107 protein-coding genes and 4 tRNA genes (2 of these 111 only partly in view) are annotated in these 113,546 nt (G+C 54.8%); 56 read left to right on the top strand and 55 right to left on the bottom strand.

Features of this window, described 5'->3' with window-relative positions; all coding sequences use genetic code 11:
• From MBOO_RS10890 to MBOO_RS10845, 10 genes are all read left to right on the top strand, one after another.
• A protein-coding gene (locus tag MBOO_RS10890) for an IPT/TIG domain-containing protein (protein WP_012107658.1) crosses the window boundary here: on the top strand, nucleotides 1–931 show its 3' portion. The gene continues 41 nt to the left of window position 1, outside the view; 931 of the gene's 972 nt are visible here — the last part of the coding sequence; its start codon lies beyond the left edge, outside the window; the stop codon is at nucleotides 929–931.
• Nucleotides 932–1,176: 245 nt separating this feature from the next.
• Complete coding sequence (locus tag MBOO_RS10885) at nucleotides 1,177–1,686, top strand: TspO/MBR family protein (RefSeq protein ID WP_012107657.1); 510 nt, start codon at nucleotides 1,177–1,179, stop codon at nucleotides 1,684–1,686.
• A 266-nt stretch (nucleotides 1,687–1,952) separates the two neighbouring features.
• Nucleotides 1,953–3,137 carry an FprA family A-type flavoprotein gene (locus MBOO_RS10880; RefSeq protein ID WP_012107656.1) on the top strand — a complete coding sequence of 395 codons (1,185 nt, stop codon included), beginning with the start codon at nucleotides 1,953–1,955 and terminating at the stop codon, nucleotides 3,135–3,137.
• A gap of 23 nt (nucleotides 3,138–3,160) precedes the next feature.
• Complete coding sequence (locus tag MBOO_RS10875) at nucleotides 3,161–3,541, top strand: desulfoferrodoxin (protein ID WP_012107655.1); 381 nt, start codon at nucleotides 3,161–3,163, stop codon at nucleotides 3,539–3,541.
• Nucleotides 3,542–3,601: 60 nt separating this feature from the next.
• On the top strand, nucleotides 3,602–5,059 hold the full coding sequence (locus tag MBOO_RS10870; protein WP_012107654.1) for a TrkH family potassium uptake protein: 1,458 nt from the start codon (nucleotides 3,602–3,604) through the stop codon (nucleotides 5,057–5,059).
• Nucleotides 5,060–5,138: 79 nt separating this feature from the next.
• Complete coding sequence (cfbC, locus tag MBOO_RS10865) at nucleotides 5,139–5,951, top strand: Ni-sirohydrochlorin a,c-diamide reductive cyclase ATP-dependent reductase subunit (protein ID WP_012107653.1); 813 nt, start codon at nucleotides 5,139–5,141, stop codon at nucleotides 5,949–5,951.
• Nucleotides 5,917–6,960: a nitrogenase component 1 gene (locus MBOO_RS10860; protein ID WP_012107652.1), complete on the top strand. Its 1,044-nt coding sequence runs from the start codon at nucleotides 5,917–5,919 to the stop codon at nucleotides 6,958–6,960. Before cfbC ends, MBOO_RS10860 begins: the two co-directional genes overlap by 35 nt.
• Nucleotides 6,953–8,083, top strand: coding sequence for a nitrogenase component 1 (locus MBOO_RS10855; protein WP_012107651.1), 1,131 nt, complete (start codon nucleotides 6,953–6,955; stop codon nucleotides 8,081–8,083). The genes MBOO_RS10860 and MBOO_RS10855 overlap by 8 nt, the downstream gene beginning before the upstream one ends.
• 110 nt (nucleotides 8,084–8,193) lie before the next feature.
• Nucleotides 8,194–8,613 (top strand): hypothetical protein, encoded by a 420-nt coding sequence (locus MBOO_RS10850; RefSeq protein WP_012107650.1) that lies wholly within the window; start codon nucleotides 8,194–8,196, stop codon nucleotides 8,611–8,613.
• Nucleotides 8,614–8,770: 157 nt separating this feature from the next.
• Complete coding sequence (locus tag MBOO_RS10845) at nucleotides 8,771–9,700, top strand: PAS domain-containing protein (protein ID WP_012107649.1); 930 nt, start codon at nucleotides 8,771–8,773, stop codon at nucleotides 9,698–9,700.
• Between the two features lie 118 nt (nucleotides 9,701–9,818).
• On the opposite strand, the gene MBOO_RS10840 is transcribed toward MBOO_RS10845, so the two are convergent.
• Genes MBOO_RS10840 through MBOO_RS10825 form a run of 4 tightly spaced genes read right to left on the bottom strand, consistent with a single transcriptional unit; the run spans nucleotide 9,819 to nucleotide 13,370 of the window.
• Entirely contained in the window at nucleotides 9,819–10,505 is a 687-nt protein-coding gene (locus MBOO_RS10840; RefSeq protein WP_012107648.1) for a DUF429 domain-containing protein, read from the bottom strand.
• Between the two features lie 20 nt (nucleotides 10,506–10,525).
• Nucleotides 10,526–11,641, bottom strand: coding sequence for an isocitrate/isopropylmalate dehydrogenase family protein (locus MBOO_RS10835; RefSeq protein WP_012107647.1), 1,116 nt, complete (start codon nucleotides 11,639–11,641; stop codon nucleotides 10,526–10,528).
• Nucleotides 11,620–12,117 (bottom strand): 3-isopropylmalate dehydratase small subunit, encoded by a 498-nt coding sequence (locus MBOO_RS10830; protein ID WP_012107646.1) that lies wholly within the window; start codon nucleotides 12,115–12,117, stop codon nucleotides 11,620–11,622. Before MBOO_RS10830 ends, MBOO_RS10835 begins: the two co-directional genes overlap by 22 nt.
• A 2-nt stretch (nucleotides 12,118–12,119) precedes the next feature.
• Nucleotides 12,120–13,370 (bottom strand): 3-isopropylmalate dehydratase large subunit, encoded by a 1,251-nt coding sequence (locus tag MBOO_RS10825; protein WP_012107645.1) that lies wholly within the window; start codon nucleotides 13,368–13,370, stop codon nucleotides 12,120–12,122.
• Between the two features lie 156 nt (nucleotides 13,371–13,526).
• Here MBOO_RS10825 and MBOO_RS10820 point away from each other — a divergent pair, with 156 nt between their 5' ends.
• The 3 genes from MBOO_RS10820 to hisE all read left to right on the top strand — a co-directional run bounded on the left by MBOO_RS10820 (nucleotide 13,527) and on the right by hisE (nucleotide 15,169).
• Entirely contained in the window at nucleotides 13,527–14,255 is a 729-nt protein-coding gene (locus MBOO_RS10820) for an SIMPL domain-containing protein (protein ID WP_012107644.1), read from the top strand.
• A 159-nt stretch (nucleotides 14,256–14,414) separates the two neighbouring features.
• Nucleotides 14,415–14,858 carry a NusA-like transcription termination signal-binding factor gene (locus MBOO_RS10815; protein WP_012107643.1) on the top strand — a complete coding sequence of 148 codons (444 nt, stop codon included), beginning with the start codon at nucleotides 14,415–14,417 and terminating at the stop codon, nucleotides 14,856–14,858.
• Nucleotides 14,855–15,169, top strand: coding sequence for a phosphoribosyl-ATP diphosphatase (gene hisE / locus MBOO_RS10810; RefSeq protein ID WP_012107642.1), 315 nt, complete (start codon nucleotides 14,855–14,857; stop codon nucleotides 15,167–15,169). Before MBOO_RS10815 ends, hisE begins: the two co-directional genes overlap by 4 nt.
• Before the next feature lie 29 nt (nucleotides 15,170–15,198).
• Here the strand turns inward: hisE and MBOO_RS10805 are convergent, their stop codons facing one another.
• From MBOO_RS10805 to MBOO_RS10780, 6 genes are all read right to left on the bottom strand, one after another.
• A complete protein-coding gene (locus MBOO_RS10805; RefSeq protein ID WP_012107641.1) occupies nucleotides 15,199–15,648 on the bottom strand; it encodes a bifunctional nuclease family protein in 450 nt (149 codons plus the stop codon).
• A 68-nt stretch (nucleotides 15,649–15,716) separates the two neighbouring features.
• Nucleotides 15,717–16,733 (bottom strand): lysylphosphatidylglycerol synthase transmembrane domain-containing protein, encoded by a 1,017-nt coding sequence (locus MBOO_RS10800; protein ID WP_012107640.1) that lies wholly within the window; start codon nucleotides 16,731–16,733, stop codon nucleotides 15,717–15,719.
• Nucleotides 16,734–16,834: 101 nt separating this feature from the next.
• Nucleotides 16,835–17,410, bottom strand: a complete 576-nt coding sequence (locus MBOO_RS14000; RefSeq protein WP_012107639.1) for a DUF357 domain-containing protein — start codon at nucleotides 17,408–17,410, stop codon at nucleotides 16,835–16,837.
• Complete coding sequence (dph5, locus tag MBOO_RS10790; protein ID WP_012107638.1) at nucleotides 17,404–18,156, bottom strand: diphthine synthase; 753 nt, start codon at nucleotides 18,154–18,156, stop codon at nucleotides 17,404–17,406. Before dph5 ends, MBOO_RS14000 begins: the two co-directional genes overlap by 7 nt.
• A gap of 52 nt (nucleotides 18,157–18,208) precedes the next feature.
• Nucleotides 18,209–19,372 (bottom strand): GTP-binding protein, encoded by a 1,164-nt coding sequence (locus MBOO_RS10785; protein WP_012107637.1) that lies wholly within the window; start codon nucleotides 19,370–19,372, stop codon nucleotides 18,209–18,211.
• Nucleotides 19,369–20,091 carry an RAD55 family ATPase gene (locus MBOO_RS10780; protein ID WP_012107636.1) on the bottom strand — a complete coding sequence of 241 codons (723 nt, stop codon included), beginning with the start codon at nucleotides 20,089–20,091 and terminating at the stop codon, nucleotides 19,369–19,371. Before MBOO_RS10780 ends, MBOO_RS10785 begins: the two co-directional genes overlap by 4 nt.
• Nucleotides 20,092–20,185: 94 nt before the next feature.
• Here MBOO_RS10780 and MBOO_RS10775 point away from each other — a divergent pair, with 94 nt between their 5' ends.
• A complete protein-coding gene (locus tag MBOO_RS10775) occupies nucleotides 20,186–20,827 on the top strand; it encodes an undecaprenyl diphosphate synthase family protein (protein ID WP_012107635.1) in 642 nt (213 codons plus the stop codon).
• A gap of 3 nt (nucleotides 20,828–20,830) precedes the next feature.
• On the opposite strand, the gene MBOO_RS10770 is transcribed toward MBOO_RS10775, so the two are convergent.
• The 3 genes from MBOO_RS10770 to MBOO_RS10760 form a co-directional block, all read right to left on the bottom strand.
• Nucleotides 20,831–21,481, bottom strand: a complete 651-nt coding sequence (locus MBOO_RS10770) for a hypothetical protein (protein WP_012107634.1) — start codon at nucleotides 21,479–21,481, stop codon at nucleotides 20,831–20,833.
• 70 nt (nucleotides 21,482–21,551) lie between these two features.
• Complete coding sequence (gene uppS, locus MBOO_RS10765) at nucleotides 21,552–22,319, bottom strand: polyprenyl diphosphate synthase (protein WP_012107633.1); 768 nt, start codon at nucleotides 22,317–22,319, stop codon at nucleotides 21,552–21,554.
• The gene (locus MBOO_RS10760; protein ID WP_012107632.1) at nucleotides 22,316–23,341 is read right to left on the bottom strand and encodes a radical SAM protein; all 1,026 of its coding nucleotides are present in this window, start codon (nucleotides 23,339–23,341) and stop codon (nucleotides 22,316–22,318) included. The genes uppS and MBOO_RS10760 overlap by 4 nt, the downstream gene beginning before the upstream one ends.
• 437 nt (nucleotides 23,342–23,778) lie before the next feature.
• Between MBOO_RS10760 and MBOO_RS13210 the strand changes: the two genes are divergently transcribed.
• On the top strand, nucleotides 23,779–25,581 hold the full coding sequence (locus MBOO_RS13210) for a sensor histidine kinase (protein ID WP_012107631.1): 1,803 nt from the start codon (nucleotides 23,779–23,781) through the stop codon (nucleotides 25,579–25,581).
• Between the two features lie 32 nt (nucleotides 25,582–25,613).
• On the opposite strand, the gene MBOO_RS10745 is transcribed toward MBOO_RS13210, so the two are convergent.
• Nucleotides 25,614–26,324 (bottom strand): CRISPR-associated protein Cas4, encoded by a 711-nt coding sequence (locus MBOO_RS10745; protein ID WP_012107630.1) that lies wholly within the window; start codon nucleotides 26,322–26,324, stop codon nucleotides 25,614–25,616.
• Between the two features lie 79 nt (nucleotides 26,325–26,403).
• On the opposite strand from MBOO_RS10745, the gene MBOO_RS10740 reads away from it, so the two are divergent.
• From MBOO_RS10740 to MBOO_RS10730, 3 genes are all read left to right on the top strand, one after another.
• Nucleotides 26,404–26,700 carry a DUF3467 domain-containing protein gene (locus tag MBOO_RS10740; protein WP_012107629.1) on the top strand — a complete coding sequence of 99 codons (297 nt, stop codon included), beginning with the start codon at nucleotides 26,404–26,406 and terminating at the stop codon, nucleotides 26,698–26,700.
• Between the two features lie 60 nt (nucleotides 26,701–26,760).
• A tRNA-Thr gene (locus MBOO_RS10735) sits at nucleotides 26,761–26,832 on the top strand.
• A 222-nt stretch (nucleotides 26,833–27,054) separates the two neighbouring features.
• Nucleotides 27,055–27,705: a hypothetical protein gene (locus tag MBOO_RS10730; protein WP_012107628.1), complete on the top strand. Its 651-nt coding sequence runs from the start codon at nucleotides 27,055–27,057 to the stop codon at nucleotides 27,703–27,705.
• A 260-nt stretch (nucleotides 27,706–27,965) separates the two neighbouring features.
• Here MBOO_RS10730 and MBOO_RS10725 read toward each other — a convergent pair whose 3' ends face one another.
• The 11 genes from MBOO_RS10725 to MBOO_RS10675 form a co-directional block, all read right to left on the bottom strand.
• The gene (locus MBOO_RS10725) at nucleotides 27,966–28,352 is read right to left on the bottom strand and encodes a DNA polymerase ligase N-terminal domain-containing protein (RefSeq protein WP_012107627.1); all 387 of its coding nucleotides are present in this window, start codon (nucleotides 28,350–28,352) and stop codon (nucleotides 27,966–27,968) included.
• Entirely contained in the window at nucleotides 28,345–28,995 is a 651-nt protein-coding gene (gene thiE, locus MBOO_RS10720; RefSeq protein WP_012107626.1) for a thiamine phosphate synthase, read from the bottom strand. Before thiE ends, MBOO_RS10725 begins: the two co-directional genes overlap by 8 nt.
• Before the next feature lie 10 nt (nucleotides 28,996–29,005).
• Nucleotides 29,006–29,806 carry a hydroxyethylthiazole kinase gene (thiM, locus tag MBOO_RS10715; protein ID WP_012107625.1) on the bottom strand — a complete coding sequence of 267 codons (801 nt, stop codon included), beginning with the start codon at nucleotides 29,804–29,806 and terminating at the stop codon, nucleotides 29,006–29,008.
• Between the two features lie 86 nt (nucleotides 29,807–29,892).
• On the bottom strand, nucleotides 29,893–32,535 hold the full coding sequence (locus MBOO_RS10710; protein ID WP_012107624.1) for an aminotransferase class V-fold PLP-dependent enzyme: 2,643 nt from the start codon (nucleotides 32,533–32,535) through the stop codon (nucleotides 29,893–29,895).
• Between the two features lie 46 nt (nucleotides 32,536–32,581).
• Nucleotides 32,582–34,564 carry a M3 family metallopeptidase gene (locus MBOO_RS10705; protein WP_012107623.1) on the bottom strand — a complete coding sequence of 661 codons (1,983 nt, stop codon included), beginning with the start codon at nucleotides 34,562–34,564 and terminating at the stop codon, nucleotides 32,582–32,584.
• Between the two features lie 94 nt (nucleotides 34,565–34,658).
• Nucleotides 34,659–34,901 (bottom strand): hypothetical protein, encoded by a 243-nt coding sequence (locus tag MBOO_RS10700; protein WP_012107622.1) that lies wholly within the window; start codon nucleotides 34,899–34,901, stop codon nucleotides 34,659–34,661.
• Between the two features lie 80 nt (nucleotides 34,902–34,981).
• A complete protein-coding gene (locus MBOO_RS10695; RefSeq protein WP_012107621.1) occupies nucleotides 34,982–35,596 on the bottom strand; it encodes an FmdE family protein in 615 nt (204 codons plus the stop codon).
• Nucleotides 35,597–35,649: 53 nt separating this feature from the next.
• Nucleotides 35,650–35,955: a carboxymuconolactone decarboxylase family protein gene (locus tag MBOO_RS10690; protein WP_012107620.1), complete on the bottom strand. Its 306-nt coding sequence runs from the start codon at nucleotides 35,953–35,955 to the stop codon at nucleotides 35,650–35,652.
• Between the two features lie 76 nt (nucleotides 35,956–36,031).
• Nucleotides 36,032–36,949 (bottom strand): AEC family transporter, encoded by a 918-nt coding sequence (locus tag MBOO_RS10685; protein ID WP_012107619.1) that lies wholly within the window; start codon nucleotides 36,947–36,949, stop codon nucleotides 36,032–36,034.
• Nucleotides 36,950–37,255: 306 nt separating this feature from the next.
• The gene (locus MBOO_RS10680; RefSeq protein WP_012107618.1) at nucleotides 37,256–37,462 is read right to left on the bottom strand and encodes a winged helix-turn-helix domain-containing protein; all 207 of its coding nucleotides are present in this window, start codon (nucleotides 37,460–37,462) and stop codon (nucleotides 37,256–37,258) included.
• An 805-nt stretch (nucleotides 37,463–38,267) separates the two neighbouring features.
• Entirely contained in the window at nucleotides 38,268–38,507 is a 240-nt protein-coding gene (locus MBOO_RS10675) for a hypothetical protein (protein ID WP_157677686.1), read from the bottom strand.
• Between the two features lie 392 nt (nucleotides 38,508–38,899).
• On the opposite strand from MBOO_RS10675, the gene MBOO_RS10670 reads away from it, so the two are divergent.
• From MBOO_RS10670 to MBOO_RS10635, 8 genes are all read left to right on the top strand, one after another.
• Nucleotides 38,900–38,970: transfer RNA gene (locus tag MBOO_RS10670), tRNA-Cys, on the top strand.
• 58 nt (nucleotides 38,971–39,028) lie between these two features.
• Complete coding sequence (locus MBOO_RS10665) at nucleotides 39,029–40,024, top strand: radical SAM protein (RefSeq protein ID WP_012107616.1); 996 nt, start codon at nucleotides 39,029–39,031, stop codon at nucleotides 40,022–40,024.
• Between the two features lie 253 nt (nucleotides 40,025–40,277).
• Nucleotides 40,278–40,348 (top strand) — tRNA-Cys (locus MBOO_RS10660).
• 16 nt (nucleotides 40,349–40,364) lie between these two features.
• Nucleotides 40,365–41,729 carry an O-phospho-L-seryl-tRNA:Cys-tRNA synthase gene (gene pscS / locus MBOO_RS10655; protein WP_012107615.1) on the top strand — a complete coding sequence of 455 codons (1,365 nt, stop codon included), beginning with the start codon at nucleotides 40,365–40,367 and terminating at the stop codon, nucleotides 41,727–41,729.
• Between the two features lie 73 nt (nucleotides 41,730–41,802).
• Nucleotides 41,803–43,098, top strand: coding sequence for an O-acetylhomoserine aminocarboxypropyltransferase/cysteine synthase family protein (locus MBOO_RS10650; RefSeq protein WP_012107614.1), 1,296 nt, complete (start codon nucleotides 41,803–41,805; stop codon nucleotides 43,096–43,098).
• A gap of 9 nt (nucleotides 43,099–43,107) precedes the next feature.
• Nucleotides 43,108–44,583: a homoserine O-acetyltransferase MetX gene (gene metX, locus MBOO_RS10645; RefSeq protein ID WP_012107613.1), complete on the top strand. Its 1,476-nt coding sequence runs from the start codon at nucleotides 43,108–43,110 to the stop codon at nucleotides 44,581–44,583.
• Nucleotides 44,584–44,629: 46 nt separating this feature from the next.
• Nucleotides 44,630–45,742 (top strand): tRNA uracil 4-sulfurtransferase ThiI, encoded by a 1,113-nt coding sequence (gene thiI / locus MBOO_RS10640; protein WP_012107612.1) that lies wholly within the window; start codon nucleotides 44,630–44,632, stop codon nucleotides 45,740–45,742.
• A 172-nt stretch (nucleotides 45,743–45,914) separates the two neighbouring features.
• A complete protein-coding gene (locus MBOO_RS10635) occupies nucleotides 45,915–46,508 on the top strand; it encodes an SET domain-containing protein (protein ID WP_012107610.1) in 594 nt (197 codons plus the stop codon).
• A gap of 48 nt (nucleotides 46,509–46,556) precedes the next feature.
• Here the strand turns inward: MBOO_RS10635 and MBOO_RS10630 are convergent, their stop codons facing one another.
• A complete protein-coding gene (locus MBOO_RS10630) occupies nucleotides 46,557–47,789 on the bottom strand; it encodes an ABC transporter permease (RefSeq protein ID WP_012107609.1) in 1,233 nt (410 codons plus the stop codon).
• Between the two features lie 154 nt (nucleotides 47,790–47,943).
• Nucleotides 47,944–49,377, bottom strand: coding sequence for a COG1361 family protein (locus MBOO_RS10625; protein WP_232385605.1), 1,434 nt, complete (start codon nucleotides 49,375–49,377; stop codon nucleotides 47,944–47,946).
• A 370-nt stretch (nucleotides 49,378–49,747) separates the two neighbouring features.
• On the opposite strand from MBOO_RS10625, the gene MBOO_RS10620 reads away from it, so the two are divergent.
• The 3 genes from MBOO_RS10620 (at nucleotide 49,748) to MBOO_RS10610 (ending at nucleotide 52,018) form a co-directional block, all read left to right on the top strand.
• Nucleotides 49,748–50,302, top strand: a complete 555-nt coding sequence (locus MBOO_RS10620) for an FUSC family protein (RefSeq protein WP_012107607.1) — start codon at nucleotides 49,748–49,750, stop codon at nucleotides 50,300–50,302.
• 167 nt (nucleotides 50,303–50,469) lie between these two features.
• Nucleotides 50,470–51,498 carry a hypothetical protein gene (locus tag MBOO_RS10615; RefSeq protein WP_012107606.1) on the top strand — a complete coding sequence of 343 codons (1,029 nt, stop codon included), beginning with the start codon at nucleotides 50,470–50,472 and terminating at the stop codon, nucleotides 51,496–51,498.
• 178 nt (nucleotides 51,499–51,676) lie between these two features.
• A complete protein-coding gene (locus MBOO_RS10610) occupies nucleotides 51,677–52,018 on the top strand; it encodes a GlpM family protein (RefSeq protein ID WP_012107605.1) in 342 nt (113 codons plus the stop codon).
• Between the two features lie 61 nt (nucleotides 52,019–52,079).
• On the opposite strand, the gene speB is transcribed toward MBOO_RS10610, so the two are convergent.
• Nucleotides 52,080–53,054, bottom strand: a complete 975-nt coding sequence (gene speB, locus MBOO_RS10605) for an agmatinase (RefSeq protein WP_012107604.1) — start codon at nucleotides 53,052–53,054, stop codon at nucleotides 52,080–52,082.
• Nucleotides 53,055–53,235: 181 nt separating this feature from the next.
• Between speB and MBOO_RS13205 the strand changes: the two genes are divergently transcribed.
• A complete protein-coding gene (locus MBOO_RS13205) occupies nucleotides 53,236–54,252 on the top strand; it encodes a phosphatase PAP2 family protein (RefSeq protein ID WP_012107603.1) in 1,017 nt (338 codons plus the stop codon).
• Here MBOO_RS13205 and MBOO_RS10595 read toward each other — a convergent pair.
• The 3 genes from MBOO_RS10595 to MBOO_RS10585 all read right to left on the bottom strand — a co-directional run bounded on the left by MBOO_RS10595 (nucleotide 54,249) and on the right by MBOO_RS10585 (nucleotide 57,055).
• Complete coding sequence (locus tag MBOO_RS10595; protein WP_012107602.1) at nucleotides 54,249–54,659, bottom strand: threonyl-tRNA synthetase editing domain-containing protein; 411 nt, start codon at nucleotides 54,657–54,659, stop codon at nucleotides 54,249–54,251. The two genes, MBOO_RS13205 and MBOO_RS10595, sit on opposite strands and share 4 nt — an antisense overlap.
• Before the next feature lie 91 nt (nucleotides 54,660–54,750).
• Nucleotides 54,751–55,914 carry a response regulator gene (locus MBOO_RS13200; RefSeq protein WP_012107601.1) on the bottom strand — a complete coding sequence of 388 codons (1,164 nt, stop codon included), beginning with the start codon at nucleotides 55,912–55,914 and terminating at the stop codon, nucleotides 54,751–54,753.
• A gap of 244 nt (nucleotides 55,915–56,158) precedes the next feature.
• The gene (locus MBOO_RS10585; protein ID WP_198324431.1) at nucleotides 56,159–57,055 is read right to left on the bottom strand and encodes an aspartate/glutamate racemase family protein; all 897 of its coding nucleotides are present in this window, start codon (nucleotides 57,053–57,055) and stop codon (nucleotides 56,159–56,161) included.
• 136 nt (nucleotides 57,056–57,191) lie between these two features.
• Between MBOO_RS10585 and MBOO_RS10580 the strand changes: the two genes are divergently transcribed.
• Both MBOO_RS10580 and MBOO_RS10575 read left to right on the top strand, forming a co-directional pair.
• Nucleotides 57,192–57,920 carry a hypothetical protein gene (locus MBOO_RS10580; protein WP_012107599.1) on the top strand — a complete coding sequence of 243 codons (729 nt, stop codon included), beginning with the start codon at nucleotides 57,192–57,194 and terminating at the stop codon, nucleotides 57,918–57,920.
• A 93-nt stretch (nucleotides 57,921–58,013) separates the two neighbouring features.
• Nucleotides 58,014–58,208 carry a hypothetical protein gene (locus tag MBOO_RS10575; protein WP_048068458.1) on the top strand — a complete coding sequence of 65 codons (195 nt, stop codon included), beginning with the start codon at nucleotides 58,014–58,016 and terminating at the stop codon, nucleotides 58,206–58,208.
• A 120-nt stretch (nucleotides 58,209–58,328) separates the two neighbouring features.
• On the opposite strand, the gene MBOO_RS10570 is transcribed toward MBOO_RS10575, so the two are convergent.
• Nucleotides 58,329–59,159 carry a hypothetical protein gene (locus MBOO_RS10570; RefSeq protein WP_012107598.1) on the bottom strand — a complete coding sequence of 277 codons (831 nt, stop codon included), beginning with the start codon at nucleotides 59,157–59,159 and terminating at the stop codon, nucleotides 58,329–58,331.
• A 519-nt stretch (nucleotides 59,160–59,678) separates the two neighbouring features.
• On the bottom strand, nucleotides 59,679–63,527 hold the full coding sequence (locus tag MBOO_RS10565; RefSeq protein ID WP_232385652.1) for a tetratricopeptide repeat protein: 3,849 nt from the start codon (nucleotides 63,525–63,527) through the stop codon (nucleotides 59,679–59,681).
• Between the two features lie 243 nt (nucleotides 63,528–63,770).
• Here MBOO_RS10565 and MBOO_RS10560 point away from each other — a divergent pair, with 243 nt between their 5' ends.
• The 5 genes from MBOO_RS10560 to MBOO_RS13995 all read left to right on the top strand — a co-directional run bounded on the left by MBOO_RS10560 (nucleotide 63,771) and on the right by MBOO_RS13995 (nucleotide 66,262).
• On the top strand, nucleotides 63,771–64,007 hold the full coding sequence (locus MBOO_RS10560; protein WP_012107596.1) for a hypothetical protein: 237 nt from the start codon (nucleotides 63,771–63,773) through the stop codon (nucleotides 64,005–64,007).
• A gap of 189 nt (nucleotides 64,008–64,196) precedes the next feature.
• Nucleotides 64,197–64,706, top strand: coding sequence for a hypothetical protein (locus MBOO_RS10555; RefSeq protein WP_012107595.1), 510 nt, complete (start codon nucleotides 64,197–64,199; stop codon nucleotides 64,704–64,706).
• Between the two features lie 61 nt (nucleotides 64,707–64,767).
• Nucleotides 64,768–65,382 (top strand): hypothetical protein, encoded by a 615-nt coding sequence (locus MBOO_RS10550; RefSeq protein WP_048068456.1) that lies wholly within the window; start codon nucleotides 64,768–64,770, stop codon nucleotides 65,380–65,382.
• A 227-nt stretch (nucleotides 65,383–65,609) separates the two neighbouring features.
• The gene (locus tag MBOO_RS10545) at nucleotides 65,610–66,113 is read left to right on the top strand and encodes a hypothetical protein (protein ID WP_012107593.1); all 504 of its coding nucleotides are present in this window, start codon (nucleotides 65,610–65,612) and stop codon (nucleotides 66,111–66,113) included.
• A gap of 11 nt (nucleotides 66,114–66,124) precedes the next feature.
• Nucleotides 66,125–66,262: a hypothetical protein gene (locus MBOO_RS13995; RefSeq protein ID WP_157677684.1), complete on the top strand. Its 138-nt coding sequence runs from the start codon at nucleotides 66,125–66,127 to the stop codon at nucleotides 66,260–66,262.
• A gap of 74 nt (nucleotides 66,263–66,336) precedes the next feature.
• On the opposite strand, the gene frhA is transcribed toward MBOO_RS13995, so the two are convergent.
• The gene (gene frhA, locus MBOO_RS10540; RefSeq protein WP_012107592.1) at nucleotides 66,337–67,653 is read right to left on the bottom strand and encodes a coenzyme F420 hydrogenase subunit alpha; all 1,317 of its coding nucleotides are present in this window, start codon (nucleotides 67,651–67,653) and stop codon (nucleotides 66,337–66,339) included.
• Between the two features lie 227 nt (nucleotides 67,654–67,880).
• Here frhA and MBOO_RS14090 point away from each other — a divergent pair, with 227 nt between their 5' ends.
• The 6 genes from MBOO_RS14090 (at nucleotide 67,881) to MBOO_RS10510 (ending at nucleotide 73,526) form a co-directional block, all read left to right on the top strand.
• Nucleotides 67,881–68,018 (top strand): hypothetical protein, encoded by a 138-nt coding sequence (locus MBOO_RS14090; protein ID WP_012107591.1) that lies wholly within the window; start codon nucleotides 67,881–67,883, stop codon nucleotides 68,016–68,018.
• 251 nt (nucleotides 68,019–68,269) lie between these two features.
• A complete protein-coding gene (locus MBOO_RS10530; protein ID WP_048068454.1) occupies nucleotides 68,270–68,923 on the top strand; it encodes a tetratricopeptide repeat protein in 654 nt (217 codons plus the stop codon).
• A 115-nt stretch (nucleotides 68,924–69,038) separates the two neighbouring features.
• The gene (locus MBOO_RS10525) at nucleotides 69,039–70,016 is read left to right on the top strand and encodes a 2-hydroxyacid dehydrogenase (protein WP_012107589.1); all 978 of its coding nucleotides are present in this window, start codon (nucleotides 69,039–69,041) and stop codon (nucleotides 70,014–70,016) included.
• A gap of 115 nt (nucleotides 70,017–70,131) precedes the next feature.
• The gene (locus MBOO_RS10520) at nucleotides 70,132–71,274 is read left to right on the top strand and encodes an aldo/keto reductase (protein WP_012107588.1); all 1,143 of its coding nucleotides are present in this window, start codon (nucleotides 70,132–70,134) and stop codon (nucleotides 71,272–71,274) included.
• A gap of 74 nt (nucleotides 71,275–71,348) precedes the next feature.
• Nucleotides 71,349–72,761, top strand: coding sequence for an MFS transporter (locus MBOO_RS10515; RefSeq protein ID WP_012107587.1), 1,413 nt, complete (start codon nucleotides 71,349–71,351; stop codon nucleotides 72,759–72,761).
• A gap of 54 nt (nucleotides 72,762–72,815) precedes the next feature.
• The gene (locus MBOO_RS10510) at nucleotides 72,816–73,526 is read left to right on the top strand and encodes a flavodoxin family protein (protein ID WP_012107586.1); all 711 of its coding nucleotides are present in this window, start codon (nucleotides 72,816–72,818) and stop codon (nucleotides 73,524–73,526) included.
• A gap of 548 nt (nucleotides 73,527–74,074) precedes the next feature.
• On the opposite strand, the gene MBOO_RS10505 is transcribed toward MBOO_RS10510, so the two are convergent.
• Nucleotides 74,075–75,844: a PAS domain-containing protein gene (locus MBOO_RS10505; RefSeq protein WP_012107585.1), complete on the bottom strand. Its 1,770-nt coding sequence runs from the start codon at nucleotides 75,842–75,844 to the stop codon at nucleotides 74,075–74,077.
• A gap of 338 nt (nucleotides 75,845–76,182) precedes the next feature.
• Between MBOO_RS10505 and MBOO_RS10500 the strand changes: the two genes are divergently transcribed.
• Together MBOO_RS10500 and MBOO_RS10495 are read left to right on the top strand one after the other, a co-directional pair.
• Nucleotides 76,183–77,370 (top strand): FtsX-like permease family protein, encoded by a 1,188-nt coding sequence (locus tag MBOO_RS10500; protein WP_157677682.1) that lies wholly within the window; start codon nucleotides 76,183–76,185, stop codon nucleotides 77,368–77,370.
• A 121-nt stretch (nucleotides 77,371–77,491) separates the two neighbouring features.
• Nucleotides 77,492–78,145: a DUF4399 domain-containing protein gene (locus MBOO_RS10495; RefSeq protein ID WP_157677680.1), complete on the top strand. Its 654-nt coding sequence runs from the start codon at nucleotides 77,492–77,494 to the stop codon at nucleotides 78,143–78,145.
• 651 nt (nucleotides 78,146–78,796) lie between these two features.
• On the opposite strand, the gene MBOO_RS10490 is transcribed toward MBOO_RS10495, so the two are convergent.
• The 10 genes from MBOO_RS10490 to MBOO_RS10445 form a co-directional block, all read right to left on the bottom strand.
• Nucleotides 78,797–79,036 (bottom strand): hypothetical protein, encoded by a 240-nt coding sequence (locus MBOO_RS10490; protein WP_048068451.1) that lies wholly within the window; start codon nucleotides 79,034–79,036, stop codon nucleotides 78,797–78,799.
• Between the two features lie 200 nt (nucleotides 79,037–79,236).
• A complete protein-coding gene (locus MBOO_RS10485; protein WP_012107582.1) occupies nucleotides 79,237–80,376 on the bottom strand; it encodes an ABC transporter substrate-binding protein in 1,140 nt (379 codons plus the stop codon).
• Between the two features lie 18 nt (nucleotides 80,377–80,394).
• A complete protein-coding gene (locus tag MBOO_RS10480) occupies nucleotides 80,395–81,231 on the bottom strand; it encodes an ABC transporter permease (RefSeq protein WP_157677678.1) in 837 nt (278 codons plus the stop codon).
• Nucleotides 81,215–82,102: an ABC transporter ATP-binding protein gene (locus MBOO_RS10475; RefSeq protein ID WP_012107580.1), complete on the bottom strand. Its 888-nt coding sequence runs from the start codon at nucleotides 82,100–82,102 to the stop codon at nucleotides 81,215–81,217. The genes MBOO_RS10480 and MBOO_RS10475 overlap by 17 nt, the downstream gene beginning before the upstream one ends.
• Nucleotides 82,103–82,348: 246 nt before the next feature.
• On the bottom strand, nucleotides 82,349–83,695 hold the full coding sequence (locus MBOO_RS10470; protein ID WP_012107579.1) for a nitrogenase component 1: 1,347 nt from the start codon (nucleotides 83,693–83,695) through the stop codon (nucleotides 82,349–82,351).
• Entirely contained in the window at nucleotides 83,692–85,242 is a 1,551-nt protein-coding gene (locus MBOO_RS10465; RefSeq protein ID WP_012107578.1) for a nitrogenase component 1, read from the bottom strand. The genes MBOO_RS10470 and MBOO_RS10465 overlap by 4 nt, the downstream gene beginning before the upstream one ends.
• A gap of 4 nt (nucleotides 85,243–85,246) precedes the next feature.
• Nucleotides 85,247–86,221 (bottom strand): nucleotide-binding protein, encoded by a 975-nt coding sequence (locus MBOO_RS10460; protein WP_012107577.1) that lies wholly within the window; start codon nucleotides 86,219–86,221, stop codon nucleotides 85,247–85,249.
• 278 nt (nucleotides 86,222–86,499) lie between these two features.
• The gene (locus MBOO_RS10455) at nucleotides 86,500–87,180 is read right to left on the bottom strand and encodes an ABC transporter ATP-binding protein (protein WP_012107576.1); all 681 of its coding nucleotides are present in this window, start codon (nucleotides 87,178–87,180) and stop codon (nucleotides 86,500–86,502) included.
• A complete protein-coding gene (locus MBOO_RS10450; RefSeq protein WP_012107575.1) occupies nucleotides 87,177–88,364 on the bottom strand; it encodes an ABC transporter permease in 1,188 nt (395 codons plus the stop codon). Before MBOO_RS10450 ends, MBOO_RS10455 begins: the two co-directional genes overlap by 4 nt.
• A gap of 3 nt (nucleotides 88,365–88,367) precedes the next feature.
• Nucleotides 88,368–88,856, bottom strand: a complete 489-nt coding sequence (locus MBOO_RS10445) for a DUF4418 family protein (protein WP_012107574.1) — start codon at nucleotides 88,854–88,856, stop codon at nucleotides 88,368–88,370.
• A 529-nt stretch (nucleotides 88,857–89,385) separates the two neighbouring features.
• Between MBOO_RS10445 and MBOO_RS10440 the strand changes: the two genes are divergently transcribed.
• From MBOO_RS10440 to MBOO_RS10400, 9 genes are all read left to right on the top strand, one after another.
• Complete coding sequence (locus MBOO_RS10440; RefSeq protein WP_012107573.1) at nucleotides 89,386–90,933, top strand: nitrogenase component 1; 1,548 nt, start codon at nucleotides 89,386–89,388, stop codon at nucleotides 90,931–90,933.
• Complete coding sequence (locus MBOO_RS10435) at nucleotides 90,930–92,282, top strand: nitrogenase component 1 (protein WP_012107572.1); 1,353 nt, start codon at nucleotides 90,930–90,932, stop codon at nucleotides 92,280–92,282. Before MBOO_RS10440 ends, MBOO_RS10435 begins: the two co-directional genes overlap by 4 nt.
• A 91-nt stretch (nucleotides 92,283–92,373) precedes the next feature.
• Nucleotides 92,374–93,015 carry a Fe-only nitrogenase accessory AnfO family protein gene (locus tag MBOO_RS10430; protein ID WP_012107571.1) on the top strand — a complete coding sequence of 214 codons (642 nt, stop codon included), beginning with the start codon at nucleotides 92,374–92,376 and terminating at the stop codon, nucleotides 93,013–93,015.
• 320 nt (nucleotides 93,016–93,335) lie between these two features.
• Complete coding sequence (locus MBOO_RS10425; RefSeq protein WP_012107570.1) at nucleotides 93,336–94,469, top strand: radical SAM protein; 1,134 nt, start codon at nucleotides 93,336–93,338, stop codon at nucleotides 94,467–94,469.
• Nucleotides 94,470–94,533: 64 nt separating this feature from the next.
• Complete coding sequence (locus MBOO_RS10420; protein ID WP_012107569.1) at nucleotides 94,534–95,022, top strand: GNAT family N-acetyltransferase; 489 nt, start codon at nucleotides 94,534–94,536, stop codon at nucleotides 95,020–95,022.
• A 246-nt stretch (nucleotides 95,023–95,268) separates the two neighbouring features.
• A complete protein-coding gene (locus MBOO_RS10415; protein ID WP_012107568.1) occupies nucleotides 95,269–96,741 on the top strand; it encodes an APC family permease in 1,473 nt (490 codons plus the stop codon).
• 1,248 nt (nucleotides 96,742–97,989) lie between these two features.
• A complete protein-coding gene (locus MBOO_RS10410; protein WP_012107567.1) occupies nucleotides 97,990–99,528 on the top strand; it encodes a nitrogenase component 1 in 1,539 nt (512 codons plus the stop codon).
• Nucleotides 99,529–99,543: 15 nt separating this feature from the next.
• Nucleotides 99,544–100,902 carry a nitrogenase component 1 gene (locus tag MBOO_RS10405; protein ID WP_012107566.1) on the top strand — a complete coding sequence of 453 codons (1,359 nt, stop codon included), beginning with the start codon at nucleotides 99,544–99,546 and terminating at the stop codon, nucleotides 100,900–100,902.
• 167 nt (nucleotides 100,903–101,069) lie between these two features.
• Entirely contained in the window at nucleotides 101,070–102,209 is a 1,140-nt protein-coding gene (locus tag MBOO_RS10400; RefSeq protein WP_012107565.1) for a pyridoxal phosphate-dependent aminotransferase, read from the top strand.
• 5 nt (nucleotides 102,210–102,214) lie between these two features.
• Here MBOO_RS10400 and MBOO_RS10395 read toward each other — a convergent pair whose 3' ends face one another.
• The 9 genes from MBOO_RS10395 to MBOO_RS10355 form a co-directional block, all read right to left on the bottom strand.
• Nucleotides 102,215–103,546: a trans-sulfuration enzyme family protein gene (locus tag MBOO_RS10395; protein WP_232385604.1), complete on the bottom strand. Its 1,332-nt coding sequence runs from the start codon at nucleotides 103,544–103,546 to the stop codon at nucleotides 102,215–102,217.
• 79 nt (nucleotides 103,547–103,625) lie between these two features.
• Nucleotides 103,626–104,921, bottom strand: coding sequence for an O-acetylhomoserine aminocarboxypropyltransferase/cysteine synthase family protein (locus tag MBOO_RS10390; RefSeq protein WP_048068737.1), 1,296 nt, complete (start codon nucleotides 104,919–104,921; stop codon nucleotides 103,626–103,628).
• Nucleotides 104,922–106,061: 1,140 nt separating this feature from the next.
• The gene (locus MBOO_RS10385) at nucleotides 106,062–106,298 is read right to left on the bottom strand and encodes an Lrp/AsnC family transcriptional regulator (protein ID WP_157677676.1); all 237 of its coding nucleotides are present in this window, start codon (nucleotides 106,296–106,298) and stop codon (nucleotides 106,062–106,064) included.
• 356 nt (nucleotides 106,299–106,654) lie between these two features.
• On the bottom strand, nucleotides 106,655–107,914 hold the full coding sequence (gene cysS, locus MBOO_RS10380; protein WP_012107561.1) for a cysteine--tRNA ligase: 1,260 nt from the start codon (nucleotides 107,912–107,914) through the stop codon (nucleotides 106,655–106,657).
• Nucleotides 107,915–107,938: 24 nt separating this feature from the next.
• Nucleotides 107,939–108,011 (bottom strand) — tRNA-Cys (locus MBOO_RS10375).
• Between the two features lie 113 nt (nucleotides 108,012–108,124).
• The gene (locus MBOO_RS10370) at nucleotides 108,125–109,285 is read right to left on the bottom strand and encodes a trans-sulfuration enzyme family protein (RefSeq protein ID WP_012107560.1); all 1,161 of its coding nucleotides are present in this window, start codon (nucleotides 109,283–109,285) and stop codon (nucleotides 108,125–108,127) included.
• A gap of 1 nt (nucleotide 109,286) precedes the next feature.
• Nucleotides 109,287–110,267, bottom strand: a complete 981-nt coding sequence (locus MBOO_RS10365) for a PLP-dependent cysteine synthase family protein (protein ID WP_012107559.1) — start codon at nucleotides 110,265–110,267, stop codon at nucleotides 109,287–109,289.
• A gap of 434 nt (nucleotides 110,268–110,701) precedes the next feature.
• Complete coding sequence (locus tag MBOO_RS10360; RefSeq protein WP_048068449.1) at nucleotides 110,702–110,926, bottom strand: hypothetical protein; 225 nt, start codon at nucleotides 110,924–110,926, stop codon at nucleotides 110,702–110,704.
• A complete protein-coding gene (locus MBOO_RS10355; RefSeq protein WP_048068448.1) occupies nucleotides 110,923–111,279 on the bottom strand; it encodes a hypothetical protein in 357 nt (118 codons plus the stop codon). The genes MBOO_RS10360 and MBOO_RS10355 overlap by 4 nt, the downstream gene beginning before the upstream one ends.
• A gap of 297 nt (nucleotides 111,280–111,576) precedes the next feature.
• Here MBOO_RS10355 and MBOO_RS10350 point away from each other — a divergent pair, with 297 nt between their 5' ends.
• Both MBOO_RS10350 and MBOO_RS10345 read left to right on the top strand, forming a co-directional pair.
• Nucleotides 111,577–112,218: an adenine nucleotide alpha hydrolase family protein gene (locus MBOO_RS10350; RefSeq protein WP_012107556.1), complete on the top strand. Its 642-nt coding sequence runs from the start codon at nucleotides 111,577–111,579 to the stop codon at nucleotides 112,216–112,218.
• Nucleotides 112,193–112,516 (top strand): hypothetical protein, encoded by a 324-nt coding sequence (locus tag MBOO_RS10345; protein WP_012107555.1) that lies wholly within the window; start codon nucleotides 112,193–112,195, stop codon nucleotides 112,514–112,516. The genes MBOO_RS10350 and MBOO_RS10345 overlap by 26 nt, the downstream gene beginning before the upstream one ends.
• Before the next feature lie 38 nt (nucleotides 112,517–112,554).
• Here the strand turns inward: MBOO_RS10345 and MBOO_RS10340 are convergent, their stop codons facing one another.
• Nucleotides 112,555–113,546: the 3' portion of a ThiF family adenylyltransferase gene (locus MBOO_RS10340; protein ID WP_232385603.1), read on the bottom strand. The gene runs 64 nt beyond the window's last position; 992 of the gene's 1,056 nt are visible here — the last part of the coding sequence; its start codon lies beyond the right edge, outside the window; it ends in the stop codon at nucleotides 112,555–112,557.

Raw genomic sequence — 113,546 nt, 5'->3', positions numbered from 1 at the left:
TCTTGTCTTTTGTGTGCTCCTTGCCGGCTGCTCGAGCCAGAGTTCGGGTTCAACAACTACGATCGCAAAGATCACAACACAACCTCAGCCAAAATATACGGCAGGGAATATTGTTACAAATAATGCATCATCCGCCTTCTGGCTTATCACCGCATATGACTCCACCAATGATCAATACACACGGGTACTTGTCCAGAAAACTTCCGCTGGCTCCTGGAGTCAGGTGACCGGCCAGTCAGAGATTGATACCCGTATTGATGTGGAGAAACTGTATCCGGTTCTGCTTACCCAGGTTTCGGTTTCATCAGTCACCTATGCGACCCCGACTGTTCCCACTACGGTTCAAACCACCCTTTCCGGAAGCGGGCCGATTGTCTCTGCAGTATCTCCCACCACAGGTGCGACAGGTACAACTCTTTCTGTTACGATCACCGGAAGCAATTTCCAGAACGGGGCTACAGTGTACCTGATCCAAGCCGGACTCCAGCCAGTAACGGCATCGAGTGTTTCGGTGACTTCGACGCAGATCACCGGAACCTTTAACCTGGCCAGCCTGAATGCAGGGCCGGCAAATATTCAGGTAAGCAATCCCGATGGCAGAGTTGGATCCCTGTACAGCGCGATTACCATTGGTCTGGCACCACCCACGATCAGCAGCATCAGTCCGACCAGTGGCAATCTTGGTACTTCATATACCCTGACCCTCACCGGTCAGACATTTACTGATGTGTCCGCGGTAACTCTGTGGTCCTCTGATGCGACCTCCCAAATCCAATGTTCTAGTCCCTCTTCTGCTGCAACCACGGTCAGCTGTTCTCTTGCGATCCCCAGTTCGGTGGAAACTGGGGCTTACAGTGTTGAGGCTCTCACGAGTGACGGGACAATAGGGTGGATGAACTCCTCATTTACGGTCAATAATGCCACATCATAATTTTTTTCGAAACAAAAGAGAGGATCTCTTGTATAGTTAACGCTTTGTTAATCACATGCCTTTTTTTCGGGGGAGGGAATGGCTATCTCACAGCAGGAATCAACCTCTGCGTGATTGTTAAACGCTGCACATAGAAGAAGGATAGGGCTGAATCTCTTTAACTTTATAGGGTATCCATATGGGAAATCCGTTCGGCACATATTGATAACATTTATATCCCCTCTGTGGAGAGTGTACCCCATACAATGAAGCAGGATCACCATACCGGCAGGCTGATTATATCCCTTATTGCTTGCCTTATTCCCGGCTACATTGCGCTCTACCTTTTTACCACATCGATACCCGGATGGTACTCCGGCCTTAAAAAACCCGGCTTTCTTCCCTCTGATCTTATGGTTTTTTACGCGCTCATCCTGCTCTTTTGTCTTTTGGGACTGTCCCTGTATTCCATCTGGTGTGCCGGGCTCGATCATAACGAGGTCAAAGCGGCCCTTAGGTTCTTCGTTTTCACGCTCACGTTGCTTATGCTCTGGTTTGCTTCTTTCTTTTTCCTTCAGGCAATCTTCTTTGCGTTTGTCATCATGGTGATGGTTATTGCCATGATACTGTGCACGCTTGCCCAGATCCTGCGATCGGCGGTGACCGCAGCATTTTTTATTGTACCATGCCTGATCCTGATGATTATTATCGGCTATGCAAACCTGATGATCGTTGAACTGAATGCAGGGTTGCCGGCATGGGGAATTATCCCATAAATTAAACTACACCGGTTTTTCGCATATGCGCGGATAAACGAAATGGTTATTCGCTGGAATCGTCCAAGATTTACCTGCGGAAAAGGCGTGGCCTCAAGAATCAGTTTATGCTGTGTGGGCCGGCGTCCTGTCCAAAAAAGCAATGCCTGGTAGGACACTAAACCTGTGGCCGGGGATGCAGCCCGGTCACAGAACCGAATCGGCCGAATCTGTTTCGCACAGGAAGACCGGTTTAGGCATACAAAGGAAAGTACTGGTGATGTTCCATGGTCTCACGTGAACTTGTTGCAGGAGTTTATTCAGTCGGGGCATTTGATTTTGACCGACGGATATTCGATGAATTGATCCCACTCCCGGAAGGGACCAGCTACAATGCATACCTGATTCGGGGCAGCGAAAAAACAGTCCTGATCGATACCGTTGATCCCTCAAAGGAATATGATCTCATTTCGAACCTGGTAAAAATGGGTATCGAGAGCATAGATTACATCGTGATCAACCATGCGGAGCAGGATCATTCCGGCTCGCTTCCGATGATCCTCGAATTTTACCCGGATGCACGGGTGGTTACCAATGCGAAATGCCGGGATCTCCTCATTGCCCTTTTGCACATCCCTTCGGATCGCTTCATGGTGATATCCGAGGGCGAGACACTGTCACTTGGGGACCGGACGCTCCGGTTTTTCCTTACCCCGTGGACACACTGGCCTGAGACCCAGATTACCTTCCTTGTCGAAGATAAGATCCTCTTTTCCTGCGATCTTTTTGGGTTCCATGCTGCAACAAGCGAGCTGTTCATTACCGATGAGGCCTGGGCTTACCGGTCGGCAAAACGCTATTATGCTGAGATCATGATGCCGTTCCGGGGGAGTATTAAGGGATATGTAGAAAAAGTCCGGGGGCTTGACCCGGTAATGATAGCACCCAGCCATGGCCCGGTCCATAAAAACCCGAAGTCAATCCTTGATGCTTATGCCGAGTGGGTATCGGATTCTGTGAAAAACGAGGTGGTTATACCGTACGTTTCAATGCACGGCAGCACGGCAAAGATGGTGGACCATCTTACCGGGGCACTCATCGCGCGGGGGATCGTGGTAAAACCCTTCAACCTGACCCGTACGGATACAGGGGACCTTGCTCTGGCCCTTGTCGATGCGGCTACAGTTGTATTCGCGACACCGACAGTCCTTTTCGGGCCGCATCCCACGGTGGTCTCAGCTACCTACCTTGCAAATATCCTCAGGCCCAAGACACGTTTTGCCTCGGTTATAGGATCCTATGGGTGGGGAGGTAAGAGCGTAGAGACGATTACGAAGATGCTCGATCATGTGAAAGTAGATCTCCTCCCGCCGGTTATGGTCAACGGCGAACCCGGTGAGGCGGCCATGCAGGATCTGGATCGGCTGGCAGACGAAATCTTAAAGAAGCATAAGGAAGTTAACATCGTGTAAGTGAAAGGAGGTCTTTTGCGGATATGACAAAACTCTTCGAGGTTTACAAGTGCGAAGTCTGTGGGAATACCGTCATGGTTGTCGGTGCTTCCGGTGGGACGATGGTGTGCTGCGGGAAACCCATGACTCTCCAGCAGGAAAAAACTGCAGACCCGGGAAAAGAGAAACACGTACCGGTGATCGAAAAGACAGCAAACGGGATCCTGGTGAAAGTCGGCTCCATTCCCCACCCTATGGAAGAGAAACATTATATCCAGTGGATTGAGGTCCGTTCCGGTGACAATGCATATATCAAGTGGCTCAAACCCGGTGAGAAGCCGGAAGCAGAGTTCCCGGTTCACGACACCAGTGTAAAGGCCCGGGAGCTCTGCAGCGTACACGGGCTCTGGACCAACAGGGTGTAATTTTTTTTGCTTTTTTTCTAGCAAACGCTCAATAGATCCCCAGCGACAATCTTCTATGTGATGCGCCGGTTGCTCTATCTTTCCACCATCTTTGCCGATCTCGGTGCGGTTTTTTTCTTTATTGCCCCGGTCACGGCCATTCCCCTGGTGGTAACCGTGCTCTATTCGGAATGGGACCTCTTTTTACCTATGGCAACCGTGCCGGTCCTCCTCTTCACCCTGGGATTCCTGTTAAAACGCCTGCCCCGAAACGAGCGTGAAAACCGGCTTTCCACTGCGCTCTGCTCAGTTGCTCTTTTCTGGTTTACCTGTGCCATAGTAAGCGGAATTCCCTTCATGCTGGGCCTCCGCATGGGATTTACCGATGCTGTTTTCGAAGGAATGGCCGGGTGGACAGGAACTGCATTTTCCCTGATTCCCTCTCTTGATACCGCTCCCCATACCCTTCTTTTCTGGCGCTCGTTCATGCAATGGATCGGGGGAATCGGTACGATCGCTTTTGTCATTGCGCTTGCAAGCAGCACCGGGCTTTTCCAGGGAAAACTCTTCCGGCCTGAAAGCAGGGAGGAACCGCTGATGCCCGGTATCATCTCGAAAGGAAAGGCCATCTGGAAAATTTACGGACTCCTGACGTTTGTCGCGATCGGTCTCATCCTCTTTACCGGTCTATCCCTCTGGGATTCGGTCAACCTTGCGCTCACCGCGATCTCCACGGGAGGTTTTACTCCACATACCGGCGGTATCCTTTCGTACCACAATGTGTTCCTGGAACTGTTGCTCATTCCCCTCATGATTGCAGGAGCACTGCCCTTCCGCCTGTACTATCTTATCGCAGAGAACCGGCGCTGGAGTCTTTTCGGTGATGAACAGGTCAAACTCTTTTTTGTTGTTGCGGCCATCGGTACTGCGGTTCTTACGTATGATCTGGTCTATTTCGGGAATGCGGATTTGCCTGCAGCCCTTTTCGAAGGGGTCTTCATGGCGGTCTCTGCCCTTACCACCACCGGGTTCCAGATCGCGGACCTCCAGACATGGGCAAGTGTGACGCTTTTCTTTTTGACGATGCTCGTCTTCGTTGGCGGTTGTTCCGGGAGTTCGGCAGGGGGGATCAAGCTGAACCGGGTGGTGCTGGGGTTCCGTGCCCTGATCTGGTGGTTCCACCGGTTGTTCGTGAGCGGGAAGGTTCTGATCCCTTTCCGGAGTGAAGGCCGGATTATCCCGCGTGCAACTGCCGAGCTGGAAACCGCAAAGACCCTGCTTGTCATCATCCTTTCCGTTATCCTTATCTTTGTTGCCACCCTCGTCGTCCTCCAGTTCCAGCAGGCATCTGCTCCCCTCAATGACATCCTCTTTGATGTCACGTCCGCATTTTCTACCTGCGGGATCACCTCGGGATATGTCTCTCCGGATATGCCGCTTGTCTCGAAATGGGTTTTTATTATCGTGATGTGGCTGGGAAGGCTTGAGGTGATCCCGGTGATAGTCCTGTTTATGGCACTCTTCCGGGGTTCTGATTAGCAGAGTAGGAAATAAAACACAAATGTACTTTTGTTAACTTCAGAAGATCTAATATAAACTGCCCTCCCATAGTACGGTAATGAAGCAGATCGCCCTGTACGGAAAAGGCGGTATCGGAAAGTCCACGACTTCTGCGAACCTGTCTGCAGCCCTTTCCCTTTCAGGGTACAACGTTCTCCAGATTGGTTGCGATCCCAAGCGCGATAGTACCAGGATGCTGATGCAGGGACGGTTGATTCCTACAGTTATGGATCTGGTGCGCGAACGGGGAGCGGCATCAGTAACCCCGGCGGATGTAGTCTATACCGGTTTTAATGGCATCCGCTGCGTTGAAGCCGGAGGGCCGGAACCTGGCGTTGGTTGCGCCGGGCGGGGGATTATCGCCACGTTCCAGCTGCTGGAAAAATTCGGTACGCTCACGGGAGATGTGATCGTGTACGATGTGCTGGGCGATGTGGTCTGTGGCGGGTTTGCCATGCCGATGCGGGAAGGGTACGCCCAGGAAGTGTACCTTGTAACTTCGGGAGAACTTATGTCCCTGTATGCGGCAAACAACATCTGCAAGGCTGTACAGAGGCTGAGTGCCCGCCCGAGGAGCATGTGCCGCTTGGCCGGGGTTATCTGCAACGCCAAGAACCTGCCCCGGGAAGAGGAGCTGGTGGCAGAGTTTGCCCGCCGGGTCAACAGCCATCTTCTCCAGTATATCCCGCGTGATCGCACGGTCCAGCTGGCAGAACTGGACCGCAAGACCGTGCTTGAGTACGAGCCGTCATCTGAACAGGCACAGAGGTACAGGGACCTTGCAGCCCGGGTTATGGAAAACACGCGCTTTACCATACCCACCCCCCTTGAGATCGATGAGCTTGAATCACTTGCCCGCCAGTTCGTGTAGAACCGAAGGCTGTACCCTGACCGGTGCGTTGTCGGTGACCACCCAGATCCGCGATGCGATCACAGTTGTGCATGGTCCGCCGGGATGTACGCACCACAATTTTTCCCTTCTGCATGCAACCAGCGTTGAGAATGATCGCGTTGTGCTTCCCCCGCTTATTTCGAGCGGGCTCTCGGAAACCGAGGTAATATTCGGCGGCGAAGGCGCACTCGACCGGATCCTGGATCGGGCAATTTCCTGCAATCCTGCAGCCATATTCGTTCTTTCCACTTGTATCGTAGAAACCATCGGAGACGATGTGGCTGCGGTCTGCGATGCAAAAGCCGGTGTTCCCGTCATCATGATCCCGACTGCCGGATTTCTTGGAGGTTCGTTCCAGACCGGGGTCAATAATGCGCTCGTGGCCCTTGCCGGCATGGCAGAACCTTCCCCGGGGATGAACGGGGGGGTAAATATTATCGGTGAAAAGAATCTCGAATATGAAGTTGACGAGAATTTCGCCGAGGTAGCCCGGCTGCTCTCCCTGCTGGGCCTTTCGGTTAACACCCGGTTTGTCCATAATCTTACCTACGGACAGATTGATTCCGTTGGGGCAGCCCGGCTTAACGTGCTCCGCGATCCCGCGCTCATTCCGGTTGGCGAGTACCTTAAGGAACACTTCAAAACACCCTATATTTCGGGATTTCCCCTGGGTTTGTCTGGCACTATCACGTTCCTTGAATCAGTTGGCGCCGCCTGCGGTATCGATCCCCGACCGGCGATTGAGAAAGAGCGCGGTTTTGAGCAGGACACACTCAGTGATTTTGCCGATATCGCAGGTCGTGAGATCTCCTTCTCCACACTCTTTCCGACACATGACGGGGAACGGGTATTGCGGAATATTGCATATGCATTCAGGCTGGATGTCATACCTTCGGGAAAGCCGGTACCGGTACCGGTAACACCCCCTGTCGGTATCGCCGGGGTACGACGAATGCTTCACCGCTGGAGGAGGGCAATTCATGCATGAGTGCGGGACTCCGCTGTGGCCCTGCGCCATGACCGGGGCTGCTGCATGCCTTGCCGGTTTTGACGGGATATCCGTGGTGATCCATGGATCCAGCGGGTGTTATTACTACCCGGCCACACTCCTCAACACACACCTGTACGGGACGTTTATCCTTGAAAACGAGGTGATTTTTGGATCAGGCGACAGGCTTAGAGAGGTGATCAGCGATCTCTCCGGGAAGGGTGACCGGATTGCGGTTGTCACCACCTGCGTTCCCTCCGCGCTGGGCGAGGATATTCGTGAAATGGTGAGCGGAAGCGAGCTCATTGTTGTGGACAGCCCCGGTTTTGCCGGGGATCTGGAGGCCGGGTACCAGGCAGCACTTGCCGCGCTTGGACCTTCAGTCAACCCGGAGCAATCAGGGGTAAATATCGATGGCATTTCCCTTGCAGATCCGTTCCATGAGGGAAATATCCAGGAAATCACCCGTCTGCTCTATCGGGCCGGTATCCCTGTCGGAACAGTATTTTGCCGGGACCGGGCAGATAAGGTAAAAACGGCTTCGCCTTTTACCATCGGTACAAATGAGGATTTTGGATCCGGGGTCGGGACCTCCCTGGGGGGTACTCTGGGTATACCTTCACTCCGCACAACCTTAGGAAAGCTCGCCGGAATTTTTGACCATGCAGATACGGATCCGGTATTAAAAGAGCTAGATCTGCAGGAAGAACGATTGATTCATGCCGGCGATAAGTTCCTGCGCCGGTACGAGCCTCCCCGTGTTGCGATCTTTGCCGGTGCAGCCTATGCCCTTTTTGCGGCAGATACCCTGAAACGGTATCTTGATGCGGAGATTCTCATTGTCGGCACACGCAACGACCTGCCGGAACAACCGGGGGGTCAGTACCGGGTGGAGAAACTGGCCGGGCTCGAAGCGGTTGGTCGCAGGATTACGGAATCTGATCCGGATCTTGTGATCGGCTCCTCATTTGAACGTTCTTTATGCCCGGACCGGGCATTTGTAGGAATTATACCGCCATTCCGCGGACAGGTCAGGCTTGCCCATTACCCCCTTGCAGGTCTGGGAGGCTCCCTTTATTTTGTCGAAAATGTCCTGAATGCCTGCATGGACCGGGCACCATAACCCCCCGCTTATATTCCTGAGATAGGTATCTTTCACTTTCACCCCGCGCACGGTCCCGGGTTATATACAGCCCGGGAAAGACGCAGTATTACGACAGAAGGTGGTCGTGTATGATGCAAAAGGCAGGATATCTCCGAAGAACAGGGTGCAGGGCAATTGACCGCGAGGGCAGGCTCCAGGAAGTTGTGGAACTGCATATCATGGGTACCCGGTATGCCATCCGGCTTGCGGATCTCGCAAAGGGGATATCCGGGCGGCAGGTGGTTATCCAGATCGAGGCTCTTGCCCGAGAGTGGGACTATTATCTTGGGGCAACCTGCGGCCTTGCGCAGATGTCTGCATCCGGAAAGGCCCTTAATCTTGAACTTTTCGAAGCTGGTACATTTACCTTGTCCCTTGCAACCCTCAGGGCAACGCTCTATGGGCGGGATAAACTGGCTCCCATTGCACGCATCCCCGAACAGCCGTCTTCTCCTGTATGGAAAGATCGCAGGCTCACCGGCCAGCAACAGATCAGCGCACTGGTCTGATGGCCTTCGGGTTTATGCCGTTAACATATTCTTTTTCCCCATTTCCGGTGACTTGCGGGCGCACCAGTGTACAACATTAATAGTCCCGAAGGGAGACGTGTACTGAACAAAGGGTGTTCCCGGGGACTGTCATTACTCATGATAATGGAGCAGCAGCATGGATACCAGTGATGAAAATCCCTACCGGGAACTGGTAGAGAACCAGCAGGATCTGCTGGTCAAGTTCAGCACTGAGGGACGCCTTCTTTTTGTCAATACGGCATACTGCGAAGCATTAGGGAAGACAAAAGAAGAACTGGGAGGGAGCATTTTCATGCCCGCAACCGATCAGAAGTATTCTGAGGTGATGGCTACCCAGATGACCAGGCTTTTCCGGCCGCCCTATACCTGCCAGGTAGAGCAATGGATCTCTTCCCCGCAGGGCCCGCGCTGTATCAGCTGGTCTGCCCGTTCGATTACCGACGGAAAGGGAGGGGTGACTGCAATTGTGGCCTCCGGTCGGGACGTTACCCGGCTCCAGCGGGAGCAGCGCTCGATCCGGAAACGCGATGAGGAACTGATGCTCCTTCTGGAGAGCGGTACGCCGATGTACTTCACACACAGCTCCGACCATACCCTTCGCTATGTCAGTCCCCGGATCCGGGCACTTCTGGGGACCGGGCAGAAATCAGGTAAACGGATGTGGATCGATTATCTCACTGACCACCCGCTCAATGCAAAGGGACTGGAAAGAACGTTAAAAGCGATTGCCACCGGCCGCCGCGAACCCCCCTACCGGCTGGAATTTTACGGTCGCAACAATACAAAAATCTGGGTAGAGATAAATGAGATCCCGGTGGTAAAGAACCGCGTTACCGTGGCGATCGCCGGGTCTCTGGTGGACGTGACGGAAAAGAAGCGGGTCGAGGAGGGGCTTATTGAAGCGGAGATCCTCTTAAAGAACTACGGGAGTGCAAAAAAAGGAGAAAAAGACCCGGCAGGAGAGAGCAGCGCGGGACCGTTTGCCGCTCTCCGCTCCATCTTCTCATCCAAAAAATCCACCGATGAGGAGGATATCCCGCTCGATATACCTGAAAACCTGAAGTAAATCAGTTGGTGGTCCATTCTCCCATTTTTCTGCAATGACAACCGTCGGCCTGAACTCCCGTTTCGACCAGCGTAACAGGATTGCCGGTACCCCTCATTGTGAGAATTTTTTTGTTCACTTATTCTTCAGGGATCCTAGTGAGATCGGGGAGAATCAGGTACCCCTCATCTGCATTCCCGATCGCCTCGTACCAGCCGGCAAGGTAAAAATACCCGCCCAGCGCCGCGGTCAGGGCATCAAGTTCATCGTGGGTCACGTGATCCCCCTCGTTATGAATCCGGATGCCGGTCTTATCAAGACCTGCCCGGAGCAGGGCAGGATCAACCTTTTTTCTGTGGATAGAAAGGATGTCCTGGATTGCCCCCGGGTAGCTCTCGATTACCTCGTAACCCCATTCCCGGAGCTGACCTGCCAGATGTATGCCTCTCACCGTCAGCTTCTGCAAACTTTTAATCAGCGTCGGGTACACGCGTATCCCGCGCCTGCGGAGGGTGCGCTCGCAGTCCCGCATGATCCCATACTTCCTGCACTCGCAGGTATCCTCGGCACAGCATCTCCCGGCTGGGAGCCCGAGGGAAGAGTCGATGGCAACAAGGCCGGTCCCGGCGGCGTCGATGGCCGAGAGGATCTCCGCGTCGGTCCATGCAAGGGAAAGGGAGGCATTTTTGCCCCGAAGCACACAGAGGCCCGTGGGCCGGCGCTCGGAACCGGTGAGATCGATGCCGACGCAGGAGGGATCCTTATATGCAGAGCGAATGCCGACAAGAAGCGTATCGATCAGGAGATCCGGGATACCGAGGGGCATAAAAAAGAGGTTGGTTTTGGTCAGCCACGGCGGACACAATCCGCAATATAACTGCCAGCCTTCTTTGTCCCCACAGTCCCGCCGAGGTCCTTGGTGACCATACCGTCCTTTATGCTTCTCTCTATGGCCGAAACAACAGCCGCCGCCGCCGCGTGCTCTCCCAAGTGATCAAGGAGAAGCGAACCGGCCCAGACGGTTGCTATCGGGTTTGCAACGTCCATGCCCTTGTACTTCGGCGCCGATCCGTGGATCGGCTCAAACATGGAGGTGCCCTTCGGGTTGATGTTCCCGCCCGGGGCAAGGCCGAGGCCGCCCTGGATCATGGCGCCGAGATCGGTGATGATATCGCCGAACATGTTGGGTGTGACCACGACATCGAACCACTCGGGGTTTTTCACAAACCACATCGTAACCGCGTCAACGAAGTTAAAGTCGGTGACAACTTCGGGATACTTCTTTGCGGTCTCGGTAAACACGTCCCGCCAGAGCCCGTATACGTCTGAGAGGACGTTTGCCTTGTCAACCGAAGTGAGCTTTTTGCGGCGTTTTGTGGCGAGGTCAAAGGCATAGGTCTGGACCCGGCGCGAACCTTCCCGGGTCACGACCCCGATCTGGTACGCGAGTTCCTCGGCATCGGTCTCGATGTCGAGCCCGAACTTCACGTTGTAGAGGTCGCGGACAACGGCAAGCTCGGTCTTCTGGTGTTTCTTGAACCGGGAACCGATCCCGACATAGAAATCCTCGGTATTCTCACGGACAACGACAAAATCGATGTCCTTTGGGGTCTTGTTGGCAAGCGGTGTTTCAACGCCCTCAAGAAGCCGGATCGGCCGCAGGTTCACGTACTGATCAAACGAGAACCGGAGGGCAAGAAGGATCCCCTTCTCAAGGATGCCCGGTGGAACCCGGGGGTCGCCGATGGCACCAAAGTAGATCGCCTTGAATTTTTTGAGTTCGGCAAGGTCGTCTTCGGTGAGGAGTTTCTTTGTAGCGAGATACCTGTCCGCCCCGATATCAAAATCCGTCCAGTCAATATCAAAGCGGTACCGCTCCCCGGCGGCTTCAAGCACCTTCTTTCCTTCTGCAACTATCTCCGGGCCGATCCCGTCCCCGCCTATTGCCGCGACTTTGTACATACCGGCACCTCCTTTAAATTCTTCGCGTACTCCACAAGACCGCCCGCATCGATGATCCCCTGCATGAAGGGGGGCACCGGCTCGATGGCGAACCGTTCGCCATCTGCCTCTATGTAGCCTTTCTTGATGTTGACGGTTATCTTTGCCCCGTCGGCAATCCTGTCCGTTTCAGGGCAGACGATCGGGAGAACACCTGTGTTGATAGCATTCCGGAAAAAGATCCGGGCAAAAGACTGGGCAAGCACGACTGTCACGCCGTTCCCGAGAAGGGCAAGCGGCGCGTGCTCCCGTGAAGAGCCGCACCCGAAGTTCTTCCCGCCTACCACCACGTCACCGGCCTTCACCTTTTTTGCAAATTCGTCACGGGTGCCCTCGAATGCATGCTTTGCCAGATCTTTTGCATCGTTAAGCGTCAGAAACCGGCCCGGGATGATCGCGTCCGTATCGATATTGTCCCCGAACTTCCATACCCTCATGGTTACACCTCCCTTGGATCGGTGATTTCACCCTTTATTGCACTTGCAGCAGCCGTAGCCGGCGAGCAGAGGTATACTTTCCCCTCCGTGCTTCCCTGCCGGCCCCGGAAGTTCCGATTTGAGGTGGCAAGCGAAACCTCGCCAGCTGCTATCAGGCCAAACGATCCGCCCATGCAGGGTCCGCAGCAGGGGGCCTCGACAAGGGCCCCGGCTCTGACGAACCGTTCAACGAGCCCCGCTTCAAGCGCCTTGAGATACTCGTCCCGGGACGCGGGGATGACAAGCACCCGGACCTTCGGGTCGAATTTCTTTTTGCCCAGCACCTCTGCTGCCTCCACGAGATCCTCGTACCGGCCGTTCGTACACGAGCCGATGAAGACCTGGTCGATGTGGGTTCCTTCAACCTTACCTACCGGGATTCCCTGATCAACGTTGTGGGGGACCGCAACCTGTGGTTCGAGATCCGCGACATTGTATGTCCGCTTCTCTGCGAACTTTGCATCGTCGTCACTTGCAAGCGCAAACGGCGTTATCTTCCGCCGGCCCTTCATGTACTCCCAGGTCACCTTGTCGGGAGGGACTATTCCTGCCTTTGCCCCCATCTCGATGGCCATGTTGCAGCAGGTCATCCGTCCGGCCATGTCCATTTTAGAGATAGTTTTACCGGTAAACTCGATTGCCTGGTAGGTCGCGCCGTCAGCTCCGATATCTGCCGCAATTGAGAGGATCAGATCCTTTGCGCCAACACGTTTCTGGAACTTTCCCGAAATCTCCGCCCGAACAGTCTCCGGCACCTTGAAGTACAGGGCCCCGAACTTGAGCGCAAAGCCCATGTCTGTAGACCCGATACCGGTGGCAAATGCCCCCACCGCCCCGTACATGCAGGTGTGGGAATCTGCCCCGACCACGATCTCGCCGGGCGCTGCCCTGCCCTTCTCCAGGACCACCTGGTGGCAGACGCCCTCGTTGATATCATAGTTGTGGATACCCTGCTCTGCGGCAAACTTCCGCATGAAGACATGGTTCTCCGCAGCCTCAAGCGAGTCGGCCGGTATCTGGTGGTCAAAGAGCATGATGACGCTTTTTGGGTCAAAGACCTGTTTTCCGCCCATCTCGTAGAACTTCCGGATGGCAAGCGGGCCGGTAATGTCGTGGATCATGGCCCCGTCAATGGGTGCCATGACGACTTCGCCTGCTTTAATATCGCTGCCGCATTTCCGTGAGAAGATCTTCTCTACGATTGTTGATCCCATGCTCTGTCTCCTGTACTGTTGTGCTCTCTATGCACATTTAGTTTGGGGGATGGCAATCCGGGACAGTTGAACCGCTGTTTTCCGATAATTACGAATAATTTCGCAGTTAAAGCAATCTTTAATCTTCCTTATCTCCAAGTATTGGCCGGATAAACCATGCAGAAGATGAGACTTGTTGTGTGTGCCCTGGTGCTTTTCGCCATGGCAATGATCGGTTGTGTGGCGGCTGCAGACACCAGCATGGATCATGTGATCTCTGTGAGTGGGAGCGGCACGGTCACGGGCACCCCGGACCGGGTTCAGATCAGTTTCGCCGTCCAGACCCAGAACGCAGATGTCAAGATTGCACAGTCCAGTAACGCGCTTGCAATGAACAATGTCATGGATGCGCTCGCGGCAGCGGGGGTTCCCCGCGACCAGATGAAGACCACCGGTTACACGATCACCCAGATCAACCAGCAGGACGACAATGGTATCCTTTCCGGTCCGGCGGCGACCTACCAGGTGACAAACACCCTCCTGTTGACCCTCAAGGATACCAATACCACCGGCCAGATCATCGATACCGCGGTCAATGCCGGGGCAAACCAGGTAAACTCCATCCAGTTCATGCTTTCCGACGAACAGGCTCAGGCCCTTCGGAGCCAGGCTCTGACTAAGGCCATTACAAACGCGAGAGCCGATGCCGATGCCGTAGCCGACGCCCTCAACGTGACTATTACCGGGACCCAGGAGGCCGACGTCAGCCAGGGATACACACCTGTAGTGTACAGCAATTACGACACGACAATGATGTCCGCGAAAGCGGCAACAGCACCAACTCCAATCCAATCCGGGGACATCACGGTTACTGCCCAGGTGTCGGTTACCTATACGATCCGCTGATCCCTCCTTGAGGGCACCCCCTGTTTTTTTTCCAAACTTTTTTACATATGCAGCGTGTGATCATTTCATAATCACGCATATCCATCTGGCCAGTCAGGCCGGCATATATTCAAGCATCGAATACCGGAAAATTGCGGATACAATAGGATTGATTTTGACATGGAGCGCAATATCGGCTTTAAGGAACGACGCTATATTGAAGAACTGCGAATCCTCACCCGGGCAACAGCGCTTGACTGTGTGATCGATGACCGGTTCGATCGGGTGATCTACGTTATCCGCCAGGGTGACATGGGTCTTGCCATCGGAAAAAAAGGCGAAAACATCAAAAGGCTCCAGAATGTTCTGGGCCGGCGCATCGAAATGGTAGAGTATGCTGAGGACCCGGTGCTTTTTATCACCAATATTTTCAAACCTGCAGAAGTGATCGGAATTGAGCGCGGGGCAGAGGAGGGCCCGGTCAACGTGCTGGTGAACAAGAAAAGCGATCTTGGGATCGCCATAGGAAAGGCAGGCTGCAATATCGAGAAGGCACGTATCCTTTGCCGGCGGTTCTGTAATCTTGAGATTGGCGAGGTCCTGCTTGCGGAGGGATCGGAATGACACATGAGGGTAAAGAACCGGTAGATCTCCGGGTAATCCGGGAACTCTGGGGGGTCATCTGCGAGAGGGCAGACTGCCCGGATGAGAACTCATACACCAGCCGGCTGCTGCAGGATGTAAAAGGGATCGATAAAGTGCTTGAGAAAGTAGGGGAGGAGTCCACCGAATTCATCCTTGCAGTAAAAAACGGCGTGCCCGAACGGACAACTGAAGAGGCAGCCGATCTCTTCTTCCATGTTCTTGTCGCGCTCCGGGCAGCGGACGTCGACCTGTCCGGGGTCATCCGCGAACTCGAGCGCAGGCGAAAATAGAGGCTGTTCCCGTCAGGTAATCTTTTTTTTTATTTCTGGAGAAATACCGGGAGTTCGACCATGTCGGAAAGGTTGTTTTCTCCCCCGTTACTGTTCAGCAACGCCTCACTGGCAAAAAGGGGGGCTTTGGCGCGCAGCGCAACTGCGATCCCATCGCTGGGCCGGCAGTCAAGGGTCTCTTCCCTACCACCGGATAAAAGCACCAGGTGTGCATAGTACACACCATCCTCGACATAATCGATACTGAGCCGGTCAACAGAGATCCCATATTTTGCCATGAGATCCAGGAAGAGGTCGTGGGTGAAGGGACGAGGCGGTACATCCCCCTCGTGTGCACGGTTGATGGCAAGTGCCTCCCAGAGGCCGACATAGATTGGCAGAAGGCGGCCGGCCTCATCGGCCAGTACCACTGCTGGTACGGTGGCCGCGTCACTTACGGCAACAAAGACCCCCCGGACCGCGCATCTGACCTGTTCCATACCGGTGAAGAGATCACCCTGCTGTATGATAAGAGTTGAGGTTGGTCCGGGGAAGCGCAAGAACCTCGTCAGGTTTTCCCTGATTCGCGCCGGACAATGATGAGACTGGAGACAATCCCAAGCGCTATATTGAAGTAATATAGCACGATTCTCCAGATAACGACAAAAACACCTACAATAGCCGCGGGGATGAAGAGCGCGTACATGGAGGTGGCAGCAACCTCGGCGATAACAGAACTCCCCGGGGTTAAGGGAAGCATCATTAAGATGGCGAGAATAAGCTGGATCACAAACGATTCAAAGAAGAGCGGCGGCTGGCCAAGGCCCATGAGGATCAGGGACGCAGTGACGATCTCCGAGACCCAGTAGAGGAGGGTAAAGAGCATACCCCAGGCAAGGCCTGATTTTGCAGTCCGTACAAATCTCAAAACTGCCGCGTGGAAGTTTACGATCTCTGTATCGATCCGGACAAGGATGGCTTCTGTCCGGGCAGGCTCCCATTTCCGGGTAAAGAACCGTGCAGCCCGGTCAGCCATCCTCTTCATCACATCGGGCCGGCGGATGGCCAGGTAGAAGAGGAAGAGGCAGCCGGCCACAAAGATCCACGTGATGTAGACCATAACATTCGAGATCGCCCCAAGGCTGTGCCATTGCTCTGAAAGGGCAAACATCGCAAAAGCGGCCAGGCCGGCAAGGGCGATACCATCGAGCACCCGCTCCATAATCACGATCGCGGTTGCATCACCCAGCGGGACATTTGCTTTGTACAATTCATGCACCCGGACAGGTTCGCCACCGGCCTGGGCCGGGGTGATTGCTGCGGCAAGAAGGTTGGCAAAGACGAGGTTAAGCGAGTAAAAAAATTTGATGGGATACCCAAGGGATCCTGACATCTTCTTGACCCGCATTGCCCAGAAACACATGGTCAGGACATGGGTGAGAAATGCAAGGAGCAAAAACCAGGGGTTGATCTTCTTGAGGTACTGGATGGTATTAGCGTTGATGGTGAGGTACAGGATTACGATCAGGACCGTAAGGGAGAATCCAATGGAAATATACAGCCACTTCTTCTGCGATCGCTCCATGTCCCGTTCGATCCCGGCAGGTGGGGCCTGCCTTGTTTTACCTTAAAAGGTTATGATGCATAGTATAAACATTTTTTATTATTTTAGCTCCTTTCCCTTCATTATACCGTAAATATCTCACGGTTGCCCGTAAGTGCGAGAAGGCCGGCCCGTGCCCCGGCATCTACCCAGCCATGGCCGTAACTGAACCGTGCGAGTGCAGCCTCCCGCTCACCTGCGGCAAGGCTTGATCGCCCTCCCCGCGCGTAACTGGTCCCGATCACGATGACTTTCCGGGCAAACGCACCGGCCGCGGTCTCAGGTTCCGGGGCGGGGACAACCGAAGCACAGGCAGTATCAAGCAGCCTGGCATACCGCTGTACCTTCTCATCGAGCCGGGCAGTTTGGGACAATGGCAGGGTCTCGTGCTGCCCGTCAAAAGGACAGGCTGGTTTTCCCGAACGGGAAAGCAGGCCATAGGCAATGCCAAAATGCAGCCAGCCAAAGCCATAATAATACGCGGCCAGCGCATTGACCGGATCATCGCGGGAAAAGAATGTGGCACCGTCCTCTGCATAGGCCCGGGCCATCTCCTGTGCGGTTATGGCAAGCGCAAAAAGAGGGGTTTCCGGTGACTGTGGAATCCGGGTCTCCTCCAGTTCACGGGATAGGAGGCTCCCGCACCCGGCAATCAGCATAATCCTGCAAACCTCGCAAGGTACTCCCGCTCCATATCGTGGAGTTCACCGGGTACGATCAGGATATGGAGCGGCGGGCCAAAGTCAGCGGAACGGAGGGTCTCGGCAGTACCGGCCCGCACCAACGAGGTTTCCGAACCGGCCCGGGCAACACCGACATAGAACGGAATCGCCACCTGTTTTTTCTGTGCCATTGCCTCCAGCAGGCAGATCCCCTCGTTTACCGTCATATACCGGTCATCCTGGATATCGAGGTACACCAGAGTATGGAGCCGGTTAGTCCGGTTCTCCAGGATCACATCGAGCGGAGAGCTCGGTGCCCAGTTCCCTTGCGGGAACGGCACTGAGCAGGACTTGCCGAACCGGTAGTTCTGCAGACCGGAAAGCCCGCAGACTGCGCTCACGATGGACGATCCATGAATGATGGCGGTAGGAATGCCCCGTTCCGCTGCCCGGATCCGGAGATCCGCATGCGTGGTCGAGACCATCGGGTCACCCGCGCAGAGAAAGACCGTGTTTCCCCGCGCCGCGCAGTCCAGCAGTTCGTCCGGGTGCTGCTCGACATCAGCCCGCAGGAGCAGCCGGACGGGTTTTTTGTAGAACGCTTCCAGTTCTGTTATGTTTGTCCCCATAAGCCGGGAAGTGTAACCTTCGAGGAAAACGTAATCCGCACTCCGGATCATGGCAAGCCCTTTCTCCGAAACGTCGGTTTTATCGTACAACCCAAGGCCGATGAAGGTAAGCATGTTATCCTCTTTAAAAGGCAGGCAGCAGGCAAGGCCGCCCGGCCCCGGTGCTCTAGTAGATGAACCGGGTGATGGAATCAACAAGTGATTCAAGCACCGCACGCACATCGTCTTTCCGGTGTGCGGAGATCAAAAAGATCGGGATGCTCTTTCCTATCCCGATCTCTTTTCGGATCTCCTCCTCGCTCATCTGTCCCGGCAGGTCTTTTTTGTTTGCCGCGACAACGACGGGTACGTGCATTTTTGCAACGATCTTATACAGGTGGCGTGCCCGTGCCAGCTGCCCGTGATCGGTAGCATCCACGAGCAGGATGACCCCCATTGCATTGTTTAAGATAACCGGCAGCATCGGATCGAACCGGGGTTGGCCGGGGGTGCCATAAAGGGTGATCTCAAAGTCCTGCCAGTGCAGCCATCCAAAGTCCATGGCCACCGTAGTTGCATCCCGGCCCGGCCCGGCCCGGTCAACCGAGACCCCCAGTTCGGTTGCGCTTGTCACAAACCGGGATTTCCCGGATTCGGGCGGCCCGGTCACCACGATCTTGGGGATGTAGGGTACGATATGGCCGTTTTTGACCAGGAACGGGACAGACCGGCGCAGCTGGGTGGACCATGAGGTGTACAGGATGGTGAAGTAATTGAAGTGGGGCAGCGGCCTGAATGATGACTTGATGGTAAGGATAAGATCAAAGGATTTCCGCACCGCAAGCGACTCTAAGAAGGTGTCCCCTTCAAAATTCAGATGTTCGATAATAATAGTAGACTTTGGCGGGCAGCAGTCCCGGGAGAGGAGCCGAAGACCTTTTTCCAGACCGAAGTCCTCGTAGATAATATCGAAGTACCCGAAAATAACTTCGACATCGTTATCCGTACAAAGCCTTTGGATCCGTGTCTGCCATTCCTTTTCAGCAGCTGCCCGGTTCGGGGCACTGCGCTGGATCCGCTCTCGATCCACGCTGTCCAGAAAGACCATCCGGTGATCCGCTGCCCGGATCTCCTTTTCCCGGAGCTGCCCGATGTCGTGCAAAAATGCATCAACGGTCGTGTGCGGGATGATCGCAAGGCACGACTGCCCCCTCTCCAGCGCGGAAAAGAGCGTGGAGATCATAAAAAGCTGCCCGTCTACGCCCGGATCAAGGCTGTAAAGGACCCGGCTGCCTTCCGGAATCCCTCCCCCCAGCATATCGTCGATGCCGTACATCCCGGTTGAGATCATAGGGCCATGACCACCTCCCCCCGGTTGAGCGTGAACTTGTGCCAGTCGGCGTTGATCCCATGGATGCCCATGACCCGGAAGTAGTTGTCCGACCGCTCCACCTTGATCTCGATCACGATAGTCATCAGCTGCTTGATCAGTGAGACCGTTTTCTCGTCAAAGGCCTCGCTGTTAAGGGTATAGATCCCAAAACCCTCTATTTTCTTGAGTTTTGCCGTCATCACGTGGAGGAACTGGTACAGCACCTCAAGTTTACGGTACATCAGGAGGGTAGAGACCGAGTTGACACAGAACCGGATCGGGGGCGGGAAAAGGCCGGTCTCTTTCCCGGAGAAAGTGCCGTCGAAAATGGCCTCCACCATCTGCGAGAACTTGATCCCGATACCGGTAAGGTCGGTTGGGTTGGTGACGAACATGAATCGCCCGGTATCCGTGATCGTGGGTGTCGAGCTTTTGGTGATCGCATCGATCACGCCAACAAAGGATTTGTCGGCCCCGATGGCTTTGAACTGGTTGATCACTTCCGAGGCGCGTTCGTTGGTGGAAAGCATGACCGAGTACTCCCCCGGGAGGGGTTTTGTCAGGATATAGGCCAGTTCCTCTCCCAGACTGAGGGAGGGTGCCAGGATAAGGAGGTTTGTCCCCGCATCGAACCCTCCGGTTGCCTGATCGATCTGGGGAATGCCCGTCTTATAGGAGTACATCTCTTTCTGGATCATTTCACAGGGAGGCTTATAAGGGCTTGTGCCGGGTCTCTCCCGCTGCCGGGGAACATAAAGCCTGATAATCTTTCCGACCCTAAGATTAGGCCAGATGTTCTACTGGCTCTATGAGCGGCTGATTCTTTCGCGGATACAGGTCCTTCCCCGGCACATCTGTTTTATGATCAGCGGGGCAGACCTTGCCGCAGAACCGGGAAAATGCAGGGAGGTGACCGGCTGGTGCTCTGATTTCAATGCCATCATCGCACGCCGACCCCGTTCGCCTGGTACAGCCGCTCCTCCCGCCATTCAGGGCATTACCTTCCATATCAACGAGCTCTCTTCCGTCGAGCTTAACCGGATCCTGCCGAAGCTTAGAGATATTGCCTCCATGGCCCGGCTCGAATTGCACCACGGCACGACCGAGGAAGTCCTGGGCACCGGTCTTGGAGTTGTGGTAGCGATAGGAAAAAGCGGGCGCGAGGAGATCACCGACTGTATCCGCAGGCTGGCACAGGAGGGTGTGCAGCCCACGGAGATCGATGAGAAGATGCTTGAATCCTGCCTGACCTTCCGCTATGACCCGGATATTGTGGTGAAGACCGGCGGCGATCACCTGACCGATTTTCTTATCTGGCAGTCGGTGTACTCGGAACTCTTCTTTTCCGATGTGAACTGGAAGTATTTCCGGCGCGTGGATTTCCTGCGGGTGCTGCGCGATTACCAGGCCCGCATCCGTCGGTTCGGGAAATAACTGTTATTTGAGCCGGAGGCCTACCCAGGTCGGGATCCCGCCCACGGTACGTTCAGTAAAGGCGTACTTGTTTTTGAGGGCAACAGAGAAGACACGGCGTTCGGGGATTGCTGCATAATCCTGGTCCCGGCACCAGCGTTCGAAGCGCTCGTAGAGTTCGTCCTTTGCCATGATCGCATCCGGGCCTTCCTCGGCCTCCCGGACGATCCGGGTACTCACGAAGCGCTGGATGGCGTCCCCTTTGCGTCCCCTCCCTTTACCCTTTGCTGCGGGTTTTGCGGGGGGAGTTTCCTGCGGGGTGGGAGCAGGGGATTTGGAAGGCGCCGGCTCCCGAGGCTGCGGGGCTTTTCTCTCTTTTTTCTCCCGGAGCACTTTTCCTGGCACCGTGGGATCTTCGGCATTGATCACGGGTTCCCTTACCGCAGGGGCCGGATGGCTGGCCGGCGCTGGGTCCGGGGCAACAATCACCCGCGGTGCTGTCAGGGCAGGAACCTGTACCGGGGCACGATATGTCATCCCCAGGCGCGCGGCAAGTGCCCGGTTGCACTCATCGCCGATATCCAGATGTTTTCCTTCTGCTGCCGCCACAATGTCGGACCGGAGCAGGACCGGTACCTGCTGCCACCCGGGTTTTGTTATCTTTCCCGCACCCATGGTTCACCATATTCCCGATGGTATCTTCCGGGAAATATAGTTCGCGAAAGCAAAAACAGCCGATACCGGATCAGTGTGCCTTCGCGCTCACCCGCTGATCATAGATACGGATAGCGCGGAGAAGGTCAATTTTGCGAAAGAGCGGCCAGTACGGGGCGCAGAAGTAGACCGCGGATTCATGGCCGTTTGCAAGCCAGGGCAAGAAGTTGGAGGTGCGGTATTCGTTCCCGGTCCGGATGATAAGATCCACCGGCGGGATCTCCTTTCCCTCGTGGAGGTGGGATTCTACCATCTTTTGGTCTATAGTATCAGGAGCGATCTTTCCCTCACGGACGGCCGAAACAATCTCCCGGGCGGCAAGCACGATCTCATTTCTCCCGCCGTACGCAAGCGCCACATTAAGGGTAAACCCGTCGTAATCCTTTGTGGCCTCCTCTGCGGCCTCGACAGCGGCCCGCAGGTCTTCGGGAAGAAGCGAGCGGTCACCCAGCATCTGGACGCGGATCTTATACCGGTGCACCCTTTCATCTGAGATTGTGCTGATGAACTTCTCTTTGAAGAGCCGGAAGAGCTCCCGTATCTCCTCTTCGGTGCGGTGGAAGTTTTCCGTGGAGAACGAGTAGATGGTCACAAACCGTATACCTAACTCATGGGCCCAGTCCAGCATCTCCTCGGTCTTGTCCGCCCCGGCCCGGTGCCCCTGGGCCGTATCGATACCGATCTCTTTGGCAAACCGCCGGTTGCCGTCCTGGATGATAGCCACATGGGTGGGGATCTGCGTGCACTGCATCAGGAGGTAGCGCTCGTACAGGGGTTCGAGGAGCCCGCGGAGGGTCACAGCGGCGTCACCTCGACGATCATGCCGCCATCGGGATAACGCTCAACCACCGATTTTTTGCCGGGGATCCTGTCCTTGTACTCTTCGAGCAGCCACCATGCGGTCTCGACCCGGTCGCCGCAATCGGCAAATTCGTCCTCGGCAAGGAACTTCCGGCACCGGGCAACAACCTCGTCCCGGGTGCCCGGGTGGAGGTTGAGCACGCCGTACACAATCGTTCCGTCTTCGGTCACTTCATCGAACGGTCGGGCAGTGTTCTCCGCAATGCGCTTTAAACGCTCCCGGAGCTGGACCGAGTCCTTGAAGGATGAGGCGCACCAGTGGACCTTCTCATACTTTACCAGCTCTGCTGCCCAATCGCGGGCTCCGGCAATAGCGTTGTGAACCCCGTCGGCCGGTTCGTATCCCCGTCCCCTCATCTCGTCGGCATTGGTCTCGCCCCACTCCAGTTCGTTGATGTTGAGAAAGTCGAGGAAGGGAAGGGCCGGGACGAGCAAATCGAGGCCGGGCAGTGCCGGCACCTCAATCCCTATGTCAAAGCCCATCTCCTTTGCAAGCATTGCAGACGCGATAAAATCCGTGTCGGAAATATGGTTCCAGCATTCATGAGGCGGGTGGAGCCGTATCTCGTCAACCACGCCTTTGAGTTTCTCCAGATCCGCTTTTGCCGGGGCCTGCGCGGTGTAGATGTGGATCTGGTGTTCCGGCCCGAAGTGCTCCTTGAGCGACCTGCCGTACTCCGCGACCCGATCGAGGCAGAGGAGCGGTTCGCCGCCGGTGATCCCGGTCCCGAGCGCACTCATGCGTTCAGCGATCGCGACTGCCTGTGCCGGGCTTTCGATCCGGTGCTCGTTTGCGAATATCACGTCGTTTCCCTTGCGCTCTTCCGAGAGCGGGCAGTACCAGCAGGAGCGGCGGCAGCGTCCCGTAATAAAGAGCACCATCTTTGCGCCCTGGTAGCAGAGCACGCAGCCTTTGGCAAGGTTCGCGGGAACCTCAGCCGGGTGGGAGGGAACGGTCATGAAAAGTATGCGTATTACATTCGTTATGGGGATTCAAAACCCTTCTTGATAAAAGCCGGGCTCATCCTTTTTTTGTTCATCATGGCGATACGGTACGAAACATCCGGTTGGGGGGGGGCGGTGACCCCCACCCCCCTCCCCTTCTTTTATTCAAAGCAGGAGTCACCCCCCTACCCGTGTGCCCGGGCATGTGGAGGGTACCCCCTCTCCCCGGTTTGAAAACAAAGGGGTATTCCCCGGACCCCTTATTCAGTGCACCTTCTTTGGATTATTAAAACCCGAAGCGGCCGGTACTTTTTTATACAGGCATATACGGACTTACTGATACTCCCAGGAGAGATTCGCTGTACATATCATTCCGCAGTTCCTGCACGGGAATGCGAATGAGGTAGTACAGGTGCCCGGTTTTTCCAGAGGACCGTGGGGTTACACATGCGATGATCGATCTGCCCTTTATCCCGATTGACATGGTAAAGTCCGCGGTAGAGAACTTTGCCGTTATCGTGGCCCTGCTTCTTCTCTATTACTTTATTCCGGATACTGTTCGTTCGCGGTCAAAACTGCTCTTCTCCCTTTGTGTCGGCCTGATTTTCGGTTTTATCGCGTTTATCACCATCCCTGCACTCTGGCAGGCCCTGGGCGCGGCCCCTGCAGCCCCGCTCCTGGGTTTTGACCCGCTTTCCCTTGCCGGCCCGACTGCTGGTGCACCCCTGCAGGATCTTGGAAACCGGATCCTTGGCATTAACGTCATTCTTGTTCCCCTCTCCGGGTTTATTGCCGGCCCGGTATCGGCCGTCATTGTGGCCGGCGCACTCCTTCTCGGGAGTCTTGCAGCAGGAGGACCTCCCCAGCCTATGGATATCATAACTCTCGTACTGGGTATTCTTCTCGGTGCTCTCTTTTACTGGTGCCGGACATGGGACAGGTTCCCCCGATCCTATCTGGTGCAGGTTATCCTTCTTGGAGCGGGATTTGCCCTTATGGATTCGGTTCTTCTGGTAATCAGATCCCAGGATCAGGCTTCAACAGGCCCCGGAACGCTTCCCCTCACCTTGCCATCATTTGTGATTTGTTGTGTCGGTATCATCATTCTCGGGCTCATTGTCGGATTTATCGACCGGAAGAAACAGGCGGAAAAGGAGATCCGTGATTACCGGGATCGTCTCGAAGGCCTCGTTAAGGAGCGGACAACCGAGCTCCGGCAGGCAAACTCACTTTTAAAAGCTGCATTCGAGGCCACAGCGGACGGGATCGTTGTTACAGATACGGAAGATGTGATCCGTGGGTACAACCGGAAGGCTGCGCGGATCCTGAATCTTCCCGAAAGCCCCCCGCAGGATGCCGGGGAGAGCAGGAGATATACAGATCAGATCGTTGCTTCCCTGTCCGAACCCGAAAAAGTAATCCGGCATTTTGCAGAACTGGCAGCGTCGTCAGGACAGGTGGTCACAACCGATGTCAAATTTACCGGCGGCGGCCAGTTTGAGCTCTACGTCCACCCGCAGGAGATTGGCAATCAGATCATCGGCCGTGTCTGGAGCCTCCACGATATCACTGAACAGCGCATGGCCGAGGAGGCACTCCGTTCCGCCAACAATAAGCTGATCCTGCTCTCCAGTATCACCCGGCATGATATCCTCAACCAGCTGACCGCTCTTCATGCCTGCATTGATCTCATGAAAGAAAATCCTGAAGATCGTGCAGTCCCTGGTTACCTTGATCTCATGGAGAAGACGATCGAGGTGATCCGTCTTCAGGTAGAGTTCACCAGCGACTACCAGGATCTCGGGCAGAAAGAACCTGTCTGGCAGGATATCTGCCAGGTGTTTCTTGCAGCTGCAGAACCGTTTGCCAACCGGAATATTACGTTTTCCTGCGATACCGGCGCGCTCGAATGCTACGCGGATGCCCTGATCGGACGGGTATTCTACAATATGATCGACAATTCGATCCGGCACGGCGGGTATGTATCTGCCATACGGTTGTTCCTTGAAAAGGCCGATCCGGATCTCATCCTTGTGTACGAGGACAACGGCATTGGTGTGGCTCCCGAGGAGAAGGATAAGATCTTTTTAAAAGGGTTTGGGAAGCACACCGGCCTTGGGATGTTTCTTATCCGCGAGATCCTCTCCATTACCGGGATGACGATCCGGGAGACCGGCATCCCCGGTACGGGGGTCCGGTTTGAGATCAGGATCCCGGCCGGAGCGTTCAAGTTCCGGCCGACCACCGGGAAATGAGGAGGACAGGTGGGGTTCGGGCCAGCTGACCTTTACAAGAGCTCACTCAGCCGGTGCCCCCCGCTTGACTCGCACCGCTCCTTGTACTTGCACCGGTTGCAGGGAGCATTCAGCGGGTGGGCGGGGGCCTCGCCCCGGTGGATGGCCCGGAGTTTGTGGAGCGTGGCAAGGAGCTGGCGCCGGTCCCGGGGCTGGACCGCATGGTAGCGGGAGAGACCGTCCGGGATATATTCCACAAATCCCCCGTCCACCTCTTTCCCGGTCATCTCTTCCAGGCAGAAGGCGATCCCCGCAATCCGGAGCCGGTCGGCCGCATAGGTGCCAAAGGGCATTGCCCCTGCCGCCCGCACGATCGAGAACGTCCCGTCCGCTGCCACCCGGTCGATCATACCGGCGATCCCGTGCTTTTTCGAGACCACGGTCACATCGGTCTGGACGGCCGGTTTCCACTCGTGTTTTTTACAGGAAGCAATGCAGATATCCAGGAACTCGCGGAGCACCGGGTCTGTCTTTGGGCGGACAATGAGCACCTCGTCCCAGATGACATTCGCTTCCAGAGGATTCCCAAGATGGTACGAGAGCTGCTTGCAGATCGCATGCCGGTCCGACTCGGTGACCGGCTCGTCTTTCTCGTAGTAAAACCGGACCGGGCAGGCGTGCACCCGCACCAGCTCGGAGATTGTGACATGCCGCTCCTGGTCTGCCAGAATAATTCCTCTAAAGAATCGAGGAAAACCTGCCACATATACTTATGGTAGGGCACGGATCCCCGCACCGGCCCATTGACCAACTATTCATACCAGAACGGTAAACGTGATCAGTATGACCGGACAGGAAATCTCCGTTAATATCCCGCCGACACTGGATCCTGTATACAGCAATATGATCCAGATCGCGTATAAGGACGATGAGTTCACGTTTGTCTTCCTCCACCAGCTCCCGCAGGTCAATCAGGCCCGGGCAAAGGCGATTGTCTCGATCACGCCGGCGCATGCAAAGAACCTGCTTGCCGTTCTCCAGAAGACCATTGCCGACTATGAAGGAAAGTTCGGGACGATATCACCGGCAAAGGAACCCCATGCCCCGGACAGCGTGACGACCCTTCGCGGGTACTCATAAAACCCCTCCCCTCCAAACACAGATTTTATTAGCGTACGGGTCGATATTGTGAGGCAGTGCGCCGCCGTGGCTTAGCGGCATAGCGGCTGATTCGTAATCAGCAGGTCGAGGGTTCAAGTCCCTCCGGCGGCTTCTTTTGCGCAGGTTGAAATCCCTTAAAGAATCTGCGTTTTGGGTTAACCGTTCCCCTTTTCCCGGTAACCGAAGTGCCTTGACGACGATATATACTCAAAGCAGGTGCCTGCTGCGTTTCGTACCGCAAAAGAGTCCTGTTGCATTGTGGCTGGTCGCAGGTTTTACCCTGCTTGTGAATCAAATCACAATAATTATCGTATTCACCCCTCAAGGAAACGTATGAAAATATCCCCTGTTCTCGTCCTCCTTGTTGCCTGTGCAGCAGCGATCCTTGTGGCCGGGTGTACTGGTACGGGATCATCAGGCCTGCAACCCACACCGACCCCTGAAGTCATCTATGTCACCGTGACCGTTACCCCGACGCCAACTGCCACCCACTGCTACTGGAACCCGCAGACTATGTCCTGTTCCGACCAGCCGTACACTCCCCCCCCAACCACAGTCACCACGACAGCCACGACTACAGCTGCGCCCGATCCCATCCTTCACCGCTGGATCCGGCAGTACCCCGGCGGAGGCTCCGGTTATGAATTCCAGTTTTATCCTGATGGCACGGTTATCTATAAACTGGGAACAATCGTCACCGTGAACAGTAATCTCAAGATGCCATCGCCGAATATTTCAGGATCAGGGTCATGGTCGAAAATAGGCAGCACGGATTACCTTGTGAAGGTATGGTACACCGGCAATTCGGGCGCTCCCGACATAATCCGGGATTACTCCCTTGTTCCGCAGTACTCTGCTCTCCCGCAGCACCTGGTCAGCAGCTACGAACAGGCTGATGTGGATGCAGCCACGGCAAACGGCACTTTCCATTCGTTTGCAACCGATGTATTCTATCTCGAGCAGGCGCCACAGGACAGCGAATAGCGTTTCCCTTTTTTTGGCCCGGTTGAACACCCGTTTAAAAAAGAAAATGCGTTCTGATGGATTGCAAGATCCAACGAGAGGTGCCTTAGTTCCGGTAAGTTGACGGCTGAAGGGGTGTTTTTCCCCGAGTAATCGATTACCCGCTGCGTACCTTCCTGTCTCTGTGCCTGAGGAATACACAGCGATAACCGCAAAAATTCCCGCAATGATGACCGGGATTTGGGAAGATGTGGCGTGCCCTGTCCCGGTGCTGCTGCCGGTCAACCCTCTTTTCCCTTCAGCACGATCCAGTTTTTCTCCCCGGCTTTTTTAAACCGGAGGAGGACATACTTGCCCGAGAACTGCCTGCCGTGGAGCAGGATCTCGATGCGTTCATCGCCCCACACAATGGTCTCGTACGTGCCTTCATCTGCAATTTTTACCTCGCCTGCCCCGTACTCCCCCTCCGGGATCGTTCCCTCGAAGTCCCCGTACGAGAGAGCATGGTCTTCTACCTGGATGGCAAGCCGGCGTTCGCCGGGTTTCTCCGGCAGTCCCTTGGGAACTGCCCAGCTCGCGAGCACCCCGTCATGTTCCAGCCGGAAATCGAAATGGTGGTGCCTGGAGAAATGCTCGTGGAGTACAAAGTGCAGTAATCTGTCAGGCATCTCTTTTCTCCCTGTACTGTTCTTTTGCCGTTGTGATCCGCTCCCGTAGGTCCCGTGCGGCGGCCACGATATCCGGCTGGCCGACCACCGCAGAGATCACGGCAATGCTGTCCGCTCCCCCGGCGATCACCTCCGCAACGTTATCCCGGGTGATGCCGCCGATGGCAACCACCGGTACCGCGACCGCGGCCCGGATCTCCCGGAGGCCGGAAATGCCGCAGCCCGGGCCGGCATCGTCTTTGGAACTGGTGGCAAAGATCGGACTTGCCGCTACGTAGTCTGCCCCGGCTACCACAGCCGAGATAGCTTCCTCTGCATTCCCGACCGAGACACCGATCATAAAGGGGCGGGGGGCGAGCCTGCGTGCCGTGTCCACGCGAAGATCCCCCTGCCCGAGATGGACGCCGTCCGCCCCGCAGGCCAGCGCCACATCCAGTCGGTCGTTCACGATGAAGAGCGTCCCGGTATCCCTCGTGATCGCACGGATCTCCCGGCCGATCCGGCAAAGTGCATCAGGCCCGCAGGCCTTGTCCCGGAGCTGGATCGCATCGGCTCCCCCGGCGCAGGCAAACCGTGCGATCTCCGCATGGCTCCGCCCGCCTCCAATCGCCCCGTCCGTGATCACGTAGAGATCGAGCCGCATACGTTCCTGTTCACGCCGATCTTACCCGGGCGTCCGCAGCAAGGTCCTGCGGACCCAGTTCAGCCATTGCATCGAAGAGTGCCGGCTTAAAAGAGCCGGGCCCCCGGCTGGCTGCCGCTGCCCGCTCCCCGGCAAGCCCAAAGGCGGCAAGGGCCGTTGCTGCTGCGATCAACCGGTCTTTTTCCACCGCTGCAATAACCCCGGTCACCGCCGACGCCATGCAGCCGGTGCCTGAGATCCTGCCCATGAGTGGGTGGCCATTATCTACCAGCAGGACCTTATTCCCGTCAGAAATGATGTCGGTGGCCCCGCTCATCACTACCGTTATACCGGTCTCGCGGGCAAAAGTCCGGGTGATGGTCACCGGATCTCCGCTGATCCCCGCGGAATCCACGCCCCGCACCTTTGCTTCCGCACCGGCAAGAACCCCGATCTCCCCGGCATTGCCCTTGATGATGGAAATGGTCAGCTCATCCAGCAGGCGACGGGTGCTATCCGTCCTGAGCCGGGTGGCCCCTGCCCCCACCGGATCGAGGATTATAGGAATCTTCCGCTCGTTTGCCACCTTCCCGGCAAGGATCATGCTCTCGATGATCCCGGAGTTCAGCGTCCCGATGTTGAGGACAAGGGCACCGGCAAAGCCTGTCATCTCCCCTGCTTCCTCGCGGGCATCCGCCATCACGGGCGCTCCCCCGGCACCGATGGTGATGTTGGCGCAGTCGTTCACGGTCACGTAATTGGTGATGTGGTGGACAAGGGGGTGCTGTTCCCTTGCCCGGGCAAAAATGCCCGAAAAGACCTGGTTGTCCATAGCGCTCACTCTTTCCTTACCGGGTATAGGGCGGGACGCGTAATAAACCGTGGGAGAGCGGCAAAAAGGATATTTCAGGGTCACCGTTACCGGGTGATCTCGTCAAGGGTTGCCACGAGCAGGTCAATCTCCTGCCGGGTATTGTAGTATGCAAGACTTGCCCGCACGGTACCCTCGGGAAGCCCGAGGCTTTCCACAAGTGGCTGGCAGCAGTGGTGGCCGGACCGCACCATGATATCGGCTGCCTCGTCGAGCTGCAGGGCTACCTCGTGGGGGTGGAAACCATCGACCGTAAAGGAGACTACCCCGATACGGCGGGCGGGGTCTGGCGGGGCATACACATGGATCCGGTTGTTTTTGGAGAGAGCTGCAATCAGCCGGTCCGTAAGGCCTGCCTCGTACCGGTGGATGCGCTCCATCCCGATTGCCTGGAGGTAACTCACCGCGGCGCCAAGGCCGATGCCCCCAGCGATGTTCGGTGTCCCCGCCTCGTACTGCTGATAACCCGGCGACAGTGTATATCCGTCAGCAGTCACGGTCTCGATCATCCCACCGCCGAGCATGGCCGGTTCGATGCAGGCTTCCTTCATCCAGAGCACACCGGTGCCGGTGGGCCCGGACATCTTGTGCCCCGAGAAGCAGTAGAAATCGCACCCGAGGTCTTCTGTATTGACCGGCATGTGCGGGACCGCCTGTGCCCCGTCCACCAGAAGGAGGGCTCCGTGATCGTGACAGATCTTTGCGATCTCGCGTATGGGGGTCACGACACCAAGCACGTTCGATGCCTGCGTAAGTGCAACAAGCCGGGTGTTCTCCGTAACCGCCCGTTCAAGGGCCGCAAGATCGGGCTGGTAATCCGGCCCAATACCGACGATCTCTGTTGTCACACCCTGCCGGGCCAGCCTCCGCCACGGGAGCAGGTTCGAGTGGTGTTCGAGGATCGTGGTGATGACCCGGTCCCCGGCCTTCCAGGGCAGGCCCTGTGCCACCATGTTCACCGATTCGGTAGTATTCCTGGTAAAGACCACTACCCCGTCTTTCCCGCCGATAAAATCTGCTACCTTCTCGTGAGCATGCCAGTAGCGCTGGCTGGCAATACCCGTGAGCCGGTGAATGCCCCGGCCAACGTTCGCCCGGTACCGGTGCTCGAACTCGACCATGGCCGCGATCACGGGCTCGGGCGAGAAACTGGTGGCAGCATTATCAAGGTAGATGAGATCGCCAAGGATAGGAAAGTCCCGGCGGATTGCCTCCACATCATATCCCCCATCAGTTCCTGCTGCCATATCCGGTTCCAAGGTTCTTTCTCCTGCTATTTCAACCGTCTCTTCGTGCTCATCCGGCGGCTCTGCCTGGAGCGTGTAATCTTCCCGCACCGGGATTCCCCGGTCCCGGCAGAGCTCCCTCATCTTGGGGGGGAGGGCCTTCCAGCGCCAGAGCCCCCAGCGGTGGAACGCTTCGGGCAACCCTTTCTTTTTGGCATAGGCAGTAAGGAACGCGTCCCAGCGTTCTGCATATGCCGGGTGCATGGCCCGGAGCACTTCATACTCGCTTTCGAGCATGGAGGGGCAGACCCAGCACCCGATCCGTTCGACTCCTTTTTCGTAGAGAGGATTAATCTCTGCCTTCTGCCACCAGAGGTAGAGGAAGACTTCAAGCGCCCGCCAGTTCCGGATCGGTGAGATATTGAGCTGGAGGGGATTGGCCGGGTTCTGGCTGGTCTCTTCGAGCGCTGCCCGGTTCCATGATTCGTACCAGCGGTTGCCCTGGACAGTCACACAGGGACCGACCTCTGCGAGATGGATCTGGAGAGGGCGGAGCTTGAGGAGCTTGCAGCACCACCGGTTATCCTTGCCCGGCGGCCCGGCTTTTTCGACCGCCGAAAAGAAGTCCCCGGCCTTTTCGATCACGGGTACGCCCTGCGAGCGCACAAACGCCACGGTTTCGGGAAACTCAATGCCGGTATCGAGGAAGAACGCAGCGGTCACACCGGCTTTCCGGGCAAGGGTGAGCACCGCGGTGCTGTCCTTTCCCCCGGAGAACGAGACATTGCAGACCGGGCGGTCGTGGATGTGCTGCTTGATCATGCGGACGGCGCTGCGTTCGAGGTTTTTTAAGTGGTACCGGTTCTGCTGGACCACCTGTGCCCAGTCCGGGTTCTTACCCGTGCGGGGCTCGACAGTGGCGAGTTCCCGGACCCGGACCTGCCCGTCCCGGACCGTCCCGGTTCCGAACCGGTTTTTCAGTTTCACGATTGCTGTCCCGTCAGGGTGGGGAGTGGTGAGCCGGAACTTCTTTCCCCCCATCCGGCCCTGTCCCTGGCCGGGTTCAATGCCGGTTTCAAGATCGATGATGCCGCTTGTCACATGCCTGAGGATAAAGGGAAGCGCCTCGGGCGCGAGATCGAACACGAACTTCCGGGCCACGGGGTCAAAAGAGAGCCAGCCGAACCGGTGGCCGTGAGCCAGTACGAGATCTGCCCGGTCCACCCCGCCGGTCTTGTTGAGGAGGAGCACGGCGGGGACAGGGACGTTCCCAAAGCGCTCCCGTACGAGCCTTATGATGAGCGCCATGTCCGCAGCAAGCGCCGGGCGTACATCGTACGGCTGGAGAAGTTCGATCTCGCGCCCCTCCGCACCGCAGGCGCAGGTCCGGCCGATCAGCGGGACATTGCACCGGTCGCACCAGTACAGGATCTTTTTTACCGGCGGCTCGTGCGTCACATTCACATGATAGGGGCGCAGGGGAGATAAGAGAAACGCTTGGAGGAAAACGTTACGGGGATGTGGGTGAGGGTGGGTGGATATGGAGCCTCTCGTAGAAGACATCCATGCCGGGCTCTTTTCCCAGGAATCCTGCAAGGAGCGCCTTTCCATCCTGCATGTTTCCCTGTTCGAGGATCCAGTGACGGTACGCGGCCCCGGTGGCAGCATTGAACAGGCCGTCTTTTTTGAACCGGGCAAAGATATTCAGGGCGTAGACTTCGGCCCAGAGGTAACTGTAGTAACCGGCATCGTATCCCCCCATGAAATGGCCGATGGTGGCCGGCTCGTGGTCCCCTTCGAGTGGCGAGATGCCCATGAGCTCCCGGTAGATACGGTTGGCAGTCGCGGTCACATCAACCGGCCCTTTTGCGGTATGGAATTCCATGTCCTCGGTCGAGATCACGAGCATCCGGGTGTACCTCAGCCCGGCGCCGAGGTCGCGTGCCGCGATGATCCGGTCCCGGAGCGGGGCCGGGAGTTTTTCTGCAGGATGTGCATAGTGGCCGGAGATCGCATCGAGCACCTCCGGCTCCCAGACCCAGCTCTCCAGCGCCTGCGAAGGGGTCTCGACAAAGTCCCACTCCACGCTCGATCCGGCAAGGCTGGCATAGGGGGCTTTGGTAAGGCAGCCATGGAGCGCGTGGCCGAACTCGTGGAAGAGACCCTCGACATCGTCATGGGTGAGAAGCGAGGGGATGTCACCCGAAGGTGCCCGGAAGTTCCCCACGATGGCGGTGACCGGCACGGAATATCCTCCTTCTCTTTCCCTGCCTGCGATCAGGGGGGACATCATCATATGCCCGTACTTGCCGTCCCGGGGAAACATATCAAGGTAGAGGTATGCGAGGGTTCGATCGTCATCCTGATCAAAGATGCGGATCAGCCGGACCCCCGGTGCCCAGGCCGGGGCTTCAGGTACCACGGCAAACCGGGCCCCAAAGAGCGGGCCGAAGCAACGGAACATTCCTTCAAGGACGAGATCGAACGGGAAATACTTACGGATCTCCTCGTTGTCGAGCGCAAATTTCTGTTTCCTTTCCCGTTCTGAAAGGAACGCGAGATCCCATGGATCGACCCGATCTGCTCCCGGTACGAGTTCCTGCTTGAGGGTAAGGAGCATGGCCAGGTCAGATCGGATCTTCTCTTTGACCGGCGCTTCAAGCCTTGAGAGAAACGAACGGACGGTGGCGGTGTCCTGTGCCATCCGGCCATCGAGCCGGTAGTCTGCCCAGCTTGCATAGCCCAGCTCCCGGGCACACTCCTGCCGCACCCGGATCGCCTCCTCGAGAAGCGCCGTGTTGGGAACGGCCTGCCGGTTCACAAACGCGGCGTACAGCTGTTTTCTTGTCGCCGCACTTTCAGCGTTCTGCATCACCGGGATGTAGTCCGGGTACTTGGTCGTGACCCGGTATTTCCCGTCGGGGGTCTGCGCAAAGGTGGCAAGCACTTCCTGCGGGACACCCCCCAGTTCCTCTGCAGAAAAATCCAAAGTGGTGGTATCGTTGTTGAGGTTTGCAGAGAACTTCACTTCCAGTCCGGTGATCTGCTCTTTTAAGGCCCGGACCCGGGCAAGGCCCTCATTGGAAAGCGCAAGCCCGTTCTTTTTGAACTGCCGCAGCGTTTCTGAGAGGAGGCGTGTCTCTGCAGGATTCCGCGGGACAACTCCGCGGATTGCATCATAGAGATCCCGCCGGGTAAAGACGCCAATGGCAAACTTTCCTGTTTTCTCCTCGCTTGCCGATCCTTCTGCTGCCACTCCCGGGTCGGGATACACGTAACCCATAAGGGTCAGGGGCAGGGTTGCGTCCGAAAAATCCGCCATCGCGGTCTCAAACGCGAGCAGGGTGGTTTCTACAGATCGCGTTTCCGGCGGAAGGACGGCAATCCGGTCAAGGGCTGTGGTGGCGGTTCTGATTGCAGTATCGCACAGAACAGTGATCTCGCCGGGCCGGTAGCTGGTCTTTAACGGGGAGAGGGGGAGACGGAATGTCATAAAAATACACCGGATATAAGCAGATTTGGAAATATGAGAGAAGCCTTGGATCGGGGAGAGTATAAGAGAATAGGTATACGGCCGAGGGAGCCCATCAGGCCTCTGCCTCGGCAAGGGCTGTGCGGATCTGGTCCTTGACCTGCTCGGGGATATTCAGGCTGTCCAGCGCACGACCCAGCAGCAGCCGGGCCATCTGCTGGCCCTCATGAGTTGAAAGGTATGCATCGATCGCCTCTTTTCCCTGCGGGGAAGAGAGGAAAGATCGTATGGCCTCCTGCCCCCGGGGAGAGGCAAGGTATGATGCAACCATTCCCTGAATACCGTCCATTGCGCCCATCAGATTTCACCTAAGAACAACAGTAGTGGATCCGGAAGAAAGATAAAAGTACCAGAAGCCGGTTCCTAATAACGGAGATATTACCCACTGCGGCTGTACTCACCGGCGCAGGGGATGCAGACAACTTTTCCGCTTTTCACCCGGGCGCGGTGCTCGGCCACAGTCTCACCGCAGGAGGCGCACTGCACCGAGGCAGAGATCCGGGCATGCTCCGGGATCTCCGACCGTGCCTCTTTTTCTATGAAGAGTTCGCCAATAGGGATAGTGAGGATCTTTTTAATGAGCGCGGCCTGCCGCTCGTGGAACTCCTTCTCCTCGGTAGGGGTAGCTTTCCCGGCCATCACTTTCGTGCGGAGGGCTGATGCTCCGGGATCGAGCCTTTCGGTTAGTGGTTCCGGGCGCTGGACAAGACGGATGGCAGAACCGGTCTTCCGGTTGATAAAGGTGTACGCATGCTTGCCCAGGTCGCGCAGGATCAGGTTTCCCTTCCCTACCGAACACCCGGCAATGGCCTGTACCGCGTCGACACCACAGGCATCGTTTTCGACAATGGCAACCAGGTCCTCATCTGAAGACCTTCCGGCATGGAGTGTTACAAGAGCGTGCGTTGCGGCCCGGTACCCGAGGGCAAGACCGGGGCAGGTGTGGCCGTGGAAGGCAACGGCATCTTCGTAGGATTGGAAAGTGCAGGTCATGATCTTCACGTGAGCCGGTTACTCATCAAGGGAGTAAATCTGTTTTGCCGCAGTTATTTCTCAAACTGCGCAACTGCGTCCGGCAGGCAGTGTGCAACGCCCCGGATCCCTGCCACCGTCACGGTCATGAGGATCGCATCGATCACTTCATCCCGGGTTGCCCCGGCGGCCTTTGCCATGGGGATGTGGGCCTTTACTGCTGTATCGTCCCCCATCGCTGCTTTCATTGCAATATAGATGAGCTGTTTGGTCTTTGCATCGAGTGCAGGACGTTTCACGACCGCCATGATCAGGTTGTTGAACGCTGCTGCGACCTCGGGTGCCTCTTCATTGAAAAGTTCCATAGTGTTTGTTGCCATGGGATATGCCTCAGGTATCATGAGGTGTACAGGGAATATATGCTCAGGGGCAAAGCTGTCCCGGTCCCTGTAGCATTTACAAGAAAAGAAGGGCGAGGACCGGAATCGTTACCAGACATAGGACCGTGGAGATAAACACGCCCTGCGAACCAAGCTTGGCATCCACGTTATACTCCTCACAGAGCAGCACGGTGTTTGCTGCCACAGGCATGGCAATCAGGAGCACTGCAGTCCCAAGAAGGAGCCGATCGGTCACAAAAGGCGAAAGCACGAGGAACGCCACGATTGGGAAGACGAGAAGACGGAGTGCGGCAACCAGGTACACCCTCCAGTCCCCGGCCAGCTGCTGCAGGGGAAGGGTTGCAAGCATCGCACCCACCACGAGCATGGCAAGCGGTGTGGTTGCCGATCCTACAAGGTCAAGCCCGTACTCAACCGGGGCCGGGATCGTGTACTGCATCATGAAGAGGACAAGGCCCACGATGGCCGCCACAAGACCCGGGGAGAGAAGGACCTTTGGGTCGATCTTCCCGGGCCGGCCCCGGGCAAGCAGCCATACCCCAAGCGTGAAGACCAGGAAATAAAAGGGCACGTTGAAGAGGATCACATAGAAGAGAGAGCCTGGACCAAGCACCGCAAGCGCTACCGGAATACCCATGAACATGGAGTTGGGAAAGACCAGCATGAACTGGAAAACCCCTTTTTCATCCGGGGCACACGGGATAAACCGGAAGAGGAGGATGCCAATGACAAGTGCTGCAAGGTAGTACGCGATGGCAACCACGAGCATGTGATCAACGATACCCATGGTCTTTGCGGTCTCTGGTACCTGCAGGCTGGTGATGGAGAGGGCCGGCAGTGAGACACTCACGAGAATATGGGAGATGAGATGGACGCGGTTGCCGTTGAGGATGCCGTACTTCCGGGCGGCAAACCCGATACCAATGATGCAAAAGAGGGAGACCAGAGCGACAATGATAGTGAGAAGATCCATAGCCGGCTAACTCCCTGGTGAGATGGTTGTGTCCTGCAGACCTCGTCGCAGGATTCGGGTGAAGATCGGGAGGATAGTGGGCCCCTTAAAGGCATATAGATTACGGAGTGGGCAGGGACCTGCAGTACCGGTTTATCAGGATAAAAAGTGGCCCCCCCCCCTATGGGGATGGGGGGGCAGGGGGGTGAGGGTTGGCTGTTGTGCGTGTGCTCAGACGGTGGAAAATGGTATCCGGCCGGTGGCGGATGCGTACCGCGTGGCCGGGTTATGGGAGGAACGTGCCGGTTTGTAATCGCATGGGACGCATCATACAGGTACCACCTCTTCCTGGGACGGTTGCGGGTTGAGGCCGTACAGGCTCTGCCGGGCATCGATGAAGTAATAATGCTCGATTAAGAACTTCTCGCTCTTGAGCCTGTTCAATGCATACCGCACGGTTCTGGACGGCAGTGAGGTCTCACGGATGAGATCTTTCTGTGTCAGTTTGCCGTTGGTTTCCAGCACTTTATACACGAGTTTTGCCGAAGGGGGCAGATGCCCGATCCCGGCTGCGGGTCTATCAGTTTCGGTTGTATTTACAACAAAGACGATCCCTCATAGTTGGATCACCATACCAAGGTTGAATTCACAATTGTTAAGTCTTTCGGATCAATTTCCTCAGCCTTGTCCCGGTGCGGGGAGGTAAAATATCTTATAAATTTGACCATATTTTGTTTTTAACAGCAATAAATCGTTATTTTGGATAAATCCGGATTCCGGTAAATATGCTTCTGAAGCATATTACATTTGGTGGCTCATTATCTCCGCGCATGAGATCTGCACATAAAATCCTCTTTCGGATGCGTTGGGAAAGGGGGTGCGGCACAATATACCAAGAAGGGAAGCCCGCAGGTATCCGGGAAAAATGGATACCTAACGGAAGAGTGGATTGCGATTTGCCTGCTGGAAACAGCGGCGGGGATTATGGCAGTAACACTGGTTGCAGTACACGGTTGTCCGGTCCTGAAATGCAAGACGGGCCATACGGTTCCGGCGTGAATATTTCCGGGAAACGGATCGCAGGGGCACGATTACTGGTGAGCAGGGATTCCATATGAAATCCTGCAATTGAGCAAAATCCTCCGGAACCTGCACATTATATACAGATCGCGGCAACGGGTTATCCGCTGCGCTTAGATACTAAGAGATGGGAGTGGGGGGTGTCTTTTCCCGGGATAATCTCGCGGAACGAATGCCGGACTATCCTTTTTTCCGGCTGAAGCGGTTACGGGGCAAGCCAAGGGGGGGAGGGATCCTGTACCCTCAGGACTTTTCCGGGCTATTCCACTACGGACAGTTCGAACGTGCCGTCAAGGCAGGTAGAACAGAACATCAGGAATGCCTTGAGGTTCTCCGACATCTCGTCGCTGAGTGAACGGGAGACGTGAATGATGATATAGGGTCTGCCTTCCGGCCGTTTCCGGAGCTCCAGGTACAGCTCTTTGAACAGGGCAAGCACGGTCCGGAAATTCATTCTTTTAATGATCCGGATATGGCCGACACCCTCCGGATCTATCATGATCCGATAGGTTTCCGCTTTCCGGAAAAACCCTGCCTGCGTTTCCACCCTTCTTTACCTCCTCTGTGAAGACGCCCATTACTATCGAGTACAATACCGCCGACCACGGCTTTCCCGGAGGGCTGCTACTTACCTTTTCGCACGTGGAACCATATGAGGGTTCACACCTCGGCAATAAGCGATCCTGTACCGTACCCGGCGGTCCGGAATAGGGTGTCCATCTGCCTGTACATAGATGGCAGAAAAACAAATTTATATAATTATAATTAAGCAAAACTCACTATTTTCCTGCGTTTTCTTTAAAATTTGCGGCAAAACCTGCCCGAACGACAGATTTTATATAAAGAAGGTACCTATAAGGAAAATACGCATCACAATTGTGAACCGCCCGTGCCAGGATGGCGGAAAGGCTACGCGGCTGACTGCAGATCAGCGTATCCCGGTTCGATTCCGGGTCCTGGCTTTCCTGTTATCAGGGAATAAGATGCCCCTGACGGAGCTGTTTTTCCAGGTGATATGTGATGGATCCGGGACTTACTGCACAAACAAAAGCTATCCTGATAAATATCGGGGGTGCCGATATCGATGCATCCCTTTTGCCTGAGAGCATGAAAACAACGGCAACCGCAGGGCCGGGTGCAGGCGGCTCCTCATTTTTCATCCGGTCCGGCAGCCGCCGGGTCCGGCTCTCCATAAAAAAAGAGTCTCCCCTGAAGGTGATCCCCTGGAAAAACGGGGTAGCGGTCAGGATGGACGGGCAGATCATTGCTTCAGGCCAGCTCGAACTGCCCCTCTGTCACTGCCCTGACCAGGCCTACATCACGGTCAGCGAACGCTGCATCTTTGACTGCAAGTTCTGCCCGGTGCCGATCCAGAACGGAAGGGTAAAGACCATCGGGGAGATCGATGACATGGTGGCCGCTGCAGCCTCACGGGGGGATCTTAAGGCGATCTCGCTCACAAGCGGCGTTGCCGAATCACCGGAAAAAGAGGCAGAGTACCTGGTCCGGGTTGTCAGGCACCTTGCCTCCCGTTACGAGTATCCCATCGGGGTTTCCCTCTATCCCACCGCCACATCCACCAGAGATCTCCGTGAGGCCGGTGCCATCGAGATCAAGTACAATGTCGAGACCATGGATCGCGAAATCTTCACCAGAGTCTGCCCGAACCTCTCCCTTGATGATATTCTTGCGGCTCTTCCTGAGGCCGTTGAAGTCTTTGGGAAAAACCACGTCTCCTCAAATTTCATCCTTGGTCTGGGGGAGTCGGATGAGTGCGTGGAACAGGGTGTCGAGATCCTTACCGGCATGGGGGTCATCCCCAACCTCCGCCCCATCTCCCCGCATCCGCTGAGAAAGGGCCAGCTTGAGGTTGTCCGCCCGTCATCTGACCGGCTCATCAAACTGGCCCGGATCAACCGTGCAGCCCTGGATCGGCACGATCTTGACGTGCGTCTTGCGCAGACCATGTGCCTGCCCTGCACGGGCTGCGATCTTACTCCTCACCGGGATCTCTGATCGCCCGGTCCCCGGTACCCCTTTTATTTTCGGCTTTTTTTTGCATACCCGGGTATTGTGTGGAATCTTTAGTTTCATTACCACAGCGTATATGTTGTGCGCGTGATTTATCCCTCTACTGCATAGAAATCCGGGGACAAAAAAGCGATTTTACGTCGGTAAAATGCCATCAGGAAAAAGCCGCCGAATGGAGAACATATAAATAATCACGGTTGTTATCTTGTATAGTCAGATTCACAATCGTGAATGTGATGCCAGGATGGCGGAAAGGCTACGCGGCTGACTGCAGATCAGCGTATCCCGGTTCGATTCCGGGTCCTGGCTTTTCCGAGGTATATTCATGAGTATCAGAGTCCAGAAAACATTCGAGGCCCTCTTCGAACTTGAAGAGATCCGCGGGATCTTCCGCGATTCCCTTCCCACCGGCCTCTCGGCCGAGGAGGAGGCGGCGTTCCGGCAGAGGATCGGCAATCTCAAGGCGATTGTTGCGGATCTTGAAGCCGGCACCGGGACACCGAAAGTAACCAAGATCGCAGGTACCCTTGATGTCCGTTCCCGCGAGGAGCAGTACATCAACATCCACCCCATCCAGGCCGCCGGACGGTTGACGACCGAAGCCCGTAAGGCGATCATCTCCTATGGGGATGGCTATTCCACCTGTGATGCCTGCCGGAAACCGTTCCGGCTGGACAAGATCTCAAAACCGGGAATCGCGGAATTCCATGCCGACCTTGCCAAATGGCTCAACATGGACCATGCCCGGGTCGTGCCCGGCGCCCGCCGCGGGTTCCAGGCGGTTACCGGGACGCTCGTAAACAAGGGCGATTCCGTGATTGTCTCGGCACTTGCCCATTACACCGAATTTCTCTCGGTGGAAAATGCAGGAGGGGTGATAAAAGAAGTGCCGCTGAATGCCAAAAACATCGTTACCGGTGAGGCAACGGCACAAAAGATCGAAGAGGTCAAAACTGAGACCGGGAAACTCCCGGTGCTGGTGATGATCGACCACTTCGATTACCAGTTTGCAAACGAGCACGAGATCCGCGAGATCGGGAAAGTGGCTCACCAGTATGATATCCCCTTCCTCTACAACGGCGCCTACACCGTCGGTGTCCAGCCGGTGGATGGCAAGAAGATCGGGGCCGACTTTGTGGTAGGCTCCGGACACAAGAGTATGGCATCGGTCGCGCCGTCCGGGGTACTTGCAACGACCAAAGAATGGGCGCCAAAGGCGCTTCGTACCACTGCCATTGTCGGAGACCTCACCAAAAGGAAATTCGGCATCAAGGAAGTGGAGCTGCTCGGGTGTACGCTGATGGGCGGGACCCTGCTCTCCATGATTGCTTCGTTCCCCGCGGTCAAGGAACGGGTGCTGCACTGGGACGAGCAGGTGAAGCGCTCGAACTACTTCATCGACCGGCTCCTCAAAATCTCCGGTAGCAGGGTGCTTTCCGAGTACCCGCGCAGGCACACGCTCACCAAGGTCGACACCACCGGGAGTTTTGATACGGTGGCAAAGACCCATAAGCGCCGGGGATTCTACTTCAGCGACGAGCTCTCATCCCGCGGGATCGTGGGAGAGTTTGCCGGTGCCACCCGCACCTGGAAACTCAACACCTACGGCCTGTCGGAGAAGCAGGTCCACTACCTTGCCGACGCCTTCACTGAGATCGCAGAAAAGTTCGAGCTCCCGGTAACAAAATAAACCGGTGAGCCTGGAATACCACCATTTCCCCTCATTAAAAAAAAACAGCTAATCACAAGAAAAGAGACCTACCATGTCAGAAAAGAAACTCAACCTTGGAACGCTTGCCCTGCACGCAGGGCAGGTTCCGGACCCGGCCACCGGGTCACGGACAGTACCGATCTACCAGACCTCCTCGTATGTGTTCAAGAGCACGGAACACGCTGCCAACCTGTTTGGTCTGCGGGAACTGGGGAACATCTACACCCGGCTCATGAACCCGACCACCGATGTGTTCGAGAAGCGCATTGCCGCCATCGAGGGAGGAACCGGGGCGCTTGCCACGGCATCAGGCCAGGCAGCAATCACCTACGCGCTCCTCAACATCACCCGGCCCGGGGACGAGATCGTCTCTGCCGATAACCTGTACGGCGGTACCTATGAACTGTTCCACTACACGCTCCCGAAGCTCGGGAGGACGGTAGTCTTTGTTGACTCCACCAAGCCCGAGGCGTTCAGGAATGCAATTACTCCCAAGACCCGTGCCATCTATGCCGAGACCGTGGGTAATCCGAAACTCGATACCCCTGACTTTGAAGCGATTGCAAAGATCGCCCACGACAATGGCATCCCGGTGGTTGTGGACAACACCACCGGTGTCGGCCTTGTCCGCCCGATTGACCATGGCGTAGACATTGTCGTTCATTCGGCCACGAAGTACATCGGCGGCCACGGCAACTCCATCGGCGGCGTGATCGTTGATTCGGGCAAGTTCGCCTGGAACAACGGCAAGTTCCCCGAGTTCACCGAACCGGACCCGGGCTACCACGGCCTCAAATACTGGGATGCGTTCGGGAACTTCCCCGGCCTCGGAAACGTTGCCTTCATCTTCAAGATCCGGGTTTCACTGCTCCGGGATACGGGAGCAGTCTTAAGCCCGTTTAACGCCTGGCTCTTCCTTATCGGCCTTGAGACCCTCCACCTGCGTGTGCCACGCCACTCCGAGAATGCCTTTGCCGTTGCAAAGTTCCTCAAAGGTCATCCCAAGGTCGCATGGGTCAACTACCCCGGGCTCCCGGAGCACCCCAGCCACACCTTAACCAAGAAATACCTCCACGGCGGTTTCGGCCCCCTCGTCGGTGTCGGGATCAAGGGTGGGGAGACCGCAAGCAGGAAGTTCATCGATTCCCTCAAGCTCTTCAGTAACCTCGCTAATATCGGCGATTCAAAGAGCCTTGTGATCCACCCGGCAACCACCACCCACCAGCAGCTTACCGCTGAGGAACAGGCCAAGACCGGCGTTACTCCGGATGCCGTCCGCCTTTCCGTCGGTACTGAGGATATCGAGGATATCATCGAAGACCTTAATCAGGCCCTTGCCCAAGTCTAGGGTATGAGTATGCTTCGTGGCTCGCTAGGCATCGTTACGACCCAGTACGCAGACCTCCCCGGTCCCTTTACCCTGGAGAGCGGGGCGGTGCTGCCCGAAATAAGGATTGCCTACGAGACCTACGGCAGGCTCAACAAGGAAAAGAGCAACGCGATCCTTCTCTGCCATGCCCTCTCGGGCGACGCTCACGTAGCCGGGTTCCATAACGGGGAAACAAAACCCGGCTGGTGGGACGCAGTGGTAGGGCCGGGAAAGGCGTTTGATACCGAGCGTTACTTTGTTATCTGCAGTAACGTGCTTGGGGGGTGTAAGGGCTCGACCGGCCCTTCCACCATCAACCCCGAAACGGGCAAACCCTATGGCGCAACCTTCCCGGTGGTGACCATCCGGGACATGGTTAACGCCCAGAAACTTCTTCTTGACAGCCTTGGTATTCCCGAACTCTATGCGGTTGCAGGCGGCTCGATGGGGGGGATGCAGGCGCTCCAGTGGACTGTCTCCTACCCGGATCTTATAAAAAAGGCGGTCATCATCGCCACGACCGGCTACTCCACCCCCCAGCAGATCGCCTTTAACGAGGTGGGCCGGAAGGCGATTCTCTCCGATCCCGACTGGAGTGGCGGGGACTATTACGGGAAAAAGACCCCTGCCCATGGCCTCGCCCTTGCCCGGATGGTGGGCCACATCACCTACCTCTCCGATGAATCGATGCACGCGAAGTTCGGGCGCTCGCTCCAGGGAAAGGCGCAGGTGGGCTTTGATTTCTCCACCGAGTTTGCCATCGAGAGCTACCTCCACCACCAGGGTGATACGTTCACAAAAAGGTTCGATGCAAACTCGTATCTCTACATCACCAAGGCCATCGATTACTTTGATCTCACCAAAGACGGGTCCCTGACCACCGGCCTTGCAGCGGCAAAGGCTGCGTTCTTTGTTATCTCCGTTACCTCGGACTGGCTGTACCCTCCTTACCAGTCGCAGGAGATTGTTACCGCCCTTACCACGAACGAGCGCGAGGTACAGTACTGCGAGATCCGGTCCAACTACGGCCATGATGCGTTCCTCCTTGAATCCGGGCAGCTCAACTACCTGATCTCCCGGTTCCTCTCCCATACTGTCGTAGGTGACGTGATGGCGAGGAACGTGGAGTGCATCGAGGAAGGTACCACGATCGCGGTTACCGCCCGGCGGATGATCACCAGTGGTGTCAATCACCTGCCGGTTCTCTCCCCTGCCGGCCAGCTCGTGGGAATCGTGACCTCGTGGGACATTGCAAAGGCGGTGGCTTCCAATTTCCTGTGGCTTGACGAGATTATGAGCCGGAACGTGGTCACGACCACCGAGAACGAGCCCGTTGACGAGGCGGCGCGCAAGATGGAGGCCCACTCGATCTCCGCGCTTCCGGTGATCGATGGCGACTCGCACGTGATCGGTCTTATTACAAGCGATGCGATCAGTACCCTTGTAGGGAGACAGAACCCGTGATGAGGGCGGGCCAGGATCCGGTAAGCGTTTGCCGGGGGATACTACAATGACGAAAAAATGGCTGGTCAGGTACTCGGAGATCTTCTTAAAATCGGATCCGGTGCGCCGGCACTGGGAGCGCGTTTTGATGAACAACATCCGGCAGCTGATGCCGGACGTCAGGATCAAGAACGAACGCGGCCGGATCTGGCTGACCGGTGATGCAGACCCGGTAAAACTGCGGCACATCTTTGGGATTGTCTCGTTCTCCGAGGTTGAGCATGTTCCCCGCGAGGTTACCCTCGAAGAGGCCCTTATCGAGTATGGCCGGGCCCATGGACTGTCCCTGGCAAAGACCTTTGCACTCCGGATAAAACGGGTGGGAAAACACGATTTCTCCTCAAACGACAAGGCCATCGAACTGGGTGACCAGGTAAGAAAGGCCTTCCCGCATCTCAAGGTAAACCTCGCCACTCCCGATGTGGAGATCCATGTCGAGATCCGGCAGGATGAGTGCTACCTGTACGATACCGTGATCAAGGGGGCGGGCGGTCTTCCCCTCGGGGTAGAGGGAACGCTTGTTGCCCTTGTCTCGGGCGGGATCGATTCTCCTGTTGCAACGTACATGATGATGAAGCGGGGCTGTAAGATCGTCCCCATCTATGTAGCACTCGAGACCTTCCTTGACGAGACCGTGCTTGCCCGGGCCGAGCGGGTGGTAGAGATCCTGCGGCAGTACCAGCCGGACCTGAAGCTCCGGGTGATCCATGATTCGTACCTGGCAGCTGCAAAAGAGGAACTGATCCGGAACCACCAGGAGAAGTATACCTGTCTCTTCTGCAAACGACGTATGTACCGGATTGCGCAGGCCGTAGCCCAGGAAGTGGGGGCAAAAGGTATCGTGAACGGGGAGTCGCTCGGGCAGGTAGCCAGCCAGACTCTCGACAACCTTGTTGTCCTCTCCGATGTGGCGGAGATCCCGGTGTACCGTCCGCTTATCGGGTTTGACAAGGCAGATGCCATTGCGCTTGCCCGCGAGATCGGAACCTTTGAAGAGTCCACCAGTAAGGCATCCGGCTGCAAGGCGGTACCCAACGGGCCGTCCACCAGGGCCCAGCTTGACGAGATCCTTGCGATCGAAAGTGCGCTGGAAGCAACAAAGATCCCGCTGCCGGTGTAAGATCTCCCTTATCCCGTCATATTTTTTCGATCCGGCCTGGTGGGAATTGTTCCCTGATGCAGTCCACGCATCCGGGCTCCTCTTTTGCTCCCCTATAACGCCGTTTTACCACAACCGATAAGAAAGATCAGTCTCCTATGCATTCCTACGTACCTAAAAAAAGAGCGTGCCCATGAATACGAACAGCTGGCTCAATCCCCTTCTTGAAAAACGCAGTTCCGATACCGAAGGCTCCGGGATATTTGCCCGGGAGGAGATCAAAAAAGGCGAGAGACTGGCGATCTTCGGGGGGAAGGTCATGCTGATCGATGAGATGTACCAGATCCCCCCCGGTATGCAGAGGTTTACCATGCAGATCGAGGAACGCTTTGTCCTTGGCCCGACCGGTGACATGGCAGAAGACACGGATTTTTTTAACCACAGCTGCGATCCCAATGCCGGTTTTTCGGGACAGGTCTTCCTGGTTGCCCTGCGGGATATCCGTGCCGGGGAGGAGATCACCTTTGATTATGCCATGACTGTCTCGGAATCGGTGGGAAGCGATATGGTCTTTTCTATGGACTGTTCATGTGGTTCTCCCCGGTGCAGGAAGACGATAACGGAACAGGACTGGATGCTTCCCGAGCTGCAGGAACGCTACCGGGGCCATTTTTCCCCGTATATCCAGGCCAAGATTGAGAACCTGGACGGAAACCGGCCGGCAGACCGGGTACGCGAAGAGGCAGTGATCCCCGGCGGGAAAAAAGCCGGGGTGCTTCTCCGGTGATCCCAAACCGGCACGAAGTTACACCCCGGTGACCCGCAGCAGGGCTTCTTATTCTTCGCTCCGTATCGCATCAATGGGATCCATGTTGGACGCCCGCCAGGCCGGGTACATGCCCGAGATGACACAGACCACTACGCCGATGAGCATGGCTGCCGGGACATACAGGATACTTGCAGGCTCGAAGAAATATGCGGTTGTCCCGATCATCGCTTCTACGACGGTATAGCCGATGGCAAGGCTGCATGCACCGCCCACCCCGGCCCCAAGGAGTCCAAGGATAAATGCTTCGTACAAAAACATCCTCCGTACCTCCCCTTTCTCGGTCCCAATCGAGAGAAGGATGCCGATCTCCTGGATCCGCTCCGAGACCGACATCATCATCACGTTGAAGATGCTCACGGCAGCGACCAAAAGCGAGATCCCGCCGATGGCCATGATAAAGGTCGTAACGGTACTCAGGGCTGAGGTCTCGGTGGCGAGCTGCGAGGTGGCGTCCCGGATCCGGATGACCGGCGTTTTTTCATTGGTGTTCACTTTCGCACTGATCATTGATTCAATGTCGCTGATGTTGTCCACATCGTTGACGATCACATTGACCTGGCTCCACTCGTCCTCCCCGCCGTACTGGTTGGTATACCAGTTATTGTTCACCACAATCCCGTTATCGGTTGAGACACCGTCGGCGACGGTCCCCCGGGGCTGGAGCACGCCGGCAATGCGGAGCTCGGGCCGGGATGCGGAATTAAACGAGCCGATCCTGATGCGGGTGCCGACCTTAAGGTTGAAGTTCTGCGCGATTTCCGCCCCGACAAGGACCTCGCCTGCCCCGATATCGGTGGTCCCGTTGCCATACGACTGGTTTAAGGAGAGGAATTTGGGGATATCCAGCGGGTTAAGCCCGTACACCGAACCCCTTCCCGCCACTGAATTGATCGTAAACTCGGTATTGGTCGAGTAGATGGGAATTACCGTGCCGTTCGACCCGGTGGCCATGGTGATTTTTGCCAGATCGTCTTTATCGATCCCGGTTGAGGATGATGACGATGAGCCCGGGACAAAACCCGTTGGCCCCAGACGGACCACATCCGGGGTAATGACAATGGTATTTGCGCTTGCCGAGAGCTGGTCTTTTACTTCCAGCTGCATGTTGGTGCCCAGCATCCCCATGGAGGAGATGGCAACAACGCCGATCACAATGCCAATCGCGGCAAGCATCGACCGCAGGAAATTGATGCGGACGCTTCGTACTGCGAGGTTAAAGAAGATGTCCCCTTTGATCATACCCTGCCTCCCGCCGGGCACCGGCCGGATGCGGGCGTCCTCCCGGGAATGAGGGCAGGTCCTGTCCCAGTGCCGGCGCTGCTGCTCTCCCGGTTATCAGTCTCCGTTCTGCAGGCATTTCGGCGACAGAGGATACCGGTCATCTCCGGCCCCGCTACTGCTGTTTTTTCAGCTTGATCATGATCCATTTCCGCTTGGTCCACAGGACGATCGCTGCAATCAGGAACACGACACCGGCAATGAGGGGATAGAATGCCGCAATCCCGGCGCCCCTGCCGCTGGTGATCCCGCCAAAGAGGCTGTTGCTGCTGCTGCGCCCGCCATAACTTCCGCCATAGCCGCCACGACTCGTGCCTCCGGTACCGCCATTAAAGTTCCCGCCCGTTCCGGTTCCTGAAGTCACCCGCGAGCCACTGCCCGCCGTTACGTTGGCTGCTCCGGCAGACGAACCAAGGTTGAGGGTCTTGGTGAGGCTGTAATCGTTGCCCGCAGCATCCTTCCAGGTAATGACCACGGGCACGGCGGAGAGATCGCTTGTCGTAAAGGTCAGCTCGAAGGTCCCGGAATCGTCGGAGGCGATGCTGCCAATGGCATAGACCGGATAGGTCCCGGTGCCGGTTGCCGGGGAAGCAACGTTTACGATCACCCCGTAGGCATCCGAGATCCCGGCATTGGTGATATCCCCGGTGATGTCATATCCCGATCCTGAGGTGGTGAGTGCCACATCGTTAAGGACGGGAACCGCGGCAGTCTTGTCCTCACCGATATTGATCGGCAGCACCACGTCCGTGTAATGGGTGTTGTCGCCATCCTGGTAACTGATGTTAAACGTGAGGTTTGATGCCTGGTGGGAGGTGATGCCGAAGGTGTCCGAGTACGAACTGGAGGACGCAAGAGCGGGGATGAGGTACATGGCCGGGTCGGCAACAATACCGGTCCCTTCGGGTGTGATCACGATGTTGTTGATCGCGCCGCAGCGGGTGTTCATCAGGGTGAGCGTCACGTTCTGCTCTGCCTCGGGTGCAAATGAGGTAGGCTGGGAGGTAACCGCGGCAAGAAGGCTATTGGAGTCTACGTTGATTTCGACCGGATAGTGGATGGCGTTGCCTCCCTGTGTCCCGACCGTAAACAGGGCGTCGTACGTCCCATCCGGCGGCAGAACCGTGAACCGGATGGAATACGTGATGGTATCCCCGGCACCCACATAGGTCATGCCCTCCCAGTCGCTTTTCTGGATATCGAGGTGGGGACTGATCAGGGTCGGATCCTCCAGCCCGATTGCCGTTGTCCCGCCATTGGTCAGGGTGACCGAGACCGTCCCGGAATCGCCGGGGAAATACGACCCGCTGTCCGTGGTCACATTGGAGACATAGACCAGCGCTGCCTGATCGACCGTGGAGGCAGACGTGCTCGTTGACGAACTGCTGGAAGTACCTGACGAACTGCTGCCGGAAATGCCTGAGGTACTGCTGGAACTGCCTGAATTGTCTGCATACGCGCCCGCTATGAGCAGCAACAGGAGTATACCTGCAAGCACCCATCGCATCTTCTTATAACCCCTTCCCGGGGAAACTATAGTTGAACGCATGGTGGCACCACGGGGATTCACTGTATTTCTCTCCACCCGTTACTAAACCGGAGAACGTGTTGTTCCGGATCCGGGCATGACTCGGCACTCCTCTCCTTTTGGGAATCCTGGATGCGCCTGTCGTTGATCCCTCCGGGTCTCCTTCCTTTTTCCCTGCATTGCTGTACTCGGGGGAGAGCACCGGCAGAGACGGATCCGGCCTTTCTCGGGATTATGTAATATATATTTTACTTATTGTCATTTAAAACCTACACTTCCGCGTTACGGACACGATAAAAAAATGGATTTCCAGGCGGGAACAGCCGGCAGTTGCCATCCCTTCGGGGAGAAACATTAGTATTCTCCCGTTCCCCATCTAGGGACGATGAATATGTCCGGCAGCAAAAGCAGTGCAGGAAACCCCGGCAGGGTGGCCGGATATCTGCGGGAATGTGCGGCCGCGCTCCTGACTGCAGTCCAGTTTGCCCTGGTTGCGGCCATCTCGTTCTCGATTGCCCTCATCATTTCCACGCACTTCCCCGGGTCTTCGGATTCGGTGATGATCGGGGCCCTGTGGGCGCTGATCTCTGCCATCGTAGTTCTGCAGGACACCAGGTCATCCACGATAAAAACGGCGTGGCTGCGGATATTCGGGTCCTTTATCGGCGCCGTATTCTCTGCCGTGTACCTCACGTTTTTCCCGTTTTCCCTTGCAGGCATGGGCATTCTCATCGGGATCGTGGTCTTTGTCTGTGTTCTCCTTAGGATCCCCGACCACCTCCGGCTTGCGGCCTTAACGGTCGGTATCGTGATGGTGATCTCGGCGCTCAATCCCGCAATCCCCCCGGTGATCAACGCGGCTGACCGGTTTGTTGAGGTGATCATCGGGAGCTCGGTGGCGGTTTGTGCGGCGTGGATATTCCAGTACGTGCTTCACCGGGAATGAGGGACGGTCCTTGTCTGCGCGGGGCTGGTCCGGGCACTATCGAGAGACACTATTAAAGTCCGGTACTACCTTTTTTGCTCTTTTGGGGTTACATGGCAGATCCCGGCATTTTATGAAAAGGTCACAGTTTATCTGATGCGCTGGGAAATGCTATTCCGGAATCAGCCATGCCACAGGAACCAGGTCAGGCATCACCTCACGCCGGGGGATCTCCCCGGGATACCCCCCATACCACTTTTTTTGGACCAAAGACCCTTGCCGTAGTGGCTTTTGTTGCAGGAGTCCTTGTGGCACTCCTCCTGGCCGGCTCCGGTATCTTCGTACCTGCCGGCACGGCTGCTGCTTCCCCGGGGATCTCCCCGACGGCCTGCGGCGAGAAGATTGTCCAGTACATCAACGCAAACCAGATCACGCCCGGGAATACCGCGAGTCTCGTGGGTGTCCGGGAAAACCACGGTGTGTACTCGGTGGATATCACCTACTCCTCGGAGAATGTGACCGTCTATGCCTCGGGCGACTGCGGCCTCCTTTTTACCGACGCGATCAATATGAGTGCGCCCCTGCCCGGGTCCTCCGGATCAGCCTCCCCGGCAGCGGCCAGCAAATCTGCCCGGCCGGAGGTTGACCTGTACGTGATGTCCTTCTGCCCGTACGGTACGCAGGCAGAGACTGCCATGAAGCCGGTGGCCGATCTGCTGGGTTCCGATGCTGACTTCCATGTGCGGTATATTTCTTCGGTGACCGGTTCCACCCCTGCTTCGGTCCAGTCCCTGCATGGCCCCGCCGAAGTACAGGAAGACCTGCGGCAGGTCTGCATCAACCAGCAGTACCCAGCGCAGTACTGGGTGTACCTGGAGCGCTTTGATGAACAGTGCTATCCCCTTGCCGGGAACAGCGCAGCACTTTCGGCCTGCCGCCAGAACCTGACGACATCGCTCGGGATGGATGACGGGGCTATAACCTCGTGCGCTGCCGGGAACGCATCGGTTGGCACCCTTGCCTCCGATGAGGCTGCAGCAGATGCTGCCGGTGCACAGGGGTCGCCGACGCTGGTCATCAACGGGGTCACGTACAACGGTGCCCGTACACCCGAAGCGTATAAGGAAGCGATCTGCAACAGTTTTACCGCCCCGCCGGCTGCCTGTAACACCACGCTTGCCTCAGACACCGCTCCCGCTGCCGGGGGGTGCAGATGATCATGGATGCATTAGAGAAGGGGTGGCTTCCTGGTCTGCTGTTTGATCCGGTGCCGGAACCCGGCTCTCATTAGGAAATACGACTGAAAAGGGATGATGGCGGATCAGGCCGGGGTGTGGGCCGGCCTCCCGCATTTCGACGGATATATCTTTTTGGCCGATCAATGGAGGTATATCCATGGACTACCTCTACCTTGCCCTGAAGTTCATCATCGGAGGAAGCGTTATTGTAGGGGTGACTGTCCTTGCCGAGCATCTTGACCCAAAATACGGTGGGCTTTTGGCCGCCGCCCCTATCATCACAACGCTTGCCATCCTCTTTACCTCCACCGGGGCCGGGCAGGAGGTTGGCCGGCAGCTTGCAATCGGGGCATTCTGGTTTGCGATCCCCACCCTGCTCTTCCTGCTTGCTCTCTACTTCCTTATGGGCCGCTATCCGCTGGCCCCCAGTTTCGGCGGGGCATTTTCGGTCTGGCTTGTGGCAGCAGTTGTCATGAACCGGGCGCTCACGCTGGCATAAGTGCAGAATGTGCCGGCGGAGGCATTTTCTGCCCGTATTGCTACCGGCAAAAAAGGTTTTTTCAGGCCCCCCGGCGTTCCCGTGCCTCGGCCGCACGGCAGAGAATCTCAAAGAGGAGGGTCGCCCCGGCAAGGGCGGTGATACCCGCATGATCGTAGGGTGGGGAGACCTCCACGAGGTCGCCGCCGATGACATCCAGGCCCTGCATTCCCCTCACCATCTGGAGCGCTTCAAACGTGGACATGCCGCCGGCGACCGGTGTCCCAGTGCCCGGGGCAAAGGCCGGGTCAAGGCAGTCGATATCAAAAGAGAGGTACACCGGGCTGTCACCGACAAGGTCGTGGATCTCTTTTACTGCGCCTTTCCAGCCCATCTCGTAGAACTCCTCGATGTGGATCACCCGCATACCGCTTGCAGAGGAGAATTCCCAGAGTGGTTCGCTTGAGCCCCGTATCCCGATCTGGAGGGAGTGTTCAGCGTCCACAAGCCCTGCCTCCACCGTGTTTTTCATCGGGGAACCGTGGGTGTACCCGCAGCCATGGATCGGTGGGGCGGTGTCGCAGTGGGAATCGAAGTGGACCAGGCAGACCTTCTCTTTTGGGGCAAGGCCCTGTAAGATCGGGAAGGTGATCGAGTGATCCCCTCCCGCGGTCACGGGGGTGACTCCGGCTGCCGCAATCCCGCGGTAGTACGCGGAGATATCGTCCAGCGCTTCTTCGATCCGGTACACCGAACGGAAGGGCACGTCTCCGACATCAGCGATCCGGTGTGCCGTGCAGGGGGTCGAACGGGTGCAGTGGTTGTAGGCTCCGACGCCCCGGGACTCGTTGCGCAATGCCCTCGGGCCCATCCGGGTTCCGCTCCGGTCGGTGACTCCCAGATCTATGGGAACCCCGATGAGCGCAATGTCGAGGTTGTCGAGCGATTCGGTGTACGGCAGGCCAAAGAACGTGGCAAGCCCCCGGTACGGGTTGTCCACCATCTCTTTGGTAAAAGTCCTGCACTGCGCCGCCATCTTCTCCAGGTCGTTATCCATCTGTGCCCTCCCGTTCTCCTATAGGAATACGGGGGAGCGATGGTATATGAAACCCGCCGGGATGGTTTTTGTGCAAAAATGCCTGCACACAAGGGTATGCTTAATGAGTTCCCCGAAAGATAAAGGGTATAACGGACCGGGGCGGCGCATACGGTTTTCCCGGCATACGGAGTACTGACCCATGGCCCCCTTTTTGCTTCTCGATCCCGGCCTCAATGTTGCCGCACAGCACTTCTCGCCCCTCCTGACCACCATTCTTGCGGCAGGAAAGTTCCTGGACTCTGCGCCCGTATACCTTACGGTGGTGGTCCTGCTGTACCTGGGCTTCCACCCGAAGTACGGCATCCGGCTTGCCGTGCTCTTCGGGTTTGCCTCTGGCCTTAACGAGGCCCTCAAGCTCTTCTTCCATCTTCCCCGCCCGTACTGGGTCTCCCTGGCAGTAAAGGCCTACTCCTCCCTGCCCTCGTTTGGGTTTCCCTCAGGAGGTGCGATGTGCAGCACGGTGGTGTACGGCTATATGGCAGCCACGGTCCGGAGGTACTGGATCGTCCTTGCCTGCGTGGTGCTTGCAGGCCTGACGGTGTCTGCCCGGATCTTTGCCGGTGTCCACTTTGTCCTCGACGTGGTGGGGGGACTTGCATTCGGGGCGCTTGTCCTGCTCCTGTTCCTGTACTTCTCGCCGAAAATTGATGCTTTTGTTGCCGGGCTCAGCCCGCGGGGGAGGATGGTTGGGATCCTCGTTCTTTCTGCCCTGCCGCTTCTTTGTGCACTTCCTGCGTACTATTCCCTTGCCGGCTGGCAGCTCCCTCAGGAATGGGCGGCAACCGCCATGAGCCAGACGGGAGTCCCGATCAACCCGGTCCAGGTGATCACCGCGTGGCAGTCGGCCGGCCTTGTCCTTGGGAGCCTGCTCGGGTACGAGTTCCTGCGCCGGCAGGGCGGGTGGATCCCGCCGGCGAGTTCCCTGCACCGGGGTACTATCGCTGTTTTCGGGGTGATCTCCACGCTTGCCCTGTACGGGCTTGCCGAGTCAGCCCTTGCCCGGGCCGGGCCCCTTCTCCCGGCCCCGGTGGTGCTGGTTGTCCCGGCTTTGGTGGCCGGTCTCTGGTTTACCGCATGCGTCCCGCTCCTTGCCCGGCGCGGACCAAACGTGATCCTGAAAACAAAAGACGGACCCTTTTTGCCCCGGCAGCCCTAAACCGATTTCCAGACCTTTGCCAGAGACTCGCCTTTCACGTGGATCTTAAATTCGAGGAAATAGCCAAACGGGGTGATGGCGACCGTAAGCCCCTTTGCCGCCAGCCGGTCCCGGATCCCCTGGAGCGCTGCCTCGGCAAATCCAATGCCGGACTTGCTCTCGGAGAGATGGGCAAACGAGTGGAGCACTACCTTTGTCCGTCCGGTCTTTTTTGCAAGCCACAGGATATTTTCTGCTGCCTTCCTGATGCTCTTGTCCTTCTGGAGTTCGTCTTCTTCTTCCACGTTGACAAATATCACGAGCGAGTCGGCAAACGCAGCCTCGTCTACTGCGGTCTGTGCGGTCTCCAGGGTCTTTTGGAACGGTTTATACCAGAACTCGTTGGTGTCGAACATCAGGAGCTTCATGATCCATCACCCCGGGGGATGTGCAGGGATAAAGGGGTAATGGAACAGGTAAAATTTGCTTGAGAACCGTGCAAGGGAGGGGATCCCCTTTTTAGCCGGGGATGCTGCTGTGGAGGATCTTCTCCCGTTTTGCGGCCAGGATCTCGTTTTCGGGGTTCTGTTCGAGCGCCCGCTGCAGGATGTTTAACGCCAGGTGGCTGTTCTTCTTCTGCTCGAAGATCCGGATAAGGTCAAGCCAGAGGGAGACGTTCTTTGGCTCCCGGTTGAGCGCCCGCCCGAAGGTGGCAAGCGCTTCCTTGTCCATCCCGAGCTCGCCCTGGATCCTCCCTTTTGCGCCAAGGGCGTACCCGGACTTCTTGTCCATCGCGATCGCTGCGTCCAGGGTCTGGAAGGCATCCTCTTCCCTTCCCATTCCATGGAGTATGTTGCCTTTTTCCACCATGGTGGCGTACTTGTCGGGGATCACCTTAAGGGCGTTCTCGATGAGGACAAGCGCCTCCATGTTCTTTCCCATGTCGCTTAAAATACGGCATTTCTTGCAGATGGCGTACTCGTTTGCCGGTTCTATCCCAAGGGCGGTGTCCACAGCGCAAAGCGCATCTTCGCTCTTCCCGAGCTTGTAGAGCACATCTCCTTTCTCCGCCCAGATGGCAACATCGGAGGGGTTGTTTTTGAGGATCTCGGTGAAGTACTGCAGGGCCGCGTCGTAATTGCCCTTTGCCTGGTGGTCCAGACCATAGGTGTAGAGGTCTTTGAGCGTTTTCCTGGTCTCTTTTTTGTGCTTTACGGTATCTGCCGCACGGGCCGCAGATACCGCAACGGGCTCTTTTGGGAGTGCCGGGGTGTGTGTTTTTGGCTCGGCAAGGTGGGGAGTTCCTCCCCGCATTTTGAAATTAAAAAGGGCGATCTCGATGGTTGCGACCAGGTCTTTTATGGTAAACGGTTTTGTGAGGAAGCCAAACGTGGTGGGCATCTTTACCCGTTCCAGGATCTCCTTGTCAAAGTTTGCAGTGACAAAGATGACCGGGATCTTCAGCGTAGTGGCAAGCATCCTTGCGATGTCAATACCGTCGATCCTGCCGTCAAGCGTGATGTCCATGAGAATTACATCGCAGGAGGTTTTTGGGATCATCCGGAGGGCCTCTTCCCCGTTGACCGCCCGCCCGGCAATAAGGTAGCCGTTCCTGGTGAGCACTTCTTCGATTAAATGGGCGACAATGTCGTCGTCGTCGACAATAAAGACCTGGACTGTCATTTCGTATCGCCCGGTGCCGGTGTACCTGTGGGGTGCTGTGCTTCACTAGATTAATTTCGGATCGTATATAAATAAATCCAGAATTTTAATCAATAGTTTATAGAGAGTACCAGAGATCCAAATATCGTTTTTACGCCGGTGGCCGGAAAGCCGGTCTCAAGGGATGTGTGTTTCCCGGTAATTTCATAAAAAAAATGGATACAGGCCCGGCAGGAACATGCCGGTAGGTCACCCCGGACGATGTTCAGTTTATGGTGGTTGCGTTACTTAGGGCATAATCGACCGCAGCTTCGGCGTGGAGCCGGGTGGTGTCAAAGACCGGCACATTCACGTCGCTCTGGTTGATCAGGAGCGGGATCTCGGTGCAGCCCAGGATAACCCCCTGTGCGCCCTCCTCGTCCACGAGCCGGTTGATGATCCGGATATACCCCTCCCGCGAGTCGTTCCGGATATCATTGCGGACCAGCTGGTCGAAGATCACGTTATTGATGTAGTCCTGCTCGGTCGCATTGGGAACGACAACGTCGATACCGTACTTGTTCTTGAGGGTATCGCGATAGAACGGTGCCTCCATGGTATATTTTGTGCCCAGCAGCGCCACTTTTTTAAGACCGCTTTTGTTTACCGCTGCGCCGGTCACATCATAGATCCGGAGCACCGGAAGCCCGGTTGACTGCTCGATAAGATCGGCCCGCGAATTGAGCGTGTTCGAGGCGATGACAATAAAGTCGGCGCCTCCCCGTTTGAGTCGCATGCCGGCGTCTACGAGCGTTGCGTTTAAGGGGGTCCAGTTCCCGGCTTCTGCAAGCCGTTCCTGCCCGGAGAACTCCCCGAACTGGATCGAATACATCAGGATCTGGGCAGAGTTGTCCCCGCCAAGCTCACTTTGTACCTTCTCGTTCATAATCCGGTAATATTCTGCCGAAGACGACCAGCCAACCCCGCCGATGATACCGATGGTCTTCATCTGGCGGGCATCAGAAAAGAGCGTCGCGGTGGGCGATACCCCGGACGTATTCACGCTGGCGCCAGCGGCCGGCGTGACATTTGCTGTGACCGCGGGCTGCGAAGTGACACAGCAGCAGATGAGGGCAGACAAGAGGAGCAGGACGAAGAGACAGCAGGTGTGAACGGCTTTCATTGATTTTTCCCTATGGGGAGCCGGGTTTAAATGCGTTTGGAAATCGTGAGATCCTGGTCCTGCACGGGGCATCTGCCGCTCTTTCCATCCGCACCATTTCAGTACTCTTATTAAACAGTCCTGTATACTATCCCTTATGAAGTCCACGGACCCTCGCTGTATCGTTCTGCTCATCGTTCTGCTTGCCGCATTTGCCGGGACCGTGTCGGCCACCAATTATGTCTGGATCTTTGTTCACCCGGGCAGCGGGACGGTCTGCCTTGACAGCTCCTGCCAGGTAAATGTCGGCACCCTCAACGGGTACAGCAGTACGAGTTTCGGTGCACCTGCCTGCGGTACGGACCACACGATCCGGGTGTACAACACCGCCGGCTACGAGGACTATACCGACACCGTGTACGTGGCTGCAAACTGCTACGATGTGACCCGCAGCATCTACCTTTCGCCCATCGCAACCGAGACCGAAACCGAGGGTTCATCGACCGGTACACTCCATGTCTATATCTCCCCCGCACCCGCATCTACGGAAGTCTGCCTTGATAAGCTGACGTGCCAGGTCAATAACGGCCCGGCGGCGGACACCTGGAGTGTACAGTTTGACGATGTTTCGGGCGGTCAGCAGCACACCCTCACGGTAGATGCTGACGGGTACCAGCCTGCCTCACAGCAGGTGAGCGCCACGCCCGGACAGGTCAGCACGGCGGATATCAGCCTTGTGCCGGTCCCGGCCGGGACTGCTCCTTCAGCCACGACCGCGTCAGCACCGGCAGCTGCGGGAACAACCGCGTCACCCCTTGGTACCGAAGTCGTGGTCCTTGCCGCTGGCGTGGCAGGCGCACTGGCCGTGTTCCATAAGAGGAGATAAGGAGAGAGACACGGGATCCGACCCCGCTTCTCCCCCACACTTTCACCCTCCCCATACCCAAAGGGTTTCTAATCCCCTGCCGTTCTGGTATGCATGGCTGACGTGAAGTACTGGTGCAGCGACCCGGCAGAGACCGGCCGGCCCCTGCGGCACGGCCGGGGTCCGGTTCTGCTGCGGTGCAGGAAAGAAGAGTGTGCGAAGTGGGATTCGGACCTGACCTGTCCGGCGCTTTCCCTGAGCGTGACCGTGCGGGGCAGGCCCGAGGTCTGTTATTCGGGCGGGCAGTAAGGGGGCGAGGACCTCCTCAAATCCAATTGACCCGGAGGTAACCTCCCACCGCATGCGACCACCGCTCTCCCGTTTTCTCTCCGTAACGCAGGTGCTGACCCGGGAGATCCGGATGTGTTTTTAGTCCCCCGGCCTCTCCACGACCTCATCCCTGAGCCTGAATCTGGCGTACGTAATTCCCAGGGTTATGAGAAACCCAAAGATGAGCACGAACATGTACGTGGTAAACAGGTCGTAAAGGGTGAGATGATAATACAACGTGCCGCTGAAGATGATTCCCATGGCAAAGATGGCAAAAATCATTGTGGCCATGCCAATGGGCCCGGAGCCACGACCGCCCCGGATAGTGGCAAGGAACTTAAACGCGTTACCCTCTGTTATGCCCCCATATCCCACGACCATCCCGGCAGTCCGGGTATAACGGATCTGGAGCCAGCTGGCCGGAAGCAGGGCGATGATCATGCCGACAAGCGTATACTGGGCAGCCGGGCTCTCGGTCATGGTATCCGACCAGATGACAAGGAAGATGATCCCCATGCATGCCATGTACAGCGTCCAGATCCTGAGGTAAAAATTTCCCCGGTCCACGAGATCCCTGCGGTCGAAGGTGTAGTCCGGGGGTTGATGCATCTCGGCATTGTACCGTTCCTTCCACCATTCGTACCGCATATTCGCCCGCTGTACCAGCACATCCTGCCGGGACGAAATTGAGATATCAGATTCCGAAAACAGGAGCAGGCTGCCAATTGCAATCACAAGGCAGATAAGGCCCCCGGCAAGGAAGAGGAAGTTTGCCGGGGAGATCGTAATCGACTGGATCAGTGCTTCCGGGGTGAGGGAGCCGGACATGGACAGGTACAGTTCTGCTCCGCAGAACAGGGCAAGGCCCATAAAAATGACAAACAGAATTTTGGCAAACCGGGGGTTTTTCTGGAGCATGATTCTCGCCATGGGTGTCACTGATCCGAATCGTTAAGAAGGGTTTTTCTTTCCGTCGCAGAATCTTTATTTTTGAATTAATATAAAGACCCCTGTTTTCAGATTCCTGCCGTTTTCCGGATCAAGCCCTCCCTTCACATTGGCTCAAGGGGGTCCGGCTTATTTTTGTGCAGACCCCCAAACGGGCCGGAGGGGGTATGTTCGATACGCGAATTTTGCAAGGGATTCCCCCTTATGATCACATTAAGAGGGTCCCCTTGATCCTTGAGTAAAGGGGGACCCCCGATCCCCTCTCGTCTGATACTTCAGTGGAAACAAAGGTTTTGAAACTGGAAGATGCAAAGGGGGTCCCCCTTATGATCGGGTCAAGGGGGTCCGGCCAATTTTTTTGCAGACCCCTAAATGGGGGGGAGGGTGGTGATCGATTTTTTTGAAGGGGGATCCCTGAGCGTGATGAACGGGGGGTGGCATTCAATCAACGCTAACCTTGATGTACCTAGTGGGGAAGGTTACAAATCGATAATGTTCCTTTCAACATTCTTCTATCAATTTCGTCACCTTACTTAATTCATCGGATATTCCCATCTTTGAAAGTAATTCGGAATATGCAATTAAAGTTTCTCGATAGTCAATTTTGAATATATCCGGATATTTTTCTGTATATTCTTTTTGAATCTTTATTGATTCTTCAAAATGAATTTTGGATTCGGGGTAATTATTCTTTACAAGGTACAATTTGCCAAGATTTCGTTTCAGTCGGGCATACTCCTCGCTAAAAATATTTCGATTCGTTAAAATTAGTTCTTTTTGGATATTGAGTGATCGAGTTAAGTAGATTTCTGCATCATTAGATAATTGCTGAAGAAGTTTACAGTAACCCATATTGTTCAATGAATTTGAGTAGTCCGCACTATATGATATAGCACATTTTTTTGTCCAATCCTCTCGAATTTGTAGGGCCTCCTGCAAATACTTTTCAGCCTCGTCCGGGAGATTCCGAATTAAATAATATAATCCAAAATTATTTAGGGCATCTGAGTAGTCAATACTAAAAACATCTGGATAATTCATGTACCCAACCTTTAAAATTGATAATGATCGAGTCAAATATTTTTCAGCTTCAACAAAATTATTATTAATCATATGGCAATACCCGATGCACGAATTAAGTGCACCATAATACGGCGTAAATGAATTTGGGGATATTTTTATTAGATCATCTGCATGCTGAAGACATTCGTTAAATATAATATTATAATGGGGGTTATGCTGTACTGCATACAATCTACCCTTGATTTGGAGTATGTTCACTAACTTTAATTTGAAAGCTTGAGGGCACTTACTATGTAATTCTCGCGCATAGTCCTCACATATTTTTAAAGATTCGACATAACTGAAATCTTTTTGTTTTTCTTTATAACAAATTTGTGCCAATAAAACATCATTATAATCATCTAGATAAGCATCATGACATAACGTTACAAGTTTCGTACGTAGGTTTAAACATTCGTCTAATGTTGTTTGCGAATCTGAATATTTATTCAATTGTTCATACGTCGTTCCTAGTTGAAGTAGGACACTTGATATATTATTAACATATGCTCCGGGACTTTGCTGATTTAATTCCAATAATAATACCAAACTTTCATTGTAAAATTGGGAGGCATGATCGGGACGATTAAGTTGGGAAAACAGGTCCCCATAGACTATGAGTATTTGAGCAAGTAATGGGTTGTATGCAACTGGACATCGTTTTGCCAAAATTTTTGCCTGATTTAAGGCAGTCTCTGCATAATTTGTGGCTTTTACAATATCATTTGATTTTAAGTAATAATTCGCAAAATTAGTCAAAATTTGAACATAATCTGGTAGATAAGCATCAGGATTTTTTTCGGATAAATCCTTTAGAATGTTTACGGATAACGTAAAATATTCTTCAACTTTTTTATCGTTATGTAACCGATCGTATAATGATCCTATTGAATTTAGAGATAACCCATATAAAATTAAATATTGGGCAGGGTTATTTTTCGCTAGTGTTTTTGCAGTTTTAACGCCTTCTTTATATTTCTTTAGCGCATCCGCATAATCATTTAAAAACGAGGATAAATTGCCCAAATTCATTATAATTTTTGAAATTGTAGGTAAATGTCCCATTGGGTTTTTTTTAGCCATAATCCTTTGAATTCTCAATGCTTCTAAAAAGGAATTTTTTGCATCATAAGGTCTATTAATTGATGAATAAACGATCCCTAAGTTTGTGAGAATGCTAGATATTTGGCCCAATTCAGAATTTATTGTTTTATTGTTTAGACCCTTCAACAATTTTAAGGCATTTTCGTAACATTCTTTTGCCTGATCAAGTTTGTTTATATTCAAGTATAAATTTCCAAGACAATTTAAAGCAGTGGTAAGATTGGAAGTATATGATTCCCGATTTCGTTCTGATAATCTTCGATATATATCAATGGCCTCTTTATACAAATCTTTAGCATCTCGATAATGATTTAAATCCCCAACTAATATTCCTATATTATTACATAGTGTTGCTTTCTCATCATCTATTGTTGTTCGTTCTTTTAGAGAGAGTCCAATTTCAATAAGCTTTTTATATCCAAAATTTATTGGACTAACTTTACTCGCCAATCTATTGAATGTTTTTAAATAATTAATGGAGCTACGTGATTTTATTTGATGAGAAAATCTCTCAATTTCATCATCAATTGTAAATTTTTTTAGCCAGATTCTTTTACTCTCATAATACGATAATGCGCTTTTATTATATTGCTCGGTATCTTCACGAACTGCATCCTGGATGTGTTTAAAGGTAAAAAGATATGACCCCTCCTCATTCCCCTTTTTGGTTAGTATTCCTGAATTAATTAATTCGACAAAATATTTGGCGGATGGTGGATCTCTAAATGCCTTTTCAACTACATACAGACTAATATTTGATTCGATAACAGTATTTATCATAGCTATATTTTTTAAAAGGGTGAATGCCTCTCTTGAAAGAATACCCTCTATAACACGATTGATAAATTCTTCCACTTGTTCGGAATTCGAAAAATCCAAGACGTCTTTTTTATAGTCATTTAACTTTTCAAAATTTATAATTTCTATATTCCTTATCAATATTTCCATTGTTATTGGATGCCCTTCAGAAAAATCAGAAATTCTCTGGATATCTTGCGGTTTTAAGTTTTTACCAAATCTTTGAGAGATCAATTTAATTAATGCACTTCTTTCAGGATCATTAATCCCCAATAAGGGGACTTCATTTCGTGTAATGCCACTTTTCTTTTTTGCGGAAATAATAAAATTATTGGATTCCTTTACTAATTGTCTGACAGTTTGATCTGCAAGATGAAAATCATCAATAAAAATTAAATATTTGTCTGTAGTAATTTTTGATAGGATTAACTGAATTTTATCATTTAATCCTTCTATCTTATGGACCTCTCTAAATTTAAGTGCATCAATTATATCATTAAGTGTGATTCTATCCGTTGTAATCTCATACATTACATTCGGACATTTTTCCTTAAACAAATTATACCCGGATCCTGAAAGATAAGATTGTTTTTTCCCAATGGCAAGTATCTTTCTCCCTTTTAACATTTGTATTAGAAGTGCCACATGGATGAGGGTGGTTTTTCCGATTCCACCAACCCCATAGACCTCAATACTTTCATTCATTCTTTCTATAAGTTGTTTTAATTCCGTTTTTCGTCCATAAAATTCTTGGAAAGCAATCCTTCCCTCATAATACCACTTTACAATATTTTCCGCTAAATGTTCAGATATCAAAGATATTGATTCACTATTCAAATTTGGGCCAAATATTGAGCCAATTTCATTTTTAAAATCAATAATATAATCTTTCGCAGCGTGCAATTTTTTAATCTCTTCAACCGTCTTCAATTTAAAAATTGGATTATTACTATCCCAATCAATTTTTTCCATTTGGTATAGGGGTTGAAGTAAATCCCAAGACTCTGCATCAAAACGATATATCAAAAATGGCTTATTTTCCGCTTTGGCAAATTTAAATTCGCAATGTGTGTATGAAATTTTTTGTTTCGTTCCATTTTTTAAGGGACAATCCGCTTTACAAGTGGGAATATTACATTTTTCAATCAGCGATCCATAATATGGGGAAATTAAAAAAATTACTATATCTGAGTTCTTTAATCCTTGATCCTCATCCAGCAATGAGATTTCATGAGATGTCTTCCCATCAGGAATGAAAAATTCCATTCCCACTGGGCTAATAGATTCACTCAATTTTTCATATAATTGTTGTCGTTCGGCTTGAAGGTCTCGGAATGTAGAACTAATAAAAACCTTTAATAGTCCCTTAGATTTTCTATTAATCATTAATGTCATTCTAATAATTTTATACTATTTAGGACTTCTTAATTCGATTTTTTTACAAAAATGGATCCAATGACATTGTAATCTCAAAATTTACCGTAACTTACCAGCGCCCCCCCATTCAGCTAACCTCCCGGTTATATCCATCCGGCCCTGTTTCAGCCTCTGATCCCCCCAATAACTACCAAAATATTCGAATCTATCGCAGACTATATAATATCCCTTATCATTTTAAGAATAATCACTATGAGCCTGGATTTCTGCACCAAGGTTACGAGGAAGCTCGCGAAGATCGGGTACCCGAAGAAGGCCGCCCGCCGCTTCGCGAAGACCTGCTTTGTCCTCATGACCCTGACCTGCGGCCTCTTCGGGCTCTTTGAGAACGGAAAAGCAACATTGTACCTGATTGCCGGTGCCGGGGCAGTACCGTCGGGTGCCCGGGCCGGGATCCTTTCACCCGCCTCTCTTCTTATACGTCGTTGACCGCCGGTCCGGTTGTTATGGGTTTGTGATCGCTTGGCAGCGTATGCCCTGGCGATAGTACACGTTTCGTTTACCGGGTCGGCGTTTGTTTTGCGTACGGGCAGGTTAGAGTACGCCTGCCTTCCTGCCATTCCCTTGAGGGTACCCTGGCCCCGGGTCACGGGCCAGAATAGAAACGGAGGATTCCCCATGACAACAGAAATCAACGAACAGGATGTGATTGCCCCGGGTGCTCTTGCATCCGGTGCCTCGTACAGCAACCGGATTAACCCCTGCGAAGCAGTCGCAGGTGAAATAACCGTTATCCTGCACACTGCCCCGGGAGGGAATGAGGCAGGTACCGCTCAGCGGTACAGCAGGAACACTGCCCACGTCCATGAAGCACTCAAGATCCTTGCCGCACACGGGTATGTCCCGGTCCGGCTCGCCGAATCGCCCCTGCCGGTCAGCATCATCGCGTTCAGTAAGGATGACCCGCTGCTCGTGCTTGTCATCAGCGCGAGAAAGCCGGTCCCGAGCGCGGCCCGGCTCCGCACCGATTACCCCGGTGCCGTGGAATATCTCTGCCCGATGGCCGCCCGGCTGCACTGCCGGATCATGATCTGGGTATATTCCCCGGCCTGCGGCTGGAGATATTACCGGGTTTACCCCGGCGGTCTTGCATACGACCACCGGTTCCCCTCCTCGCTGGAGGACTAACTTTTTTTACAGGAAAAGTATATGGAATGAAAAATAAATTAAAAATAGGAAAACAGAAGTGATGCCCGCCCGCCCTGTATCAAACAATACTCTCTGCCTGCTGCAGGGAGGATTTGGCCCCCTTTGTGCGGTTATACTCATTCTCCTGTGCGTGGTGCTTGCGTGCGGCTGTATCACCCCCTCATCCGGGCAAAATTCCCTCCCGGGAAATGCGAGCACCCTTGCCGTCCCCCTGTCTCTCCCTGCATCGCTGGAACTCCCGGATTCAACCCCCTGCCCTCTGATGTCCGGTTCAGGAAATGTCTCGAATGTCCCAATAATTACCATCGATCCCGTGGCCAATCACGCGGCCGGGGACTGGATCACCTTTACGGGAACCACGAACATGGCAGCAGGGGAAAATCTCTCCCTTACCGTAATGTCTTCCAATTTTCAACCCTGTGCAAAAACAGAAACTCCACCCTCATATGATTCGGTGAACCCTTGCAGCGGGGGGGTCGCCGCTACGGTCGCAGTCAGCCCCGGAAGATGTGGCGCAAACATGTGGTCGTGGACGGTCGATACCTCACAGCATGGTTTCCAGCCCGGCAGCCAGTACCTCCTTATCGTGACAGGAAGACGGGATCAGGTGGAAAACACCACGCTCTTTACCCTGGTGGATTTGCTGAAGAGCTGACCGGCCAGCGTTTTCTCTATCGCGGGGTTTTTGGGAGAGTTTGGTCGGCAAAATACCTCTCCTTAACGCTCCGTTCAACTCCGCTCCACGCCGGGATGTCCGGATCCTCAAATCAGCCGTAATTTTTCCCCGGATTCCTCCGCTTTTTCAGGCCTTTATCCCTTCAAATCCTATGATTGTATGTCAAAGGGCGCCCCGCGACAGAAAAAACAAAGGAAGTGAGAAAAATGGCAGACTTCACACCAAAGAGTGCAGTCAAGAGCTCGGTCCGCACACTTGCGTCACCGTTCGAGGACGTGGACGCATTCAACGCACTGATCCAGTCCGTCATCCTGAACAACCCGTTCGGGTGTGTATCGTATATGAGCGCGGGCGCAAGCCACCCGCCCGTAGAAAAGTCAAGGGAAACCTACACGGCAAAATTCGTGTACCAGGACAACGAGGGAAAGGTGATCGGCAACGGCTCGGAGAGCTATGCCACGGTTGCCGGCTACAAGGCAGGTGTTGCCGCGGTGCTTGCAAACACCGCAAACATCACCGCCCACGGCGGAGTCCCCGCACACAACATCGAGAGCGACCGGTTCTCGGCAACCCTCAAGTGCCATGTGGCAAACGGGGAGATCTTCATCCTGACGTTCTCCCGCCAGCAGGTTTCGCTCTCGTCCTACGAGGACGACTCCATCCAGACCGTGGTCGAGACCTGGGCGGACGGGGTTCCCGCCCTTGCCTGAAGGTGAGCGCGATGGACACCTCGCTCATCATCACCGGGGCCTTCCTCGGCACCGGCCTCCTCGCCTACGTGATAATCCCCGGTCTCCTGGTCATGTGGGACCGGGTCCTCGACCACATGGAAGAGTCCGAAGGAGAGAGAAAAGCGTAAACGAACAAAGGACAGGGGACAATTCCCCTGCCCATCTTATTTTTAACCGGATACATCACGGCTTTGCCACGCTGTTAGTGCGACGCACAGGATATGCACGGGTCGTAGCCCCGGATAACAAACTCGGCAAGCTGCCAGGGCGAACCGGCAAGCGCAAGGCCGGCGGTCGGCATGTTCCATGACGTGGGAACGATCATCTTGAAGAACCGGACCTTCCGATCCTTGACCCGGGTGATGTGGACCAGTGTCCCGCGGGGGGCCTCGTTTGCTGCCCAGCCCGGCTTCCCGTCGCCGGGGGGAAGTGTGCCCGCACGGACTGCCCCTGCGGGATTGAGCCGGTCAATGCAGTCCTCCAGTTCGGTTACGGCCGGGATGCACTCCATCTGCCGGGCCACGAGCTGCCCGATCGTGCCTTTCTCGTCAAAATTCGAAAAACGCCGGAGCCGTGCCGCAGCCCCGACCTCGACCGGCTGCCCGTCATAGATGGGCACGGCCGGGCACATCTCCCGTGCGGGATCAAACGCGGTCCCCTCAGGTAACGTCCCGCCCCCGGGATAGGTGGGATCCCCGTACGTAACCTCCCCCGGCCCCCGGTACCAGTGTTCAGGCGATACTTCCGCATACCGTGCAAGGTCAAAGGACGGGTGCTCCTCAAGGCTTGAGGTGCCGTACAGCGGGTCCGTGGCAAGATAGCCCTGGTTGTGGTATCCGAGGTTCTTTGGGACCGGCACCCGGGCGCCACCGATCTCCACCCACTCCCGCCGGGAAAAATCCCGGATCAGGGCAAGCATGCAGTCCAGGTGTTCGTGGGCAAGGACATTTCCCTCTTTTGCCAGATCGAAGAGTTTTGTTTTTGCCTGCGGGGAGATATTGCGGTACATCCCGCCCACCCGGGGGTTGCCCGGGTGGATCGCCTCGCCGCCCGCTATCTGCACGCAGTCCTGCCCGATCTCCCGGATCCGCTGGATCCGGTCTGCGATGGCGCGGGCCCGGGGCTCGGGGGAGTATGGGTTGATCCGGGTATCGGTGCCGGGGTAATACAGGTCCGGGAGCACCATAAAGGCGTGGAGGGCATGGACCGAGAGGCGCGACGCACTATGGATGATCCTGCGCAGGAGGAGAGCGTCTTTTGGGACCTCGCAGCCGATCGAGGCTTCCATGGCCCCGACGCCCGCGAGCACATGGGGCACCGGGCAGATACCGCAGGTCCGGGAGGCAATCTTTGGTACCTGGTGCATCTTCTTTCCGGTACAGAACCGCTCGATCCCCCGGACCGGTGACAACCCGACCCAGTCCCCCCGGGTAACAATCCCCTTTTCGTCAACATCCAGGACGAGTCCCGACTTACCTTCATGGCGTATCGTTGGCGAGATGGAAATGACCCGGGTCATGGTAACCGGGGAGTCTATTCCCGGGAATAATAAGGGTTTGGGATGCTGCAGGCAGTTGCATCAGGGCGAACAAAGAGCCCGCCTGCAGAAAATACCCTCCCGGGCCGGATCCCGGGGGCCGTGATCCCCTGTTCTCTCTCTCACTTGCATTCACCGCGATACGCAGGGATGTTTTATGAAGGAGAAAAGGCAAATAGAACCTGTATAAGGCGTTACGAGGTAAACGAATGCCAACCAGCAAGAAACAGTTAACCAAGCTCAACCAGGCAAAGAAGGTCAAGGCAGAAGAACTCGCAAAGCAGGCAGCAGCCGGCAGCGACAGCGCGAAAAAGAAGCTCAAGAAACTTGAGAAAAAGCTCAAGTAAGCCATCTTTTCCCATTCTGACTCTTTTATTTTCCTTTTACGGGGGCATATCCTAAAGAGATCTCCTGCACGGTGCCATATGCCCCGGTCCGGGACAAAGGCCCGGTTTTTCACAACGGAATCCTTCGGTTTTTACTACGGTACAGAAATCCGGGATGGTCCCCGGCAAAAAAGCGCCGGGTTAATTACCCATGAACCGGGAGATGATGGTAGGTACGTGCATCCCCTTGCCGGGGAATGCACCCGCGAACCATGCAGATGAAATGGATCCTCCTCCTGGTTGTTGCGCTCATCGCCGGGGTTGTCATCATCGTCCCGCTTCTTGCCCCGGGGCTGACACCGGCAGGTATCGTGCAGGATGGCCAGGCCACGGCGGGAGATGCCCTCATGCTTGCCAACCAGTCCGACATGGCCCTTACCCTGTATAACGATGCCCTGGCCGCAAACCCTGCCGATCCGGTCCTGTTAAAAAAGAAAGCCGAGGCCCTGATACGGTCCGGGCAGACCGGGGAAGCCGAACAGATCTACCGCCAGCTGCTCGCCTCGTACCCCAATGACCCGGATGTCCTTGTCCGGATGGGGGATTTCTCCTCCTGGAACGGGGATTACCCCGGGGCGATCGCGTATTACGATTCTGCACTTACCGTCCAGCCAAAGAACGCACAGATCCTGTTGCGGGACGGGGATGCAAACCTTGTGCTTGCCGCCACCCAGTACCAGGAACAGCATGCCGTTGTCCTTGACTCCCTGGACACCTACCGGACAGCCATGGACGAGTATGCACAGGCAGAAAAGCTCGACCCCCGGCTTTCCGCGGTAGTCTCGGCCCGGACGCTCGCGGCTGACCAGTACGAGGCTGGTGGCGACGAGCAGAATCTTATTGCATCACTCCGGACCTCCTCATAAGGGACTCACAGGTTTTTCTGCACCTGCCAGAACTCCTTCCGGGCTACGGGAAGACCCCCCGGTTCCCGCCGGAACCGATGCCCTGATCACCCGGGAACGCGAATAAAAAATACCTATGAAGATCCTCTTCTGCGGCGAGGGCTTCCCCGAGGCAAGGAAGCAGCTGGCCGCACTCCTCCCGGACGACGAGATCCTTGCCTTCCCGCCAGACCAGATCGGTTCCCATATCGCGGATGCAGATATTGTCGTGCCGACCGTCAACCGGGTAGACGAGGCCCTCATGAAAAAGGGGCATTTTGCGTTCATCCAGCAGTTCGGGGTGGGCCTTGAGGGAGTGGACATCGAAGCGGCCACAAGAAACGGCATCCGGGTGGCCCGTATCCCCAGTGAAGAGTCCGGCAATGCCGCATCGGTTGCCGAACACGCCATCCTCTTCATGCTTATGCTCTCGCGGAACTGGAACCGGCTTGCCCGGGCACGGGAAGAGAACAAACCCCTCCCGTGGGGTTCCCCCGAAGGTGTGGCGCTCCGGGGAAAAACAGTCTGCATCGTGGGCCTGGGCGGGATCGGAAGGGAGCTGGCCCGCCGGCTCGCCGGCTTTCAGGTCCGGATCGTGACTGCAGACGACCATGCCGATCGCACGGTGCCGGGCATAGAGATCGCCCGCCGGTATACCCTTGCCGAACTTCCCGCAGCTGTGGCAGGGGCCGACTACGTGGTGCTCTCGCTCAACTACACGCCGGACCGGTACCACCTTATCGGCAAAGCCGAAATTGCTGCCATGAAACGCGGGGTCTATCTCATCAATGTGGCCCGTGGCGGCCTCCTTGATGAGCATGCCCTGCTTACAGCACTAAAAAGCGGGCAGGTGGCCGGCGCCGGTCTTGATGTTTTCTGGGAGGAGCCGGTGGACCCGAACCATCCGATCTTTAAAGAGAACGTGATCGCCACTCCCCATACCGGAGGGGTCACGGACGTCTCGTACGAGGGTATTTCCCGGGCCTTTGCAGAGAATGTGAAACGGTATGCGGCCGGGGAAAAGCCCCGGTATCTCGCAAACGATCCTACAACGACCCGGCGCAGGGTACCGTAGATCTCTCCTCCCGCCACCGCACCCTGGTATCCTCCGGGGCACTAACTGGCCTTTCGCACCCTGCCCCCTTTTTATCACCACAGGTCATTTTTCGTACGAACGGGAAGGAGAAGCCATGCTGTACAGGAGATTCCCTAAGGTCCACCAGGATATATCGATCCTCGGGTTCGGGTGTATGCGCCTGCCGGTGCTCGAAAACCAGCAGATAAACGAACCGCTTGCAACAGAGATGGCGCGGTACGCCATCGACCACGGTGTCAACTACGTGGACACCGCGTACCCCTACCACAACGGGGAGAGCGAACCATTCGTGGGCCGGGCGCTTGCCGACGGCTACCGCGAGAAAGTCATGCTCGCCACCAAGCTCCCGAGCTGGCTGATCACAAAACCCGGGGACATGGACAAGTACCTCAACGAGCAGCTTGCCCGCCTTGCCACCGACCATATCGACTTCTATCTCGTCCACGGGCTTAACGCGGCCACCTGGAAGGCCACAAGCGAAGCGGGTGTGCTCGACTTCCTCGACGATGCAATAGACGACGGGCGGATCCGGTACCCCTGTTTCTCGTTCCACGCCGCCCTCCCGCTCTTTAAGGAGATCGTAGATGCCTATGACTGGACCTTTGCCCAGATCCAGTACAACTTCATGGACGAACAGTACCAGGCGGGAACCGAAGGCTTGCAGTATGCGGCAAAGAAAGGCATCGGGATCGTGGTGATGGAACCCCTCCGGGGAGGGCTTCTCGCAAAAGAGATCCCGGCAACAAAGGATATCCTTGCACATGCCCCCGTGCAGCGCACCCCTGTGGAGTGGGGCCTGCGCTGGGTCTGGAACCATCCTGAAGTCACTGTTGCGCTCTCGGGCATGTCTGCGATGGAGCAGGTGGTTGAAAATATTGCCTGCGCAGAACAGGGAAAGGCCGGCTCGCTCTCAAAAGACGATCTTGCCGTTATCGCTAATGTGAAAAAGGCGCTCGCAGAACGGGTGAAGATCCCCTGCACCGGCTGCCGGTACTGCACCCCCTGCGAGAACGGGGTCGGGATTCCCGAGTGCTTTGAGTTCTACAACCAGGCGCACATCTACGACGCAAAGGAACACGCCGGCGGGATCTACGGATGGGCCTTAAGCGGGATCTTCGGGGGCATCCCGGCATATGCCTCCTGCTGCACCGAATGCGGGGCCTGCGAGGAAAAGTGCCCCCAGGGCCTCCCGATCAGAAAGCACCTCAAAGAGGTTGCAGAATTTTTCGGGAAATAACCTCTTTTTCCCGGGATCGGCAGGGTCTTTTCCTCCTAACCCCGATATCGTATACAACCTGTCCGTGATCAGCCATGACCGAGACTCCCCCTCTTACTCCTGCGGAATTTGCCCACCGGTACCGCATCCCCATCCTCCTTGTCATCCTCGTGGGCGTCTTCATGGCCGTGCTGGACAACAATATTGTTGCCATCGCGCTTCCGACGATTACCAGCGACTTTAACGTGCCGCTGGGCCAGTCCCAGTGGATTGCAACAGCCTATATCATCACGATCATTGCTACCGTGCTCATCTTTGGCACCCTCTCCCCGGTGCTTGGCAAGGCCCGGCTCTACATCTGCGGCATGGCCCTCTTTGTGGCAAGCTCTGCTGCCTGCGGGCTTGCACACACACTCCCCCTGCTCGTCCTTTCGCGGATCGTACAGGGGATCGGGGCCGCGATGCTCATGTCCATCTCCATGGCCATCATCATGCAGGTCTTCCCCCTGCACGAGAGGGGTAAGGCGCTCGGGTACGTGACAGCCACGGTCGGCCTTGGCCTGATTATCGGCCCGGCCCTTGGCGGCGTGCTCGTGGAAGCCCTTGGCTGGCCGTATGTCTTTTTTGTCAACGTCCCTATCGGGATCGTCATGCTCATTCCCGCTGTGCGCTACCTGAAACTGGAGGAGACCGGTTCGAAAATCGGAAAGCTCGACAGCCCCGGGATTGCACTCTTTATCGCGCTGATGGCAGGCGTTGCCCTCTTTGTCAACGAACTGGCAAACCCGCCGGTGAATATGACCTCTCTCTCCGCGTACGCCGTCTTTACCCTCGCTGCGCTTGCCGCATTTGTGCTCCGCGAACGGTCTGCCCGAAATCCGCTCATGGACCTCTCCCTCTTTTCCGACCGGCGCTTCGTGCTCCCCTCGGCAAGTCTTGTCCTGTACTTTGTTGCCACTTTCATTCTCATCATCATCCTGCCGTTCTACTTCGAAGGAGTCATGGGCTGGAAACCCCTGCAGGTGGGCCTTGTGGCCTTTGTGATGCCGGTGGCCATGATCGTGAGTGCCCCCGTTTTTGGCAGGACGTATGATAAGCGGCCCTCAAAGAATTATCCCGCCATAGGTGTGCTTGGGATGGGCGGGGGGTTTTTCCTGTGCGGGTACGGGTTTGCCACGCAGAGCGTCCTTGTCATCGTGATAGCGCTCATCCTTGCCGGCCTCTTCCGCTCGATCTTCCAGGGCCCAAACACCATCGAGATCATGGGGTCGCTCCCGGCAGAAAAGGCGGGGATCGCATCAAGCCTGCTCGTGATCCTCCAGGACCTCGGGATCCTGCTTGGGATCTCCGCGGGAAGCATCCTTCTGGTCCTCCAGCTCAATGCGCTTGGCTACACCGGCGCTGTTCTCGATGCCGGGGCGGGGATGCTCCCGCCGATCTTTGCAAATGCCATGTATGCCGGCGGTCTCTGCTGTGTGGTGGCGGCCATGGTCACCTACAAACGGTAACTGCCCGGCATTTTTGGGACAAACAATATCCTTTCGTATTCCTCACAGTACCGCATGCCATCCCCCCTAGTCGGACGGAAGATCGGTGTAGGAACGATTACGGCGCCGGACCCGGCGAACGTGAAGGGCACCCGCGTGGTCGGGATCTCCGGTTCAAGCCGGCAGGAGCCGGGCATGTCCAAGTCGGAACGCCTGCTTCTCCGGGCACTCGACCGGTGCAAGGATCTCGGGTGCGAAACGCAGTTCCTCCGGTTAAAGGATCTTAAAATCTACGACTGCGAAGGTAACTATTCGGAAAACCCCGCAGACTGCACCTATCCCTGCCAGTCCACGATGAAGTACGAGGACGACGAGATGGACAAGGTGTACGCGGCGGTGCTGGACTGCGATGTTCTCTTTCTGGCGACTCCCATCCGCTGGAACAACCACTCGGCCCTTGTCCAGAAGTTCATCGAACGGATGAACTGCATCGAGAACCAGTATTCGTGGTTCGGGAACCGGATGATTAAAAACAAGGTGGTGAGCCTGATCATCATCGGGCACGTGGACGGCATGCAGCACGTGGCAGGAAATCTCCTCAACTTCTTTGCGTGGCTGGGCTTTCACAGCCCCGAGGTTTCGATTGCCTCGTGGGTGGGGGAGAATAACGAGGACACGACCAAAGACTGGGAGCAGATAGAAAAGAACCCGTACACGCAGGAAGACCTCGTGGACATGGTCAACTCCTCGCTGCGCCTTGCCTGCAGCCTGAAACACCAGCCCTGACGGGCACAATCCCGTTTTTCCCGGCATACTACCCTGCCGGGGGTGCACGCCGAACAAGGGTCTTTGGAAGGATATCGGCAGATTTTGCCCCCCGGAAGGATCTGCACGCGGGAAAGTGTAAAGCATAAAACAAATGTTTTTAAATCAATTTTACCGCCTTCTTGCTGAGAGAACAGGCATGAAAATAACGCAAATCCCCGCAGGAATCGCCGGACGGATATGTGTATGCATACCCTTGGATCAAAGCGCCTGGTCGGGGAATTGCTCAGTAGAGGGACTCCTGAAAAAGGGCATTGGCCGGGAAACTACAGGATTATGTCAGCAATAGATAAATTTTACATCAAAAAGGTTGTTGCAAGGCTCACCGCGCCAAAGACGATTACTGCAAAAGTTCACGTGTCCCGGAAGGACCGACGGCATTCCAAAGAGGCCTGAGGCACCGGGTTTCCCCGGTTATATCCGGTGCTCTGGTAATAAGGGATGGGCAGATCAGGTTTCCGCTGGTCCCGCGGTGCACATTTCCCCCCGGCGGGGACTCACTACCGGATTTACGTTGCCTGCCCGTGCCTGAAGGGATCTGCGGGAAAGATACGGGAATACTGGGAGGCATTCGGGTTCCACGGAGTGCATTGCAGGTTCCCCTCCCCTGCCCACTTCCGTCCGGTTGTGTCCCGGACAACCAGAACAATGTTTTTTGTCTGTCCTGCATCATCGCAGATAGAGCGGAGGAGCAGGGATACGGGGAATTTCTCGCCATCTTTTCGTTTCATCCGGGATTCTATCTCGCAGAACTCACTGTTCCCGGAAATCTCCGTCAGGTTCGCGGGATACCCCGGGATCGATCCCCCGGCGCCGAACAGGAGCACCGGGTCTTTTCCCATCAACTCCTCCCGCGAGTGCCCGAACATTTTTGTGACCGCCGGATTTACGAATGAAATTGTTGAAGTGCGCGAGTCTACGAGAATGACGGCATCATCAATGCAGGAGAGAACCTCTTCCACAAGCTTCCTGTTCTGCGCGGCATCAGACTCGCGCTCTTTCTGCCCGGTGATATCACGAGTTACCGTAATAACGGAAACAACATCGCCGCTCCCGCTTCGTTCAGGAGCACAACTCGTACGGTACCAGCGAAGTTCATCGCAGTGGGGAAGCGGGAATTCGAACGACACCGGTTTTCCGGTAGTAACAACCTTCTGTATGGTCTCATCCCAGAGCAGGGCGGTTTCGGGCGGGATCCCAAGATCCCGGTTCGTCCTGCCGATAACTTCGCCCGCGGTTATCCCGGTCACCACCTCAATCTCCCGGTTGGCATACAGGTACTTCAGATCGCGGCTGAACCGTGCAATAAGATCCGGGGCATGGTCAATAATCCGCCGGAACCCGGCCTGGCTTTCATGGATCTGGAGAAGATAGCCGGCCTGCTGCTCCCCCAGGGTAAGTTTTACCGGCGTTATCCGAACGTCAAAGACCATACCTTCCGGCCCGATGCCGGGGGCGGCACCAGTATCCTTCACACCATCAAAACCGGTATCTGATTCAAATCTCACTTTTTTCCCGGTGTTCAGGAGATCCCGCGACCCGGGGGGGATCCCTTCAAGGGAGAACAGGTTGGGGGAACCGATTTCATCCCGGGTTTTCACACCGGCCAGTCTGAGAAATGCCGGGTTTGCATTCACGAGTTCTCCAGCGGAATCAAAGACTGCAGTGCCAACAGGGGACTCGCCAAACAAGGTCCGGAAATTCGCCTCGCTTTCCCTGACAGAGATCGCGCTCTTCTTCTCCCTTGTAATGTCCCCGATAATGATCGTTATTCCCCTTTTCCCGGTGTTAAACGTGGTAGGAGTTATACGGAGATCAAAGTAAAATTCCCCCGTGGGAAGGACCTCGTGTAGTTCGGTCCGGATATCGGCCCCGTAATGAGCTTCCCGGATTTTTTCAACGACCGGTTGCCTGCCAATGACCGGAAGCCCGGTGGTGCCCGGTCGTTTCCCGAGAAGATCCCCCCGTGCCCGTCCCACAAATTTCAGATAGTTATCGTTTACCTCTGATATCTTCATGTCCTGGTCCAGGACGAGAATAAAATCCGCGGAACGATCCAGCATCGTCGGGATACTTGTCCGTCGCGAAATGATGAAAATTTTTGACTTCCCGTGCTCGACCACTTCGACCTGCCCGGTCATGAGAAGGATCTCGAGGAATTTTGCGGCCGTGTTCCGGTTCATCGCAAGATCGCGGGCAATTCGGGTAATTTTCATACCCTTCGGGTTGTTGCGCAGGAGATCTTTAATCACGCGGAGTTCGGCATCGTGGGTCTTCATGGGAAGTTCCGTTCCGGTTTCACAGGAGACCGGCGCTTTTCCTTTTTACTATCGTGATGGTAACATACGTGCCAGGGGATAAAATACCCCGATTTTGTGTCATGTTTTGCCTCAATTTCCCGTTTCCCGCCAATTTTACTGTTTTTGCCGCAATCTTCCGATTTTCCTCCGGTTATGGTCAACCATGGTCGTATTACGAAATGCTTTATGAAACCAGTTCACATGATCAGAATCCGGATCCGGCAACCATTTCAAAAACAGAAAATACCGTCTGATTCTAGGACCGGGAGATGATGAATGTAACACGCGATTCACCCCGGTTTAATTTTTTAAGGCTGATGGTGCGCAACCTCAAAAGCCACCAGTGCCGGGCTGTTGCAGTGATAATCGCCTTCACACTCATTGCCGCAACACTGTTTTCCGCCCAGTACCTGGACAGCGGGGCAGCGGAGGGTCTCGATCACGGCACGGCATGGTTACATGCCGATCTCATGGTAGTGCCCGATCGTTCCCTTTCCGAAGGTGAGAACAGTCTCCTCACCGGTGCGCCCGCCATGTTCTTCTTTAATGATACGGACAGCCGGAATATCTCCCGGATTCTAGGAGTGGCAAACGCAAGCCCCGAAATACTGGTAGCAACGTTATCCGGACAGCCCTGCTGTTCGGATTTTGTCCAGATAATCGCCATCGACCCGGCCAATGATTTCAGCATGATCCCCCGCCCCGGCAATAATGGCAGTACTACCCTTGGAAAAGACGACATTATCATCGGGAGCCTGATTAACGGTTCCGTTGGTTCGGATCTCTGGTTTTACGGACATACGTTTCACATAACCGGGAAACTTAGACCTACCGGCATGCGGGGGATCGATTATGCGGCATTCATCCGGATCGAGGATGCCTATACCATGGCAGATGGATCCGGCCAAAAAGCCGCACAACCTCTGGAGATCCCCCGGGGGAAGGTCTCAATGGTCCTTGTGCAGCTGGATCCCGGGGCCGATCCCCAGTCTGTGGGATCCCTCATCCAGGAGCAGATCCCAGGGACCCGGATCCTTACGCCGAATATTCTTTCCACCATTGTAAGCCGGCATCTTTCCGGCATTACCCTCATCCTTGAGGAAATAGCAGTTGCCGTAGCAGTGCTGTCGCTTGTGGTCCTTGGTGTTATATCGATCATGCTTGAACGACAGATGAAACGGGAGGTCACTCTGCTTGGGGCGCTGGGCGCAACAAAATCGTTCATTCTCCGTCTCATCCTTGCCGAGTCATTTTCAGCATCGGTAATCGGGAGTGTCGTCGGCATTTGTGCAGCTGCAGTTATACTTGTCTCGTTCCAGGATTTCATCGCAGTTTCGCTGCAGATCCCACTCTCCATTCCACCTCCCCTGACGCTTATGTTCGCTGTGGGGAGTACCCTTATCCTCACCCTTGTGATTAGCGGGATAACTTCACTATATCCCACAATCCGTATCGTGCGTTCCGGAGCGTATGAGAATATCCGGGATGCAGAAAAAAAGCGATAACCGGGAAGAAATGACTGATACGCCGGATATGTATTCTCCTCCGGACCCCCCCGCAAAAGTGCAAAGCAATAAACAAATGTTTTTAAATCAATTTTACCGCTTTCGTGATGAGAGAACAAAAATGAAAACAACAATTCTGCCGTGCAGCGTATATCCTGGAAAAGTGATCCGGGCGGTTAAAATTCCCTCAGTCATTGTCGTGTTCGCCGTTCTGGCCGCAGTTATCGCCTTTGCCGGCTGCACCACTTCGGCTCCCCCTGAAGTGGTGATCACCTCGCCCCAGGACAATGCAACGATCACCGGGAGCGATGTTACCCTGAATATCCAGGTCAGTAATTTCGCGGTCTCCTTTGGGTCCACGGATATGAACAGTATGAATAACGAGCAGAACCAGGCTGGTACAGGGCATATCCATTGGTACATGGACGTTCCGGTGCCGACCGTTCCCGGGGAGATGGCAGTAACCGCCAACGGTACCTGGCAGATGCAGGATGGCACCAGTTATACCTGGCACAATGTCCAGCCGGGCACCCATACCTTCTCTGTACAACTCGTGAACAAGGATATGACCCCCCTTTCACCGCCGGTATACCAGACCATCACGGTCATTACCGTGCCGGGCGCAGCAGCAGTGCCGGCCAACCAAACAGCCACCCCGGTAAGCACGCCGGCGGCCTCCATGACCGGAAGTTCAGGCATGAACATGAACAGTGGTTCGGGAGGAAACATGACCATGAACAGCGGTACCCCTTCGGGTACGATGTCATCATCATAAAACCCGGAAAAGATTCCCTTTTTTATTTTATCATTTCAGGCCTTGTGGTGTGTAACCGGGGATAGCTGTTTCCACGGCAGTACTATATCATCACCCGACAAAAAGACGGGACCGCACGGACCGGGGTGGTTCTGCTATATCCAGTACTTCACTCATTTCAGATTGGACCAATAACCCCACATTTTCCGGCGCACCCCCCAATCCGGATTCTGATCCACAATGGCCTTCGGGGGGCCCGATCAGGTACCAGACAATACAAAGTCCGACCAAAAAAACACCCCGTCCAGAACACCACTAAAGGGAAAATAGAACTCCCTGCAATTTGACCGGGTTTCTTATTTTCGCCTCAAATAGTGTGGAGAATTTCCGTGGTGGATAAAATGGATCCATTTTTGTGTTCACCACCGGGCGATGGGGAGAAAATAAGCCCGTTCCGGCCCCGGATTGAGGGGTGGGAATGCATCTCTGAGGGCAGAGCGGTTTTATCCCATAAGGGGAAGGAGTAAGTAGAGAAGTACTGATTGATGTCTGCTGCTGATATTCACAGTATTCAAAAGTGAAAAACCGGCAAAAATCTGCAGACGGCTGATAACCTGCTATCGTTCCGGAATCATGGAGAATAAGGAATTTGCCGCAGTACCGTGGTCACGATTACCTGCCGGTCACATTGGCCACAGGACCGGAGATCCCCTCCTGTGTCTGGCCACCATTTTCAGGCACAAAAGAGCATACCTGGCTCGCATCCCGTGTCATCTGCGGGTTCGAGACCGATTCATATACTCCTACACTAAGCAGTATAATCGCCAGTAACGCCAGGCACACTGCCGCAAAAATGAGGAGTGCAGAAACCTTTGCCCCGATTGGGCCGGTTCGTTTGATTATGTGTTTCATTTCTCCTTCACCCCGCCCTTGTCGGGACCCGGCTGTTTGCGGACCAGTCGACATCCTTTGCAGGGTGACGACCAAAGTGACGGCCTGTCATTTCCGGGAAAATGTGGGAGGGATATGCTCCCCGTTCATCAGGCGGATTATGAGAAAAAATCGGTTCAGGTCCGGAGGGTTATCCGGATGAACCCGCAATTCTCGTACGTTCAGTCGTATGTGCTCTTTTCCAGGCTCGGGAAGGGATCAACCGGATCCGGTCCATTGACCGCGGTTTCATTTACCCACGTATCGCTAAACTCAGTCGTATACAGATCCGAGGGTTTGAACTGTCCCGGCGCAATGTCACCGTCTGCAACCATTGCGTCTATCCACGGCTGGATCTCGTCATCCGTAATTGCACCCGATTGACTGTAGTAGTGAGGAGTTGCATTGGAAAGCCCTATGACACCGGCAGTCAGTATACCGGATTCTGTCAGGTGGTTGTCAGACCATCTCTCCGCATTCTTGTACGCTTTAATGAACGCTCTTACATCATCCGGGTGTTCCTGGATGTCAGCATCTCTGAAGACAAGCAGGGTTGTACCCGCCTGCGGTCCGAATGCATCATAACTAGTCGTAATGACCCGGACACCGCCATGTTTTTCAGCCGCTGTATAGAATGGCGGGTGGAGGACTGCAACATCGATCTGTCCGGAACGGAGAGCTGCTTCCTGCTGCGGATCGGGCATTATGACGTACTGGAAACTCGTGTTTGATAGGTTATTCGCACGGAACCATGCGTTATTCTCCAGGTCCGCACAGATACCCAGTGCACCGACGGCAATCTTTGGCTTGTGACCGTTTGCAACGAGATCCTGAATCGTATAGTAGGGACTGCTGTTGAGAACCAGCCATTGCATGTGGTATTCACTTATATCGCCCTCAGGGGGTTCCTGCCCGCTGAGTGCGACACCAGTGACATTGGCTCCTGCAAGCTTAAGATCGATGAGCGTGTTGGGGTGTTCATCCACCACGTCGGTCTGTCCGGAGACGAGAGCTGCCGGCTGGAGAGACCAGTCAAGGGCACCGGCGTCAACGAAATTAATGCCGCCGCTAACAAAATAGCCTTTCATCACGCCGACATACCAGGGAGTTCCCGAGCAGTCCTTATTCACGTTTGCCCGGATCGTGTAGAAGGAAGAATTTACCCCGGATGAAACCGAGGCTACTGCACCGGAGGATCCTGCGGAGTTCGTGCTGCTGCTATTCTGTGTGCATCCTGCAATAATGAGGAAAAGCAGGATGAAGAGGGATACTGCCGCTATTACGGCAAGCTCTTTTTTCCTGTTGTGAAATTTTGGAGTCATGTGATAATCACCTTAAAGTTACATTACAAGTTCTTCTTTCCAGCCGGAGAATTTCTTCTCGATCTGGAGGAGTATCCAGTTGAACAGGATACCCAGGAAGGCAACTGTTACGATCCCGACCCACATCTTGGGCATCTGAAAGGTAGCCTGTGCCTGGAGGATCATGTACCCGAGCCCGGAGCTTGCGCCAATCATCTCTGCGCCGATCAGCATGAAGAATGCGAAAACTGCGCTCATGCGGATCCCGGTGAAGACCGAGGGCATTGCTGCCGGAAGGAGCACCTTCCTGAACATCTGCCACTTTCCGATCCCCATGGACCGGGCCATCTTCACGATCGCCGGGTCCACATTCTTGATACCGGAGACCGTGTTGAAGAGCACCGGCCACTGGCAGACCCAGAAGATGATACTGATCTTGGAGAGCTCACCGATTCCGAGAAGGGTGATGAAGACCGGGAAGAGCGTGAACGGGTTTGCCTGGCCCAGTACCTGGAGTAGGGGGTTTACGGCAGTTTCAAAGGACTTGAACCAGCCCCCCAGCAGGAATCCAAGCGGGAGTGCCACCGCAAGGGCGATAAAAAACCCGACCAGTACCCGGCCCAGGCTGACTGCGATATTCGTGAGGAGTTCTCCCGAGAGCGTCAGCTGGATCATCTTCTGGAGGATCGTTGTCGGCACGGGGATAATGATAGGATTGATCAACCCGAAATAGGGCGCCAGTTGCCAGATAAGCAGGAAAACGAAGATGGCACCCGTTACGTGGATGAATTTACGGGAGCAGTTTCCCAGTGAGGAACACCCGTTTCCGATCCAGTTCTGCCGGACAGGTGCACCTGCATCAGTTTCCGTGGTCATCGGCACCTCCCGCGGTGACCCGGTGGCCGAACGTGCAGGTCTCCACAGAGCATTTGCCGCATACGTCCTGAGACCGGATTACCTCTTCCTTGAGAAGCGTCCAGAGATAGTGTCTGGTCTTTACATAGGCATCTGAAACTTTTACATCCTCGTCAAGCCGCTCGGCACGGGTCAGGGGAACTTCAACGGTCTGTTTGATTCTCCCCGGGCGTGCTGTCATCACGGACACCCTGTCTGCGAGGAAGACCGCCTCATCGATACTATGGGTGATGAACAGGACGGTTTTTTGGGTTTCAATAGCGATTCTCAGGAGGTCGCGCTGGAGGATCTCCCGGGTCTGGGCATCCACCGCGGCAAACGGCTCGTCCATGAGCAGGATATCGGGATGAAGGGCAAGTGCCCGCGCAATGGCGACCCGCTGTTTCATGCCCCCGCTCAGTTCGTGGGGATAGTGGTCCTGGAAACCGCTCAGGCCGACAAGGGAGAGGAAGTTCGTGGCTATCCGCACACGCTCTTTCTTGTCGGATTCGATATTCTCAAGGCCGAACTCCACGTTGCCAAGAGCAGTCCTCCACGGGAGCAGGGCATACTGCTGAAAGACAACGGCACGATCCGTACCCGGACCGATGACCGGCTTGCCATCGATTCGGATCTCACCGGAAGTAGGTGTTGACAGCCCGGCGACGATATCAAGAAACGTCGATTTGCCGCACCCGCTGGGCCCCAGAATCACGTGAAATTCACCTGTACTGATAGTAAGGTTTACCCCCCCCAGTGCCTGTGTTTCCGTATGGTTCCCGTTGGATCCGGTTTTTCCGGTCCCCCGGGAGGTGAACGATTTTGTTACGTCCACTGCTTCGATCTTCGACATAATTCCCTCAAACTCGTGGTTTTTTTCTCAAATTCTCTCTGGATTAATTCCCTTCTTTTGTCAGAGTGATCCCTGGTTGCATAGATCTCCCCTAACTTCATAGGGCAGGACACAATATGGTGGTTAATAAACCAGCAAAATCTGGCAGAATTTCCTAAAAACCCTCATGATATCGGCAATTTTTCAAAACTTCACTATCAGAATCCGGGATCCGGCCGCTGTTGCAAAAAAAACAGATGGATTTTTTTAAAGAGGGCCGACATATTTGGCGATGAGGTCTTCCAGAAGAGCAAGCCCGCCTCTGTACCCGGCATAGTTCCGGTCAACGATAACGCGATCGTACATCGGGAAACCAACACTCAGGTGGGCAACGCCGAATTCCTTTGCCGCAGGCCACTTTTCAAGCGAGGTGGCGAGCATGACTTGGAAACTCCTGTCCCGCAGGTTCTCACGGATCCGGAACGTGTCTTTCTCGAAGAGGATATCCGGTTTGATCGTGGACTCGATGTTCTCGGTCAGCTCCCGCCGGATCCACTCCCGGGCTTCCTCGGGGGGTTCATCGGTAATCTGCACCACCTCGGGAAGGTACCCGACCTCGTTTGCAAGGTATTTTGCAATGCCAATTACGGTGTTGGAATCCCCGACAAAGGCTGCGTACGGATGGGGAAGGCCTATGATGATTGCATCGGTCAGGTACTCGGTGAACCGGTATACGTGCCGCTCTTCCTCTGCGATGACCCGTTCCACATCCTTTTTGGGGATCCTGAGTTTCTTTGCCACGGAGCGGAGGAATTCTGACGTCTGCTTCGGCCCGATTGGCGGGCTTGGGAACGTCAGGTATTCCTGGCCGAATCTCTCTTTGAGTTTTCCGGCAGCCTTGTGCCCGTTCCAGGTGGAAAGGACGATGTTGAGTTCCGCTTCCGGAATCTCTTTGAGTTTTTTGACGCCATCGAACTGGGTGAAGAGGATATTTGCCTCCACGCCGATCTTTGCCAACAGGTTCTTGACGACATTGAGGTCGCCTTTCCAGAAGACGTGCTGGAAGGGAACGACCCCGAGGATGTTGACAACCTTCTTCTTCTTTTTCCTTGGTTCCAGGAACTGGTCAATGACCGCACCTAGGAACTCCTCGTAGCCATCGAACGTGTTGCCCTTGAACCCGGCGGTATTAACAAAGATGACATCTGCTTTCCCTTTGAACTCCCTGACTACGGAGTCAACGTCGTCTCCGATCAGCGCCGGGACACACCCGGAGATTACCACGTAGAGATCGCCCTCCATCAGCTGGATCGTTGAATCGATCAGCTTCCGGAGTTTGTCCTCCCCGCCGAAGATCACGTGCTTCTCGATAAGGCATGAACAGGGAGTGCTCGTCCCGCCCTGCCCGCCGGCAGCATTCTCACCCGCTGCATAGTACACGCCAAGCAGTTGAGCAATGCCACAGCCTGCCCCGGCATGGAGGATGGGGACTACTCCGTAGACCCCGGTACTCGTAATGTATGCTCCCCCAAGTGAGCAGGTCCACCGCGGTGCCTCCACAACCTCGGGGTACCGGGTATCAATATCCTGAGGTACGGTTTCTGCTTCTGTCACGAGACCACCGGTTCGTCGTTGTCCCTGAAGTAGAGCGGATTGTCCTGTTCAAAGTACCAGGCCTTGTAGTTGTCCGCAGTCTTCTCTTTCATGGTCTGTTGGAGGGATCTGCTCTTGAATGCCTGGAGCAGGAAATTCCCGTACGCAACAGCACCGGCATAGGCGCTCTGCTGGGCCCAGAGGTTCGGGTCACCCCGGAGTGCGTGTACACGGGTAACGCCTTTCAGGCGCTTGTAGGCGCTTCCTTGGAACGGGCACGTAAGCGTCATGTCCGGGTCGAGAATCCGGTTGATATGGGTCTGCTCGGCAGCCTGGAACGTGTTGACCAGGATATCGAAGTCTCCGACCTGCGCGATCACTTTTTCCAACTCGTCAATGATGAGGTTATCATAGTCCTGGCACATCGCGGCTGATGATTTGACCCCGAGTTCATCGAAGTACGGCACCTGTGCAAGCAGCCGCCCCTGGCCGAGTGCGCCGAGCACTTCCACTTTCTCCCCGTTTGGCTTGATATGAAGGAACTCTTCCTGGATCGCCGCGAGTTTCGGGTCCCATTTCCTGTGCTCTTCTGCAATGACCACTTCGGCCTCTTTCTCCTTACCCGTGTATTTTCCTATCTCCCGAAGCCAGCCGTCGGTACCGGAAAATCCCATCGGTGACGGGTACATGAAGAACGGCACACCGTATTCCTGTTCGAGTCCCCGGGAGAGGTAATCGGTGTAGGTAGGGCACAATGGTGCCGTCACCGCGGCTTCCGAGAGCTGCTCGAACTGTTCCACGGACGCGAACTCCGGCACATAGTTTACCCGCAGCCCCATCTTCCCAAGGAGTCTCTTGATCTCAAGCCTGTCCTGCCAGGTATACGAAAGCATGCTTGCAACATTGACCAGGTCTTTCTGTTTCTTCTGCGGTTTTTTCACAAGGTACTTCAGGACGGCATGCCAGAACGCATCGTACCCGGTCTGCACCAGCCGCGATCGTATACCCTCGCAATGGATGGGAACGATCCGTCCACGTACCTTTGGCTGGACCTCGTTAACTGCCCCTTCTATATCCTCACCGATGATTCCCGATGCACAGGAAGTCAGGACGAAGATCGCCTTGGGATCGTAACGGCGCTGTGCCTCAAGAATTGCAGCCTTGAGCTTGTCCGTAGACCCATAGACCATATCCTTCTCGTTCATGCTGGTGGTCAGCCAGTGAAGATCGTAATTCTCGGGCATGCCCATGCTTGTCGGGATGTGCTGGAACAGCTCACGGTACCCGAGAGACGGGCAAGAGCAACCGACCGGCGCATGGTAAACAATGGCAGCATCCCGGATGGTGTTGACCCGGACTGTCAGGTAGAAGTTCAGTGTGCAGCCTGAGGTCTGCTGGAATTTGCGGTCAACCTGTTTGAGGTTTCCACTCCTGGCATCACGCAGGAGTTCAGATGCTTTTCCATAGTACACATTGATCCCGTGTGCCCGCTCCTCGCGGTTCGGGCAGGTTGCATCAGCAAGATTGATCTGTTCATTGACAAGATGAGGTGCCTGGTTTTTTGTCATACTATCATCCTTTTGCTTTGGCAGTTCTCCGGGGAGTGGCCGCTTTTACTGCAGGAGATCGCTGGGATCGGGGTTTTGCAATAATTGGCTCTGCGCCGGGGACAATGCATTCGAGTTCACACTTCACATGGGTCGGGGAGTCGCGCTGCTCGAGCAGTTTGTCAGACCAGCTCTCGGCCCAGTCTTTGAGCTGGTCGGTATCCAGCGGAGCCGGGACATACCGGTCCTGATTACTGAGGATCTTCTTTGCAAGGACACGGTAGACCTCGGCCTGCTCCGACTCCGGAGCCGCCTCTATCACAGTCTTTCCCTGGAGCTCACTTTTGGTTACGGTAAGCGAACGGGGAACATATTCTGCAATAGTTGTCTTTGTGGAAGCGGCAAAGTCCTCGACAATCTCGCGCTGTACAGGCAGGTTTGTGGAATTTGCTATGATACCGGAGAACAATGCTCCCCCGCTGTTCGCATACTTCTTGATGCCTTTGAAGAGATTGTTTGCCGCATAAATCGCCATGAAGTCGGACGAACTCACGGTGTAGACCTGTTCGGCCACGCCTTCACGGATGGGTATACCAAATCCCCCGCAGACCACATCCCCAAGGACATCGTAAATAACGACATCCGGTTTGAACTCTTCAAAGACCTTCCGCTGGCGGAGGAGTTCAATTGCGGTGATGATGCCGCGGCCGGCACAGCCGACGCCGGGCTCAGGGCCCCCGGCTTCAACGCAGAGGACACCATTGAATCCTTCGTGGATAATGTCACTTGTCTCAACCCTCTTTCCGCTTCTCAGGGAATCCAGAACTGTCGGGATGAACCGGCCTCCCCGGAGCGTGTTTGTTGAATCGCTCTTGGGATCACATCCGATCTGCATCACTTTGAGGCCAAGTTCCGAGAGTGCGGCACTGATATTGGACGAGGTGGTGGACTTTCCGATGCCGCCTTTTCCATATATCGCAATGTTTCTCTGTTTTGCCATAACGAATCCTTAAATTACTCTCTCTCCCCGAGGCATATACATGGAGAAATCAGCAAGAATTGGCAGGGTTGATCCGATGTTGCAGATAATGCGGCAATTATCGCACAAATAGTGCGATTTTTGGAACATTGCCGGATGAAGCAGCCGGGAAATTTCTCCCTGATGCGATCCTCTGCTGGCCCTCTCATGCACCCGGGAGTCAGAAAACAGGTGCCTGAGCTTCAGGAAGAAGGAGTCGCGGGCACGGAGGCGCGAAAAAAAGTTACCGGTATTACCAGCTATTTCACCAGCTCGACCGGAACGAGTTTGCCCTTTTCCATGCGCACAACGCGGGAGGCATACGATGCGATGTCCATATTATGGGTTACCATGATGATGGTCGTGCCCTCCCGGTTAATTTCTCGGAACAGTTCCATTACTTCCCGTTCTGTATCCCCATCAAGATCTGCAGTCGGTTCATCTGCGAGGAGGAGTGAGGGATGGTTCATGAGCGCCCGGGCAATGGCGGTCCGTTTGAGTTCCCCTCCGGAGAGATGCGAGGGGGGGCTGTCTGCTTTTTCCCCAAGGCCGACACGTGCAAGGAGATTACTGGCCCGTTCGTTACTGGCATGCTTTCCGGTAGTTCCCGCAATCTCTCCTGACAATGCAACATTCTCCCGGGCAGAAAGTGTAGAGAGCAGCCCCGGGAACTGGAAAACAAATCCGATGTTGCGGGATCTCAGGGCCGCACATTCTGCATCGGATAATGCCAGGATATCCTTTCCCACAACCTGTACGCTCCCCGTAGTCGGTCGGGTCAGCCCGCCAATGACATTCAGGAGCGTTGTTTTCCCGGACCCTGATCTGCCCACAATAAGGACAAACTCTCCGGCGCTGCAGACAAAGTCCGTCCCGTTAAGCGGCCGGATTTCCCGTTCCCCGTCATAATAGGTCTTTACAAGACCTCTGGCTTCGATCATAGTTCACCGCTCCGTATCGCTTCATAGGGTTCGATGAGTGCACTCCGCACGGCAGGGTAGAGCGCTGCAAGACCGCCAACTGCCACGGTCACAATGAGGGTGAGAGCAGAAATGTATCCAAGGGATGATATAACCGGCATGGAGAGGGGGATACGGGTGACCTCTGCAATATAACCCTGGAACAGTATGAGAATGATCCAGGATGATGCAATCCCCAGGATGCCCCCGATCGCTGCAATAATAACCGATTCCCCGAGGATAAGACGGAATATCATTGCCCGTGTAGCCCCAAGGGCCCGCAACACCCCAATCTCCCGCCGGCGTTCATTTACTACCATCAGCGATATCAGGGCAATCAGGGGCAGGGAAATGAGCGTGGCGACAAGCGCAGAGAGATCAAGAATCTGCGTAATTCCTGCCAGTTGATCGGATACCGTGCTGACCAGGGCCGATGAAGTGAGTACTCTTGTTCCGGGAACCTGCTCTACGATGCGATAGGACACATTGGTCGTCTCGGCGGCGTCATTCACCTGTACAAGTACGGCAGACGCAACACCCTTGGGAAGGACAAGCGGCTTTACCGCGGTTTTATTTGACTCCTCTGCCATCGTATATGCGTCAGCAGTACGGAGAAATATCGAGGTATCCAGTCCGGTCCCCGTGGGATCGAGTTTTCCCACGATCCTGAAAGTGTGACCATAAAACGTAAGATTGGACCCGACCTGGGGCACTATTTTATTCCCGACTATGATTTCGTCCTGACCAAGCGGTTTCTGCTGGTTTGCTTCGAGCCAGGGGGTAATCGTAAAATCCTGGGTGGGATCAATGGCAATGAGCTGAACCGGAAGGGAGCAGCAGCTCGCGGAAAGGGTCGCAATAAAGATCTGTGGTTCAACCTGTTGAACACCGGAGACATTCCTGATGAGGGGGACCACAGAATCATTAAAAAAGAATGTGGAGGGTTCTCCCCTGAGGAGAACCGCCTCGCTGTCAGCGGTATACTCCTGAGGCACTACAATGATATCTGCCCCCAGTTTCGCAATTTCGGATTTCACACTGTCTGAAGCACCGGCGAGCAGGTAGTGACTGGAGAAGAGGCTTGCAGCTATGAAGGCAAACGCCAGAATGAGGGCCCCGTTTCTTACCGGGCGGTGAATAATACTACGGGCAATAAGTCCAAACATAGATCAGACCGGTTGGGTTGGGGAATCGCCCTTTGCAAGGAACAGGTAAATGCCGGTAATTGCAGTGAGTACTCCCAAAAGGATCAGTGCAGGTTTTGTCCCTATATTGCACGGAGTGTCCGGGGAAGAGGTACACATCCCGATAAGGTAGGTCGGCAATAGTACGGTGACGACCCCAAGGCCAATAGCGATAACCCCAAGAGACCGGCGTGAATCACGGTTTGGCAGCGCGAACAGGACCAGCCCGACGAGGATCACCAGCGCTCCGGTACCCGCTTCTGCTTCGGCGGTGTACCAGCAGACCATGTGCGTACCACTGTCCATGTTCATATTCATGGAGTTGTCACCGCTGGTTCCCATCTGCATGGACCCCGACTTTTCGGCGATCTCACAGATCGGGAAGATATACCACGGCGTCAGCACAATAAGCAGGCCAAGGAGAATGAAAATTCCTGTAATGATAAGATTTTGTGTTTTTCCAACCGATACCATTCTGTTCACCAGTATAGTTCTACTAATTCACCCTGCGAGGAATATAAACCCTTAAAAAAAGGCAAAATTAACCGTAAAACGCCAAAATCACGAACTAATTATGCAGAGTCTGGCACAAACCGGATACTGTCCTGCCCTCATGCATCTCCCTCCAGATACACAATTTTTACGAGGGGCCATCATTGCCCCCATCATACCGGACGTGTGGGAAAACCGTTTCGCTTTTTGCAGATCCCGGAGGAATTCCGGCATTTCAGTTTTCCTTTGAGAGCCAAAACGCCCTCAACCGGATCATGGTTGCAAATTCCATATTTTCTGTTCAAATATTGCCGCTTCTTTGTAAATTTTCACATATCCCCATCAAAATTTGCTGATTGCCCTGTATATTTCACCTATCCTTCAGATAAAAAAATTGAGAGATCACCATGACAAAACAAAGAGCCCTTGGAGGGAGAACGGTATCAGGAACTCCACGTTCGCTGACCGTGCTGCCGTCAGGAAATCCTCAAAAAGCAAGAGGTGCCCGAACATGACTGAAAATAAATCACCACATATTATCGATTCCAAGATCAATCTTGAGGAAGCAACGTGCCCGAACCGTGAACAGCGTGCAAATGGGATTAATGTCTGGTACGGAAAGGCCAGCGATCTGGTAAAGGAGGCGCGTGAAGGAACCCTTACGCGTCGGGAACGAAAATTCCAGCAGACCTCAGGCTGCGTGCTCAACTTCTATCTCACGGTACGGGTGGGAACGATACGCGATGCAGCGGTAGTTTACCATGCACCGGTTGGATGTTCCTCATCCGCTCTTGGGTACCGGGAACTGTACCGCGGTGTTCCGGTTGAACTCGGGCGACCGGCAGAATATGATCTCCACTGGATAACCACCAACCTCCGGGAAAATGATGTTGTCTATGGCGCAACCGAAAAACTCAAGAGTGCCATATTTGAGGCACAACGCCGCTACAATCCCAAGGCCATATTCGTTATGACTTCATGCACCTCCGGGATCATCGGAGAGGATATTGAAGGAGTGGTTGCAGAGGTTCAGCCAAAAGTGAAAGCCAGGATAGTTCCGGTCCACTGCGAAGGTTCGCGATCCCGGCTGGTACAGACCGGGTACGATGCGTTCTGGCATGGGGTCCTGAAGTACCTTGTGAAAAAACCGCAGAAGAAGCAGAAGGATCTGGTCAATGTTGCAAGCATGCTTTCGTATACCTGGCAGGACAGGCTTGAGATCAAGAGATTGCTCGAAAAAGTCGGGCTCCGGGTCAATTTTATTCCGGAATTTGCAACTGTCGAGCAGCTGGAACAGCTCAGTGAAGCTGCGGTAACGGCACCCTTGTGCCCGACCTACACTGATTACCTCTCCCGGGGACTTGAACAGGAATACGGTGTCCCCTATTTCCTCTATCCTTCCCCGATGGGTATTGCAAACACGGACGCCTGGCTGCGGGAGATTGGAAAACATACCGGGAAATCAAAAGAGATTGAGAAACTCATCGAGGATGAACATAAAGTCTGGATTCCCAAGCTTAAGGCAATTCAGGAAGAATTTGCAAAAGTTAAAGCCGACGGTAAGAAAGTGGAAGTGCTTGGCGCACTCGGCCAGGGGCGGCTTCTTGCCCAGCTCCCGTACTTCGATGAACTGGGACTCAAATCTTCGGCAGCCATGTGCCAGGATTTTGATAACCTGATTCTCGGGGATCTCGAAAACCTGATCAAAAATGTAGGAGACTTTGATATCCTGGTCAACACGTTCCAGGCAGCGGAACAGTCACACATAACAAGAAAACTTGATCCGGATATTGCTCTCACCTGTCCGTTCCAGGGAGGAGCGTTCAAGCGGGATAAAGGTATGACCAGGATTCACGCACTCCGGGGCGATCCGGATCCCTGGAGCCGGCAAAGCGGGTACACAGGTGCGATCGCATTTGGGAATTTCCTGCTTCAGTCGCTCAAAAGCAGTGCGTTCCAGCGGACCATGCTCGAAAAAACAGAGAACACCTACAAGGACTGGTGGTACCGTCAGCCCGATCCCCTCCACTACCTGATAAAAGAGGATGGAGAGCCATGACAAAAGCAGTACAAGCAAAAGTATCCTCCGCTGTGGATCTCCCGGCATCTGATGCCCTGGAAGCTCCGCGGTTCTCCTGCGCCCTTGCGGGAGCGTACTCAACCGCGGTTGGTCTGTATGGGGCGGTTCCGATCCTTCATTCAGGAGCGGGTTGCGGAATTGGCCAGCTTTTCGGTCAGTTCTATGGCGGGGGGCAGAATGCCGGAGGCCCGGTAGGAGGGACTTCCACACCCTGCTCCTCCCTTATTGAGGAGCATGTCATCTTCGGTGGGGAGAAGAAACTCCGGAACCTGATAGAATCCAGTGTTGAACTCGTAAACGGGCAGTTTTACGCGGTAATCTCGGGATGTATCCCTTCACTCATTGGAGATGACACTGAATCCGTGGTAAAGGAATTCCGTGATAAGGTGCCAATCATCTCTATAAAGGCTGCCGGATTCTCAGGAAATTCCTACCAGGGATACGAGCTGTTTTTTGAATCGCTCATTGACCAGTTCCTCACACCCCAGACAAAAGTGAAAGGGCAGGTCAATATCTTTGGCATAGTGCCGTACCAGCACCTGTTCTGGAAAGGAGATCTGGACGTTATCAGGGAACTCCTTGAATCAATCGGCCTGAAACCCAATATCATCTTTACCCGGTTCGATTCCGTTGAAGCCCTCAAAAGCATTCCCGCGGCGGAATACAATATTGTGCTCTCGCCCTGGGTAGGGCACGAAACCGCAGAGAAACTCAAGGAGAAGTTCAAAACCCCGTTCATTGCATTCCCCGGGGTCCCCATCGGTCCCAAGCAGAGCTCGGAATTCCTCCGTGTTGTTGGTAAGAAACTAAGGGTACCGGCAAAGACCGTCGAGAAGGTTATTGAAGAGCGGGAGAAGCGGGCATACCGGTTCACCGAGTACCTGGGGGATATCCTCACTCTTGTCCGGCCCCATGCGTATTTCTCGGTCGTTGCAGACAGCAGTACCGCAATCAGTATCACGAAATTCCTGGCAAACGAACTCGGGTATCTCCCGGAGATCGTGCAGATCGCAGACGATCCCCATGAGGATAAGCGCGATCTCATCCGCAGGGAACTGCTCGAGACCCTCGAAACACCGGTGAAACCGGAGATCGTCTTTGAGGTGGATTCCTACCGTATCAGGCAGAATCTGAAAAACCGGAATTCACTCTTCCTGTTTGCGAGTTCCCTGGAATCTCCGATCTCCCTTGCCGAATTTGGGGCAATCCCCCTGACCGTGGCATTCCCCTCATTTGACCGGCTCATCCTGGAGCACTCCTATGCCGGGTATAAAGGAGGGCTCTTCCTTGCAGAGGACTTCATGAGCAAATTTGCCGGGCCCCTGTGAGGAGGGAAAGCAGTTCCCCTCCCCATAACGATCTTTTTTATGCATGACGGTACGGATACAACGTGGAATCTTATGATCTTCTGAGGGTATCATGGGCATTTCAGAGATTGCGGTAATTATCGGGGAGAATGGCCGGACTGTTCCCCTCACCGGTCCGGGGACAATCGTTATTTTTCAGCGCAGCCATGGGGTGTGGCAGAGCCAAAGGACGTTTCCTTTCGCTCTTGAACCCGGAAAAGGATTGCAGGGACTGCACCGGAAAGTAGCGGAGCTTGTTACCTTTCTTGGGGATTGCCGTACCTTTGTTGCACAGTCGGCAAACGGAGCTGTTTACTCCGAACTTGCACGAGCCCGCTGCCATGTGTGGGAAGTTGCAGGTCAACCGGAAGAATTCCTCGACTCCGTCTGCCTGGAAGCAAAAGATAACGACAAACAGGAAGCGTGTCCCCAGCCCCGGCCGGATTCCGGTAACGCCGGTATACCCGTCCCGCTTGAAACGGCACCCGGTAAATTCACGGTGTCGATTACAGAGATCCAGAGAAAACGTTCCGGTGTGAGCAGCAAGCAGGTGCTCCAGCAGTTTATCCGCAGTTCCCGTTTTACCGAGCTTGAACTATTCTGCGAACATCTGCCACCCTGGATTGGAGTCGAGGCAGATTTCCTTGGGCTTATGATTGAGACCAGACACCATGCTCCCCACGAGGTCAGGGTGGTGCTGAAAAAGTCAAAATAAGGTGGTTCATTCCATTTGTGGAGTTGTTACGTAATTACCAGGACCGGGTTGCATCCTGCTTGAGGATATTCCCAAGCGTCATTGTTGCACCATTCTGATCGTGAACTCCGGGGGAACCCCGATCTTTTTTTCTGTATCGAACCCGGGCATTCCTGCCTGCATCCCTCTGCAATGTACTGACTACAAAGACCCGGCAAAATGTTGGGTTTGAGCGGAAGTATGTGTGCAAAAGACGGAGACTACGGGCAAGGATTGCCCAGATATCAGAATATTATGCCCGTCATTTCCCAGATATTCTGATACGATCCGGAGAGCATCCCATGGAAGATTACCTGTTACTAAAGGCGGCCCTTGTCACCGAGGGGATACGGTCAGATCCTGCAAGCGTTGCAGAGGTCGGGACCCGGTACAAAGAGCAGAACCACGGTCTCTTTGGCTGGGATTTTGAAAACCACACCGAGCAGAAACTCCCCGATGACTTCACCCTCCCCGACGGGACCGTGGTGCAGTACCGCAAGAATTCGCGTTCACCGTACCACGTGGTGCCCGAGGATGGCAGGCTGCACCTGCACCATAACGAGCAGCGGATCTGCGAGGTGAAATGGCTGCGGCGGCCCCGGTATTACACAGAAAAGACCACAAAGGGAAACGACATGATAAAGATCGGGCAGCTCGGCGGGCAGGACTGCCTCTTTTTCTGCTACCAGAACTACTGCTCCCATTTTGCCAAAAAACAACAGTGCGCCTTCTGCAACCTGGTCTCCACCTCAGATGTGTACAACTCGGTCATGAGAAGAAAGGACCCGGTTGAAGTGGGAGAAGTTGTGAAAGCTGCATGGGCGGAAGGCGACACCAACCACGTCAACCTCACCGGTGGGTGCATCTCCCTGAAGCGGGAGATTGAGATCGTTTCGGAGATCCTATCCTCGATCCGGGAGCACACGGGCTTTGATTCGGTGCCAGGAACCCTTCTTCCCTCGCCGGCCAAAGGAGAAGCGATCCAGAAGTTCTACGAGACCGGGATTGGGTCACTCTGCTTTGCCATGGAAGTCTGGGACAAAAAATACTACGAGGCAATCTGCCCGGGGAAGGCTGCGGGCACATCGCATGATGAGTTTGTGGAAAACATAAAAAAAGCAGTGGAGGTCTTCGGTGAAGGCAATGTGTATACGATCTTTGTTCTGGGCCTGGAACCAAAAGAGAACTTCCTTGCCGGCGTGAATGCTATCTCGGAACTGGGAGCAAACGTAATCCCGTTTGTCTGGTCCCCGAACCCCGGCTCGAAATTGTACGGCCATCGCGCCCCATTTGCAGAATGGTACGCACAGACTAACCGCGAGGCGGCGGAGATTGTCCGTGAGCATAAGGTCCCTGCAGGCACCCGGAACCACTGCTACCTCTGCGATGGGAACTCCCTGTTGCACGATGCACTCCGGGAAAAAGGAGTTGTGTGACCGCACACCGGTGGTTCTTCTCCGCCCGTTTCAGAGCACCCTGTCACGTCCTTTATACAAACCCATGATCATCAGACGACTGCAAAAAGAAGATCTTCCTGCCCTGGCCCGGCTGTACATGCAGTTCTGGAACGAGGAGTCTTCCCTTGTGCGGATGCAGGAAACCTTTGCGCGGCTCAGGAATGATCCGGATTACGTTTTTCTTGTCGCTGAGGTGGACGATGAGATAGCCGGGTCTCTCATGGGGATCATCTGCGAAGAGCTTTATGGTGAATGCCGCCCGTTTTTGGTCATTGAGGACGTGATCGTTGACCGCGAATTCCGTCAGCAGGGGATAGGTTCTGCACTGATACGCGAGATCGAGTCATACGCGGTCTCGCGCAACTGCAATTACATCATTTTTGTATCTGAGCTTGAGCGGACCGATGCAGTCCCGTTCTACCGCTCGCTCGGGTACGCCCCCGATTCGTACCGGGGCTTCAAAAAACGGCTGGGCGCACAGGGTAAACGATCACTGCCTCCGCCCCTCACCGATACCAGGAACCCGGAATAAGATTTTGCAGGAAATCCGGATCACTGCGGAGAAATTTGCCTGTAATTGAACATATTTCGGATTATCTCCCCAAATATTGCGAATTTATCAGTTATTATTAAAACGCCTGTCAGATTACCTGCAGGGAATTGGGTTGCCGGTCACCGCTTTTTCAAGGAATGCCATTGCCTGAGAACTGCGCATGTGTCCCCCCATTATTCCCGAATCCGGGGAATATCCAAACCCATCCAACAATGGAGAATCATAATGAGTGATACTACAACTGCAGAGTCAAACAAAACAAACGGACTAAAACGATCGTACCTGTCCTCGTTTGAAGTACTGGGCCAGTCCATTGCCGCTATCGCGCCCAGCGCGACGCCGGCCCTCGTTATCCCTCTGGTATTCGGATTTGCCGGTAACGGAACCTGGCTTGCATACGTTATCGGACTGGTGGTCTTCCTCTTAGTGTCCTTTAGCATCAACCAGTTCACTAAGCGATCTGCCACGCCCGGGAACCTGTACTCCTTTATCGTCAAAGGATTAGGCACCGATGCCGGTGTGATTACCGGCTGGGGCCTGGTGCTTGCATACCTGCTCACGGCATCCGCAGTACTGTGCGGGTATATCAATTACGCAAATGTCCTGATTGGCTATTCCGGCGCTGCCTTCCCACCGATCCTTCAGGCGATTATCCTGGGAATTATCGGTGCCGCGATTGCCTGGTATATCGCGGTAAAGGACATCCGGCTCTCAACCCGGGTGATGCTTACGTGCGAAATAATCTCGATGACGCTGATAACACTCCTTGCCATTATCGTCATTGTCAATCACGGCTTTTCCATCGACCCGGCCCAGACCTCCCTGCAGGGAGTATCGCTCTCAAGCTGGGGAATCGGCCTGGTTCTTGCCTTCTTCTCCTTCTGTGGCTTTGAGAGTGCAACCTCTCTTGGGCATGAAGCCAAGGATCCCTTAAAGACGATCCCACGGGCTGTGATCACGAGCACGGCCGTTGTCGGTGTCTTCTTTATCCTTCTCTCCTACGTCGAGGTCTTTTCGTTCCAGGGAAGTTCCACGGCGCTGAACAATGCTGCTGCACCCCTGACCGACATTGCCAACGCAAACGGGATTGCCGCATTTGGCCCGCTGATCTCGATTGGCGCACTCATCAGTTTCTGGGCCTGCTTTCTGGCATGCATCAACGCCGGGTCGCGGGTACTGTACCTGATGGGACAGCACGGCGTGGTGGATAACCGGGTGGGCAATGCACATGAATCCAACAGGACCCCGCATATTGCCATCACTGCCTCGGTCATCGCAGCATCTGTAATCCCGTTCATCCTTATCGCGTACGGCGGCGGACTCTTTGACATATACGGGTGGGTAGGCACCGTGGGGACCTATGGATTTGTCTTTGCCTATGCACTGGTCGCTATCGCCGCACCGCTGTACCTGCTCAGGGAAAAAGAGCTCAAACGCCCGGACATCGCCCTTGCGGCGGTCACGATTCTGCTGCTTGCGGCAGCCATCGCGGGAAGCATCTATTCGAACAATGCCTCCGGGGCCCCGTACAGCTGGTTTATCTATATCTTTGTCGGCTGGCTCATTGCGGGAGGGGCGTGGTTCCTGATCTCCAAAAGACGCCACCCTCAGCTCTCTTCCCGTATCACAAGCGAGATCGAAAAAGTACACACCGAGTTCCGGGTTATCCGGGCTAATGGGGGAAACGGGCCAAAGTAATAGATTTTCATAAAAATACCGGACACTCTCAAACGGGGTAATGTGAGGGTGGGGCCACGGGCGTTTGTTCGCGCCCGTCCCACACCTCCTCTTTTTTGGCCCGGCCCGTTATCCAACTAAAAAAAAGAGTGTGTCATGAGCTGAAGATTCCGGAAAATCGGTCACTTAGCGGCTGATGATTTTTTTTAAAGAGTGTGTCATGAGCTGAAGATTCCGGAAAATCGGTCACTCAGCAGCTGAGGATTTTTTTTAAAGAGTGTGTCACGAGCTGAAGATTCCGGAAAATCGGTCACTCAGCTGCTGATGATTTTTTTTAAAGAGTGGATCACGAACTGAAGATTCCGGAAAATTGGTCAATCAGCTGCTGAGGATTTTTTTTAAAGAGTGGGTCACGAGCTGAAGATTCCGGAAAATCGGTCACTCAGCAGCTGAGGATTTTTTTTAAAGAGTGTGTCACGAGCTGAAGATTCCGGAAAATCGGTCACTCAGCTGCTGAAGATTTTTTTTAAAGAGTGTGTCACGAGCTGAAGATTCCGGAGAACCGATGACCATTTCAGCCAGTACCCGTTCATCAAAAAAACTACCCGCCACCGGGTGCACTGCCATTAATCAGGGTCACCATGACCGGATCGTGCCTGATCCCCCTAGTAGTACCCCCAAAATTCGGGCCCGTTATGGCCCCGGATTACCCCTCCGGACACCATTTTCCCGGAGTCCGGTGCAAAAACCGGTGCACTTTTACACACTATTTCCGGGATCACCCCCTACGTGCATTTTTTGGCAAACCGGGGATTTTGTGAGGATGTAAAAAAACGCTATTGTACGCTTTTGGAAGGCAAAACCCGGGGCCGGATGGAGGGAAATGCACTAATATATAGGGAGGTTTGGGGATGTACCCTAACGTCAGGCAGACCCGGGTACTTTATCGGAGCAATGTCGGGATTCGTTTGACCAGAATATACTCAGTTGCCTTCCCTTTGGTACCCTGTTTCCTGAAAATATTCCGGTCGCAGAGGTCATTATGAGATCGCGCAAGGCATTTTTCCGGATCAAAATACCTGATATTGCCGCGATATTCCCGGTAACCGAATAATGCCCCCCATTATTGCTTTTTTCATTGTGTATTTATGACTTCACCCCCATAAAAGACGACAGTAACGCATCAAGAGCAGGCTAAAAAATGTACCGCAACCCGGCCAAAGGCGCCCGAATTGTACAGTCTGCTGACGTAAAAAAAGAGGAGATCTTATGCAATCAAAAAATGACGTCCACATCTGCGATAAAAAACTAAATCTTGAAGAGAAGACCTGCCCCAACCGGGAGGATCGGGCCAACGGTATCAACGTGTACTATGGCCCGGTTACCCAGTTAATTAAAGATGCAAAAGCCGGCAATCTCAAATTGAGCGAGCGAAAATTCCAGCAATCAGCAGGGTGTGCCCTCAATTTTTACCTTGCCATCCGTATCAGCACAATACGGGATGCCGTACTCATTTTCCATGCGCCGGTAGGTTGCTCGGCGTCAGCTCTTGGGTACAGGGAACTCTTCCGCAATATACCCGCAGCAGATGGCAGGCCTCCCTTTGACCTCCACTGGCTGACAACGGGAATTACCGAGAAGGACATTGTCTACGGTGCCGGTGACAAACTCAAAAAAGCCATACGAGTGGCCGAAGAGCGGTATAAGCCCCGGGCAATCTTTGTGCTCACTTCCTGTGCATCCGGTATTATTGGAGAAGACATTGAAGGCGCTGTCAGCGCTATGCAACCTCACATCAAGGCAAAGATTGTACCGGTCCACTGCGAAGGCATCCGGTCGAGACTCGTACAAACCGGTTACGATGCATTCTGGCACGGCGTATTAAAGTACCTGGTCAAAAAGCCTGAAAAGAAACAGGATGACTTAATCAATATCGCAAGCATGCTCTCCTACACCTGGCAGGATCGCAGGGAGATGACCGGCATTTTAAAAAGAATGGGACTGCGGCCGAATTTTGTCCCGGAGTTTGCAAGCGTGCAGCAACTCGAAGATCTCTCCGAGGCGGCGGTAACAGCTCCCCTCTGTGCATCCTATACGGACTATATCTCCCGGGGCCTGGAGCAGGAATACGGCGTACCCTATTTCATGTACCCGTCTCCGGTAGGTTTTCAGAATACGGACGAATGGCTCCGTAAGATCGCGGAGTACACCGGAAAAGAACGGGAGGCCGAGACGGTCATCGAAGAGGAACACAGGAAATGGGGTCCCCGCATGGATGCTATCCGAAAAGAACTCCAAAACTTCAAGGGCAACGGCAAGAAGATTGAGATGCTTGGTGCCCTTGGCCAGGGCCGGCTCTTATCCCAACTGCCGTACTTCGATGAACTGGGCATTAAGTCATCAGCAGCCCTGTCCCAGGATTATGACAACCTGATCCTGGAAGACCTTGAAAAAGTCGTTGACCAGGTCGGGGATTTCAACATCCTGGTCAATACCTTCCAGGCTGCAGAACAGGCTCATATCACAAGAATGCTCAACCCGGATATTACGCTGACCTGCCCGTTCCAGGGAAGTGCCTACAAGCGGAACAAAGGCGCTACCCGTACCCATGCAGTGCGGTGCGATAATCTCAAGTGGAGCCAGCAGACCGCATATGCGGGAGCCGTGGCCTATGGCAGCTTCCTGCTCCAGGGGATGAAAAGTATCTCTTGGCAAAAAACTATGCTCGAAAAGACCCAGTACGGGTACAAGGACTGGTACTTCAGGCAGCCCAACCCGCTTTACTACCTCGAAAAGGACGCTGTCTAAAGAGGGAGGAGCAAAATGGCGGAAACGGGCATTGAAAATGAATCATCAGGCGACGATATCCATGATATCCAGGAGGCACCCCGGTATTCGTGTTCGCTTGCCGGTGCCTATGCATCGACGCTGGGTGTGTATGGAGCGGTACCTGTCCTGCATTCCGGAGGGGGCTGCGGGGTCGCCCAGCTCTTCGGCCAGTTCTACACCTCGGGCGAGAGCGCACCGGGTGTGCAGGGCGGCACCGGCACACCCTGTACTTCCCTGGTGGAGCAGCATGTTATCTTCGGTGGAGAGGACCGGCTGCGAAAACTCATCAGATCTACAACTGAACTGATGGATGGCAGCCTGTTCGTGGTAATAACCGGCTGCGTACCGTCACTTATCGGGGACGATGTAGAATCCGTGGTCAGGGAATTCAAAGAGGAGACGAAGAACCGGATACCCATCATTTACGTGAACGCGCCGGGATTTTCCGGGAATACGTACAAGGGGTACGAATTATTCTTAAATGCCGTGATCGACCAGTACCTGGTGCCCATAAAAAAGAAGAAGCGCACCATCAACATTCTCGGGGTCGTACCATTCCAGCACGTGTTCTGGAAAGGGGATCTGGAGATACTCAAAAACACCTTTGCCAAGATCGGTGTTGAGGTAAACACGATCTTTACCGAGTTTGACGGCCCGGAAAAATTAAAACGGATCCCGGCTGCCGAGTTAAACCTCGTTCTTAACCCCTGGCTTGGCCACAGCATAGCAGAAAGGCTTGAGGAGAAGTTTGGGACGCCGTACGTCACCTTCCCGAGCGTACCTGTTGGTCCCCAGCAGACAACGGCCCTGCTTGGCATCGTGGCAGAAAAACTTGGCATCCCGGAGAAAAAAGTAAAGGAGGTTGTCGCAGCTGAAGAGCGCAGGGCATACCGTAACGTGGAGTATTTCGGAGATGCCCTGATTATCGGGATGCCACACTCGTACACCGCAGTCGTCGGCGACAGCGCTACGGCAATCGGCATCACGAAATATATCGCAAACGAGGTTGGGTACCTGCCGGATATTACCATTATCACGGATAATCCTCCGGAAGAAAAGCGCCCGGAGATCCTGCGCGAGCTTTATGAGCACATCGACTGCGTGGTGAAACCCGAGATCTTCTTTGAGTCGGACACGCACAAGATCCGGCAGCTGTTAAAGGGCAGGAGTTTTTTAGTCCTGCTCGCAAGCTCGCTTGAAAAGTACATTACCGATGAGTTTAACGATGCGCTGCACCTGAGTGTCTCGTTCCCGATAAACGACCGGATGATTATCGACCACTCGTATGCCGGGTACCGTGGCGGCATCGTGCTCATGGAAGACATTATTACAAAATTCACCGGGCCGCTCTGAGAAAGGCAATGGATGTCACACCTCTGTTTACGTAAGTGCAGACACACTTCCCGCCTCCCCTTTTTGATCCCCTGGCGGTGTTCCGGGCCGTTTTTTCCGGTCCCCGTGTTCATCGGATCCCGAAAGAAAAAGATGAGATTATCCTCTTTGCTGCCCCAGATGGTACCATGATGCTTTCCTCTTCCCGTGCGGACTCCTTTACCGAATCCGTGATCCGGGAGATGACCCGTCTTGCCATCGCCCACAAGGCGATAAACCTTGCCCAGGGGTTCCCCGATTTCCCCTGCCCGGACGAGCTCAAAAAGGCCGCCTGTGAAGCGATCAATGGTGACTACAACCAGTACGCGATTACCTGGGGAGCGCAGGATCTCCGGCAGGCGATTGCACGGAAGGTGAAGGGCTACAACGGGATCGATGCAGACCCGGAGACGGAGATCACGGTCACCTGCGGCTCCACCGAAGCGATGATGGCATCCATGATCGCACTCGTAAACCCGGGTGACGAGGTGATCGTGCCCGAACCCTTCTACGAGAACTACGGGCCCGACGCGGTTATCTCCGGGGCCGTACCCCGCTATGTCCCGCTCGGTAACGGGCCGCTTGACGAGGAGATCTGGAAAGCAGCGTTCTCGAAAAAGACCCGGGCGGTCATTATCAATACCCCCAACAACCCGACCGGAAAGGTCTTTTCAAGAAACGAACTGCAGTTTGTCGCCGACCTCTGTGCCGAGCACGACGTGATCGCGATCACCGACGAGATTTACGAGCACATCCTCTATGACGGCCACCGCCATGTCTCGATCGGGTCGCTTGCCGGCATGGAAGACCGCACGGTCACCATCAACAGCCTCTCCAAGACCTACAGCGTGACCGGCTGGCGGGTGGGGTACACGATTGCCGATGCCCGGCTGACCGCACGCATCCGTAAGATCCATGATTTCCTCACGGTCGGGGCACCGGCACCCCTCCAGCATGCCGCGGTTGCCGCACTCGACCTTCCCTCCACCTATTACAATGAGCTTGCCCGTGACTATGACCGCCGGCGGAAGATCCTTTACGATGGTCTCAGGAAAGCGGGATTCTCCTGCCAGCTCCCTGATGGTGCGTACTATATCTTCACGGATATTGCGGGATTTGGGATGACCGACGTCGCGTTCGCCCGCCACCTGATCGAATCCGTCGGTGTTGCTGCCGTGCCGGGCAGTTCATTCTGCCATGAGGGTGGAGAGACGAAGATCCGGTTTACCTTCTCCAAAAAGGAAGAGACTCTCCGTGAAGCGTGCCGGCGCCTCGAAAACCTCGGATAAAAAGATCAGATCCCGTCCAGGGCATGGGCGAGGTCGGCGATAAGATCGGCCGGGTCCTCAAGGCCCACCGAGAGCCGGAAGATCCCGTCCCCGGCAAAGGCCCGGAAGGACTGTTCCTGCGCCGGGGTGAGCTTAAACGAGGTCCGGAGCATATCGCGCGTGGGCAGGTAGAAGACCAGGCTCCTCTGGTGGCCAAGCGAGACCGCATAGTGGATCACCGAGAGCCGTTTTGCGATCACCGGTGCAGCGGCAAGGCCGTCTTTTACCTGGAACGTGATCATGCCGGAGGTATTTTTGAGCTGTTTTTGTGCAAGCGCATACTGGGGGTGCGAGGGAAGGCCGGGATAGATTACCCGGGTCACCTTCGGATGCTCCTCAAGGAACTGCGCAACCGCATGGGCACCTTCCTCGTGAGCCCTCATCCGCAGGGGGAGCGTGGCTGCGCCCCGCTGGATCAGCCAGGCATTAAACGGGCTTAAGATCCCGCCGGTACGGATTGCGATCTCCTTTTTTATTGCGGCCATGTCCTGTGCGCTGCCGATTACCGCCCCACCGATTGCGTCGCCGTGGCCATTGATGTACTTGGTCAGGGAGTGGAGCACAAAGTCTGCCCCCAGCTGCGTGGGTTGGATCCCGATCGGCGAGGCAAAGGTGGCATCCACCGCAAAGCGGGCCCCTTTTTCGTGGGCGATCCGGCCAACCGCTTCGAGATCGGTAAGCCTGAGAATCGGGTTTGCGGGCGATTCGGCATAGACAAGTTTCGTATTGGGCCTCAAAGCGGCTTTCACATTGGCCGGGTCGGACATGTCCACCTTGGTTACGCCGATACCAAGCCGGGGGAGCAGCTCATTGGTCATCTCCGCTGTTGCGGCATACGAGATATCGCTGATGACCAGGTGGTCCCCGGCCCTGAGGGTGTAGAGGAGAAGTGCCGTCACGGCCGCCATTCCGCTTGCAAATGCAACGGATCCCCCGGCTCCTTCAAGTGCGGCAAGCTTCTTTTCGAGCTGGTCGACCGTGGGGTTCTTCCACCGGGTATACAGGTACGGGGTGTTGTCACCAAAGTCCTCGGCCGAGAACGAAACGCCGGCATCGGCGACAAACGCAGTTGACATCACAATCGATGGGGCCGAGGCCCCGGTCACCGGGTCAGGGGACTCCCCGGCATGGATTGCAGTTGTACGGATCCCCCGTACGGGCGATGGTTCGGGAGTCATGATAGCATCGAGAATTCCCGGGGCGTTTACCTGGTCCCGGGTAGGTTCTGCCTGATCCCCTACGAACCGGCCGGGGTTATTACCACCGCTGGCGGCAATTCCTGCCGCATTCCCCCCCACCAGGACAAGCGCTCCTTTGGGGGATGCTGATGCTGCACCAGGGCCGTTTGCCCGGGGAAACTGCCAAAAAAAAGGAATATTATACCTTGTCCAGTGCCTGCCTGAGATCAGCGATGATATCCTCGATATCCTCAGTACCGACGGAAAGGCGGACGGCATCCGGAGTAACGCCGGTCTTGGCCTGTTCCTCAGCGGTAAGCTGCTGGTGGGTGGTGGTTGCCGGGTGGATCACAAGGCTCTTTGAATCGCCGATATTAGCGAGGTTACTGAAGAGCTTGAGGGAATCGATGAACTTCCTGCTTGCGGTCTCCCCACCCTTGATCCCGACACCGACGAGGGGGCCGAAACCGCCGTGGAGGTATTTCTTGGTTAAGGTGTGGCTGGGGTGCTCCGGGAGCCCGGGGTAGTTGACCCATGCGACCTTGGGATGACCTTTGAGGAACTTTGCAACGGCAAAGGCATTCTCGGAGTGGCGTGGCACACGCAGGTGGAGGGTCTCAAGGCCGATAAGGAAGAGCCAGGCGTTAAACGGGCTTAAGACTGCTCCCGTATCCCGGAGCAGTGAAACCCGGATCTTGAAGATGAAGGCAACGTTTCCGAGGCCGGGGAAGTTCCCGAACGCATCCCAGTATTTGAGGCCGTGGTAGCCCGGGTCCGGTTCGGTGAACTCGGGGAACTTGCCGTTGTTCCAGGCGAACTTGCCCGAATCAACGATCACGCCGCCGATGGAGTTGCCGTGGCCGCCGATGTACTTCGTGGCCGAATGAACGACAATGTCTACGCCATGGTCAATCGGGCGGACAAGGCCGACACCGGTGGTGTTGTCCACAACCACCGGGATGCCATTGTCGTGGGCGATCTTTGCAATCGCTTCAAAGTCAGGGGTATCGAGTTTCGGATTACCCACGGTCTCGGCATAGATGGCACGGGTCTTGGGAGTAATTGCATTCCTGAACGCCTCGGGCTTGGTGGAGTCAACAAAGACTACCGTCCTCCCGAGCTTCGGGAGCGTGTAGTGGAACAGTTCATAGGTACCGCCGTACAGGTTATCGGCAGAGACGATCTCGTCCCCGGGCCGGGTGATGTTGAGGAGCGCGTAGGTGATTGCTGCCTGGCCTGATGCCGTGGCAAGCGCCCCGGTTCCTCCCTCGATGGCGGCAATGCGCTTCTCGAACACATCGGTGGTCGGGTTCATGAGCCGGGTGTAGATATTCCCCAGTTCCCGCAGACCAAACAGGTTGGCAGCGTGTTCCGTGCTCTTGAACACATACGAGGAGGTCTGGTAGATCGGTACTGTCCGTGACCCGGTGGCCGGGTCCGGAACCTGCCCCGCGTGCAGGGCAAGCGTTCCAAGGTTGAGTTTTTTTTCGGTAATGGCTATCGCCTCGGTTTTGTTTTGTTCCTTACTCTGTTCTTTCTTGTCTGCATCTTTCTTTGAGAACGGATTTGCCCTCGAAAGGAATCCGAAGATATCACCTGTCATGGTATACTCATTTCCGCAAACTCTAAAATTTCCTCGCTGTACAGGGAATTTTTTAGCGGGTACTCTGCCCCCGGGGAACGGGATCCGGAAAGACAGGTTAACCTTATGGTGGAGCAGGCCGTGCGAACAAGTGCCGGTCCCTGCTGTCCCGGATATAGGGTTACTTCAAAATCCCGTATATATCATGAGAAATGAGTAAAAAAACGATCAAACTGCATGTTTTCCGAACGGTATCGGCAAATTTTGTCTGTATCGGATACCGCCGGTACCTCTTTCGTCGGTCACGGTAGTCGGCATGTGATCTGGAATGAGAGAAAATGCGAAGGAAAAGGTACCCGGGGGGGCCGAAACTCCCGGGTGGGTGTGCAATCGATCTTTTGAGGCAATATTTCATGAGACGACGGGAATGTGGCCGGTGCGTGGTGCTCACCGGCCGAGGAGGGACTCTCCTGGTAGGACGGGAATCAAAAACCGGCGCATCCTGCCCTTTTGGTGCTGCACCGGTAGAAGATTCTCATCTGGCGGACTCTGATAAGCCATGTTTCTGACGACAACACTGCCCGGAGCTCCGGATGCCGCCCAGCCGTTCTACAACTCCTGCGGGTTCTGCGCCGGAACAGGAAGTACCATACGCGCCACCGGTTCGCCAAAGTGTAACAGGTTGCGGGGCATACCAGGGAAGGGTAGTCATACTTCTTTTCACCTTATTCACGAAAGAGTGAACACGTGCATATGGATCTGCCCGTGGTATATACCCTGATTTTACGCTCATTTTTGCCGGTAATTTCTGGTTTTGAATACCAGTACGGCAAATGCGTGTGGCAGGTATGCCGGGCCGGTGGCACCTACGGAATACCACAAAGTCCGCCATGTGCGGGGTGGGTAAAAGGGAGATATCCTTGAACAAGGTAAGTGGGGTTACAAAAGTGCCGGGCAGAGGGAGGATCCTTTTTTAATGGGAAGGGATCCCCCGAAGATCGCCCGGTTGTACAGCGATGATGAGGTGTGATATATAATGCCGGTACGGGGCGATCAGGCCCATTCGAATGCGAAGTCCGTGATGGTCTTCTTGATCCCCTTGATCTTGCGTACCTCCGGCAGGGTCTTTGTTACGACATCCTCGAAACTCTTGGCTTCGATCGTGGCGATAAGGTCGTGAGCTCCGGTGACAAAGTCAGCGCTCTTTACTCCGGCGACTTTTTTAAGTGCGGTTTTTACATCATTCTCTTTTCCGGTTTCGAGATCCAATTTCAGGTATACTTTTGCCAAATGGTTCATCTCCTGTGGTTGTACTTCAGCTGTACCGCATTTTTTCGTGCGGCAGAAGGTTTTGACACACGTCCCGCTGATCCTGGTTTTTGCGTCGAAGGGGTGGATGGGGTTAGTATCCTTATCTGGATCGTAGGGCGTGTGCAAAATCCTCAGGTAATCTAGTCCGACTGCCCGGTATATACCAGTGGAGAAATCCGCAAATGTCGCCCAGATTTGATTAAAACAGGATATAATGCGGCAGAAATGGCCGCGCATTATCGCTATCGCAACCATTTTTTGGCCATTGTCCCCGCACAGGAACGGATCCGTTTCGGATTCTGTAAGAAACCCCGGTGATAAAAAAGGAAAAATGGTCAGAGCCGCTTATCCGTGATATGGATCCCCGCCGCTGCCATCCGATCACGGATCAGGTCACTCACTTCAAACTGTTTTTTAGCCCGGAGTTCGGCCCGGATATCCTCAAGGACGCTTAAGGGAGCGCTTGATTCCCGAAGGAAATTGATACCGAGGATCTCCCCGTACTCCCGCAGCGCCTCAAGATCCCCATTGCCCGCAAGTCTCTGGATCGCTGCAATGGCCATGGGCGTGTTGAGATCAGTCTCCATGGCATCGGTAAACGCTTTGCGTCCCTCGGCGTCGGCTCCTTTGTCTTTTGTAGCTATTGCCCGGATATGTTCGAGCCCTTTTGCGGCGTTTGCAAACCCTTCGTCGGTTGCCTGGAGCGGCGACCGGTAGTGGGAGAGGAGAATGGAGTACCGGAGGACATCTTTGTTCCAGGTCTTAAGCGCATCACGTATCGTGATAAAGTTCCCTAAGGACTTGGACATCTTCTCGCCCTTTACTGTCAGAAACCCTGTGTGCAGCCAGTACCTGACCATGGGATGTTTTCCTTCAAGCGACTCCATCTGGGCGATCTCCGCCTCGTGGTGGGGAAAGATGAGATCGAGTCCCCCGCCGTGCATGTCGTATTGCTGGCCGAAGTACTTTTCGGAGATTGCCGTGTCCTCGATATGCCACCCGGGTCGTCCCCTGCCCCAGGGTGAGTCCCAGGTGTACTCCCCGAACTCGCCCAGTTTCCAGAGCGCAAAGTCGAGCGCATTGTGCTTTGATGAGTCGGAGACCCGGCTCTTCCGTTTTGCCCGTTCCTGGCCCGAGAGCTCACCGTTCCGGTCAAAAGTATCGAGGTTGAAATACACCCCGGTATCGGTAACGTAGGCTACGCCTTTGTCAACAAGGCGCCGCACCTGATCAATAATCTCGGGAATATGGGTCGTTGCCCGGGCATAGTAACTGACCGCATCGATCCCAAGTGATTTCATATCCCGGAGGTACTCGGTCTCGAACTTACGGGCAAGCTCGCTCTGGGAGACTCCCTCTTCCTTTGCGCGGTTTATGATCTTGTCGTCCACGTCGGTGATGTTCTGGAGGTAGAACACTTCTTTTCCGTTCCACCGGAGATACTTTGCGAGGACGTCAAAGACAACATAGGTCCGGGCGTGCCCCAGGTGCGAATAATCATAAACTGTCGGGCCGCAGACAAAGAGCGCGACCCGGTCAGGGTGAAGCGTCACCAGCGGTTCAACGGTTCGTGATAACGTGCTGTACAGTTTCATGGCAGTGATCCTCGTTGTTTTGGACGCCGGCGGAGGGAGTCGGACCCCCAGACATTCGCTCTGCAGGCGAAGGCATTAACCGCTCTGCCACACCGGCACTAGAATTATTTTTTTCTGGATCGCTGCCCGGTTCCCCGGTCAGGCTGTGGGAAACCTGGAAGAAACTTTTCATGGGTTACATCATCATCTTTTCTCCCTCACCCCTTTTGATCAGATCTCTTCAAATGCCTGTTCCAGGTCATCGACAAGATCCTTTACATTCTCAATGCCAACCGATACGCGGATGAGCGAGTCGGTCACCCCTACCTTCTCCCGCTCGTGTTTCGGGATAGAGGCATGGGTCATGCTTGCCGGGTGTTCAATCAGCGATTCAACCCCTCCGAGGCTCTCGGCAAGCGCGAAGAGAGAGAGGGAGCGCAGGAATCTGAGCGCAGCCTTCCCTTCTCCCTTAACCTCAAAGGAAATCATACCGGAGAATCCGTCCATCTGCTTTTTGGCAAGCGCATATTGCGGATGGGTGCGGAGGCCCGGATAGTAGACGGCGCTGATTTTTTCGTGCCCTTCAAAGTACTTTGCAAGAGTAAGGGCATTTTTCTGGTGCCGTTCCATCCGCAGGGCGAGCGTCTTTATGCCCCGTGCAACAAGGAAACTGTCGAAAGGTGAGAGGATGCCACCTGCAGCGTTCTGGTTGTACCGGATCCGCTGGTACAGGTCTTCTTCAGAGAGCATCACGGCCCCACCCACTGAGTCCGAATGGCCGTTGATGTACTTGGTTGTGCTGTGGACCACGATATCCGCACCGAGCGCAAGCGGGTGCTGGAAGTACGGGCTTGCAAAGGTATTGTCCACGATCACAAGCGCTCCAGCATCGTGGGCGATCCCGGCAATCTCCCGGATGTCACAGAGCCGGATGAGGGGGTTGGTGGGGCTCTCCAGCCAGACAAAACGGGTGTCTTTCCGGAGTGCGGATTTCACATTCTCCGCATCCCGTGCATCCACGTAAGAGAAGTCAATCCCGTAGTTTTCCTGGAACACCCGGGTAAAGAGTCTTCGTGTGCCTCCATAGAGATCATCGAATGCAACTACGTGTTCGTCCTTTTTGAGCAGGGAGAGGGCTACGGTGGTTTCCGCGGCAAGTCCTGAGGAGAACGCCAAACCAAAGCGTGCACCCTCGATTGCCGCCAGTTTCTGTTCGAGTGCCAGACGCGTCGGGTTACTGCTCCGGGAATATTCATATCCTCCGGTCGGTTTTGCCACGTCTACGCGTGCAAATGTGGACGAGAGGTGAATGGGAATTACAACGTCTCCTGATGCCCCCTCGGAAAAGGCCGGTTCTTCTCCGGCATGCACTGCGGCGGTCTCAAACTTCATATCATATCACGTCCCCAAAGCCGTTATTTTTCATCCATTCGTCATTAAAGATCGTGGTGATATAGTTGCGGCCGGTATCCGGCAGCAGCACAACAACCAGGTCGTCTTTCTTGAGGTTCTGCGCTACCTGTGCGGCCGCAAAGACTGAGGCACCTGCGGTTCCCCCGGCCAGGATCCCCTCCTCCCGCGCCAGTCGCCGTGTCGTCCGGAATGCATCGGCATCGCTGACTACGATAATATCGTCTACGATATCGAGATCCACGGTTGCCGGGATAAAATCCTCTCCGGTTCCCTCGACCTTGTAGGGGTGGGATTCGGGAGGCGTCCCATAGAATACATGGTGATAAATTGAACCTTCGGGATCTACACCGATGATCTTGACGTCCGGGTTCTTAGCCTTGAGGTACCGCGCAGTCCCGGAGATCGTGCCACCGGTCCCGATTCCTGCGACAAAATGGGTGATCTCTCCGTCAGTGTCCTTCCAGATTTCCGGGCCCGTCGTGGCAAAATGGGCCTGCGGGTTGTTCTGGTTTGCAAACTGGTTGGGGACAAAGGATCCCGGCGTCTCTTTTGCCACCTTTTCTGCCACCTTGTAATAACTCCTCTCATCCTCGGGCGGCACATTTGTGGGTGTCCGGATCACCTCTGCCCCGAAGGCCCGGAGGAGGAGCTCCTTATCCTTGCTCATCTTCTCGGGCATGGTAAAGACCATCCGATACCCCCGTGATGCGGCAAAGAGAGCGAGGCCGACCCCGGTATTTCCCGAGGTCGGTTCGACAACGGTTCCCCCTTTCTGGATCTTCCCGTCATGCTCGGCAGCAAGGAGCATTGCCTTTGCAATCCGGTCCTTGGCACTCCCCCCTGGGTTGAAGCTCTCTGTTTTTGCCAAAACGAGCGGCTGCGTCTCCGGGGGAAGCACGCGATGGAGGCGGATGAGTGGCGTACTGCCAATGGTGTCAATAATATTTTCATAGAATTTCACGGGAAATCACCTTTCGTAGTGCATGAGAGTGGTTGATCAAATACGGTGCGGGAGGCAGGCGGTTGCGGGGAAATCGGAAAAGCCCTGATTGGCGATTGATTCCTGTTACCGGCACGCCGGGTATCGCATCAGCAACGACACGGAAAACAGATGATCTCAAAAGAGAGAAGGGACGGGTGGGGAACCTGAAGGTACATCCTGTTCTGCCGCATATCCGGGTTCCGGGAAAGAGCATCCATCCTTTGATTTCTCCTGAATTTTGTGTGGGTAGGGTAAAGTTCTCAATTGTGATGTATCCCAATAGTTCTTTGTTTATGCTTAAAAGGATATAGATAGCGGTAAAAATCATTTTGCCATTCGAGCCGGCAATTGGGCCAATACTCAAAGGAAAACAAAGAAATTGTCAGGACCTGATGGGATATACCGTGCAAAAATTACATGAGTCTGTCCCTTGCGAGCTGCGCAGCAGCCGATGCAAAGGCCATCTGGCTCTGGATACGGATCCCCTCTGAAAAGGACTCCAGGGATTCAGCGGTGGACTTTCCTTCGCACCGGAATCCCAGCTCCGAGCATGCCGGCATGATGTGCCAGTACAGGACCTTCTGCCGGAACCGTGCGTTGTCCCGGAAGAATCCAAACCCTAACGTACCGTAAGTCATTGCTGCTGTGCCTCCTCTGCTGTGTACCTCTGGAAGACAGGATTTGATGAGTAATCATAGAAGTGCATGAGGTTGCAGACGGTACTCATGTGTGCCCGGGCCCGGTTGAGCCTGGATATCATCTGGCAGGTGTCCAGGTACAATTCTGTCAGATCTTCTCGGGTGCCGTACGATTCGTCCTCCTGAAGGTTAGCTCCCTGCTGGAAAAAGAACCGGTCGTGCAGATGCAGGTGGTTCCGTGCCTGGGCAGCTACCCGGTCAAGCTCGTCAATCTCGTTGACGATGGTGGAAAGGTTGGCGAGAATCTTCTGCCGGTATTCCCGGCGGGTCTCGCGATCTATTGTTGTCTGCATAGTTAGTATTAGGTTACCTTGTATGCATATAAAGCATAATTTTGAGGCAAAAATGAACGAAAGTATTACTTTTGGTAATATAACAAAAGTATGGAGACTTAAACGGCCTTGCAGTTTGTGCAGAACCTTTATGTAATGGCACCCACGATTTCCTAATAGCATTCACAATTGTGAACATAACATGTAAAGGGTCAGGGCAAAAGATCTGCCAAAGCAGACTTTACCCCCGGTTCTTTCTCCTCAGGTATGGGGATACCCAGAAGATCCCCTTGTTGAACCTGATACAGGTGTACATCCATGGCAAAGCTGGTTTCTCTTATTTCTGGTGGAATTGATTCGCCGGTTGCGGCATACCTTATGCTCCACCAAGGGGTGGAGATTATCGCTGTTCATATGGACAACCGCCCTTTTACCGATGAGAAAAACCTGCACAAGGCAATGAACCTGATCCGTCACCTCCAGCACCTGACTCAGCGCCCTATCAAGACCTACGTGGTTCCTCACGGGCCCAACCATATAGCGTTTGCACGGAACTGCGAGCGCCATCTGCACTGCCTGTTTTGCCGGAGGATGATGTACCGGATCGCGGAGAGAATCGCAGAGAAAGAAGGAGCTGTCGGGATCCTGACCGGCGAATCTCTGGGTCAGGTGGCGAGCCAGACACTCCAGAATCTTATGGTAGAGAATCTGGTGATCCGGATCCCTGTAGTCAGACCGCTTATTGGTATGGACAAGGTAGAGATCATTGATATCGCCCGAAGGATCGGTACGTACGAGATATCCACGCTTCCCGGCCTTTGCTGCACGATAGTTCCCAAAAAACCGGCAACAGCGGCCCGGGCCGGGGATATCCTGGGTGAAGAGCAGAAACTCGATCTCAGGGTGCTTATCGAAAAGTCGCTGGAGGGAATGTATGTACTCGATCCTGAAGCCCTGTAAGACCACGGCCGCCTTCGAAGCCATTCCAAAGGAACATTTCAGTCTCGATTTTGACCGGTGCGAAGAGAGCCTTGGAAAGGTATGTACAATTATCACAAATGCCAGGTTTCTCCTTATTGTGCACGACAAGTGCGAGGTATCGATCCATAATGACGGGCGGCTTATCCTCAAAACGGATTCAGAGAATCTTGCCACAGAACAGGCTGCGCGAATTGCCGGCTGGCTGGAAGGATCCTCAGCAATCCGGAAACCCCGCGACCGTAGGGGGGCCGGCAACAGGAATTCTCCGTACAGGTAAGTGAATAAATAAAAAGAGTAATCTCCAGTGTTTTCTCTTCAGAGCCCTATGTACCGGGCATAGACCGAGCGGGCTTTTGCCTCATCCTTTGTGCCCTGGATGATAGCCCTCCCGTCACGGAAGACGGTGATAGATTCTGTTTCCGTTCGGAACGTAAGCATAAATTTGGTCCCTTGGACCTCACCAATCCGTGAAAGCCTCTCTTTTAGTTCTTCGAGAGATATTTCCATGGCAGCCACCGGGGCGATCTGGATTGCGTCCCGGCCGCACAGGGATGTAATCATCTCCCGGGTGGTGGCTTCAAGAAAATCCATCCTGCCCTTCCCGCAACAAGGGCACTCCTTCTGCTTCCCTACGGCAATCCGATCGAAAGTCTGGTACCAGAGATCGGCACTGATCAGATATGCAGTTTCGTCTTTTGTTTCAAGCTGGCCGGTGAGGATTTGGAAGGCAAGAGTACATTCAAGGGAGGCAATGAGGGTAGGGGCTGTATTAAGAACCCCGGCAATATCGCACGTCTGGAGCAGGCCCGGTCCGGGAAGCTCAGGGACAAGGCATCGGAAGCAGGGGGTCTTTTGGGGTATAATGGGCATCACCATACCGCTTGTACCTACTGCCCCGGCATAGATCCACGGGATAACATGCTTTACGCAGACATCGTTGATGAGGAATCGGGTCTGGAGGTTATCGGTCCCGTCAAGGACAATATCTGCCCCGGCAAGGAGTTTTTCGGCATTGGTTACGTTGAGATCTTTGGTGTGAAAATCGATTTTTATGGAGGAATTGATCTTTTGCAGACTGTCCGCTGCAGCGACAGCCTTGGGACGGTCCACGTCCTCCTCACAGAACAGAACCTGACGCTGGAGGTTGTGCAGCTCCACAAAGTCCCGGTCAATCAGGCTGACCTCCCCGATTCCTGCCCGTACAAGATTTGTTGCCACGGCGCTTCCCATGGCCCCGAGACCGACAATCACGGCACGGCTCTCGTTTAATCTGTGCTGCCCGTCTGCACCAATCTGGGGAAGCAGAC

Origin of the sequence: Methanoregula boonei 6A8 (assembly GCF_000017625.1) — an archaeon.
Classification (GTDB): Archaea; Halobacteriota; Methanomicrobia; order Methanomicrobiales; family Methanospirillaceae; genus Methanoregula; species Methanoregula boonei.
Note: the sequence above shows the minus strand (reverse complement) of the source record. Positions and strands in the feature narration are given on the sequence as shown.

What these genes read in the sequence shown, in the direction of transcription:
- MBOO_RS10885 (WP_012107657.1), top strand. Translation starts at nt 1,177, where the DNA reads ATGAAGCAGGATCACCATACCGGCAGGCTGATTATATCCCTTATTGCT.
- MBOO_RS10880 (WP_012107656.1), top strand. Translation starts at nt 1,953, where the DNA reads ATGGTCTCACGTGAACTTGTTGCAGGAGTTTATTCAGTCGGGGCATTT.
- MBOO_RS10875 (WP_012107655.1), top strand. Translation starts at nt 3,161, where the DNA reads ATGACAAAACTCTTCGAGGTTTACAAGTGCGAAGTCTGTGGGAATACC.
- MBOO_RS10870 (WP_012107654.1), top strand. Translation starts at nt 3,602, where the DNA reads ATGCGCCGGTTGCTCTATCTTTCCACCATCTTTGCCGATCTCGGTGCG.
- cfbC (WP_012107653.1), top strand. Translation starts at nt 5,139, where the DNA reads ATGAAGCAGATCGCCCTGTACGGAAAAGGCGGTATCGGAAAGTCCACG.
- MBOO_RS10860 (WP_012107652.1), top strand. Translation starts at nt 5,917, where the DNA reads ATGAGCTTGAATCACTTGCCCGCCAGTTCGTGTAGAACCGAAGGCTGT.
- MBOO_RS10855 (WP_012107651.1), top strand. Translation starts at nt 6,953, where the DNA reads ATGCATGAGTGCGGGACTCCGCTGTGGCCCTGCGCCATGACCGGGGCT.
- MBOO_RS10850 (WP_012107650.1), top strand. Translation starts at nt 8,194, where the DNA reads ATGATGCAAAAGGCAGGATATCTCCGAAGAACAGGGTGCAGGGCAATT.
- MBOO_RS10845 (WP_012107649.1), top strand. Translation starts at nt 8,771, where the DNA reads ATGGATACCAGTGATGAAAATCCCTACCGGGAACTGGTAGAGAACCAG.
- MBOO_RS10840 (WP_012107648.1), bottom strand. Translation starts at nt 10,505, where the DNA reads ATGCCCCTCGGTATCCCGGATCTCCTGATCGATACGCTTCTTGTCGGC.
- MBOO_RS10835 (WP_012107647.1), bottom strand. Translation starts at nt 11,641, where the DNA reads ATGTACAAAGTCGCGGCAATAGGCGGGGACGGGATCGGCCCGGAGATA.
- MBOO_RS10830 (WP_012107646.1), bottom strand. Translation starts at nt 12,117, where the DNA reads ATGAGGGTATGGAAGTTCGGGGACAATATCGATACGGACGCGATCATC.
- MBOO_RS10825 (WP_012107645.1), bottom strand. Translation starts at nt 13,370, where the DNA reads ATGGGATCAACAATCGTAGAGAAGATCTTCTCACGGAAATGCGGCAGC.
- MBOO_RS10820 (WP_012107644.1), top strand. Translation starts at nt 13,527, where the DNA reads ATGCAGAAGATGAGACTTGTTGTGTGTGCCCTGGTGCTTTTCGCCATG.
- MBOO_RS10815 (WP_012107643.1), top strand. Translation starts at nt 14,415, where the DNA reads ATGGAGCGCAATATCGGCTTTAAGGAACGACGCTATATTGAAGAACTG.
- hisE (WP_012107642.1), top strand. Translation starts at nt 14,855, where the DNA reads ATGACACATGAGGGTAAAGAACCGGTAGATCTCCGGGTAATCCGGGAA.
- MBOO_RS10805 (WP_012107641.1), bottom strand. Translation starts at nt 15,648, where the DNA reads ATGGAACAGGTCAGATGCGCGGTCCGGGGGGTCTTTGTTGCCGTAAGT.
- MBOO_RS10800 (WP_012107640.1), bottom strand. Translation starts at nt 16,733, where the DNA reads ATGGAGCGATCGCAGAAGAAGTGGCTGTATATTTCCATTGGATTCTCC.
- MBOO_RS14000 (WP_012107639.1), bottom strand. Translation starts at nt 17,410, where the DNA reads ATGCTGATTGCCGGGTGCGGGAGCCTCCTATCCCGTGAACTGGAGGAG.
- dph5 (WP_012107638.1), bottom strand. Translation starts at nt 18,156, where the DNA reads ATGCTTACCTTCATCGGCCTTGGGTTGTACGATAAAACCGACGTTTCG.
- MBOO_RS10785 (WP_012107637.1), bottom strand. Translation starts at nt 19,372, where the DNA reads ATGATCTCAACCGGGATGTACGGCATCGACGATATGCTGGGGGGAGGG.
- MBOO_RS10780 (WP_012107636.1), bottom strand. Translation starts at nt 20,091, where the DNA reads ATGATCCAGAAAGAGATGTACTCCTATAAGACGGGCATTCCCCAGATC.
- MBOO_RS10775 (WP_012107635.1), top strand. Translation starts at nt 20,186, where the DNA reads ATGTTCTACTGGCTCTATGAGCGGCTGATTCTTTCGCGGATACAGGTC.
- MBOO_RS10770 (WP_012107634.1), bottom strand. Translation starts at nt 21,481, where the DNA reads ATGGGTGCGGGAAAGATAACAAAACCCGGGTGGCAGCAGGTACCGGTC.
- MBOO_RS10760 (WP_012107632.1), bottom strand. Translation starts at nt 23,341, where the DNA reads ATGACCGTTCCCTCCCACCCGGCTGAGGTTCCCGCGAACCTTGCCAAA.
- MBOO_RS13210 (WP_012107631.1), top strand. Translation starts at nt 23,779, where the DNA reads ATGATCGATCTGCCCTTTATCCCGATTGACATGGTAAAGTCCGCGGTA.
- MBOO_RS10740 (WP_012107629.1), top strand. Translation starts at nt 26,404, where the DNA reads ATGACCGGACAGGAAATCTCCGTTAATATCCCGCCGACACTGGATCCT.
- MBOO_RS10730 (WP_012107628.1), top strand. Translation starts at nt 27,055, where the DNA reads ATGAAAATATCCCCTGTTCTCGTCCTCCTTGTTGCCTGTGCAGCAGCG.
- MBOO_RS10725 (WP_012107627.1), bottom strand. Translation starts at nt 28,352, where the DNA reads ATGCCTGACAGATTACTGCACTTTGTACTCCACGAGCATTTCTCCAGG.
- thiE (WP_012107626.1), bottom strand. Translation starts at nt 28,995, where the DNA reads ATGCGGCTCGATCTCTACGTGATCACGGACGGGGCGATTGGAGGCGGG.
- thiM (WP_012107625.1), bottom strand. Translation starts at nt 29,806, where the DNA reads ATGGACAACCAGGTCTTTTCGGGCATTTTTGCCCGGGCAAGGGAACAG.
- MBOO_RS10705 (WP_012107623.1), bottom strand. Translation starts at nt 34,564, where the DNA reads ATGACATTCCGTCTCCCCCTCTCCCCGTTAAAGACCAGCTACCGGCCC.
- MBOO_RS10700 (WP_012107622.1), bottom strand. Translation starts at nt 34,901, where the DNA reads ATGGGCGCAATGGACGGTATTCAGGGAATGGTTGCATCATACCTTGCC.
- MBOO_RS10695 (WP_012107621.1), bottom strand. Translation starts at nt 35,596, where the DNA reads ATGACCTGCACTTTCCAATCCTACGAAGATGCCGTTGCCTTCCACGGC.
- MBOO_RS10690 (WP_012107620.1), bottom strand. Translation starts at nt 35,955, where the DNA reads ATGGCAACAAACACTATGGAACTTTTCAATGAAGAGGCACCCGAGGTC.
- MBOO_RS10685 (WP_012107619.1), bottom strand. Translation starts at nt 36,949, where the DNA reads ATGGATCTTCTCACTATCATTGTCGCTCTGGTCTCCCTCTTTTGCATC.
- MBOO_RS10675 (WP_157677686.1), bottom strand. Translation starts at nt 38,507, where the DNA reads ATGATAGATCCGGAGGGTGTCGGCCATATCCGGATCATTAAAAGAATG.
- MBOO_RS10665 (WP_012107616.1), top strand. Translation starts at nt 39,029, where the DNA reads ATGGATCCGGGACTTACTGCACAAACAAAAGCTATCCTGATAAATATC.
- pscS (WP_012107615.1), top strand. Translation starts at nt 40,365, where the DNA reads ATGAGTATCAGAGTCCAGAAAACATTCGAGGCCCTCTTCGAACTTGAA.
- MBOO_RS10650 (WP_012107614.1), top strand. Translation starts at nt 41,803, where the DNA reads ATGTCAGAAAAGAAACTCAACCTTGGAACGCTTGCCCTGCACGCAGGG.
- metX (WP_012107613.1), top strand. Translation starts at nt 43,108, where the DNA reads ATGCTTCGTGGCTCGCTAGGCATCGTTACGACCCAGTACGCAGACCTC.
- thiI (WP_012107612.1), top strand. Translation starts at nt 44,630, where the DNA reads ATGACGAAAAAATGGCTGGTCAGGTACTCGGAGATCTTCTTAAAATCG.
- MBOO_RS10635 (WP_012107610.1), top strand. Translation starts at nt 45,915, where the DNA reads ATGAATACGAACAGCTGGCTCAATCCCCTTCTTGAAAAACGCAGTTCC.
- MBOO_RS10630 (WP_012107609.1), bottom strand. Translation starts at nt 47,789, where the DNA reads ATGATCAAAGGGGACATCTTCTTTAACCTCGCAGTACGAAGCGTCCGC.
- MBOO_RS10625 (WP_232385605.1), bottom strand. Translation starts at nt 49,377, where the DNA reads ATGCGTTCAACTATAGTTTCCCCGGGAAGGGGTTATAAGAAGATGCGA.
- MBOO_RS10620 (WP_012107607.1), top strand. Translation starts at nt 49,748, where the DNA reads ATGTCCGGCAGCAAAAGCAGTGCAGGAAACCCCGGCAGGGTGGCCGGA.
- MBOO_RS10615 (WP_012107606.1), top strand. Translation starts at nt 50,470, where the DNA reads ATGCCACAGGAACCAGGTCAGGCATCACCTCACGCCGGGGGATCTCCC.
- MBOO_RS10610 (WP_012107605.1), top strand. Translation starts at nt 51,677, where the DNA reads ATGGACTACCTCTACCTTGCCCTGAAGTTCATCATCGGAGGAAGCGTT.
- speB (WP_012107604.1), bottom strand. Translation starts at nt 53,054, where the DNA reads ATGGATAACGACCTGGAGAAGATGGCGGCGCAGTGCAGGACTTTTACC.
- MBOO_RS13205 (WP_012107603.1), top strand. Translation starts at nt 53,236, where the DNA reads ATGGCCCCCTTTTTGCTTCTCGATCCCGGCCTCAATGTTGCCGCACAG.
- MBOO_RS10595 (WP_012107602.1), bottom strand. Translation starts at nt 54,659, where the DNA reads ATGAAGCTCCTGATGTTCGACACCAACGAGTTCTGGTATAAACCGTTC.
- MBOO_RS13200 (WP_012107601.1), bottom strand. Translation starts at nt 55,914, where the DNA reads ATGACAGTCCAGGTCTTTATTGTCGACGACGACGACATTGTCGCCCAT.
- MBOO_RS10585 (WP_198324431.1), bottom strand. Translation starts at nt 57,055, where the DNA reads ATGAAAGCCGTTCACACCTGCTGTCTCTTCGTCCTGCTCCTCTTGTCT.
- MBOO_RS10580 (WP_012107599.1), top strand. Translation starts at nt 57,192, where the DNA reads ATGAAGTCCACGGACCCTCGCTGTATCGTTCTGCTCATCGTTCTGCTT.
- MBOO_RS10575 (WP_048068458.1), top strand. Translation starts at nt 58,014, where the DNA reads ATGGCTGACGTGAAGTACTGGTGCAGCGACCCGGCAGAGACCGGCCGG.
- MBOO_RS10570 (WP_012107598.1), bottom strand. Translation starts at nt 59,159, where the DNA reads ATGGCGAGAATCATGCTCCAGAAAAACCCCCGGTTTGCCAAAATTCTG.
- MBOO_RS10565 (WP_232385652.1), bottom strand. Translation starts at nt 63,527, where the DNA reads ATGATTAATAGAAAATCTAAGGGACTATTAAAGGTTTTTATTAGTTCT.
- MBOO_RS10560 (WP_012107596.1), top strand. Translation starts at nt 63,771, where the DNA reads ATGAGCCTGGATTTCTGCACCAAGGTTACGAGGAAGCTCGCGAAGATC.
- MBOO_RS10555 (WP_012107595.1), top strand. Translation starts at nt 64,197, where the DNA reads ATGACAACAGAAATCAACGAACAGGATGTGATTGCCCCGGGTGCTCTT.
- MBOO_RS10550 (WP_048068456.1), top strand. Translation starts at nt 64,768, where the DNA reads ATGCCCGCCCGCCCTGTATCAAACAATACTCTCTGCCTGCTGCAGGGA.
- MBOO_RS10545 (WP_012107593.1), top strand. Translation starts at nt 65,610, where the DNA reads ATGGCAGACTTCACACCAAAGAGTGCAGTCAAGAGCTCGGTCCGCACA.
- MBOO_RS13995 (WP_157677684.1), top strand. Translation starts at nt 66,125, where the DNA reads ATGGACACCTCGCTCATCATCACCGGGGCCTTCCTCGGCACCGGCCTC.
- frhA (WP_012107592.1), bottom strand. Translation starts at nt 67,653, where the DNA reads ATGACCCGGGTCATTTCCATCTCGCCAACGATACGCCATGAAGGTAAG.
- MBOO_RS14090 (WP_012107591.1), top strand. Translation starts at nt 67,881, where the DNA reads ATGCCAACCAGCAAGAAACAGTTAACCAAGCTCAACCAGGCAAAGAAG.
- MBOO_RS10530 (WP_048068454.1), top strand. Translation starts at nt 68,270, where the DNA reads ATGCAGATGAAATGGATCCTCCTCCTGGTTGTTGCGCTCATCGCCGGG.
- MBOO_RS10525 (WP_012107589.1), top strand. Translation starts at nt 69,039, where the DNA reads ATGAAGATCCTCTTCTGCGGCGAGGGCTTCCCCGAGGCAAGGAAGCAG.
- MBOO_RS10520 (WP_012107588.1), top strand. Translation starts at nt 70,132, where the DNA reads ATGCTGTACAGGAGATTCCCTAAGGTCCACCAGGATATATCGATCCTC.
- MBOO_RS10515 (WP_012107587.1), top strand. Translation starts at nt 71,349, where the DNA reads ATGACCGAGACTCCCCCTCTTACTCCTGCGGAATTTGCCCACCGGTAC.
- MBOO_RS10510 (WP_012107586.1), top strand. Translation starts at nt 72,816, where the DNA reads ATGCCATCCCCCCTAGTCGGACGGAAGATCGGTGTAGGAACGATTACG.
- MBOO_RS10505 (WP_012107585.1), bottom strand. Translation starts at nt 75,844, where the DNA reads ATGAAGACCCACGATGCCGAACTCCGCGTGATTAAAGATCTCCTGCGC.
- MBOO_RS10500 (WP_157677682.1), top strand. Translation starts at nt 76,183, where the DNA reads ATGGTGCGCAACCTCAAAAGCCACCAGTGCCGGGCTGTTGCAGTGATA.
- MBOO_RS10495 (WP_157677680.1), top strand. Translation starts at nt 77,492, where the DNA reads ATGAAAACAACAATTCTGCCGTGCAGCGTATATCCTGGAAAAGTGATC.
- MBOO_RS10490 (WP_048068451.1), bottom strand. Translation starts at nt 79,036, where the DNA reads ATGAAACACATAATCAAACGAACCGGCCCAATCGGGGCAAAGGTTTCT.
- MBOO_RS10485 (WP_012107582.1), bottom strand. Translation starts at nt 80,376, where the DNA reads ATGACTCCAAAATTTCACAACAGGAAAAAAGAGCTTGCCGTAATAGCG.
- MBOO_RS10480 (WP_157677678.1), bottom strand. Translation starts at nt 81,231, where the DNA reads ATGACCACGGAAACTGATGCAGGTGCACCTGTCCGGCAGAACTGGATC.
- MBOO_RS10475 (WP_012107580.1), bottom strand. Translation starts at nt 82,102, where the DNA reads ATGTCGAAGATCGAAGCAGTGGACGTAACAAAATCGTTCACCTCCCGG.
- MBOO_RS10465 (WP_012107578.1), bottom strand. Translation starts at nt 85,242, where the DNA reads ATGACAAAAAACCAGGCACCTCATCTTGTCAATGAACAGATCAATCTT.
- MBOO_RS10460 (WP_012107577.1), bottom strand. Translation starts at nt 86,221, where the DNA reads ATGGCAAAACAGAGAAACATTGCGATATATGGAAAAGGCGGCATCGGA.
- MBOO_RS10455 (WP_012107576.1), bottom strand. Translation starts at nt 87,180, where the DNA reads ATGATCGAAGCCAGAGGTCTTGTAAAGACCTATTATGACGGGGAACGG.
- MBOO_RS10450 (WP_012107575.1), bottom strand. Translation starts at nt 88,364, where the DNA reads ATGTTTGGACTTATTGCCCGTAGTATTATTCACCGCCCGGTAAGAAAC.
- MBOO_RS10445 (WP_012107574.1), bottom strand. Translation starts at nt 88,856, where the DNA reads ATGGTATCGGTTGGAAAAACACAAAATCTTATCATTACAGGAATTTTC.
- MBOO_RS10440 (WP_012107573.1), top strand. Translation starts at nt 89,386, where the DNA reads ATGACTGAAAATAAATCACCACATATTATCGATTCCAAGATCAATCTT.
- MBOO_RS10435 (WP_012107572.1), top strand. Translation starts at nt 90,930, where the DNA reads ATGACAAAAGCAGTACAAGCAAAAGTATCCTCCGCTGTGGATCTCCCG.
- MBOO_RS10430 (WP_012107571.1), top strand. Translation starts at nt 92,374, where the DNA reads ATGGGCATTTCAGAGATTGCGGTAATTATCGGGGAGAATGGCCGGACT.
- MBOO_RS10425 (WP_012107570.1), top strand. Translation starts at nt 93,336, where the DNA reads ATGGAAGATTACCTGTTACTAAAGGCGGCCCTTGTCACCGAGGGGATA.
- MBOO_RS10420 (WP_012107569.1), top strand. Translation starts at nt 94,534, where the DNA reads ATGATCATCAGACGACTGCAAAAAGAAGATCTTCCTGCCCTGGCCCGG.
- MBOO_RS10415 (WP_012107568.1), top strand. Translation starts at nt 95,269, where the DNA reads ATGAGTGATACTACAACTGCAGAGTCAAACAAAACAAACGGACTAAAA.
- MBOO_RS10410 (WP_012107567.1), top strand. Translation starts at nt 97,990, where the DNA reads ATGCAATCAAAAAATGACGTCCACATCTGCGATAAAAAACTAAATCTT.
- MBOO_RS10405 (WP_012107566.1), top strand. Translation starts at nt 99,544, where the DNA reads ATGGCGGAAACGGGCATTGAAAATGAATCATCAGGCGACGATATCCAT.
- MBOO_RS10400 (WP_012107565.1), top strand. Translation starts at nt 101,070, where the DNA reads ATGATGCTTTCCTCTTCCCGTGCGGACTCCTTTACCGAATCCGTGATC.
- cysS (WP_012107561.1), bottom strand. Translation starts at nt 107,914, where the DNA reads ATGAAACTGTACAGCACGTTATCACGAACCGTTGAACCGCTGGTGACG.
- MBOO_RS10370 (WP_012107560.1), bottom strand. Translation starts at nt 109,285, where the DNA reads ATGAAGTTTGAGACCGCCGCAGTGCATGCCGGAGAAGAACCGGCCTTT.
- MBOO_RS10360 (WP_048068449.1), bottom strand. Translation starts at nt 110,926, where the DNA reads ATGACTTACGGTACGTTAGGGTTTGGATTCTTCCGGGACAACGCACGG.
- MBOO_RS10355 (WP_048068448.1), bottom strand. Translation starts at nt 111,279, where the DNA reads ATGCAGACAACAATAGATCGCGAGACCCGCCGGGAATACCGGCAGAAG.
- MBOO_RS10350 (WP_012107556.1), top strand. Translation starts at nt 111,577, where the DNA reads ATGGCAAAGCTGGTTTCTCTTATTTCTGGTGGAATTGATTCGCCGGTT.
- MBOO_RS10345 (WP_012107555.1), top strand. Translation starts at nt 112,193, where the DNA reads ATGTACTCGATCCTGAAGCCCTGTAAGACCACGGCCGCCTTCGAAGCC.